General features: G+C 64.8%; 103 protein-coding genes, 3 tRNA genes and 2 pseudogenes (2 of these 108 running past the window's edge). 48 read left to right on the forward strand and 60 right to left on the reverse strand.

All coding sequences use genetic code 11. The features are described 5' to 3' along the window. Both FG94_RS18280 and FG94_RS18285 read right to left on the reverse strand, forming a co-directional pair. On the reverse strand, positions 1-380 hold the 5' portion of the coding sequence (locus tag FG94_RS18280; protein ID WP_036214511.1) for a (2Fe-2S)-binding protein. The gene continues 109 nt to the left of window position 1, outside the view; 380 of the gene's 489 nt are visible here — the first part of the coding sequence; it begins with the start codon at positions 378-380; its stop codon lies off the left edge, out of view. Between the two features lie 2 nt (positions 381-382). Then, positions 383-1,675, reverse strand: a complete 1,293-nt coding sequence (locus FG94_RS18285) for a cytochrome c (RefSeq protein ID WP_081926070.1) — start codon at positions 1,673-1,675, stop codon at positions 383-385. 94 nt (positions 1,676-1,769) lie between these two features. Between FG94_RS18285 and FG94_RS18290 the strand changes: the two genes are divergently transcribed. Both FG94_RS18290 and FG94_RS18295 read left to right on the forward strand, forming a co-directional pair. After that, entirely contained in the window at positions 1,770-2,114 is a 345-nt protein-coding gene (locus FG94_RS18290; RefSeq protein WP_036214512.1) for a hypothetical protein, read from the forward strand. A gap of 75 nt (positions 2,115-2,189) precedes the next feature. Continuing rightward, entirely contained in the window at positions 2,190-4,364 is a 2,175-nt protein-coding gene (locus FG94_RS18295; RefSeq protein WP_036214513.1) for an ATP-binding protein, read from the forward strand. A 12-nt stretch (positions 4,365-4,376) separates the two neighbouring features. On the opposite strand, the gene lgt is transcribed toward FG94_RS18295, so the two are convergent. From lgt to FG94_RS18310, 3 genes are all read right to left on the reverse strand, one after another. Further along, the gene (gene lgt, locus FG94_RS18300) at positions 4,377-5,186 is read right to left on the reverse strand and encodes a prolipoprotein diacylglyceryl transferase (protein ID WP_027865165.1); all 810 of its coding nucleotides are present in this window, start codon (positions 5,184-5,186) and stop codon (positions 4,377-4,379) included. A gap of 4 nt (positions 5,187-5,190) precedes the next feature. Then, a complete protein-coding gene (locus FG94_RS18305) occupies positions 5,191-6,084 on the reverse strand; it encodes a LysR family transcriptional regulator (RefSeq protein ID WP_036214515.1) in 894 nt (297 codons plus the stop codon). A gap of 75 nt (positions 6,085-6,159) precedes the next feature. Beyond that, positions 6,160-6,390: a TIGR04438 family Trp-rich protein gene (locus FG94_RS18310; RefSeq protein ID WP_036214517.1), complete on the reverse strand. Its 231-nt coding sequence runs from the start codon at positions 6,388-6,390 to the stop codon at positions 6,160-6,162. 174 nt (positions 6,391-6,564) lie between these two features. Between FG94_RS18310 and FG94_RS18315 the strand changes: the two genes are divergently transcribed. Further along, positions 6,565-6,873, forward strand: coding sequence for a c-type cytochrome (locus FG94_RS18315; protein ID WP_027865168.1), 309 nt, complete (start codon positions 6,565-6,567; stop codon positions 6,871-6,873). A gap of 59 nt (positions 6,874-6,932) precedes the next feature. Here FG94_RS18315 and FG94_RS18320 read toward each other — a convergent pair whose 3' ends face one another. The 7 genes from FG94_RS18320 to folD all read right to left on the reverse strand — a co-directional run bounded on the left by FG94_RS18320 (position 6,933) and on the right by folD (position 14,761). Further along, positions 6,933-7,652 (reverse strand): SIMPL domain-containing protein, encoded by a 720-nt coding sequence (locus FG94_RS18320; protein ID WP_036214519.1) that lies wholly within the window; start codon positions 7,650-7,652, stop codon positions 6,933-6,935. Between the two features lie 232 nt (positions 7,653-7,884). Next, positions 7,885-8,574 carry an NnrU family protein gene (locus FG94_RS18325; protein ID WP_036214521.1) on the reverse strand — a complete coding sequence of 230 codons (690 nt, stop codon included), beginning with the start codon at positions 8,572-8,574 and terminating at the stop codon, positions 7,885-7,887. Between the two features lie 58 nt (positions 8,575-8,632). Further along, positions 8,633-10,795: an NHL repeat-containing protein gene (locus FG94_RS18330; RefSeq protein WP_036214523.1), complete on the reverse strand. Its 2,163-nt coding sequence runs from the start codon at positions 10,793-10,795 to the stop codon at positions 8,633-8,635. A gap of 97 nt (positions 10,796-10,892) precedes the next feature. Continuing rightward, positions 10,893-11,261 (reverse strand): hypothetical protein, encoded by a 369-nt coding sequence (locus tag FG94_RS18335; RefSeq protein WP_036214524.1) that lies wholly within the window; start codon positions 11,259-11,261, stop codon positions 10,893-10,895. Continuing rightward, positions 11,258-11,683 (reverse strand): DNA polymerase III subunit chi, encoded by a 426-nt coding sequence (locus FG94_RS18340; protein WP_036214525.1) that lies wholly within the window; start codon positions 11,681-11,683, stop codon positions 11,258-11,260. Before FG94_RS18340 ends, FG94_RS18335 begins: the two co-directional genes overlap by 4 nt. A gap of 45 nt (positions 11,684-11,728) precedes the next feature. Continuing rightward, positions 11,729-13,834 carry a M3 family metallopeptidase gene (locus FG94_RS18345; RefSeq protein WP_200879996.1) on the reverse strand — a complete coding sequence of 702 codons (2,106 nt, stop codon included), beginning with the start codon at positions 13,832-13,834 and terminating at the stop codon, positions 11,729-11,731. Between the two features lie 18 nt (positions 13,835-13,852). Further along, positions 13,853-14,761 (reverse strand): bifunctional methylenetetrahydrofolate dehydrogenase/methenyltetrahydrofolate cyclohydrolase FolD, encoded by a 909-nt coding sequence (gene folD, locus FG94_RS18350; protein ID WP_051996906.1) that lies wholly within the window; start codon positions 14,759-14,761, stop codon positions 13,853-13,855. 370 nt (positions 14,762-15,131) lie between these two features. Between folD and aceE the strand changes: the two genes are divergently transcribed. The 3 genes from aceE to lpdA all read left to right on the forward strand — a co-directional run bounded on the left by aceE (position 15,132) and on the right by lpdA (position 21,479). Continuing rightward, positions 15,132-17,843 carry a pyruvate dehydrogenase (acetyl-transferring), homodimeric type gene (aceE, locus tag FG94_RS18355; protein WP_036214526.1) on the forward strand — a complete coding sequence of 904 codons (2,712 nt, stop codon included), beginning with the start codon at positions 15,132-15,134 and terminating at the stop codon, positions 17,841-17,843. 131 nt (positions 17,844-17,974) lie between these two features. Then, positions 17,975-19,621, forward strand: a complete 1,647-nt coding sequence (aceF, locus tag FG94_RS18360; RefSeq protein WP_036214529.1) for a dihydrolipoyllysine-residue acetyltransferase — start codon at positions 17,975-17,977, stop codon at positions 19,619-19,621. Between the two features lie 10 nt (positions 19,622-19,631). Continuing rightward, entirely contained in the window at positions 19,632-21,479 is a 1,848-nt protein-coding gene (gene lpdA, locus FG94_RS18365; RefSeq protein ID WP_036214532.1) for a dihydrolipoyl dehydrogenase, read from the forward strand. Between the two features lie 179 nt (positions 21,480-21,658). On the opposite strand, the gene FG94_RS18370 is transcribed toward lpdA, so the two are convergent. Genes FG94_RS18370 through FG94_RS18385 form a run of 4 tightly spaced genes read right to left on the reverse strand, consistent with a single transcriptional unit; the run spans position 21,659 to position 25,461 of the window. After that, positions 21,659-22,426: a LytTR family DNA-binding domain-containing protein gene (locus FG94_RS18370; protein ID WP_036214535.1), complete on the reverse strand. Its 768-nt coding sequence runs from the start codon at positions 22,424-22,426 to the stop codon at positions 21,659-21,661. Beyond that, positions 22,402-23,568: a sensor histidine kinase gene (locus FG94_RS18375; RefSeq protein ID WP_051996907.1), complete on the reverse strand. Its 1,167-nt coding sequence runs from the start codon at positions 23,566-23,568 to the stop codon at positions 22,402-22,404. Before FG94_RS18375 ends, FG94_RS18370 begins: the two co-directional genes overlap by 25 nt. Continuing rightward, on the reverse strand, positions 23,565-25,037 hold the full coding sequence (locus FG94_RS18380; protein WP_036214538.1) for a carotenoid oxygenase family protein: 1,473 nt from the start codon (positions 25,035-25,037) through the stop codon (positions 23,565-23,567). The genes FG94_RS18375 and FG94_RS18380 overlap by 4 nt, the downstream gene beginning before the upstream one ends. 10 nt (positions 25,038-25,047) lie before the next feature. Further along, positions 25,048-25,461: a DUF2141 domain-containing protein gene (locus FG94_RS18385; protein ID WP_081926077.1), complete on the reverse strand. Its 414-nt coding sequence runs from the start codon at positions 25,459-25,461 to the stop codon at positions 25,048-25,050. Positions 25,462-25,670: 209 nt separating this feature from the next. Between FG94_RS18385 and FG94_RS18390 the strand changes: the two genes are divergently transcribed. Next, a complete protein-coding gene (locus FG94_RS18390; protein ID WP_036214540.1) occupies positions 25,671-25,991 on the forward strand; it encodes a hypothetical protein in 321 nt (106 codons plus the stop codon). Positions 25,992-26,058: 67 nt separating this feature from the next. Here the strand turns inward: FG94_RS18390 and FG94_RS27950 are convergent, their stop codons facing one another. Both FG94_RS27950 and FG94_RS18400 read right to left on the reverse strand, forming a co-directional pair. After that, a complete protein-coding gene (locus FG94_RS27950; RefSeq protein ID WP_036214543.1) occupies positions 26,059-26,244 on the reverse strand; it encodes a hypothetical protein in 186 nt (61 codons plus the stop codon). 134 nt (positions 26,245-26,378) lie between these two features. Beyond that, positions 26,379-27,032 (reverse strand): TetR/AcrR family transcriptional regulator, encoded by a 654-nt coding sequence (locus FG94_RS18400; RefSeq protein WP_036214545.1) that lies wholly within the window; start codon positions 27,030-27,032, stop codon positions 26,379-26,381. A 114-nt stretch (positions 27,033-27,146) separates the two neighbouring features. On the opposite strand from FG94_RS18400, the gene FG94_RS18405 reads away from it, so the two are divergent. The 10 genes from FG94_RS18405 (at position 27,147) to FG94_RS26760 (ending at position 39,285) form a co-directional block, all read left to right on the forward strand. After that, positions 27,147-28,295 (forward strand): HlyD family secretion protein, encoded by a 1,149-nt coding sequence (locus tag FG94_RS18405; protein ID WP_036214547.1) that lies wholly within the window; start codon positions 27,147-27,149, stop codon positions 28,293-28,295. A 9-nt stretch (positions 28,296-28,304) separates the two neighbouring features. Next, positions 28,305-29,909 carry a DHA2 family efflux MFS transporter permease subunit gene (locus FG94_RS18410; RefSeq protein WP_036214549.1) on the forward strand — a complete coding sequence of 535 codons (1,605 nt, stop codon included), beginning with the start codon at positions 28,305-28,307 and terminating at the stop codon, positions 29,907-29,909. 15 nt (positions 29,910-29,924) lie between these two features. Further along, positions 29,925-31,370, forward strand: a complete 1,446-nt coding sequence (locus FG94_RS18415) for an efflux transporter outer membrane subunit (protein WP_036214551.1) — start codon at positions 29,925-29,927, stop codon at positions 31,368-31,370. A gap of 68 nt (positions 31,371-31,438) precedes the next feature. Then, a complete protein-coding gene (locus FG94_RS18420) occupies positions 31,439-32,491 on the forward strand; it encodes a hypothetical protein (protein WP_036214554.1) in 1,053 nt (350 codons plus the stop codon). A gap of 51 nt (positions 32,492-32,542) precedes the next feature. Beyond that, positions 32,543-34,243: a DNA mismatch repair protein MutT gene (locus FG94_RS18425; protein WP_036214557.1), complete on the forward strand. Its 1,701-nt coding sequence runs from the start codon at positions 32,543-32,545 to the stop codon at positions 34,241-34,243. 146 nt (positions 34,244-34,389) lie between these two features. Beyond that, a complete protein-coding gene (locus tag FG94_RS18430) occupies positions 34,390-35,565 on the forward strand; it encodes an MCP four helix bundle domain-containing protein (RefSeq protein WP_081926071.1) in 1,176 nt (391 codons plus the stop codon). A gap of 103 nt (positions 35,566-35,668) precedes the next feature. Then, on the forward strand, positions 35,669-36,364 hold the full coding sequence (locus tag FG94_RS18435; RefSeq protein WP_036214562.1) for a hypothetical protein: 696 nt from the start codon (positions 35,669-35,671) through the stop codon (positions 36,362-36,364). Positions 36,365-36,505: 141 nt separating this feature from the next. Continuing rightward, positions 36,506-37,522 (forward strand): BON domain-containing protein, encoded by a 1,017-nt coding sequence (locus FG94_RS26155; protein ID WP_051996909.1) that lies wholly within the window; start codon positions 36,506-36,508, stop codon positions 37,520-37,522. Between the two features lie 101 nt (positions 37,523-37,623). Continuing rightward, on the forward strand, positions 37,624-38,442 hold the full coding sequence (locus tag FG94_RS18450; RefSeq protein ID WP_036214565.1) for an HDOD domain-containing protein: 819 nt from the start codon (positions 37,624-37,626) through the stop codon (positions 38,440-38,442). A gap of 18 nt (positions 38,443-38,460) precedes the next feature. After that, a complete protein-coding gene (locus FG94_RS26760) occupies positions 38,461-39,285 on the forward strand; it encodes a choice-of-anchor A family protein (RefSeq protein ID WP_267872342.1) in 825 nt (274 codons plus the stop codon). Positions 39,286-39,289: 4 nt separating this feature from the next. On the opposite strand, the gene FG94_RS18460 is transcribed toward FG94_RS26760, so the two are convergent. The 8 genes from FG94_RS18460 to FG94_RS18495 all read right to left on the reverse strand — a co-directional run bounded on the left by FG94_RS18460 (position 39,290) and on the right by FG94_RS18495 (position 45,439). Further along, positions 39,290-40,459: an MFS transporter gene (locus FG94_RS18460; RefSeq protein ID WP_081926078.1), complete on the reverse strand. Its 1,170-nt coding sequence runs from the start codon at positions 40,457-40,459 to the stop codon at positions 39,290-39,292. 114 nt (positions 40,460-40,573) lie between these two features. Continuing rightward, positions 40,574-41,167 (reverse strand): YigZ family protein, encoded by a 594-nt coding sequence (locus FG94_RS18465; RefSeq protein ID WP_036214571.1) that lies wholly within the window; start codon positions 41,165-41,167, stop codon positions 40,574-40,576. Positions 41,168-41,230: 63 nt separating this feature from the next. After that, a tRNA-Lys gene (locus tag FG94_RS18470) sits at positions 41,231-41,306 on the reverse strand. Between the two features lie 79 nt (positions 41,307-41,385). Continuing rightward, on the reverse strand, positions 41,386-41,901 hold the full coding sequence (locus FG94_RS18475) for a hypothetical protein (RefSeq protein ID WP_036214574.1): 516 nt from the start codon (positions 41,899-41,901) through the stop codon (positions 41,386-41,388). A gap of 168 nt (positions 41,902-42,069) precedes the next feature. Then, positions 42,070-42,145, reverse strand: a tRNA-Lys gene (locus FG94_RS18480). 64 nt (positions 42,146-42,209) lie between these two features. Then, on the reverse strand, positions 42,210-43,853 hold the full coding sequence (locus tag FG94_RS18485; protein ID WP_373965389.1) for a GspE/PulE family protein: 1,644 nt from the start codon (positions 43,851-43,853) through the stop codon (positions 42,210-42,212). A 191-nt stretch (positions 43,854-44,044) separates the two neighbouring features. Next, positions 44,045-44,824 (reverse strand): spermidine synthase, encoded by a 780-nt coding sequence (locus FG94_RS18490; RefSeq protein ID WP_036214577.1) that lies wholly within the window; start codon positions 44,822-44,824, stop codon positions 44,045-44,047. A 105-nt stretch (positions 44,825-44,929) separates the two neighbouring features. Next, on the reverse strand, positions 44,930-45,439 hold the full coding sequence (locus tag FG94_RS18495) for a glycine zipper 2TM domain-containing protein (protein ID WP_036214580.1): 510 nt from the start codon (positions 45,437-45,439) through the stop codon (positions 44,930-44,932). Between the two features lie 400 nt (positions 45,440-45,839). On the opposite strand from FG94_RS18495, the gene FG94_RS18500 reads away from it, so the two are divergent. The 5 genes from FG94_RS18500 to FG94_RS18520 all read left to right on the forward strand — a co-directional run bounded on the left by FG94_RS18500 (position 45,840) and on the right by FG94_RS18520 (position 50,934). Then, on the forward strand, positions 45,840-46,247 hold the full coding sequence (locus FG94_RS18500; RefSeq protein WP_027865202.1) for a barstar family protein: 408 nt from the start codon (positions 45,840-45,842) through the stop codon (positions 46,245-46,247). Positions 46,248-46,319: 72 nt separating this feature from the next. Further along, positions 46,320-46,940 carry a phosphoribosylglycinamide formyltransferase gene (gene purN, locus FG94_RS18505; protein WP_036214583.1) on the forward strand — a complete coding sequence of 207 codons (621 nt, stop codon included), beginning with the start codon at positions 46,320-46,322 and terminating at the stop codon, positions 46,938-46,940. Between the two features lie 27 nt (positions 46,941-46,967). Beyond that, positions 46,968-48,275: an RsmB/NOP family class I SAM-dependent RNA methyltransferase gene (locus FG94_RS18510; RefSeq protein WP_036214586.1), complete on the forward strand. Its 1,308-nt coding sequence runs from the start codon at positions 46,968-46,970 to the stop codon at positions 48,273-48,275. 9 nt (positions 48,276-48,284) lie between these two features. After that, positions 48,285-49,604 (forward strand): mechanosensitive ion channel family protein, encoded by a 1,320-nt coding sequence (locus tag FG94_RS18515; protein WP_036214588.1) that lies wholly within the window; start codon positions 48,285-48,287, stop codon positions 49,602-49,604. A gap of 115 nt (positions 49,605-49,719) precedes the next feature. Continuing rightward, positions 49,720-50,934 carry a fatty acid desaturase gene (locus FG94_RS18520; protein WP_036214591.1) on the forward strand — a complete coding sequence of 405 codons (1,215 nt, stop codon included), beginning with the start codon at positions 49,720-49,722 and terminating at the stop codon, positions 50,932-50,934. Positions 50,935-50,996: 62 nt separating this feature from the next. Here the strand turns inward: FG94_RS18520 and FG94_RS18525 are convergent, their stop codons facing one another. The 4 genes and pseudogenes from FG94_RS18525 to FG94_RS18540 all read right to left on the reverse strand — a co-directional run. Continuing rightward, positions 50,997-51,743: a hypothetical protein gene (locus tag FG94_RS18525; protein ID WP_036214594.1), complete on the reverse strand. Its 747-nt coding sequence runs from the start codon at positions 51,741-51,743 to the stop codon at positions 50,997-50,999. Positions 51,744-51,926: 183 nt separating this feature from the next. Further along, a complete protein-coding gene (gene rpmG, locus FG94_RS18530) occupies positions 51,927-52,094 on the reverse strand; it encodes a 50S ribosomal protein L33 (RefSeq protein WP_005665735.1) in 168 nt (55 codons plus the stop codon). A gap of 13 nt (positions 52,095-52,107) precedes the next feature. Next, positions 52,108-52,344 carry a 50S ribosomal protein L28 gene (gene rpmB / locus FG94_RS18535; protein ID WP_005665737.1) on the reverse strand — a complete coding sequence of 79 codons (237 nt, stop codon included), beginning with the start codon at positions 52,342-52,344 and terminating at the stop codon, positions 52,108-52,110. A gap of 183 nt (positions 52,345-52,527) precedes the next feature. Then, positions 52,528-52,767 (reverse strand): annotated as a pseudogene (locus FG94_RS18540) (JAB domain-containing protein); the annotation flags it as partial. 470 nt (positions 52,768-53,237) lie between these two features. Between FG94_RS18540 and FG94_RS27405 the strand changes: the two are divergent. The 4 genes from FG94_RS27405 to FG94_RS26770 all read left to right on the forward strand — a co-directional run bounded on the left by FG94_RS27405 (position 53,238) and on the right by FG94_RS26770 (position 58,580). Further along, positions 53,238-53,978: a hypothetical protein gene (locus FG94_RS27405; protein ID WP_161783981.1), complete on the forward strand. Its 741-nt coding sequence runs from the start codon at positions 53,238-53,240 to the stop codon at positions 53,976-53,978. A gap of 39 nt (positions 53,979-54,017) precedes the next feature. Further along, positions 54,018-55,466: a hypothetical protein gene (locus tag FG94_RS26765; RefSeq protein WP_081926073.1), complete on the forward strand. Its 1,449-nt coding sequence runs from the start codon at positions 54,018-54,020 to the stop codon at positions 55,464-55,466. 55 nt (positions 55,467-55,521) lie between these two features. Next, on the forward strand, positions 55,522-56,511 hold the full coding sequence (locus FG94_RS18545; RefSeq protein ID WP_036214597.1) for a DUF4917 family protein: 990 nt from the start codon (positions 55,522-55,524) through the stop codon (positions 56,509-56,511). Between the two features lie 872 nt (positions 56,512-57,383). Continuing rightward, positions 57,384-58,580, forward strand: coding sequence for a reverse transcriptase domain-containing protein (locus FG94_RS26770; RefSeq protein ID WP_081926074.1), 1,197 nt, complete (start codon positions 57,384-57,386; stop codon positions 58,578-58,580). A 61-nt stretch (positions 58,581-58,641) separates the two neighbouring features. Here the strand turns inward: FG94_RS26770 and FG94_RS18555 are convergent. Next, a pseudogene (locus FG94_RS18555) lies at positions 58,642-59,094 on the reverse strand (UPF0758 domain-containing protein); the annotation flags it as partial. Between the two features lie 104 nt (positions 59,095-59,198). Between FG94_RS18555 and FG94_RS18560 the strand changes: the two are divergent. From FG94_RS18560 to FG94_RS18585, 6 genes are all read left to right on the forward strand, one after another. Continuing rightward, positions 59,199-59,648 (forward strand): peptidylprolyl isomerase, encoded by a 450-nt coding sequence (locus FG94_RS18560; RefSeq protein ID WP_036214603.1) that lies wholly within the window; start codon positions 59,199-59,201, stop codon positions 59,646-59,648. A gap of 13 nt (positions 59,649-59,661) precedes the next feature. Beyond that, entirely contained in the window at positions 59,662-60,603 is a 942-nt protein-coding gene (gene ispH, locus FG94_RS18565) for a 4-hydroxy-3-methylbut-2-enyl diphosphate reductase (protein WP_036214605.1), read from the forward strand. A gap of 179 nt (positions 60,604-60,782) precedes the next feature. Next, a complete protein-coding gene (locus FG94_RS18570; protein ID WP_036214608.1) occupies positions 60,783-61,712 on the forward strand; it encodes a branched-chain amino acid ABC transporter permease in 930 nt (309 codons plus the stop codon). A gap of 16 nt (positions 61,713-61,728) precedes the next feature. Further along, a complete protein-coding gene (locus FG94_RS18575) occupies positions 61,729-62,940 on the forward strand; it encodes an ABC transporter ATP-binding protein (protein WP_036214611.1) in 1,212 nt (403 codons plus the stop codon). After that, a complete protein-coding gene (locus FG94_RS18580) occupies positions 62,937-63,710 on the forward strand; it encodes an ABC transporter ATP-binding protein (protein ID WP_036214612.1) in 774 nt (257 codons plus the stop codon). Before FG94_RS18575 ends, FG94_RS18580 begins: the two co-directional genes overlap by 4 nt. Then, positions 63,707-64,429 carry an ABC transporter ATP-binding protein gene (locus FG94_RS18585; protein ID WP_036214614.1) on the forward strand — a complete coding sequence of 241 codons (723 nt, stop codon included), beginning with the start codon at positions 63,707-63,709 and terminating at the stop codon, positions 64,427-64,429. Before FG94_RS18580 ends, FG94_RS18585 begins: the two co-directional genes overlap by 4 nt. A gap of 248 nt (positions 64,430-64,677) precedes the next feature. Here FG94_RS18585 and phaP read toward each other — a convergent pair whose 3' ends face one another. Continuing rightward, the gene (gene phaP, locus FG94_RS18590) at positions 64,678-65,262 is read right to left on the reverse strand and encodes a TIGR01841 family phasin (RefSeq protein ID WP_036214616.1); all 585 of its coding nucleotides are present in this window, start codon (positions 65,260-65,262) and stop codon (positions 64,678-64,680) included. A gap of 358 nt (positions 65,263-65,620) precedes the next feature. Between phaP and FG94_RS18595 the strand changes: the two genes are divergently transcribed. From FG94_RS18595 to FG94_RS18605, 3 genes are all read left to right on the forward strand, one after another. Then, on the forward strand, positions 65,621-66,544 hold the full coding sequence (locus FG94_RS18595) for a DMT family transporter (RefSeq protein WP_051996910.1): 924 nt from the start codon (positions 65,621-65,623) through the stop codon (positions 66,542-66,544). Next, on the forward strand, positions 66,541-67,236 hold the full coding sequence (locus tag FG94_RS18600; RefSeq protein WP_036214617.1) for a nitroreductase: 696 nt from the start codon (positions 66,541-66,543) through the stop codon (positions 67,234-67,236). Before FG94_RS18595 ends, FG94_RS18600 begins: the two co-directional genes overlap by 4 nt. A gap of 162 nt (positions 67,237-67,398) precedes the next feature. Beyond that, positions 67,399-68,610, forward strand: coding sequence for a serine hydrolase (locus FG94_RS18605; RefSeq protein ID WP_051996911.1), 1,212 nt, complete (start codon positions 67,399-67,401; stop codon positions 68,608-68,610). Here FG94_RS18605 and FG94_RS18610 read toward each other — a convergent pair whose 3' ends face one another. Then, complete coding sequence (locus FG94_RS18610) at positions 68,611-69,420, reverse strand: IclR family transcriptional regulator (protein ID WP_051996912.1); 810 nt, start codon at positions 69,418-69,420, stop codon at positions 68,611-68,613. A gap of 136 nt (positions 69,421-69,556) precedes the next feature. Here FG94_RS18610 and FG94_RS18615 point away from each other — a divergent pair, with 136 nt between their 5' ends. The 7 genes from FG94_RS18615 to FG94_RS18645 all read left to right on the forward strand — a co-directional run bounded on the left by FG94_RS18615 (position 69,557) and on the right by FG94_RS18645 (position 75,604). Further along, positions 69,557-69,943 (forward strand): diacylglycerol kinase, encoded by a 387-nt coding sequence (locus FG94_RS18615; RefSeq protein ID WP_027865218.1) that lies wholly within the window; start codon positions 69,557-69,559, stop codon positions 69,941-69,943. A gap of 113 nt (positions 69,944-70,056) precedes the next feature. Further along, the gene (locus FG94_RS18620; RefSeq protein WP_036214775.1) at positions 70,057-70,695 is read left to right on the forward strand and encodes a peroxiredoxin; all 639 of its coding nucleotides are present in this window, start codon (positions 70,057-70,059) and stop codon (positions 70,693-70,695) included. 253 nt (positions 70,696-70,948) lie between these two features. Continuing rightward, positions 70,949-71,722 (forward strand): sulfite exporter TauE/SafE family protein, encoded by a 774-nt coding sequence (locus tag FG94_RS18625; RefSeq protein WP_036214621.1) that lies wholly within the window; start codon positions 70,949-70,951, stop codon positions 71,720-71,722. Positions 71,723-71,830: 108 nt separating this feature from the next. Beyond that, entirely contained in the window at positions 71,831-72,682 is an 852-nt protein-coding gene (gene cysT / locus FG94_RS18630) for a sulfate ABC transporter permease subunit CysT (protein WP_036214623.1), read from the forward strand. Beyond that, on the forward strand, positions 72,679-73,602 hold the full coding sequence (cysW, locus tag FG94_RS18635) for a sulfate ABC transporter permease subunit CysW (RefSeq protein ID WP_036214625.1): 924 nt from the start codon (positions 72,679-72,681) through the stop codon (positions 73,600-73,602). The genes cysT and cysW overlap by 4 nt, the downstream gene beginning before the upstream one ends. 2 nt (positions 73,603-73,604) lie before the next feature. After that, on the forward strand, positions 73,605-74,678 hold the full coding sequence (locus FG94_RS18640) for a sulfate/molybdate ABC transporter ATP-binding protein (protein WP_036214627.1): 1,074 nt from the start codon (positions 73,605-73,607) through the stop codon (positions 74,676-74,678). Further along, a complete protein-coding gene (locus tag FG94_RS18645; protein WP_036214629.1) occupies positions 74,675-75,604 on the forward strand; it encodes a CysB family HTH-type transcriptional regulator in 930 nt (309 codons plus the stop codon). Before FG94_RS18640 ends, FG94_RS18645 begins: the two co-directional genes overlap by 4 nt. Before the next feature lie 10 nt (positions 75,605-75,614). Here the strand turns inward: FG94_RS18645 and FG94_RS18650 are convergent, their stop codons facing one another. The 5 genes from FG94_RS18650 to FG94_RS18670 all read right to left on the reverse strand — a co-directional run bounded on the left by FG94_RS18650 (position 75,615) and on the right by FG94_RS18670 (position 79,901). Continuing rightward, complete coding sequence (locus FG94_RS18650) at positions 75,615-76,661, reverse strand: aldo/keto reductase (RefSeq protein WP_036214630.1); 1,047 nt, start codon at positions 76,659-76,661, stop codon at positions 75,615-75,617. A gap of 11 nt (positions 76,662-76,672) precedes the next feature. Further along, a complete protein-coding gene (locus FG94_RS18655; protein ID WP_036214632.1) occupies positions 76,673-77,710 on the reverse strand; it encodes a quinone-dependent dihydroorotate dehydrogenase in 1,038 nt (345 codons plus the stop codon). Positions 77,711-77,769: 59 nt separating this feature from the next. Then, entirely contained in the window at positions 77,770-78,498 is a 729-nt protein-coding gene (locus tag FG94_RS18660) for an arginyltransferase (protein WP_036214634.1), read from the reverse strand. Between the two features lie 84 nt (positions 78,499-78,582). Next, complete coding sequence (aat, locus tag FG94_RS18665; RefSeq protein WP_036214636.1) at positions 78,583-79,305, reverse strand: leucyl/phenylalanyl-tRNA--protein transferase; 723 nt, start codon at positions 79,303-79,305, stop codon at positions 78,583-78,585. 14 nt (positions 79,306-79,319) lie between these two features. Beyond that, entirely contained in the window at positions 79,320-79,901 is a 582-nt protein-coding gene (locus tag FG94_RS18670) for an NUDIX hydrolase (RefSeq protein ID WP_036214638.1), read from the reverse strand. A 173-nt stretch (positions 79,902-80,074) separates the two neighbouring features. Here FG94_RS18670 and FG94_RS18675 point away from each other — a divergent pair. Both FG94_RS18675 and FG94_RS18680 read left to right on the forward strand, forming a co-directional pair. Then, positions 80,075-80,151, forward strand: a tRNA-Met gene (locus FG94_RS18675). 187 nt (positions 80,152-80,338) lie between these two features. Then, positions 80,339-80,752, forward strand: coding sequence for a T6SS immunity protein Tdi1 domain-containing protein (locus FG94_RS18680; RefSeq protein ID WP_027865230.1), 414 nt, complete (start codon positions 80,339-80,341; stop codon positions 80,750-80,752). A 2-nt stretch (positions 80,753-80,754) separates the two neighbouring features. Here the strand turns inward: FG94_RS18680 and FG94_RS18685 are convergent, their stop codons facing one another. The 17 genes from FG94_RS18685 to FG94_RS18765 all read right to left on the reverse strand — a co-directional run bounded on the left by FG94_RS18685 (position 80,755) and on the right by FG94_RS18765 (position 101,363). Further along, complete coding sequence (locus FG94_RS18685; RefSeq protein ID WP_036214639.1) at positions 80,755-81,642, reverse strand: DNA-3-methyladenine glycosylase; 888 nt, start codon at positions 81,640-81,642, stop codon at positions 80,755-80,757. Positions 81,643-81,652: 10 nt separating this feature from the next. Beyond that, the gene (locus FG94_RS18690) at positions 81,653-82,558 is read right to left on the reverse strand and encodes a DMT family transporter (protein WP_036214777.1); all 906 of its coding nucleotides are present in this window, start codon (positions 82,556-82,558) and stop codon (positions 81,653-81,655) included. An 88-nt stretch (positions 82,559-82,646) separates the two neighbouring features. After that, positions 82,647-83,681, reverse strand: coding sequence for an XdhC family protein (locus FG94_RS18695; protein ID WP_036214642.1), 1,035 nt, complete (start codon positions 83,679-83,681; stop codon positions 82,647-82,649). Between the two features lie 173 nt (positions 83,682-83,854). After that, positions 83,855-84,937, reverse strand: coding sequence for a M48 family metallopeptidase (locus tag FG94_RS18700; protein WP_036214644.1), 1,083 nt, complete (start codon positions 84,935-84,937; stop codon positions 83,855-83,857). A gap of 25 nt (positions 84,938-84,962) precedes the next feature. After that, complete coding sequence (gene dut, locus FG94_RS18705; protein ID WP_036214647.1) at positions 84,963-85,412, reverse strand: dUTP diphosphatase; 450 nt, start codon at positions 85,410-85,412, stop codon at positions 84,963-84,965. A gap of 17 nt (positions 85,413-85,429) precedes the next feature. After that, entirely contained in the window at positions 85,430-86,650 is a 1,221-nt protein-coding gene (gene coaBC / locus FG94_RS18710; protein ID WP_036214780.1) for a bifunctional phosphopantothenoylcysteine decarboxylase/phosphopantothenate--cysteine ligase CoaBC, read from the reverse strand. 43 nt (positions 86,651-86,693) lie between these two features. Beyond that, entirely contained in the window at positions 86,694-87,221 is a 528-nt protein-coding gene (gene lspA / locus FG94_RS18715) for a signal peptidase II (protein WP_036214649.1), read from the reverse strand. 69 nt (positions 87,222-87,290) lie between these two features. Then, a complete protein-coding gene (gene ileS / locus FG94_RS18720) occupies positions 87,291-90,179 on the reverse strand; it encodes an isoleucine--tRNA ligase (RefSeq protein WP_036214651.1) in 2,889 nt (962 codons plus the stop codon). 93 nt (positions 90,180-90,272) lie between these two features. Then, on the reverse strand, positions 90,273-91,244 hold the full coding sequence (locus tag FG94_RS18725) for a bifunctional riboflavin kinase/FAD synthetase (protein WP_036214653.1): 972 nt from the start codon (positions 91,242-91,244) through the stop codon (positions 90,273-90,275). Between the two features lie 177 nt (positions 91,245-91,421). Next, a complete protein-coding gene (locus FG94_RS18730) occupies positions 91,422-92,648 on the reverse strand; it encodes a tetratricopeptide repeat protein (RefSeq protein ID WP_036214656.1) in 1,227 nt (408 codons plus the stop codon). Positions 92,649-92,716: 68 nt separating this feature from the next. Further along, positions 92,717-93,151, reverse strand: a complete 435-nt coding sequence (locus FG94_RS18735) for a biopolymer transporter ExbD (RefSeq protein ID WP_200879998.1) — start codon at positions 93,149-93,151, stop codon at positions 92,717-92,719. 79 nt (positions 93,152-93,230) lie between these two features. Further along, entirely contained in the window at positions 93,231-93,659 is a 429-nt protein-coding gene (locus FG94_RS18740; protein WP_036214659.1) for a biopolymer transporter ExbD, read from the reverse strand. Between the two features lie 2 nt (positions 93,660-93,661). Further along, on the reverse strand, positions 93,662-94,591 hold the full coding sequence (locus FG94_RS18745) for a MotA/TolQ/ExbB proton channel family protein (protein ID WP_200879999.1): 930 nt from the start codon (positions 94,589-94,591) through the stop codon (positions 93,662-93,664). An 86-nt stretch (positions 94,592-94,677) separates the two neighbouring features. Then, entirely contained in the window at positions 94,678-95,343 is a 666-nt protein-coding gene (locus tag FG94_RS18750; protein ID WP_036214661.1) for an energy transducer TonB, read from the reverse strand. A gap of 1,033 nt (positions 95,344-96,376) precedes the next feature. Next, on the reverse strand, positions 96,377-97,900 hold the full coding sequence (locus FG94_RS18755; RefSeq protein ID WP_027865245.1) for a SpoVR family protein: 1,524 nt from the start codon (positions 97,898-97,900) through the stop codon (positions 96,377-96,379). A 10-nt stretch (positions 97,901-97,910) separates the two neighbouring features. Next, positions 97,911-99,182, reverse strand: coding sequence for a YeaH/YhbH family protein (locus FG94_RS18760; RefSeq protein WP_036214664.1), 1,272 nt, complete (start codon positions 99,180-99,182; stop codon positions 97,911-97,913). A 258-nt stretch (positions 99,183-99,440) separates the two neighbouring features. After that, positions 99,441-101,363 (reverse strand): PrkA family serine protein kinase, encoded by a 1,923-nt coding sequence (locus tag FG94_RS18765; RefSeq protein WP_027865247.1) that lies wholly within the window; start codon positions 101,361-101,363, stop codon positions 99,441-99,443. 586 nt (positions 101,364-101,949) lie between these two features. Here FG94_RS18765 and FG94_RS18770 point away from each other — a divergent pair. From FG94_RS18770 to FG94_RS18785, 4 genes are read left to right on the forward strand one after another with little or no spacing between them, the layout of a single operon-like run. After that, a complete protein-coding gene (locus FG94_RS18770) occupies positions 101,950-102,975 on the forward strand; it encodes an adenosine deaminase (RefSeq protein WP_036214667.1) in 1,026 nt (341 codons plus the stop codon). Positions 102,976-102,984: 9 nt separating this feature from the next. Next, positions 102,985-105,516, forward strand: a complete 2,532-nt coding sequence (locus FG94_RS18775) for an ABC transporter permease (RefSeq protein WP_036214669.1) — start codon at positions 102,985-102,987, stop codon at positions 105,514-105,516. A gap of 58 nt (positions 105,517-105,574) precedes the next feature. Further along, positions 105,575-105,979 carry a group II truncated hemoglobin gene (locus FG94_RS18780; protein ID WP_036214788.1) on the forward strand — a complete coding sequence of 135 codons (405 nt, stop codon included), beginning with the start codon at positions 105,575-105,577 and terminating at the stop codon, positions 105,977-105,979. 3 nt (positions 105,980-105,982) lie between these two features. Next, positions 105,983-107,296: a DNA recombination protein RmuC gene (locus FG94_RS18785; RefSeq protein ID WP_036214672.1), complete on the forward strand. Its 1,314-nt coding sequence runs from the start codon at positions 105,983-105,985 to the stop codon at positions 107,294-107,296. Positions 107,297-107,350: 54 nt separating this feature from the next. Here the strand turns inward: FG94_RS18785 and FG94_RS18790 are convergent, their stop codons facing one another. The 5 genes from FG94_RS18790 to FG94_RS18810 form a co-directional block, all read right to left on the reverse strand. Beyond that, entirely contained in the window at positions 107,351-107,884 is a 534-nt protein-coding gene (locus tag FG94_RS18790; protein ID WP_036214673.1) for a transposase, read from the reverse strand. A gap of 84 nt (positions 107,885-107,968) precedes the next feature. After that, complete coding sequence (gene glp / locus FG94_RS18795; RefSeq protein ID WP_036214676.1) at positions 107,969-109,840, reverse strand: gephyrin-like molybdotransferase Glp; 1,872 nt, start codon at positions 109,838-109,840, stop codon at positions 107,969-107,971. A 12-nt stretch (positions 109,841-109,852) separates the two neighbouring features. Then, entirely contained in the window at positions 109,853-110,962 is a 1,110-nt protein-coding gene (gene moaA, locus FG94_RS18800; RefSeq protein ID WP_036214678.1) for a GTP 3',8-cyclase MoaA, read from the reverse strand. Further along, positions 110,955-112,274 carry a chromate efflux transporter gene (gene chrA / locus FG94_RS18805; RefSeq protein WP_081926075.1) on the reverse strand — a complete coding sequence of 440 codons (1,320 nt, stop codon included), beginning with the start codon at positions 112,272-112,274 and terminating at the stop codon, positions 110,955-110,957. The genes moaA and chrA overlap by 8 nt, the downstream gene beginning before the upstream one ends. Before the next feature lie 251 nt (positions 112,275-112,525). Further along, positions 112,526-113,475 carry the 3' end of an Rne/Rng family ribonuclease gene (locus FG94_RS18810; RefSeq protein ID WP_036214683.1) on the reverse strand. The gene runs 2,098 nt beyond the window's last position, so only the last 950 of its 3,048 coding nucleotides appear in the window; the start codon falls outside the window, past its right edge; the stop codon is at positions 112,526-112,528.

The raw sequence follows: 113,475 nt of genomic DNA on the forward strand, positions 1-113,475 counted from the left end.
TTGATCTGGGCATCGGTGGGCGAGGCCACCTGCTCGAACAGGGCGGTGGCGCGCATGATCATGCCGGCGATGCAGTAGCCGCACTGCGCCGCCTGCTCCTCGACGAAGGCCTGCTGCAGCACCACGGCCGGCACCCAGCGCGTGCCGCCCGACTCCACCGTGCGCACGGCGCGGCTGCCCACCATCGACACCGGCAGCAGGCAGGACATCACCGGCTCCTTGTCGAGCATCACGGTACAGGAGCCGCACTGTCCCATGCCGCAGCCGAACTTGGCGCCGTTGAGTTTCAGGTCGTTGCGCAGCACGTAGAGCAGCGGCGTGTCGGCGTCGACGTCGACTTCCTGCGGCTTGCCGTTAACCTGCAGCTTGAAGGTGGTCATGGCTATCTCGTCTTCTTCACGGTGTCGTCCAGGTCAGGCCACGGCTCGGCCCCTGCGCCATAACGGCGCAGGTAAGCGGCCAGCGCCGTCACCTGCTCGTCGCCCAGCAGGGTGGCGAAGCCGGGCATCCAGCGCCCCGGTTCGCTATCTAGCGGCACGATGCCTTCGCGGATGATGCGCACCAGGCTGCGCGGGTCCGGGTCGTACAGGGCCACCGCCTTCTGCAGCTGCAGGGCGGCGCCGGAGCTGGCGCTGCGCCCCGCATCGTGGCAGCTGGCGCAGGCCATCGCATAGGTCTCGTAGCCGAGGCGCATGCGCGCCAGGTCGGGATCCTTGTCTCCTGGTGGCGGCAGCGGACCGGCCTGTTGCGCGGGCGTCGCGCGCGCCGGCGCCTGTTTCAGGTAACTGTGGATGTAGGTGGCGAGGGCGGCGACGTCCGCGGCATCGGCCTGGCCCAGGTTGACCACCACGTCCTGCATCGGCCCGCCCGCCACGGCGTGGTCGGGCGCGATGCCGGTGCGCAGGTATTCCTGCAGGTGCTCCCGGGTCCACGGCAAGGGCGAGGGCGACTTGCCATTGAGCGCCGGGGCGTACCAGCCGCCGGCATCGCCGCCGTCGAAGCGGCGCTGCAGGTCCGGCCCGCCGAGCAGGGTGCGCGGCGTGTGGCATGCGCTGCAGTGGGCCAGTACGTTGGCGACGTAGGCGCCTCGGTTCCAGTCGGCCGGCTGGCGCGCATCGGGCTGCCAGGGCGATTCGTCGAGGTAGAGCAGGTTCCAGAAAGCCACCAGGGGACGGAAACCGAAGGGGAAGCTCATCCGGTTCTCGCGCGCCGGCGCCGCCAGGGCCGGGCGGGTCATGAAGTAGGCGTACAGGGCGCGCATGTCGTCCGGCGCCAGCTTGGTGTAGTGGTTGTAGGGGAAGGCGGGGTAGAGCAGGCGGCCGTCGCGCGCGACGCCCTGGCGCATCGCGCGCTCGAAGGCCTCGAAGCTCCAGGCGCCGATGCCGGTGCCCGTGTGCGGCGTGATGTTGGTGCTGTGGACGGTGCCGAAGGGCGTCTTCACCGCCAGGCCGCCGGCGAAGGGTTTGCTCGGGTCGACCGTGTGGCAGGCCGCGCACATGCCGAGCTTCGACAAGTTGGCGCCGCGCGCCACCAGCGCGCTGTCGAAGCGGGCCGGCGCCGCCTGCACGGGCAGGGCGGGGCGCCACATGAAGAAGAACGCGGCGAGCGCCAGCAGCGCCAGCCCAGCCAGCGCCAGCCACCATCGATTGCGCCGCGCGCGTCCCGGCCGTTCCATGTCCTGCTTGTTCTCCCCGATCAGTATTCCTCGGCATTATGACCGAAAAGCCAACACGCACGCGCCCAGGGCCGGGCGGTGGTATGCTGCGGCCATGACTACCGATTCCGACATCGAGCTGTCCGGCCCTTTCCAGGCCAAGGACGGCAACGGCCGTACCCTCGACGTCAAGGCGATCCGCATCTTCGACGAGGGCTACGGGATCATCGACGTGTACGTGGACTTCAAGGCCAGGCTCGAGCCCGGCGCCTACAAGGACACGGTGCTGGTGCGCCAGATCATCGAGCGCCTGCGCACGCTCGGCTACAAGGGCCCCGACTTCGGCCACAGCGATCCCGGCCTGCAGGAGAGCAAGCTGATCGTGCTCGAGGCGCCCGAGGAATTCACCGCCTTCGCCAAGAGCCGCGGCTGGAAGAACCTGGCCGAAGACTTCGAGTAACAGCCGGCCCCGGCCATTTGCCGGGGCACGCCGGCATTGTGCCTATAATGTCCATTTCCGACATAGGCCGATCCCATGCTGCTGCGCCAGCGCACCACCGTTTCGCTCCGGCGCCTGCTGGTGCTGCTCACCGCCTTCGGCCTGCTGCCGCTGGCGCTGCTGGGCGTGTGGGGACTGCACCTGGTGGGCGAATACCAGCAGCGCGAGCAGCAGCGCCACCTGCTCGACCTGGCGCGTGCGCTGTCGAGCGCCGTCGACGCCGAGCTCGATGGCGCGGTGGCGGCCCTGGCCGGCATGGCGCGCTCCCCGGCGATGGCGGCCGGCGACCTGCGCGCCGTCCACGGGATCGCCCGCAAGCACGTGGCGGCCCAGCCGGAATGGCTGGCCGTGATCCTGACCGACGCCAGCGGCGCCATCCTGTTTCGCAGCAATGCGCCCTTCGGCGGGCCGGGCGGCATCATCGCCGACCCCGCCAGCCTGCGCCAGGCGGTCGATAGCGGCCAGCCGCTGGCCGGCCGGGTCGCGATCGGCAAGGGCGGCCGCGCCGCCTTCCCGATGCGCGTTCCGGTTCTCGATGACGCGGGGCGCCGCTACGTCCTGAGCGCGGTGATCCAGCCCGGCCGCATGCTGCGCGTGCTGGAGCGCCAGAAGGTGCCGGGCAATTCGGTGATCTCGATCATGGATGGCGGCGGCGCCATCGTCGCCCGCTCGAAGGAGCACCGGCACACGGTCGGCGGCCCGCCCAGTGCCTCGCTGGTCAAGCTGATGCAAGACCCCAGGCAGGAAGCGGTGGGCGAAACCACCACGCTGGAGGGGGCGCAGGTGATGTCGGCCTTCACCCGCTCGCGCTACGGCTGGGCGGTGGCGATCGGTGTGCCGCCCTCGGCGCTGGCGCCGGCCTCGATGCAGGGCATCGCCCTGTACGCGGCCGGGCTGGCGGCATCGCTGCTGGCCTGCATGCTGCTCGCCAGCCTGCTGTCGCACCGCATCGTGCGCGCCTTCCACGGCCTGCAGCGCGGCGGCGCCGCGCTGGGCGCCGGCCTGCCGGTGTCGGTCCCGCCCTCGCGCATCAGCGAGATCGACGAGACCGGACGCGCCCTGATGGCCGCCGCGGCCTTGCGCGACGCGCACGAGGCCGAGCGCTCGCAGCTGCTGGCATCGCTCGAGCGCGCGCTGGACGACAGCCGCAGCGCTTCGCGCGTGAAGGACGAATTCCTGGCCATGCTCGGCCACGAGCTGCGCAATCCGCTCAGCCCGATCGTCGCCTCGCTCGACCTGATGGACCTGCGCAACGAGGCGTCGAACCAGCGCGAACGCGCCATCCTGCGGCGCCAGACCAATCACCTCAAGCGCCTGGTCGACGACCTGCTCGACGTCTCGCGCATCACCAGCGGCAAGCTGCGCATCGACTTGCGCCCGGTCAACCTGGCCGAGTTGGTGCGCCACGTGACGGCTTCCTTCCCGGCCGCGCCGGGACGCGCCATCGAGGCGCATGCGCCGGCCGAGGCCTGGGTGCTGGGCGACGAGAGCCGCCTGACGCAGGTGCTGAACAACCTCTTGACCAACGCGGCGCGCTTCGGCAAGGGCGCAAACGGCGTCCGGCTGCTGGTCGAGGAAGGCCAGGCACGCCTGGCGGTGAGCGACGACGGCGTCGGCATGGACCGTGAGATGCTGGAGCGCGTGTTCGATCCCTTCTTCCAGGCCAGGCAGCCGCTGGCGCGCCATGCCGGCGGACTCGGGCTGGGCCTGGCGATCGTGCGCCGCATCGTCGAGCTGCACGGGGGAGTGGTGTCGGCCCACAGCGAGGGTCCTGGCAAGGGCAGTTGCTTCGAAGTGCTGCTGCCGCTCGGGACGGCGCCATCGAAGGAAGCAGAAGCGCCCGGCGCGGCGCAGGCGCGCCTGCTCGACGTGCTGGTGGTCGACGACAACCAGGACGCGCTCCGGGCGACCGCCGCGGTGCTCGATTACCTCGGGCACACGGTGCGCATCGCGGGTACGGCGGCGGCTGCGGCGGAGGAGGTGCAAAGGCAGGCGCCGGACGTCGCGATCCTCGACATCGGCCTGCCCGACATGGATGGCTACGCGCTGGCGGCGCTGCTGCGCGCCGCGGCGCCGACGCTGCGGCTGGTGGCGCTGACCGGCTACGGCCAGCGCGCCGACGTGGCCCAGGCACTCGGCGCCGGCTTCGACCTGCACCTGACCAAGCCGGCCACGCTGGAAGATTTGCAGCGGGCGCTGACGCCCGCTTGAGGGAACAGCTACTTACGCGTGCGCCGCGCGGCCGTTGGGCTGGCGATAAGCCCAGGCCAGCATGACGAGGGCGCCGACGATCATCGGCAGCGACAGCACCTGGCCCGAGGTGATCGGCATGCCGAGCACGGTGGTTTCCCAGTCCGGCACGCGGAAATACTCGGTGATGAAGCGCGCGCAGCCATACAGCAGGGTGAACATGGCGCCCACCGCCAGGCGCGGGCGCTGCTTGCGCGCATACGGCCACAGGATCAGGAACACGACGATCCCATCGAGCAGCATCTGGTACAGCGGCGACGGATGGCGCGGGCCTTCGACGCCCGGCCACAGCATGGCCCAGGGCAGGCTGGGGTCGGCCAGGCGGCCCGGCAGCTCGGCGTTGATGAAGTTGCCCAGGCGGCCGGCGGCATACCCGAGCGGCACCATCGGCGCGATGAAGTCGTACACGTCGAGCAGGTTGCGCTTGGATTTGCGGGCCCACAGCGCCATGGCGATCAGCACGCCCAGGAAGCCGCCGTGGAAGGACATGCCGCCGCGCCAGACCATGAAGATCTCGAGCGGATGCTGGAGAAAGTAGAGCGGCTGGTAGAACAGCACTTCGCCCAGGCGTCCGCCCAGCACCACGCCGAGCATGCCGTAGAACAGCATGTCGTCCAGGTCCTCGGCCTTCCAGCCCTGCGCGGCGATGTGCGGCTGGCGGATGCGCACCCGGCCCAGGATCAGGAACAGGGCGAAGGCCACCACGTACATCAGGCCATACCAATGGATCTGCACCGGTCCGATGGCGAAGGCGATGGGATCCGGCTGCGGGTGTACTAGCATCGTTTTACTCTTTCTCGATTAAATCCAGGAAGCCCCTGAGCACGGGCGAGGCGCTGTCGCGGCGCCAGGCCAGGCCCGTCTCGGCCAGCGGCGTCGGGTCGGCCAGGGCACGGTATTCTACGCCCGCGCGCATCAGGTTCGACACGGATTGTGGCACAAGTGCCAATCCCATGCCGCCGGAGACCAGGCTGACGATGGTCTGCATCTGCAGCGCTTCCTGCCCGATGACGGGGGTGATGCCGGCCGCGCGGAAGCACGACAGGATGGCGTCGTACAGGGCGGGCGCGGCGGCGCGCGGGAAGATCACGAGCGGCAGCGGCGGCAGGTCGCGCAGGCGTACCGGTCCGCTACCCTTGAGCGCATCCAGCCCGGCGGGCGCGCACAGGATCAGCGGCTCTTCCAGCACTTTTCTGTAGTCGAGGGTGGTGCCCGCCTGTCCCGGCAGCGGCGGGATCACGAAACCGGCGTCGATCCGCCCGTCCAGCAATTCATCGGCCTGCACGTCGGACGTCGCTTCGCGCAGCACCAGTTGGACGTCCGGGAAGGCGGCGCGGTAGCGCTGCAGGATGGCGGGCAGCACGCTGTAGTCGGCGGTCGAAACGAAGGAGAGGGTCAGGCGGCCGGCCCTGCCTTCGGCGACCCGGCGCACCAGGTCGGGCAGGGCGCCGGCGTCGCCGAGCAGGCGGCGCGCCTCGGGCAGCAGGGCGGTGCCGGCGGCGGTGAGCGTCACCTGGCGGCGGTTGCGCAGGAACAGCGGGGCGCCGAGCAGCTCTTCCAGCCCGGCGATGCTTTGCGAGAGCGGCGGCTGCGTCATGTGCAGGCGCTCGGCGGCACGGCCGAAGTGCAGTTCTTCGGCGACCGTGACGAAATGGCGGAGCTGACGAAGTTCCAGGTTCATTGATACGCGCAGTGTATGGATTGGACTCGGTGATATGCAAAACATATCACACTACCCGGTCCCACTCTTGCGGTATCAGGACTTCCTGCGTTTGGAAAAGGCCTGCTTCACGCGGGCCGCGCGATGATGGTGCAGAACGTTGTGTTCTTTTTTCTTGTCGAGCCCGAGCGCCTTTTCGATGAACTCGAACCAGACGAAGGCGAACACCATCAGCGCGACGATGTACCACCACGACAGGTCGGCGAAACGCCAGACGCCGAAAAAGCGCAGCCCGCAGAGGGCGACGATGGAGAGGATGAGCGGCATGGATGACTCCTTCGGCATGCATATTACAAAGAAAAATTATTTCCGTGTGGAAAAAGATTTCCTGTTGTCGGAATTCATCAACATCCGGTGTTACGGTCGTTACAGAGTGTATCGACCCATGAAGCTTTGGCCAATCCACGGTAGAATGCAGTCGTTATAAACCAGGAGAAACAAATGAAACGCTCGTTGTTGTTGTGTGTGGTGATGTCGGCCTTCGCGTCCAGCGGCGCGTTTGCACAAGCCGACCTGGCGAAGGCCAAGAATTGCATGGCTTGCCACGCGGCAGCCAACAAGCTGGTCGGTCCTTCCTACAAGGACGTCGCTGCCAAGTACGAGGGGCAGAAGGGCGCCGAGGACAAGCTGGTGCAGAAAGTGATGAAGGGCGGCGCGGGCGTCTGGGGTCCGGTGCCGATGCCGGCCAACCCGCAGGTGAGCGAGGCCGAAGCCCGCAGCCTGGTGAAATGGGTGCTGGCGACCAAGTAAGCCTGCGCCAGTAACGACAAAAGCGCGCCCGCGTGAGCATGGCGCGCTTTTTTGTTTTCTTATTTGCCGCCAATCCGGTAGATCACGTCGACCGACTGCGCCAGCTGCATTGCCTGCACCAGCGCCATTTCCGTGCGCGCGCCGCGCCGGACGCCGCCGCCGCGTGCGTTCGAATCGCTGGACATGCCCATCGCGTTCGACAGGTTCTTCAGCGGCCCGATGGACACGCCGGTCGCCGCTCCCAGCCTGGCGCCGATGCCGCCCGCGATGTCTTTTGCCTTGAGCCTGGCCATGCCGATCGCCTGCTGGAGGAGATCCGCCTCGACCTTCTCGCGGTCGCTGCGGTTGAAGGAAACCGCCAGCGATTCGAGGTCCTTCATGACGAGCAGGGCGCGCATGATGGGCGTCCAGCCGTCCAGCTTGCGCACGGTGACGTGCAGGGTGACCCGGGTCTCCATCGGCAGCGGCTGGCCCTCGGCCAGCACCTCGACCTTGCGCGGGCGGCGCGCGATATCCTGCACGAGCACATCCTCCGGCGCGACGCCGTTCTCGGCGAACAGCGCGCGGCTGGCCTCGAGCCGCTCGTTGACGAGCTTCCAGGCGGCGTCGGCATCGGGCTCGAGCGACACGATGTCGATGTCGATCTCGCCGACGTCGGGCATGATGTACTGGTCGGCGGTTGCACTGACGTGGATGAAGGGATGGTTGGGCAGGTCGGCCGCCATGCCGGGCAGGGCGGCGGCGGCCAGCAGCAGGGCGGCGGCGAATCGTTTCAGCATGCGAAGCACTCCGTGATCGATGGGGAACGCCTCGACAATAGATCAACTAGACATGCGTGTCTACATCTTTCAATCCTCGCCTGAGCACTTATGCGGAATTCATAGAACGGCCGGTCTAGGCATGCACACGCGGAAGCGCCCGTAGTCGAGGTCGCAGAAATAGTCTTCCAGCGCCTGCGCCGACGCGCCCGGGTCGCACAGCGCCACGTAGCCGTCCGGCCGCAGCAAGGCTTTACACCAACCAGCGCCAGATGCCCGCCGCCCGTCCGGCCAGCGGTATGTGCGCCCAGGTCGCCAGCAGCCACACCAGCAGGCCACCGCCGAGCGCATGGGCGCCAAATCCACCAAAGCGCGCTCGGCCCTGAATGATCGCCGCGAAGGGCCAATAACTGGTACGCCGCTCCCAGGCTGGCCAGCCTTGCGGATCGAGCGTGGCCTTCTTGCGGTCCTGCAGCGCTGCACCGAGCAGGGACAGCAGGATGATGGCAAGCGCGACGATGATATTCCTCGTCACCGGATACACCAGGATGTGCACCATGCCCCAGATGGCGAATGCCCACAGCATCGGATGCCGGGTGATGGCATACACGCCGCGTGCCTGCGCGCTGGCCGCATTGGTGGCGCCGGGCATGGCCGGGTTGCGCACCAGCGAACCGAGCAGCATGACGGAAGCACCCAGCATCAGGCCTGTCGCCAGCGCCCACAGCCCGTCGCCGACGGTCCAGAGCGGCGCCCCGGCCGGGGTCCTGGGGTAGGCCCAGGCCATCCCGCCGAGTGTGGCGAAGGCCACGAGGGAGTACAGCGCGAGGAAACCCTTTTCTCCCATGGCTTTCACCAGCGGCTGACGCAAAGGGTGCGACAGGAGAAAATGCGATCCGACAAAGGCGCCGGAAAATGCCATCAGCAACATCGATGCGTCCATGCGATGCTCCATCATGACTCGAGGTGCGCCAACTATAGCAGAGGCTTGGAGCGCGCTCTTACTCGATCACCAGCGGCAAATCCCTTCCTTCCAGTGCCACCTGGCCGGCGTAGTCGGCCGCGTAGATGCGCAGGATGTACTCGCCCGGCGCGATGTCGCCGAGCTGCCAGCTGCCGGTCTCGACTTCGCCATCGCGCAGGCGGCTGTGCAGCGCATAGGCGAACTGGGTGGCCTTGCTGCCGTACACGGTGATGCCGCTGTTGGGCGCGTAGACGGCCTTGACCGCGTCCGGGTTGCGCGGCAGGCGGTCGTAGACTTGCGTGATCAGGGGACGCTCATGGCCGGGCACGGGCCTGCCGTCGGCGCGCAGCAGCTGGTAGCCGAGCTTGTACAGGCCCAGGCGGCGCCGTGCCAGGTTGCCGTCCACCTGGTCGTAGGCGTCGACCACGATGTTCACCTCGCCCAGCGAGCGCGGCACGCGCAGGCGCTTGTCCAGTACCGGGTTCTTGCGGGTTCCCACGGGCGGACGCAGGCGCTTGCCGCTACTGTCGAACAGGGCGATGCTGTTGATGCGCGGCGCGACGGTATCGGTAAAGCCGACGAACGGAAGGCTGAGCGGATTGACCACCGCGCCGCCCTGGTAGTAGTCGAGGTGCACGTGGGCCATCGCATTGATGGTGCCGAGGGGGTCGCCCACGGCGAAACGGGTGCCGCGCGGCACGCGCACGCGCTCGGCCTTGCCGCGCGCGCCGGTCAGGACCTGGAAACGCGGGTCGAGCGGCCGGCCGCGGGTGTCGCGGCCCACGCGCATGTGGATGTAGGAGAGCGGCCCCACGCTGATGCCTTCGCTGAGCGAATCGAAGCCCCAGTTGGCGTACGGGTCGGAGACCTTGGACGGGAACACCGCCAGCACCTTCGTACCGACGTCGGCGCGCACGTCGAGGCCGGCGTGGAAGTGGTCGCGGCTGTCGCCGTTGTAGCTGCCGCGCACCTCGCCCATCACGCCGACTACCTCGTGCACCATGTCCTGCGGGCCGACCGGCCAGGGCATCGGTTCCTTGCGCGCGACCGCCACCGGCTGCGGGCGGACGGGCGCGGCTTCGTCGGGACGCGGGCTGGAGAGGCGGTGCAGGCGGTGGGCCTGGGCATCGGCCACCACCAGGCTGCCGTCGCGCTCGACCGCGATGCCGCGCGGGCCGTAGAGCTGCACCGTGCCGTCGGGGCCGAAGCCGTCGTTCGAGGCCGGCACGTCGGCATCCGGCAGCGGACGGAATTCGCCTTCCGGGGTGAGTTGCAGGATGCGCCCGCCCGAGCTGGCGGCGATGTACAGGTAGCCGTCGCGGGTGAGCGCCAGCCCGACCGGGCGGCGCAGCGGCGCACGGCGCTCGCCCTCGGCGGGGGCGGCGATGGTCGTCACCGACCCGTCGGTGGCGATGCGGCGAATCGCGTTGTTGCCGGTATCGGCCACGTAGAGCGTGCCGTTGGTCGTCACCGCGAGGGCGCTCGGGGTGTCGAAGCTTGCCGCTGCCGCCAGGCCGTCGGCAAGACCGGGCTTGCCGCTGCCGGCGATGGTGGTCACGTTGCCGTCGCGGCCGATGCGGCGGATGCGGTCGTTGTAGGTATCGGCCACGTAGACGATGCCGGCATCGTCCACCGCCAGGCCGACCGGGCCGTTGAACTGGGCCGCGCGGCCGATGCCATCCAGCTCGCCCCGCGTACCGTTGCCGGCCAGCGTGGTCACCGTGCCGTCTTTCGCGATCTTGCGAATCGCATGGTTGCCGGTATCGGCCACGTAGAGATTGCCCTCGTGGTCGAAGGCCAGCGCGGACGGGGTGTGGAAGGCGGCCGCGGTCCCTTTGCCGTCGACGAAGCCTTCCTTGCTGCCTGCAAAGGTGGTGACCGTGCCGTCCGGCGCGATCGTGCGGATGCGGTTGCTGTTGCCGGCGTCGGCCACATAGACCTTGCCCTGGCTGTCGAGGGCGACGCCGAAGGGATCGTCGAAGCGGCTGCTCGCGGCCGGGCCGTCGATCGCGCCGGGGATGCCGTCGCCGGCCAGCGTGGTGACGCGCGCCGGCCAGAACGGGATCGTCTTCGCCGCCTTGGGCGTGAACACGGCCAGCGCGCCCGGCTGGCGCTCGATGGTGTCGGTGAAGTAGAGGACGGCGCCGGCAATGGCGACGCCTGCGCCCGCAAGCGCCGCGATCAGGATCTTTCGGTTCACAAGGGAGAGTGAATGATTGCAGAGCCTGCAATCTTAGCGGATACCTACGGACTCTGTCGTACGTCGGAAACCGGGGGGCGTGGGGTGGCCCGGCCGGTTATTTACCCAGCGTTTTCAGGTGGTCGATTTCCTGCGCCACCGCGCGGCCGACGATCTCGCCCAAGGCTTCATGCAGCCCTGCGCGCAGGTCGGCGGTAAAGCTTTCCAGGGTGCGCTGCATGGCGTCGGCCATGGCGTCGCGCACGCGCTGCTCGAGCACGAAGTCGACCCGGCCCTGCAATTGCTGCAGCACGCGCTCGGTGACGCGGCGCTCCAGCACGCTCCATTCCTCGCCGGTCCAGCGTTCGTTGGCGCGGCGCTCCAGCTGTTCGGCGACCGGCTCCGGCTCCGGCGCGGGCGCGACCGGCTCGGCGACGACTTCGGTCAGTACCGGGATGCTGGGGTCGAATGGGGCGTTCTGGCTCATGACTGTCCTGCGACGAAGTGGGTCAGGGGATAGTTCTGCTTCTTGTAGGCGACGTAGCGCCGGCGCCCGGCCGCGGCATCGTCTTCGTCGATCGAGATGATTTCGAACACGCGCGCGAACTGTTCCAGTGTAGCGGGCGTGCGGCGGGTGAGGTTGACCAGCATCTCATGATGGGGCAGCGCGATGCTTTCATCGAAGGTGACGATGACCGGCGTTTCATTCGCCAGCGGGTCGCCGGCCGGCACGTGCGGGATGAAGTCGGTATCCGATACCGTCCACAGGGCCGCGTTCAGGGCCTCGGCCTGCGCGGCGTCCTCGGCCAGCAGCACGAGCTTGGCCTTGGCGGCATAGGCCTTGCGGGCGAGGCGGCAGGCGTAGGCCAGCTTGTCGGGGATGTTGGTATGGAAGTCGATGCGGGTCATGGTGCAATTGTAAATCGGGGCGGCACCGGGCCGCCCCTTGGAACATCAGGCGCTCGCGCCGCCCTGCGCAGTGCCGGCCTGGATCATGCCGCTATGGCGCAGCAGCGCGTCGATCGAAGGCTCGCGGCCGCGGAAGGCCCGGAAGGATTCCAGCGCCGGACGCGAACCGCCCACCGCCAGGATCTCCTGCTGGAAGCGCTTGCCGGTCTCCTGCAGCTGGCCCGACTCCAGCGCCTCTTCAAAGGCCGCATAGGCGTCGGCGGACAATACCTCGGCCCACTTGTAGCTGTAGTAGCCGGCCGCATAGCCGCCCGAGAAGATGTGGCCGAAGGAGTGCTGGAAGCGGTTGAAGGACGGCGGGATCATCACCGCGAACTGCTTGCGGATGTCGTCGATCAGGTGCTGCACGGTGCGCTCGGCTTTCGGGTCGAAGTCGTAGTGCAGGTGCATGTCGATCAGCGAGAACTCGACCTGGCGCAGCGTCATCATCCCGGACTGGAAGTTCTTCGCCGCCAGCATCTTGTCGTACAGCTGGCGCGGCAGCGGCTCGCCGGTCTTCACGTGCGCGGTCATCTGCTGCAGCTTGTCCCACTCCCAGCAGAAGTTTTCCATGAACTGCGACGGCAGCTCCACCGCATCCCATTCCACACCCGAGATGCCCGACACCGACAGCTCCTCGACTTCGGTCAGCATGTGGTGCAGGCCGTGGCCGAACTCGTGGAACAGGGTGATGACTTCGTCGTGCGTGAACAGCGAAGGCTGCTGCTTGCCGTCCACGACGGCCGGCGGGGTGAAGTTGCAGGTCAGGTAGGCGATCGGGGTCTGCACGATGCCGCCGGTGGTGAGGCGACGGCCGCGCGCGTCGTCCATCCAGGCGCCCTGGTTCTTGCCTTCGCGGGCATACAGGTCGAGGTAGAACTGGCCGACCAGCTGGCCGTCACGCTCGATGCGGAAGAAGCGCACGTCCGGATGCCACACCGGCGCATCGTCCGCCTTGATCTGCACGTTGAACAGCTCCTGGATGACCGTGAACAGGCCTTGTACGACCTTCGGCTCCGGGAAGTATTCCTTCACTTCCTTCTCGGAGAAGGCATAGCGCTGCTCGCGCAGCTTTTCCGAGGCATAGGCCACGTCCCAGGACTGCAGATCAATGATGCCCAGCTCGTCGCGCGCGAAGGCGCGCAGCTCTTCCAGGTCCTTCTCGGCGAAGGGGCGGGCGCGCTTGGCCAGGTCTTCGAGGAACTCGACCACGTGCTGCGGGCTCTCGGCCATCTTCGGCACCAGCGAGACCTCGGCGAAGTTGGCGTACTCCAGCAGCTGGGCTTCTTCATGGCGCAGCTGCAGCAGCTTGACGATGTTGGCGGTGTTGTCCCACTCGGCGGCCTTGCTGAACATGGTGCCGGCATCCGAGGCTTTGGTGCTGCTGGCGCGGTAGATGGTTTCGCGCAAGGCGCGGTTGTCGCAGAACTGCAGCACCGGGTAATAGGACGGGAAGTGCAGGCTGAACTGCCAGCCGTCCTTGCCGTCCTTTTCGGCCGAAGCGCGCGCGGCGGCCTTGACGTCGTCCGGGATGCCCGACAGTTCTTCTTCGTTCTCGACCAGCAGCTTGTAGTCGTTGGTGGCGTCAAGCACGTTCTGCGAGAAGCGGGTGGAGGTCGCGGACTGCTGTTCCTGGATCTCGGCGAAGCGTTCCTTCTTATCCTCCGGCAGTTCGGCGCCGCCCAGGCGGAAGTCGCGCAGCGCATTCTCGACGATGCGCTTGCGCGCCGGGCTCAGGCTGTCGTACTCGCTGCTGGCGCGCAGCTGCTTGTACTTGGCGAACAGGGCCTCGTTCTGGCCGATCGAGGTCCAGAACTCGATGACCTTCGGCTGGTTCTCGTTGTAGGTGGCGCGCAGCTCGGGCGTGTCCGCCACGTGGTTCAGGTGGTTGACCACGCCCCAGGCGCGGCCCAGGCGCTCGGTGGCTTCCTCGAGCGGCACCACGAAGCTGTCCCAGCTCACGCTGCCGCCGGGCGCTTCCAGTCTGGCCACGACCTCGGCGGCATCCTTGATGAGTTGCTCGATGGCCGGCGTCACGTGCTCCGGCTTGACCAGGTCGAACCGGGTCAGGCCCGAGAAGTCGAGGAGGGGATTGCTGGTGTCGATGGTCATGGGGTTCCTTTTGAGGGTTCAGGCCACGCCGGGCTGCGGTTCCATTCCCGTTGCCTGGCTGGGGCAGTGTTGGCTACTGGAGTGCACGCGTTCCGCGGACTCCACGGTGTTCATCAACAGCATGGTGATCGTCATCGGACCGACGCCGCCCGGCACCGGGGTGATGTGCGAAGCGACTTCGCGCACACCGGCGTAGTCCACGTCGCCGCACAGCTTGCCGGCGTCGTCGCGGTTCATGCCGACGTCGATCACGACGGCGCCCGGCTTGACCATGTCGGCGGTCAAGGTGTTGCGGCGACCGACGGCGGCCACCACCACGTCGGCCTGGCGGGTGTACATGCCCAGGTCCGGTGTCGCGCTATGGCAGATGGTGACGGTGGCGTTGGCTTGCAAGAGCAGCAGGGCCATCGGTTTGCCGACGGTGTTCGAACGGCCGATCACGACGGCATGCTTGCCGCGCAGGTCGATGCCGGTGGTTTCGATCAGCTTCATGCAGCCGTACGGGGTGCAGGGGCGGAAGCCCGGCAGGTTGGCGACCAGTTCGCCGGCCGACAGCACCGAGTAGCCGTCGACGTCCTTGCTGGTGGCGATCGCCTCGATGACCTTGCTCGGGTCGATGTGCTTCGGCAGCGGCATCTGGACCAGGATACCGTGGATGCTCGGGTCGGCGTTGAGGGCCGCGATGCGGTCCAGCAGGGCCTGCTCGCTCAGGTCGGCGTCGTACTTTTCCAGCACCGAGTGGAAGCCGACGTCGCCGCAGGCCTTGACCTTGTTGCGCACGTAGACGTGGCTCGCCGGGTCCTCGCCGACCAGGATGACCGCCAGGCCGGGCTGTCGGCCGGCGGCGGTGAGTTTGGCGGCGCGCTGGGCGATCTCGCCGCGCAGTTGTTGGGAAAGGAGGACTCCGTCGATGTTCTGGGCAGGCATGGGTAGGCTCACGGCTAGGCAAAAATGAAATTATAAGGCCGCCATCCGTATCGCGCGCCGCACCGGTCCAGGCATTGTCATATTTAGGCGCTCAAATCGCTGAGTATTCGCGGCTTTCTGCCAAAAGGAGGAGGCCGGTCCAGCGCATCGGCGCCGCGCTTCGTTATAGGCTTGATAAGCAGCTTCACTAGGGGAAATTGTGCACTCGCAGCATGGAATTTCACTATATGAAATCACATATCGCAATTTGAAAAAGCCTGAACCCACTGGTAGAATCTAAGAGTTTATTTTCAGATATTTGAAATTTCACCAAATCGCCACCAGCCATTTCACAGGAAGGTCGGGGCGCCAAATCTTAGGAGACGCATTAATGTCAGCTCAACTCGACCAGTTGACGGCACAAGCTGCCAACGACCCCGACACCATCGAAACCCAGGAATGGCTGGATGCGCTGGAGGCGGTGATCGAACATGAAGGCACCGAGCGCGCCCACTACCTGATGGAGCGCATGGTGGACCTGGCGCGCCGCCGCGGCGCCCACATCCCGTTCTCGAGCAACACGGCCTATGTCAACACCATCCCGGCGCACCTGAACGTGAACTGCCCGGGTAACCTGGAATACGAAGAGCGCCTGCGCTCGTGGATGCGCTGGAACGCGATGGCGATGGTGGTCAAGGCCAACCGCGCCGACGGCGACCTGGGCGGCCACATCTCCTCCTTCGCCTCGCTGGCGAACATGCTGGGCATCGGCTTCAACCACTTCTGGCACGCCCCGACCGAAGAGCACGGCGGCGACCTGCTGTACATCCAGGGCCACTCCTCGCCGGGCATCTATGCGCGCGCCTTCCTGGAAGGCCGCATCTCGGAAGAGCAGCTGCTGAACTTCCGCCGCGAAGTCGACGGCAAGGGCCTGTCGTCCTACCCGCACCCGAAACTGATGCCGGACTTCTGGCAGTTCCCGACCGTGTCGATGGGCCTGGGCCCCCTGATGGCGATCTACCAGGCGCGCTTCCTGAAGTACCTGCACGCACGCGGCATTGCCAACACCGAGAACCGCAAGGTCTGGGTCTTCTGCGGCGACGGCGAGATGGACGAGCCGGAATCGATGGGCGCGATCGGCATGGCCGCGCGCGAGCGCCTCGACAACCTGGTCATGGTCGTCAACTGCAACCTGCAGCGCCTGGACGGTCCGGTGCGCGGCAACGGCAAGATCATCCAGGAACTGGAAGCCGATTTCCGCGGCGCCGGCTGGAACGTGGTCAAGGTCATCTGGGGCTCGCAGTGGGATGCCCTGCTGTCGAAGGACAAGGACGGCATCCTGCAGCGCGTGATGATGGAAACCGTCGACGGCGAATACCAGAACTACAAGGCCAAGGACGGCGCCTACGTGCGCAAGCACTTCTTCGGCAAGCACCCGGAGCTGCTGAAGATGGTCGCCAACATGAGCGACGACGACATCTGGCGCCTGACCCGCGGCGGCCACGACCCGCACAAGATCTACGCCGCGTTCAAGAACGCCCAGGAGAACAAGGGTTCGCCGACCGTGCTGCTGGTGAAGACCGTCAAGGGCTTCGGCATGGGCAAGTCGGGCGAGGCGCGCAACACCGCGCACCAGACCAAGAAGCTGGACGACGCCGCGATCCGCGAGATGCGCGACCGCTTCGCCATCCCGATCCCGGACGACAAGCTGGCCGAGATCCCGTTCTTCAAGCCATCCGACGACGCGCCGGAAATGCAGTACCTGCACGAGCGCCGCAAGGCCCTGGGCGGCTACCTGCCGCAGCGCCGCGCCAAGGCGGATGAAAACCTGGTGGTGCCGGCACTCGAGACCTTCAAGTCCGTGCTCGAGCCGACCGCGGAAGGCCGCGAGATCTCGACCACCCAGTCCTACGTGCGCGTCATCACCAGCCTGCTGAAGGACCCGAGCATCGGCCAGCGCATCGTGCCGATCCTGGTCGACGAATCGCGTACCTTCGGCATGGAAGGCCTGTTCCGCCAGATCGGCATCTTCAACCAGCAGGGCCAGCTGTACGAGCCGGTCGACCGCGACCAGGTGATGTACTACCGTGAAGACAAGGCCGGCCAGATCCTGCAGGAAGGTATCAACGAAGCGGGCGGCATGAGCTCGTGGATCGCCGCGGCGACCTCGTACTCGTCGAACAACCGCACCATGATCCCGTTCTACACCTTCTACTCGATGTTCGGCATGCAGCGCGTGGGCGACCTGGTCTGGCTGGCCGGCGACATCCGTGCGCGCGGCTTCCTGATGGGCGGCACCGCCGGCCGCACCACGCTGAACGGCGAGGGCCTGCAGCACGAGGACGGCCACAGCCACATCATCGCGGCCACGGTCCCGAACTGCATCCCTTACGACCCGACCTTCGGCCATGAAGTGGCGGTGATCATCCAGGACGGCCTGCGCCGCATGGTGCAGGAGCAGGAAGATGTGTTCTATTACATCACCATCATGAACGAGAACTATGCCCACCCGGGCCTGAAGCCGGGCCAGGAAGAGGGCATCCTGAAGGGCATGTACCTGCTGCAGGAAGGCGCTGCGATCGAAGGCAGCAAGGACAGCGCGAAGCGCGTCCAGCTGATCGGTTGCGGCACCATCCTGCGCGAGTCGATCTTCGCGGCAGAGCTGCTGAAGAACGACTGGGGCGTCGATGCGGACGTCTGGTCGGCTCCGTCGCTGACGCTGCTGGCCAGGGACGGCCAGGATTGCGAGCGCTGGAACATGGTGAACCCGGACGCCGAGCAGCGCGTGCCCTACGTGACCTCGCTGATGCAGAACACCGCCGGCCCGATCGTCGCGACCACCGACTACATGCGCCTGTTCGCCGAGCAGATCCGCGGCTTCATGCCGAAGGACCGCACCTACAAGGTGCTGGGTACCGACGGCTTCGGCCGCTCGGATTCGCGCGTCAAGCTGCGCGAGTTCTTCGAGGTGAACCGTTACTACATCACCGTGGCATCGCTGCGCGCCCTGGCCGACGAAGGCAAGATCGACCGCGCCGTCGTGAGCCAGGCGATCCAGAAGTACGGCATCGACCAGAACAAGCCGAATCCTGTGACCCAGTAAATGCTCACGAGACCCGTCGTTCCGGCGAAGGCCGGAACCTAAGTTTGCATGAACGCTACGAACTTGGGTCCCGGCCTGCGCCGGGACGACGGTCTTGAAGCTAACTCGAATAAAAATTTGGAGCTAACACTATGAGCATTGTGGAAGTCAAAGTCCCCGATATCGGCGACTTCAAGGAAGTGGAAGTCATCGAGCTGATGGTCAAGCCGGGCGACACCATCAAGGTCGACCAGTCGCTGGTCACCGTCGAGTCGGACAAGGCCAGCATGGAAATCCCGTCGAGCCACGCCGGCGTCGTGAAGGAAATCAAGGTCAAGGTCGGCGACAAGGTTGCCGAAGGTTCGCTGGTGCTGCTGCTGGAAGAAGCCGGCGGCGCCGCTGCTGCGCCCGCCGCTGAAGCTGCCGCGCCGGCGCCTGCCGCCGCCGCACCGGCCGCCGAAGCCGCACCGGCGCCGGCCGCCGCCCCTGCCGCAGCGGGCGGTATCGTCGAAGTCACGGTGCCGGACATCGGCGACTTCAAGGAAGTCGAAGTCATCGAACTGATGGTCAAGCCGGGCGACCAGATCAAGGTCGACCAGTCCCTGATCACGGTCGAATCGGACAAGGCGAGCATGGAGATCCCGTCCAGCCACGCCGGCACTGTCAAGGAACTGAAGGTCAAGGTCGGCGACAAGGTCGCCAAGGGTTCGCTGGTGCTGCTGGTGGAAGCCACCGGCGGCGCGCCGGCTGCCGCACCTGCAGCCGCTGCCCCGGCCCCTGCCGCGGCCCCGGCCGCCGCTGCTGCGCCTGCGCCTGCGGCAGCCGCTCCGGCGCCTGCCGCAGCCGCCCCGGCACAGGGCGTGACCGGCTCGAAAGCCCACGCCTCGCCGTCGATCCGCAAGTTCGCCCGCGAACTGGGCGTGGACCTGGCGCGCGTGCCGGGCACCGGCCCGAAAGGCCGCATCACCCAGCAGGACGTGCAGAACTTTGTCAAGGGCGTGATGGCTGCCGGTCCGACCGCCGCGGCACCGTCGAAGGGTGGTTCGGGCGGCGGCATGGAAGTGCTGGCCTGGCCGTCGCTGGACTTCTCGAAGTTCGGTCCGACCGAGACCGTGGCCCTGCCGCGCATCAAGAAGATCTCCGGCCCGAACCTGCACCGCAACTGGGTCATGATCCCGCACGTGACCCACTTCGAGGACGCCGACGTCACCGACCTGGAGCAGTTCCGCGTCGATTCGAACGCCGCGCTGGCCAAGCAGAAGTCGACCGTCAAGCTGACCATGCTGGCCTTCGTGATCAAGGCCTCGGTTGCGGCACTGAAGAAGTTCCCGCAATTTAACTCGTCGCTGTCGGAAGACGGCGCCAGCCTGATCGTCAAGCAGTACTACAACATCGGCTTCGCGGCCGATACCCCGAACGGCCTGGTGGTCCCGGTCGTGAAGGATGCCGACAAGAAGACCATCTCGCAGATCGCCGTCGAAATGGGCGAGCTCTCCGCACAGGCACGCGACGGCAAGCTGAGCCCGAGCGCGATGCAGGGCGCGACCTTCACCATCTCGTCGCTGGGCGGCATCGGTGGCACGGCCTTCACGCCGATCATCAATGCGCCGGAAGTGGCGATCCTGGGCCTGTCGAAGTCGGCGATGAAGCCGGTGTGGGACGGTTCCACCTTCCAGCCGCGCCTGATGCTGCCGCTGTCGCTGTCCTACGACCACCGCGTGATCGATGGCGCCGGCGCCGCGCGCTTCGCCGCCTACCTGGCGGACGTGCTGGCCGACCTGCGCAAGACCCTTCTGTAAGGAGCGCCGAATGAGCACTGTTGAGGTAAAAGTACCGAACATCGGCGACTTCAAAAACGTCGAGATCATCGAACTGCTGGTCAAGCCGGGCGACACCATCAAGGTCGACCAGTCCCTGGTGACCGTCGAGTCGGACAAGGCCAGCATGGAGATCCCGTCGACCAACGCCGGCGTGGTCAAGGAAGTCAAAGTGAAGGTCGGCGACAAGGTGAACGAAGGTTCGCTGCTGCTGATGGTCGAGGAATCCGGGGCGGGCGCAGCTGCACCTGCAGCACCCGCAGCCAGCGACAAGCCTGCCGCCCAGATCGGCGCGCAGGCTGCCGCCCCGACCGCGGCCACGGCCCCGACCGATTCGTACGCACCGGCCCATCCGGCGCCGGCGGCGACGCCAAGCGCCGCCCCGGCGCCGGGCGCGGCAAGCTACAGCGGCCCGGTCGACATCGAATGCGAGATGATGGTGCTGGGCGCCGGTCCTGGCGGCTACTCGGCCGCCTTCCGCGCGGCCGACCTGGGCATGAACACCGTGCTGGTCGAGAAGTACGCGACCCTGGGCGGCGTCTGCCTGAACGTGGGCTGCATCCCGTCCAAGGCGCTGCTGCACGTGGCGCACATCATGGACGAGACCGCGCACATGGCCGACCTGGGCGTGAGCTTCGCCAAGCCCGACGTCGACATCGACAAGCTGCGCGCCTACAAGGATGGCGTGATCAAGAAGATGACCGGCGGCCTGAACTTCATGGCCAAGGCGCGCAAGGTCAACGTGGTGCAGGGCGTGGGCCAGTTCCTCAGCCCCAACCACATCGAGGTCACGGCAGCCGACGGCAGCAAGAAGGTCGTCAAGTTCGCCAAGGCGATCATCGCCGCCGGTTCCTCGGTGGTGAAGCTGCCTTTCGTGCCGGAAGATCCGCGCATCGTCGACTCGACCGGCGCGCTGGAACTGCGCCAGGTGCCCAAGCGCATGCTGGTCATCGGCGGCGGCATCATCGGCCTGGAGATGGCAACCGTGTACTCGACCCTGGGTGCGCGCATCGACGTGGTCGAGATGATGGATGGCCTGATGCAGGGCGCCGACCGCGAGGCCGTCAAGGTCTGGCAGAAGTACAATGCGCACCGCTTCGACAACATCATGTTGAAGACCAAGACCGTCGGCGTGGAAGCGCTGCCGGAAGGGATCAAGGTCTCGTTCGAAGCGGCGGAAGCCGGCGCCACCGCGCCCGAGCCGCAGCTGTACGACCTGGTGCTGGTGGCCGTCGGCCGCAGCCCGAACGGCAAGAAGATCGCCGCCGAGAAGGCCGGCGTGGCCGTGACCGACCGCGGCTTCATCGGCGTGGACGGCCAGATGCGCACCAACGTGCCGCACATCTTCGCCATCGGCGACCTGGTGGGCCAGCCGATGCTGGCGCACAAGGCGGTCCACGAAGCGCACGTGGCGGCCGAAGCGGCGCACGGCGAGAAGGCCTTCTTCGATGCCAAGGTGATCCCGTCGGTGGCCTACACCGATCCGGAAGTCGCGTGGGTCGGCCTGACCGAGGACGAAGCCAAGCAGAAAGGCATCGCGGTCGAAAAGGGCCACTTCCCGTGGAACGCCAGCGGCCGCGCGGTCGCCAACGGCCGCGACGAGGGCTTCACCAAGCTGCTGTTCGACAAGGAAACCAAGCGCATCATCGGCGGCACCATCGTCGGCACCAATGCCGGCGACATGATCGGCGAAGTGGCGCTGGCCATCGAGATGGGCGCGGACGGCGTGGACATCGGCAAGACCATCCACCCGCACCCGACCCTGGGCGAATCGATCGGCATGGCGGCGGAAGCCTACAAGGGCGTCTGCACCGACCTGCCGCCGGCACGCAAGAAGTAATCTGCCCCGGCATGCACGAAAAGCGGAACCTCGCCGGTTCCGCTTTTTTTTTGCCCTCCCAGCGGGGTCAGGTCTGACAAACGGACACGACCTCAACAGCACGAATGCGGCAAACCCGCATGTCAAGGCTGAGCCCGTGTCCAAATGTCAGACCTGACCCTCGGGTTATGACCCTCGGGTTACATCTGCCTGAACAGGTCCACGTAATTCCGGCTCACCACCAGCTGCTCGTCGCGCCCCTTGAGCCGCACGTGCAAGCGCCCGCGAAAGTCGGTCCGGGTGCCGGCCACGTGGCGCGCCGCGACGATCACGCCGCGGTGGATCTGCCAGAACTGCTGCGGGTCGAGCTGTTCCTTCAGCTTGCTCAGCGGCGTGCGGATCAGGCTTTCGCCATCCGCCAGATACACGCTGGTGTACTTGTCGTTGCTCTGGAAGTAGATCACTTCGTCGATAGCGATCAAGCGCGTTTCCTGGCCCTTGGCCGCGCGGATCCATTGGAGCGGGGCCGGCGCCGCCACGCCCAGCTGGCGCAGCAGGGCCTGCAGGGCGTCGGCCGCAGGCGCCGGGGCGGGCGTGGCAAGCGCAGCCTTCAGCCGCGCCACCGTGCGCGACAGGCGTTCCAGCCCGATCGGCTTGAGCAGGTAGTCGAACGCCGCGTGCTCGAAGGCTTGCAGGGTGTAGTGATCGTAGGCCGTGGTGAACACCACATGCGGCGGCTTGCTGCCGGTGCACAGGCGTGCCGCCAGCTCGATGCCGTTCAGGCCGGGCATCTGGATGTCGAGGAAGACCACGTGCGGCGCCAGCTCGTCGATCAGCGCCAGGGCCTGCACCCCGTTGGCCGCGCGCGTGACGCGCAGTTCGGGCCAGGCGGCGGCCAATTGCGACTCCAGGTAGTCGAGCAGGTGCGGCTCATCGTCCGCGATCAGGGCGTGGGGATGGTCGTGCATGGTTCCAGGACGGGAAGCTGCAGGCGCGCGCTGACGCCGCCGGCGGGGTTTTCGATGAGCCGCAGGCTGGCTGCGGAGCCGTACAGCTGGTGCAGGCGTTCGCGCAGGTTGGACAGGCCGACGCCACCGCCGGGGCGGGGAGGCAGCATGCGCAGCCCGAGGCCGGTGTCGCACACGTCGATGCACAGCAGGCCGCCGTCCGGGTGGGCGCGCAGCACGATGTCGCCGCCTTCCAGCTTGGGCTCGATGCCGTGCATGACCGCGTTCTCGACCAGCGGCTGCAGCAGCATCGGGGCGATCGGCAACTGATCGATGCCGGGGGCGATCTCGAAGCGCCAGCGCAGGCGGCCTTCCAGGCGCACGCCGAGCACGTCGAGATAGGCGCGCGCCAGCTCGAGTTCACCCTGCAGGGTCGCATGCTCGGCGCGGCTGGCCGACAGGCTGGCGCGCAGGTAGTCGATGAAGCGCTCCAGCATGCGGCGCGCCTTGGCCGGCTGGCTGTCGATCAGGCCGACGACATTGGCCAGCGTGTTGTACAGGAAGTGCGGCTCGATCTGGGCCTGCAGCGCGCGCAGGCGCGCCTCGGCCACCAGCATCCCGGCGGCCGCGATCTGCTCCTGCTGGCGCGCCGCCTCCGCTTCGCGCCGGGTGCGCCGCTCGCCGGCCGCCAGCACCAGGATCATCAAGCCGGCGGTGATCAGGGCAAAGGCCAGCAGGAACACAAGGGCCGTGCTGTGCTGGAAAAAGCGCAGCGGGTTGGTGCCGACGAACAAGGCATTGCCCAAGGGAATGCCGATCACGCTGGCGACAGCGATCGCCAGCAGCTGGGCAGCGCGGAACAGCCGGAGGTTCGTGCGCGGCAGATGGCTTTCCAGCAGGTGCAGCGCCGCGTGGATCATGAAGCCGATCAGGTTGCTGATGACCAGGGTGGCCAGCAGCAGGCGCGTGAAAGGCAGGTCCCCGCGGCCAAAGAAGCGTTGCAGCACCGTCAGCGCCAGCGCCAGCATGCTGCTCCAGATCGCCGTGTACAGCAGGTCGCGGGCGAGCGAGGGCGGCCAGCGCCGGAACCAGGGAATCAGTTCCAGCGGATGGTTGCGGTCGCGCACCGTCTTGCCGCGCTTTTCTAGGTGAACATTGATCATGCTGATAAGAAATTACCATGAAAGCAGTGTGGTGTGCGATAGGGCAGCCGGGCCAGGGCCAACGGCCCGGCATTCACCCGTGCCGCATCGAACACGCACAACACCCCCACGCCCCGGCGCAGGTCCTGGGCCACGCCGACCAGGTAGCCGTCGGTCTCGGAGCGCGCATTGCGGCGCGGCACCAGCACGTGTTCCTCGACCTGCCAGCCGGCGCCGAAGCGGTAGGCGTCCACCTTGCCGCTGTCGGTATCGACCAGGTTGACCGAGTTCAGCAGCGCGTCACCACCCAGCAGCACCAGCTTGCGATGGCGGCTTCCGACCGACTGCGGCGCCACGCGCGGAAATTCGCTCGCGCCGAACAGGCGGCTGATGCGGGCCTGGCCCGACGCATGATCGAGGCAGATCTGCACCGCTTCGCTGCGCGAGCGGGTCTGGCGTGCGCCGGCCATCAGGTCGCCGAGTTCGCCCAGCACGTCGCCTTCGTGCAGCACCGCGTCGAAGCGGGTGCAGGCGCCGTCCTCCCAGGCATTCCCGAAGTGAAACACCATGCGCGGCGGCAGTTCGAACACCTGGCGCACCGTGAGGCTGTCCTTGGCCACCACCACGGCGCGCAGCGGACGCGCAGACGGTCCGCTTCCGGCCCAGGCGTGGCGTTCGGCGAAACTCATGTCCTTGCCGGGCTTGAGGTCGTAAGGCGGGACCAGGAAGACGAGGTGGCGGGCGCTGACGGCGAAGTCGTGCACCATGGCCTGCCCGGGTACGTCGATCAGCGCGCTGCGCAGGACCTGGCCATCGGCGCTAATCTGGTAGAGCGCGATCCGGCCGGAGCCGGGCAGGGCGCCGAAATTCCACATGCCACCCTGTGGATCGCACTTCGGATGGGCCGAGAAGGGCATGGCGCGCAGGTCCGCGCGCCAGGTCTGGATGCCCCGGGTTGCCAGCGTCTCCGGATCGACTTCGATGGCCGAGCCGCCTTCCCAGAGCGCATACACGCGGCCGTTGAAGGGCAGCAGGTTGGTATTGGCCGCATTCAGGCTGTCGTTGTCGCGAAATCCGCGGCGCGCCACCCAGGTGCCGAAGGACGGGTAGAGGAATTGCCCGGCCCGGGTCTCGTCCAGGTAGCGCCGCGTCTCGACGAAGCGGCCCTGGTGCCGGACCTTGCCGCCGGCAATGGTCCAGCGCTGGGCGAAACCGTCGCCGTCGAACCAGTGGTGGTAGCGCTCGCCGCCCAGCTCGAAGCGGCCAGGGCCGTTGCGGTAGAAGCTGCCCTGCAGGTCGGCGGGAAGGCGTCCGCTGACCGTCGCGTCGCCGGCCTGGCTGCCGACGGTGTCCGCGTAGACGGCCAGTGCCGGGTCGCTTGCCAGGGCGGCGTGGAAGCGGCGCCGGGTTTCCTGGTCGGCACGCACCCTGCCGGCCGGCGCGAGCGCACCCAGGCTCAGCCCGGCTTCGATAAAACGGCGGCGGTCCATGGCGGCTCCTTCAGCGCAGGCTGATGGTGGCGGTGGCGCCGGCCGGCGGCAGGCTGAATTTCACCTGCGCGAATGTTGGTGGTCCCATATTGCCGAGGGCATTGTTGCTGAAAGCATGGTCTTCCGACGGGATGCCCATGGCGTTGCTGTCCATCTTGCCGTTGTCGTTGGCATCGTGAAACAAGGCGATGCCATAGTCGCCCGCCGGCAAGTCCTTGATCACCAGGTCTACCGCGCCGGCCGCGGCAGCCAGCCGGGCAGCCCTGGCCGGGCGCTTCAGGAAGCTGTCGGCCGAATCATAGAGTGCGACCATGATGCTGCCTTGCGCGGACTTGACGTCCTCGATGCGCAGCGTGAGATCGGCGGCGCTGGCGGCGCCGGAAACGAGGAGGACGAGGGCGGCTGCGATACGGATGGCTTGCATGACGGTCTCCATGAGTGGGTTGATGGCCCATTCTGGGGAAGCGGCCAGGGCCGCGCCCGTGCTTGCGACGAAGCTGCAGCGGTGCGGCGCGAATTGCATCCGAATGGCGCGAATTGCGCGGCGCGCTGCCGTATGTACTTGCTATGATGGGAACGTGTGGCGGCGAGCCACTTGCCGCCGGTTGCGTGTCAAGCTACAGGGGGAGTGCCATGGTCGAGTACGGCAATGAATATGTCGGGACGATATTCGTCCTGCCCGAAACGCGCTGCTTCGAGCTCAGGACCACGGTCCATGGGGAGCAGCATCTTGTTCACGGCACCATTACCCAGCAGCTTGCGGCGCGCTTCATGGAAGGGGCGCCGGATTACATCGACCCATGCCAGCTGTCGCTCCAGCCGCGCCGGGTCGAAGTGATGACCCGTGAGATCCATGAACGCCATCGTGCGCCGCGCAAGGTGTATTGCCTGAGCCGGCTGTTCGACTTCGAACCCCAGGCGCAAGGGGCGCCGGCCCCGGCCATGGCCGGCTGAAGCCTGGCAGCCTGGACAAAAAAAAGCCGCCCGGCTTGCGCGGGGCGGCGTTGTGGTGTCCGCTTGGTCAGGTGAACGCGATGAAGCGCTGTGGAATATCGATGCTGCCGGACTGGGCGGCTGCTGCGTAGGCACGCATTTCCTTAACGACCGCTTCCAGCTGTTCGTTGTTCGGATTTTGCAGGAATCCCTTCATACGCTCCTGCAGGGCTGCCTGCTGGTCGCGCCATTCGTAACGGGAAGACTTGCTCATGCTTCCTCCTCGCGGCGAACAGCCGCTGTCGTTTTATTGTTCATGACATCCTCCTTTAATAAGGATGTCAGATTGTCACAAATGCTTGCACCAGGTCGGTGCGATGACGCACAGACCGGTTTTTGACCATATGGTCAAAAAATGCTGCGGTAAAACAACTCTAAACGTTCGGCAAGCATACGCCGCGCCTCCGCGCGCGCTGGCTCGCGCTCCGGGAAGAGATAGCGCACCACCGGGTCGCCGTTGACGCAGGCGATCAGGTGCGCGGGCAGCAGGGCGACCGGCACATCGGGACGCAGCTGGGCACGCACGTCCGGCCGGGCGAAATAACGTTCAAGCATGTCGCGCGTCATGCGCGGCCCCGCCTCGTAAAAGGTCTCGGCCAGCTCGGGATTGCTGCTGGCTTCCGCCATCACCACGCGCTGCAGGATCATCGCGTCCGGCTCGCACAGCATGTCGTAGAAATAGCCGGCGAACTCGTCGATGACCTCGCGGACCGGGCGCTGGTCGACATCCATTTTCCCGACCGGGAAAAAGCGCTCGCGCCGCGCCTGCAGCACGGCCTTGAGCAGGCCGGCCTTGCCGCCGAATTTCACGTAGATGGTACGCACCGCCACCCGCGCCTGGCGCGCGATGGCTTCCAGGCTCACGCCGGCGTAGCCGTGCTTGATGAACAGGCAGCCGGCGGCGTCGATCAGTTCCTGGGTGCGTGCTTCGACCTCCGAGGCCTTGGGGCGGCCGGCGGACTTGGTCGGAGTAGCGGGAACGGGACTGGTGGCTTTCGTCATGGCCTCATTCTAATCCAATAAAAATGAAATGCAACCGTTTCATTTCTTGACTTCGGCCGGACACTGGCAAATAATGCGCATGACCCATTTCATTTTTCATCGGAGTTTGACCCCATGGCAGAATCGCACACCTCGGCCCCGGCTATGCAGCAGGCTGTCCAGACCCCCGCGGCACCGGGCAAGGCGCCGCCCAACAAGCGCGTGCTGGGCGTGGTGGGGCTGATCGCCGTGCTGGCCCTCGGGGCAGGCGGGCGCATGTGGTATCGCAGCCAGCATTACGTGGAAACCGAGAACGCCTACGTCACCGGCCGGGTGCACCCGGTATCGAGCCGCGTGGCCGGCGTGGTCACGCGCGTGCTGGTGGACGACAACCAGCAGGTACAAGCGGGCGAAGTGATCGCCGAGCTGGACCCGGCCGACCACCACGTGCGCGTCGAACAGATCGAGGCGCAGATCGCGAGCGTGGAGCAGCAGATCGCTCAAGCCGATGCCCAGGTGGCGCAGGTGCGCGCCCAGGCCGCCGCGGCCGGGGCCCAGGTCAGGCAGGCCGAGGCCCAGCTGGTGCGCGCGCGCCAGGATGCCGAGCGCTTCGGCCAGCTCTACAACGAGACCATGAAGGCGGTGTCGAAGGCGGAAGTCGATGCCTCCAGCGCCGCGCGCGCCGCTGCCGTCGCCGACGTGGCGGCGCGCCGCGACAGTGCCGGCGCCGCCCAGGCCCAGGTGGCCGCAGCCAGCGCCGGGCGCGACGTGCTGAAGGCCCAGGTCAAGGTGCTGCAGGCCCAGCTCAAGGACGCCCAGCAGCAGCTGGCCTATAACCGCATCGTCGCGCCGGTGCCGGGGCGCGTGGGCAAGCGCAGCGTCGAAGTCGGCGCCCGCGTGCAGCCGGGCCAGCAACTGCTGGCCGTGGTCGAGGACGAGGTCTGGGTCACCGCCAACTTCAAGGAAACCCAGCTGGCCGGCCTGGAGCCGGGCCAGCAGGTCTCGCTCGAAGTCGACGCGCTCCCGGGCAAGCACCTGGTGGGCCGGGTGCACAGCTTCTCGCCGGCCTCGGGCAACCAGTTCGCGCTGCTGCCGGCCGATAACGCGACCGGCAACTTCACCAAGATCGTCCAGCGCGTGCCGGTCAAGATCGTGCTCGACCCAGCCGACGTGAAGAAGTATGCCGGCCGCCTGGTGCCGGGCATGTCGGTCATCGCCGAAGTGGAACTCGGCCAGAAGGTGGCCCGCGGTTCGGATCGCCAGACCGCGGCCGTCGCCCGCTAAGGAAAGACGATGACCAGCCTCACCAAGGCCGCTCCTCCTGGCGCGATGCCGGGAGCGCCGGCCAACGGCGCCCGCATCGACGCGCGCACCTGGATCGCGGTGGCCGCCGGCATGCTGGGCGCCTTCATGGCGGTGCTCGACATCCAGATCACCAACTCCTCGCTGCGCGACATCCTCGGTTCGCTGTCGGCCACCCAGGAAGAGGGCTCGTGGATCTCGACCGCCTACCTGTGCGCCGAGATCGTCGTGATCCCGATGACGGCGCTGTTCACGCGCGCCTTGGGTGCGCGCGCCTACATGATCGGCACCACGGCGCTGTTCCTGCTGTTCTCGACCCTGTGCGGCGCGGCCTGGAACCTGGAAAGCATGATCGTGTTCCGCATGCTGCAGGGCTTCACCGGCGGCGCCCTGATCCCGATGGCGATGACCCTCGTCATGACGCGCCTGCCCGCTTCCAAGCGCGCGGTCGGCATGGCGATCTTCGGCCTCACCGCCACCCTGGCGCCGGCCATGGGCCCGACCCTGGGCGGCTACCTGTCCGAGATCTACGGCTGGCCCTCGATCTTCTACATCAACTGGGTGCCGGGCGTGCTCCTGATCGCCGGCCTGGTGTACGGCATGGACCGCGAAAAGACGAACCTCAAGGCGCTGGTGAACGCGGACTGGCTCGGCATCGGCCTGATGGCCATGGGCCTGGCCTGCCTGACCATCTTCCTGGAAGAGGGCAATTCGAAGGACTGGTTCGAGTCCTCCTTCATCGTCACCTTCGCTTCGCTGTCGCTGGTGGGCATCCTGGGCTGGGTGGCGGTGAGCTTCACCAGACCCGATCCCTTCGTGAACCTGCGCCTCTACGGCCAGCGCAACTTCCTGGTGGCGACCGTGCTGTCGGCGGTGACCGGTATGGGTTTATACGGGTCCTCGTTCCTGCTGCCGCTGTATCTCGGCCAGATCGCGGGCTACACGCCGATGCAGATCGGCGAAGTGATCGCCTGGGTCGGCCTGCCGCAGCTCCTGGTGATGCCCTTCGCGGCGGCGCTGTCCTCGAAAGTGGACAACCGCATCCTGTGTTCCTTCGGCCTGCTGTTGTTCGGCGGCTCCTGCCTGATGAACGCCTTCATGGACGCGACCACAGGCTATGACCAGCTGATGGTGACCCAGGTGATCCGCGCGGTCGGCCAGCCCTTCGTGATGCTGACCCTGTCGAACTTCGCGATGCAGGGCCTGGCGCCGAAGGACATGCCCTCGGCCTCGAGCCTGTTCAACATGACCCGCAACCTGGGCGGCTCGATCGGCATCGCCCTGCTGGCCACGGCGCTGACGGTGCGCGAGCACTTCCACTCGGCGCGCCTGGGCGAGGCGGTGTCGAGCTATGCCCCGGCGACCCAGGCACGCCTGGATGCGCTGACCCAGGGTTTCATTGCCAATGGCATGGACCCGGCCACGGCCGCCGGCCAGGCGCTGGCCGTGGTCGACCGCATCGTGCGGCGCGAGTCCTACGTGATGGCCTACAACGACGGCTTCCTGATTATCGGCATGGTGCTGCTGGGCTGCATCGCCGCGATCTGGCTGGCGGACAAGGTCAAGTCGCCGGGCGGCGCCTCGGGCGCACACTGATAGAGAGAGAATGAAATGTTGAAGAAGCTTGTACTCGTCTCCGCGCTGGCCGCGGCCCTGGGCGGCTGCGCCACCGTCGGCCCCGACTTCAAGGCGCCCGCCGGCGCAGCCGTTGCGGCCTACCGGCATGCTAGCGCCACGAATGAGGCGGCGCGCCTGCCGGCCCAGTGGTGGACCGTGTTCGGCGACGCCACCCTGGACAGCCTGGAGGGGCGCGCCCTGCGCGACAACCCGGGCGTGCAGGCTGCGGCGCAGCGCCTGCTGCAGGCCCAGGCCCAGCTGGGCGTGGTGCGCGCCGGCCAGGCGCCGAATGTCGCGGTGAGCGCGGGCGTGTCGAATTCGCGTACCTCGGCCGAGACCGCGCAGGGCATCGCCCTGGGCGGGCGCTCGATCGAAGGCAACAATTTCAGCGTCGGCGCCTCGCTCTCGTATGAACTGGACCTGTGGGGCCGCGTGCGCCGCGTGGTGGAAGCGGCCGACGCCGGGGCGCTGGCGGCCCAGATTGATCGCGACGGCGTGCTCCTGATGCTCTCGAGCCAGGTGGCCCAGTCCTACTGGCAGCTGCGCGGCCTGGACGCCGAACTGGCGATCCTGCGGGGGGCGTTGGACGCCCGCCATGAAGCCCAGGAGCTGGTGGAAGCGCGCTTCAAGGCCGGCCTGTCGAACGAGCTGGACGTCTCGCGCGCCCGCATCGAGCGCGCCAATGCCGAAGCCGACCTGCACGAGGTGCAGCGCCAGCGCAATGCGGTCGAGCACGCGCTGGCCACGCTGGTGGGCGCTTCGCCGAGCCAGCCCGTGCTGGCCGACAGCGCCGGCGCACAGCTGCCCCTGCCCCCCAGCATTCCGGTCGGCCTGCCGGCCAGCCTCCTGCAACAGCGTCCCGACCTGGCCGCCAGCGTGGCCCAGCTGAAGGCGGCCAATGCGCAGGTGGGCGTGGCCGAAGGCGCCTTCTATCCGTCGCTTTCGCTGACCTCGAACTTCGGCTTCGCATCAAGACACCTGCGCGACCTCGCCAGCGGCGGTGCGCGCCAGTTCTCGATCGGTCCGCTGGCGCTGTCGCTGCCAGTATTCGACGGCGGCCGCAACCGCGCCAACCTGGCGCTGTCCAAAGCGCGCTACGAAGAAGCGGTGGCGAATCACCAGACGCGCCTGTTGACCGCACTGCGCGAAGTGGAAGACGCGCTGTCCGACGTCCAGCAGCGCCAGCAGCAGGGCGAGGTGCAGGCGCAATCCCAGCAGGCCGCGGCGCGCGCCCTGCTGGTGGCACAGGCGCGCTACGAGCGCGGCGTGTCGACCTACCTCGACGTGACCGATGCCCAGCGCAACGCCCTGGCGGCCGACCGGGCGGCGGCGCAGATCCGCACCCAGCGCCTGCTGGCCACCGTGGCCGTGGCGCGCGCGCTCGGCGGCGGCTGGGAGCAGGGCGAGGCGCTCGCCACGATCGCGAAACCCGGCATCTAAGCCAGAGTTGCAGGGCTCTGGCGGCAGGCTACAATGGGTGGATACTCAACCATACGAGGATCCGCACCATGTCCCTGCCCGCACGTGCCCTGCTCATCGCCGCCCTCCTGGCGTCCAGTGCAGCCTCCGCCCAATCCTGGCAGCCCGTCCCGAGCGGCACCGGCGCCGAACTGCGCGGCCTGTCCGTCGTGAGCAGCAAGGTCGCCTGGGCCAGCGGCGCCAAGGGCACCGTCCTGCGCACCGTCGACGGCAAGGCCTGGCAGGCGATGCAGGTGCCGGATGCCGACAAGATCGACTTCCGCGACATCCACGCTTTCGACGCCGAGACGGCCGTCGTGATGGGGGCGGGTCCCGGCGCGGCCTCGCGCATCTATCGTACCGAGGACGGCGGCGCGACCTGGGCCTTGGTCACCACGAACGCGGTGGCCGAGGGCTTCTGGGACGCGATGGCTTTCTGGGACAAGGACAACGGCATCCTGTTCGGCGATCCGGTCAAGGGCAGCTTCCAGGTCTACACCACGGGCGATGGCGGCCGCAGCTGGCAGGAAGTCGCCGCCAGGGGGCTGGAGGCCATGCCGAACGAGGGCGCCTTTGCCGCCAGCGGCACCTGCCTCACGGTGGCCGGCACAGGCGACGCCTGGATCGCCACCGGCGGCAGCGCCAGTTCGCGCGTCTTCCACTCCCGTGATCGCGGCAAGACCTGGCGCGTGTCGTCGACCCCGATCCCGGCCGGCGCCGCCGCGCGCGGCGTGTTTTCGGTGGCCTTCCTGAACCAGAAAGAAGGTTTCGCGGCCGGCGGCGATTACAAGGAAACCCGCATGGCCGGCACCAACGGCGCCTATACCGTTGACGGCGGCGCCAGCTGGACGTCGGTGCAGGTGGCGCCCGCGGGCTACATGTCGGTGGTGGTGCCGGTGCCCGGCGCGCCGCGCACGCTGGTGGCCGCCGGCCTGGCCGGATCGGGCTACTCGCCGGACGCCGGCCGCACCTGGAAGGAACTCGACAAGACGCCGATGAACACGGTCGGCTTTGCCGGCCCGGCGCAGGGCTGGGCGGTGGGGCCGAAAGGCTTGCTGATGCAGTACACGGGGCCCCGGCTGGACGCCCAACAAGGGCAATGACGGGACAAGCGATTACAATCGCCGGACTACAACTATTTGACTAGGGACACCATGAAGAAATTCCTCGCTCCTCTCGTGTTGTTTGCTGCCATCGGCAGCGCTTATGCCGAACCCGCCACGGTCGCCCAATTGAGCACCATGGCCAAGCGCTTCGCACCGGCCGAGCTGAAGGCCGACACCTCGAAGCTCTCGAAAGGCGACCGCGCCGCCATGGCCAAGCTGATCGAAGCGGCCAGGATCATCGACACCCTGCAGCTGCGCCAGCGCTGGGCCGGCAACGAAGCCCTGTGGGCCGCCATGCAGAAGGACAATTCGGACCTCGGCCGCGCGCGCCAGAACGCCTTCTGGCTGAACAAGGGCCCGTGGTCCAGCCTCGACGACAACGGGTCCTTCATGCCCGCCGAATATGCCGGCATCAAGATCCCGGCCAAGAAGCCGCTGGGCGCCAACTTCTACCCGGAGAACGCGAGCAAGGAAGCGCTGGAGGGCTGGATGAACGGCCTGCCGGCAGCGCAGAAGGCCGATGCCCAATGGTTCTTCACCGTCATCCGTACCGGTCCGGACGGCAAGTTCCGCACCGTGAAGTATTCGGACGAATACCGCCCGGACCTCGAGAAACTGGCCAAGCTGCTGCGCGAAGCCGCCGCGCTCACCGACAACGCCTCGCTCAAGAAATTCCTGACGCTGCGCGCCGATGCTTTCCTGTCCAACGACTACCTGGCCTCGGACTTCGCCTGGATGGACCTGGATTCGCCAGTCGACGTCACGATTGGCCCGTACGAGACCTATAACGACGAGCTGTTCGGCTACAAGGCTGCGTTCGAAGCCTATGTGAGCATCCGCGACCAGAAGGAAACGCAGAAGCTGGCCTTCTTCGGCAAGCACCTGCAGGAGCTGGAAGACAACCTGCCGCTGGCCAAGCAGTACCGCAACCCGAAGGTCGGCGCGATCGCCCCGATGGTGGTGGTCAACCAGGTATTCGGCGCCGGCGACGGCAACATGGGCGTGCAGACCGCCGCCTACAACCTGCCGAACGACGAGCGCGTGATCCGCGAGCGCGGCTCCAAGCGCGTGATGCTCAAGAACGTGCAGGAAGCGAAGTTCGAATCGACCCTCAAACCCATCTCGAAGCTGGTGCTGCGTGCGCAAGACCAGAAGGACCTCGACTTCGACTCCTTCTTCACCCACATCCTGGCGCACGAGATCATGCACGGCCTTGGCCCGCACACGACGAAAAAGAATGGCAAGGAATCGACCCCGCGCCAGGACCTGAAGGACACCTATTCGACCATCGAGGAAGCCAAGGCCGACATCACCGGCCTGTGGGCGCTGGGCTACATGATGGACAAGGGCCTGCTGAAGGACACGCTGGGGCAGGGTAGCCTGGCCGAGCGCAAGCTGTACAACACCTTCCTGGCCTCCGCTTTCCGCACACTGCATTTCGGCCTGACTTCCTCGCACGCGCGCGGCATGGCGATCCAGATGAACTACCTGCTCGACAAGGGCGCCTTCGTGGCCAATAGCGACGGCACGTTCTCGGTGGACTTCAAGAAGATCAAGGGAGCGGTTGCCGACCTCGACCGCGATTTCCTGACCATCGAAGCCACCGGCGACTACGAGGCCGCCAAGGCGATGATGGCAAAGTACGTGGTCATCCGTCCAGAAGTGCAGAAGGCGCTCGACCGCCTCAAGTCGAGCGTGCCGAACGACATCCGTCCGAACTTCGTGACGGCGGCGGCACTGACGAAGTAAGCAGAGAAACGGCGGCATTGGTGTGGACGCAACAGTGCCGCCGGTTTTACTTAAACTAAACTGAAAGCTCCGTCAATCCATACAGGGAGCATGTTATAGTCACTGCATTGCTTGGGGGAAATTCCCAGGCTACAGAAAGACAGAACATGACGACGAAGCCCCTTACCACTGGCGCGCGGTTGGCCATCGGCTACGGCGCCGTGATCCTCCTGATGATCGCGCTCTCCGTGCTGGCCGCAGCGCGCGCGGGGCAGATCGAGCAGATGCTGTTCCGCATCGACGACGTCAGCGGCATCAAGCTGCGCTACGCCTTCGAACTGCGCAGCAGCGTGCACGATCGTGCGATCGCGCTGCGTGACGTCGCCCTGGCCCCCGATTCCGTCGCCGCCGCGGCCCCGATCGCCCGTCTCAAGACCCTGGCCGACGCCTACGCGCGCGCCGCTTCCCCGCTGAACGCGCTGTTCCACGAACTGCCGGGCATCCTGCCCGCGGAACTCGAGGCCCTGGCCGCCATCAAGGAGCAGGAGCGCCGCACCCGTACGCTGGTCGACCGCGTGATCGCCCTGCATGCGCTGGGAGAGACGCGCGAGGCGGCCACCTTGTTGTCGCAGCAGGCAGCGCCGGCTTTCGTGGACTGGCTCGCCAGCCTGAACCGCTTTATCGAACTCGAGCAGAAGCTCGCGGCCGACGACATGGCCTCGGCGCGCCAGCTGGCGTCCGGATTCGCGCAATGGATCGTGCTGCTGTGCGCCGGCGCCGTGGCGGCGGCCGTGGCGGGCACCTGGTATGTCGTGCGCGGGCTGCCGCGTGAGAAGGAGGCGCCGCCCGCGCTGGATGAAGCCGCTCCGGCCGCGCCGGCGGAAGCCGCGCCGAAGCGCGTCGACGACATCGTCGGCGCCATCGACGGCCTGGCCTTCCGCGCCAATATCCTGGCGCTCGACGCCGCGGTACAGGCGCTGCGCACCGGCGAGCACGACGAAGAGCAGACCGCCGTGGTCGAGGAGTTGCAGGCGCTGGCGCTGCGTTCGAGTGCGGTGGTGAAGGATATCCGCGACCTGGTCGGCAGTCCGGTGGCCCACATGGAAGACGCCGGCGCCCTGCAGGCGATCGCCAATGCCGTGGCGCGCGTCACGGCGGTGACCTCCGCGATCGGCCTGGAGGAGGGCCAGGCTAGAGCCCAGACCGAGAGCTCGCGCCGCACCACGGCCCTGCTGCAGGCATCGACTGCCGCTGCCGCCATGGAAGCCGAGGCACAGCGCCTCGCGGCCATGGTTGCGCCGGTGCTGCCCACGGGCGAAGCGGATACGCCAAAGCAAAACTGACAAGTTTATCCTTCTCAAAACAGAGAAAAATATTCCCGAAAGTGGGGCTTTCTCACGGGCTAGAATTGCCGATAGGCATTTCATCGTCCTTGGGAGAATTCTCGTGTTCAAGCCCCTGATCATCGCCACGGTCTGCGCCCTCACGGCAGCGCCCGTCCTCCATGCCGCCGAGCTGACCGCACTGGAGAAGCGCTGGCTCGGCGCCGCCGGACCGGTGCTGGCCTACTCCCAGCAACTCAAGCTTCCCCTCGACATCACCGTCCAGCCCCAGCCGCGTCCCGGCGACGTGCCGCTGGCGATGGGTTTCGACAAGGGCCGCTGCAAGCTGGTCATGTCCCTGCGCAACAACCCCGACGCCGAGACCGTGCTGGCCGGCATTCCGGAAGCGCAGCAAGGGGTGCTGATCGAAGCCATGGCGGCGCACGAGATCGCGCACTGCTGGCGCTATGTGCAGGGTGCCTGGCATGCGCTGCCGGCCGGCTTCGTCGAGGTGGGCGACGAGCGCGCCCTTGACGCCTCGCTGCTGGCGGCGTCGAAGGCCATGCGCGAGACGCGCCGCGAAGAAGGCTTCGCCGACCTGGCCGCGCTGGCCTGGATCCGGCACAGCAATCCGGACGAGTATGCGCACGTGTACCGCTGGCTGTCCAGCGTGCGCGCCAAGGTGGCGGTGCCGCGCAGCGGCCACGACACCCGCGCTTGGGTGCGCCTGGCGAGCGACGCCGCCGCGTTCGGCAAGGCCGAGGCGCCCTTCGATGACGTCGACGGGCTCTGGCGCGAAGGCCTGCTGGCCACCGAATGAACCTGCGCGCGCGGCCTCGCAGCAACAGTCCGGGCCGCCAAATGCATGCCGAGGAGGATGAGCGTTCGTTGTCGCACAGATGTTGTCGGGTGTAGGGCGTCTAATGATGTCATCACAACAACCTACCACAAGGGACACATCATGAACCGACTCCTCGCCACCCTGCTGGCCTCCGTTGCCGGCGCCACCATCGTCGCTGCTCCCGCTTTTGCCCAGTCCGACGCCGCCGGCTACCGCGCGGCCATGCAGAAGATCGAGAAAGAGCATGACGTTGCCAAGGACAAGTGCGATGCCCTGACCAAGGAAGACGTCTGCGAAGAGCAGGCCGACGTCGCCCGCGCCAAAGCCGAACTGGCCGCTGCGCAGAAGTACGACAACACCCCGGACCGTCTCAATGCCGCACACCGCAAGCTGGCCGAGGCCGAGTATGAGCTGGCCGAAGAGAAGTGCGATGCCATGAAGGGCAACCAGAAGGACAGCTGCATGAACACCGCCAAGTCGGTGCGCACCGCCGCCCTGGCCGAGATCGACGGCAAGCGCGACACCCGCGCCAGCACCACCGGCGGCAGCGGCAGCACCGCCGCCACCGCGGGCGCCGCCGGCAGCGCCGGCCTGGTCGCGTCGACCGACACCAAGGACCCGGTGAAGTCGGCCGCGGTCGAGAAGTGCGAAGAGAAGGGCAACAAGACCGCCTGCCTGGTCGAGAACAAGGACAAGCCGGATACGGCCCTGGAGCGTGCCGGCGAAAAGACCCGTAACGCCATCGCCGGCGCGGTCGACAAGACCAAGGAAGCCGGCCGCAACGTGGCCGACAAGACCAGGGAACTGACCGCCGGCGCCGCCGCCACCACCGAGCGCGCCGCCGAGAACGCCGGCGACAAGACCCGCGCGACCGCCTCGAACGCGGCCGACAAGACCGAGAACGCCCGCTCGCGCACCGCGTCCAACATGTCGGACGCGGCGATCACCGCCAAGGTCAAAGCCGGCCTGGCCGCCGAGAAGGACACCAGCGCGCTGGCCGTGAAGGTCGAGACGGAGAAGGGCGTCGTCATGCTGAGCGGCTTCGTCGACTCGAAGGCCGAAGCCGAACGTGCCGAGAAGGTTGCCAAGGGCGTCGACGGCGTTACCCGCGTCAAGAGCACGCTGAAGGTCAAATAATCGTCGTGCAAGACGGACAGCCCGCACGCCTGCCGTGCGGGCTTTTTCTTTTTGGCCACAACACCTGCCGGTCCCGGGCCGGACCGACTTATAATTGCCCCGTGAACAAACTCGAAGCCTTCGGATATATCGCCGCCCAGGCCGCGCGTGGGGACATCACCTTTCCCACCAGCGTGAATGCCGTGCTACGCCTGCAATTGGCCCTGGACGATCCGGATTGCCATGTGGACGAAGCGATCCGCCTGGTGCTGTCCGAACCGCAATTGGCAGCGCGCACCGTGGCGCTGGCCAATACCGCCGCCTACGGGGCTGCCGGCGGCGTCCAGGTGAGCAATGTGCGGGCGGCCGTGCTGCGCATCGGCTACCGCCGCCTGCGCGGCCTGGTGGCGGCGCTGATGGTGCGCCAGTTCGGCCACCGCATCGCCGACCGGGTGCTGCGCGCCAAGGCCGAGCAATTATGGACCCACAGCGCCCAGGTGGCGGCGCTGGCGCAGGGCATCGCGCGCCACGTCACCAAAGTCGATCCCGACACCGCGCTGTTCGCCGGCATCGTGCACGAGGTCGGCGGCTTCTACCTGCTGTCGCGCGCCGACGAGTTCCCCGGCCTGCTCGAGGACGATACCGAGAACTGGGGCGTGCTGGTCGAGGACGTGGCCAGCCTGGAGATCATGCGCAAACTCGCGATTCCCGCGGATGTGGCCGAGGCCGTCGGCGGACTGCGCGACGGCGTCCTGAACCCGGCGCCGCACACCCTGCTCGACACGCTGCTGCTGGCGAACCGCTATGCGCTGGTCGACTCGCCGCTGGGCAGCCCGTTTGAGGACCACGAAGCCGGGCCGCTCGAGGCGGCGACGCTGCAGGTCCTGCGCAGCGAAGCGGCCGAGACCGCCCAGGCGCTGGGCGACGCCACGCTGGTCTAGCCCATCCCGTCCTCTTCCATAAGTCGTAGAGCGCGAGGTGGCAACGTCGACATCGCTTCCTACTCGATCAATGCCGAGCGCCAGGCCGCATTCGGCAATCACGCGCTTGTTGCCCAGGGCGACATCAAGCTGTCGAGCGGCTCGATCAACCATGGCCAGATCTATGCCGGCGGCAAGACCACGCTGGAAAACGCCGCCAGGCCGCAAAGCACGAGCGCCAGCCCGGTCGACTTCGCCGCCGCTTCGGCCTACTACCTCAGCCTGTCGGAGGACCTTGCCAAGCTGGAGGCAAGCGGCAGCGTCAGCACGCTGTGGAGCGGCGTGCGTGTCAGCGGCAGCGGCAAGGGCGGTGTCGACGTGTTCAATGTGTCAGCCGACATGTTTCGGACCTCGAGCAGTTGGAGCCTTGACAAGCTGGTGGCGGGCCAGACCCTGATCTTCAACGTCAGCGGCAACTCCGCCACCTTCAACGACGGCGGCATCAGCTTCGAGCCGCTACGCAACTACAACGTGCTGTTCAATTTTCCGGATGCCATGGCGCTCAATCTGAAAGGCATCATCGGCAGCGTGTTGGCGCCCAAGGCGGCCGTTACCGCCAACTGGGGCGTGATCAATGGGCAACTGGTGGTGAACAGCTGGGACTCGACCATCCAGGTCAATGCCAAGCATTACTTCGCCCCCACCGAGCTCGCCGGTTTCCGGGACATCGTGGTGGCGCCGCCGATGACGGACGTGCCGGAACCGGGCACGCTGGCGCTGATGCTTGCCGGCGCCGCCATGGCCGTCGCCGGCCGCAGGAAGGCCCGCAAGGAGCTCGTGCAAGCGCCCGGGCTGGCTGCCTGAGCGCTTAGCAGGCGCAGGCGCGCGCCTGCTGCCGGCCCTGCGCCAGCATCGCCAGGGCCAGCAGGACACCCGACAGGGCCAGGCCGGCCGCGACCCATTGTGGCGAGGCATAGGAATAGCCCAGGGTCAGCGGAATCCCGCCGAGCAAGGCGCCGAGGGCGTTGCCGATATTGAAGCCCGACTGACCCAGCGAGGACCCCAGCATTTCCGCTTCGCGCGAGTGCTCGATCAGCAGCATCTGGATCGGCGGGCCCAATGCCAGCGCATTGGCGCCGGTGGCGAAGGCCAGCACCAGCATGGCCGCCTGCGAGCTCGCGAACAGGCCATTGCACAGCAGCAGGCCCGTCATCGTGACCAGCAGGATCAGGATGGCCTGCAGCGGCGGCACGCGGTCGGCCAGGCGGCCGCCCAGGTTCACGCCCACCGTCATGCCGACGCCGACCACGGTCATCACCATCGGGATCGTCGACGGCTTGAAGTGGCTGACTTCGGTCAACAGCGGCGCGATATAGCTGAAGAAGGCGAAGAAGCCGCCGGTGCCGATCGAGGTGATGGCCAGCGCCAGCCACAGGGCCGGGCTGCGGAAGATGCGCAGGTCCTGCTTCAGGCTGGTGCGCCCCTTGGCCTCGATGAAAGGCACCAGCTGGCGCAGGGCCAGCACGGTGAGCAGGCCGATCACCGCCACCACCAGGAACACGGCGCGCCAGCTCATGTTGTGGCCGAGCCAGGTTCCCGCCGGCACGCCCACGACGTTGGCCAGCGTCAGGCCGGTGAACATGGTCGCCAATGCGGCGGCCACCTTGCCCTCGTCGGCCAGGCGGCTGGCGACGACCGCCCCGACGCCGAAGAAAGCGCCGTGCGGCAGGCCGGCCATGAAGCGCGACAGCATCATCACTTCGAAGTTCGGCGCAAAGGCCGACATCGCATTGAACAGCGTGAACATCAGCATGAACCAGATCAGCACGCTGCGCGGCGGGCGGTGCGCCATCAGGCTTACCAGGGTCGGCGCGCCGACCACGACGCCGAGCGCGTAGGCCGTGATGAGGTAGCCGGCCTGGGGGATGCTGATCTGCAGGCCGCCGGCGATGTCGGGCAGGATGCCCATGATGACGAATTCGGTCATGCCGATGCCGAAGCCGCCGAGGGCGAGGGGAAGAAGGCTTTTCTTGATCAAGATGCGCTGCGCGTGGCGAGGAGGATCGGCCACTATAGCGCTTGATGCGCGCCCAGTCCGCTTTTGAGTCGTGATGACAGGTATAGCGGCCTGGTATGAAGTACGTACTAACCCTTACTCGTCGATGTCTGGCCAGGCGATGCGGCCGTGGCCGGCATTGTCGAGCCGGGTGCGCAGCGCGCCGGCGTCCTGCGCGGGCAGGCTGAAGTCGAACAGGACCTCGTCGCCATGCGCCACCGCGTCCAGGTGGGCGCCGGCGGCGTCGAGTTCGCGCCGCACCATGCCTTCGAGCGCATACGGCGCCGTGCAGCGCATGGCCTGCAGCTTGATGATCGGCACCTTCTGCGACAGCAAGAGGGCTTGCGCCACGCTGTCGGTATAGGCGCGCACCAGGCCGCCCGCACCCAGCTTGACCCCGCCGAAGTAGCGCACCACGGTGGCCAGCACGCCTTCCAGGTCCTGGTGGCGCAGCACGTCGAGCATGGGGCGTCCCGCGGTGCCGCTCGGTTCGCCGTCGTCGACCGCGGCCGACTGGCCGCCGGCCAGCAGGGCCCAGCATACGTGGGCGGCGCCGGGGTGCTCGGCGCGCAGGCTGGCGACGACCTGCTGGGCGCCGGCCCTGTCCGGCATCGGCTGGACGCAGGCAATGAAACGGCTCTTCTTGATGACGAGTTCGACGTGGACGGGGGAAGCGATGGTCTGTGGCATGACAGGACACGGAAAACAAAAAAGGCGTCACGATTGCTCATGACGCCTTCCTTGCTTAATCTTTGGTAGGCCGTGCTGGGCTCGAACCAGCGACCAACGGATTAAAAGTCCGCTGCTCTACCAACTGAGCTAACGACCCGAAGAAGCCAAGATTATAGCGGCACTCTTGCGATTTTCCAAGAACTTCCTGAGCGAATCTGCGCCGGCACGAAGACAATTCAGGTTTCCACGTGTTTGTCTTCCTCCTGCGCCTGGTGCATCGCTTCCGGCTCGAGCTTCTCCGCTTCGACGTTCTGGCGCACGAACAAGCCCCAGCTCGCCAGCAGCACGGCCGCGGCGATACCGATCGACGCCGCCTGCGGCAGCAGTTCGGGTGTGGTATGCAGGAAGGTGAACACGCCGATCAGGCACTCGACCCCCAGCGATACCACCACCACGATCAGGAAGCGCGACAGGAAGCGGCGCAGGCGGGTGGGGGAGCTGACGTGCACTTCGCGCTGCAGTTCTTCTTCGAGCACGGTCTGGCCCAGCTCGAAGGCGGCAACCGAGATGGTCAGCAGCCCCACGCATTCGAGGATGAGCTGGAAGCGCTCCTGCACGGTTTCCTTGTCGGGAGCAAACAGGGTCGACCAGATTTCCATGCCGGCAAGCACGATCAGCCCATAGCCGCAGATGAAGAACAGCAGGGCGATAAAAACGTAACCGAGGCTGCTGATTTTCTGTAGATATTTCACCGGACACCTCGAATTGGATGGTGCGGGAACTGTAGCATCCTCGCCGGTTTTTCTTCTGTGCGGCACGACACGCCGGCTGGAAGCGCGTTGCGCGCATGGAGCGGACTGACGCAGATGCAAAAAAGGCGTCACGATCACTCGTAACGCCTTCTTTACTACAACTAATTCTGGTAGGCCGTGCTGGGCTCGAACCAGCGACCAACGGATTAAAAGTCCGCTGCTCTACCAACTGAGCTAACGACCCGAAAGAGGCAGCATTATAGCCGGGCATTCCGGTTTGCGCTAGTGCTACCTGAACAAGACAGCAATCACACCAGCGCCGCAGTGACCTTCAGCACCTCATCCGCCGTGGTCACGCCCTCGACCACCTTCATCGCCCCCGCGATGCGCAAGGGCTTCATGCCATCCGCGACGCTCTGCTGGCGCAGCTTCTGGATCTCGCCGGATTCCCGCACCACGCGCGCAAACCCTTCGCTCACGCTCAAGAGTTCATAGATACCCGTCCGCCCCCGATACCCCGTCTGCCGGCATTCCGGACACCCGATCGGCCGATATACCGAGGCAGGCTTCGGAATATTCCAGGCTCCCCCGATGCCCTGCCACACCTCGTCACTGAGTTCGCCGCCAGGCGCCTTGCAGTCCGGGCACAGCGTTCGCACCAGCCTTTGCGCCATCACGCCGATCAAGGTCGCTTCCAGCAGATAATCCGGCACCCCGAGTTCCAGCAGGCGTACCACCGCAGCCGGCGCGTCGTTCGTATGCAGGGTAGAGAACACCAGATGTCCCGTCAGCGCCGCCTGGATCGCCATCTCCGCCGTCTGCAGATCGCGAATCTCGCCCACCATGATAATGTCCGGATCCTGCCGCATCAGCGCGCGTATGCCATCGGCAAACGACAAGTCGATTCCCGGCTGCACCTGCATCTGGTTGAAGGAAGCTTCGACCATCTCGATCGGATCCTCGACCGTGCACACGTTCACCTCGCTGGTGGCCAGCGCCTTCAGCGTCGTATACAAGGTCGTTGTCTTGCCCGACCCCGTTGGTCCGGTGACGAGGATGATCCCATGCGGCCGATTGGTCAGCGCATCCCAGCGCGCCGCATCGTCCGGCGGAAAACCCAGTTCCGGCAGCGTCTTGACGACCACTTCCGGATCGAAAATACGCATCACCAGCTTTTCGCCGAAGGCGGTCGGCAGCGTCGACAGGCGCAATTCCACCTCCTGTCCGCCGGCGGTGCGGGTCTTGATTCGCCCATCCTGCGGCCGCCGCTTTTCGATCACGTCCATCCGCCCCAGCAGCTTGATGCGCGCCGTCATCGCAATCATCACGACCGCCGGCACCTGGTACACCTGGTGCAGCACGCCGTCGATGCGGAAGCGGATGGTCGCGAACTCGCGCTTCGGTTCCAGGTGAATATCCGATGCGCGCTGCTCGAAGGCATAACTCCACAACCAGTCGACGATGTTGACGATGTGCTGGTCGTTCGCATCGAACTGCTTGTTCGATTTGCCCAGCTCGACCAGCTGCTCGAAATTGTTGCGCATCGCCAGGTCCTGCCCGGTATGGCGGTTGGCGTCGCGGATCGATTTGGCCAGACTGAAGAACTGCGAGATGTACTGCGCGATATCGAGCGGATTGGCCAGCACCAGTTCGATCTTGCGGCGCGATAGCTTGGCGATTTCCGCTTCCCATTCCACATTGGCCGGGTCGGCCGTCGCCACCACCAGCGTCGAGCCGGTCATTTCCACCGGCAGGATATTGAAGCGCGCCGCATAGCTGGCCGACATCACGTCCGCCACCTTGGTGAAGTCGATTCTCAAGGGATCGATACGGATGAAGGGCAGGCCGACCTTGCTAGCGCACCATTCGGTCAGCATGTCGAGCGTCAACAGGCGGTGCGGCGGCAGGTTTGACACCAGCTTGCACTGGGCCACGGCCGTGAGCGGATGCATGGATCCGGCCGCGCTCTTCAGGATGCCCTGTGCCTGCGCGAACAGCGCCTTGACGTTCTCCTTGGTGACGATGCCGTCCGCCAGCAGCCAGGAGAAGATGGACTGCAGGTCGAGCGCCCGCAGGCGCGGCGTCTTGGAAGAAGCGGGGACGGCATGCGTGTTCACGTTCGGCTCCCGATAATGGAGGTGGTTCAGGCGGCGAGGATGCCCTTGACCCAGGACTTCGCCGGCAGCTTGGTGCTTGCTACGATCTGGGCCGCACGGTGAGTGAGCGCTTCCTTGTCCAGTTGCGGGCGGTTCCTGAAGCACAGCGCCACCACGTTGCCGTCGTGGACTTCCGGCAGGCAGATCACGTGCTCGAAGGCGAACTTCATGGCCTTCAGGTTCTTGGCAAAGCTCGGGTGGTCGCCGAACAGGTTGACGGTCATGATGCCACCGTCCGCCAGGCAGTCGTTGCAGGCCTGGTAGAACTCCGGCGTGTCCAGCACCGGCCCGCGCGCGGTGGCGTCGTACAGGTCGCACTGCAGCACGTCGAAGGCGCCGTGGTTGGCCGGATCGAGCACGAAATCCATCGCATCCATTTCCAGCACGTTCAGGCGCTCGTCATTGGGCGGCAGCTTGAACATCGAGGCGCAGATATTGATCACCGATTCATTGAGCTCGACGGCGGTGACGCTCGCGTCAGGGAACTGGCGGTAGCAGAACTTGGTCAAGGTAGCAGCACCCAGGCCCAGCTGGGCGATGGCGCGCGGCGATTCGATGAACAGCATCCAGGCCATCATCTGCTGCGCGTATTCCAGCTCCGGCCAGTCGGGCTTGCGGATGCGCATCGCGCCCTGCACCCATTCGGTGCCGAAATGAAGGTAGCGGACGCCGTCCTGTTCGGACAGGGTGACGGGGGCGAACTTGGGCTTGCGCGCGGGACGGCGCGAGGATTCGGCCTGTTCGATGGATTTGCGTTTGATGAGCATAGGGCAACCTGGTTGAATCGCCCTATTATCGGGGGAGGGGTTCCCGCAGCGCAAGCACGCCTTCGGCAGGCGCTGCGGGTTGCCGGCGCGCGGCCGGCGCAGGAATCAGTAATCGATCGGCTGGACCGAGACGCGCAGGCGCACGCGGTTGCCCGGATCGCGGTTCATGACCGTGTTGTAGGTCTGGCCGCGGAACTCGTAGGTGACGTCGTAGCCGTTGGTGCGCGACTCGATGCTGTCGACGGTGCGGCACTGGCGCACGGCCTGTTCCTGCACGGCCGGGCCGCCGCGGTTGGCGTTTTCCGAACGGTCGCCGATCATGGCGCCGGCGATGGCGCCGGCCGCCGTGGCGGCGACACGGCCGCTGCCGCTGCCGACCTGGTTGCCGAGCAGGCCGCCGACGACACCGCCGACGATGCCGCCGCCGACGCCGCGCTGCTGCTGCACCGGCACCTGCACGTATTCGGTGCGGCATTCCTGGCGCGGGATCCGGATTTCTTCCAGGCGCGGCTGGACACGCACCACGCGGCCGAAGTCTTCGAAATCCTGGGCCTGGGCCAGCGGCAGCGTGGCGAGGCCCATGGCGGCAATGATCAGTTTGGCTTGAATGTTCATGTTCTACCTCGTAGTGGGCAATCGACGAGTCTGGTGGGGGGAGGGAACCGACCGGACTTTCATGCCTCCTATGGTAATCCGATCCGCCGGACTCAACCCAATCCACGTGGCAACAAAATGTAACAGCAACGCAAGCATTTTCTGCTTCGCGCAAGAATGACAGGGCTGTTGTGAAAGGCGTAATTTATACAGACGAGCGCATACTAATTTTTACAAATGCAATTCCTGTAATCACATTTGGGTTGCTTCCAATACCACAAAACGTTACCCTTACACACTAAGGGTCTTTTATTGGCGCATGGAAACAACAGCGGGAGAGATGAATGCGGCGGATGCCAACCGTCGCGCAAGTGGTGCGTAAACCGCCACATCACACCGACCTGGTCAACTTGAGGAAAAAATGAGTTTGTTGATGAGAGTGCCGCCCAATCTTGTGCAGTCGATCCGCGCCTTCCGCGTCGCCGAGCTGCAGCAGGAGGCTGCGCGCCTGGGTCAGCACTTCCTGTATGCACATTGTGCCAACACCTTGACCAAGCAGCAGGTGTGCGCCCGCATCGGCGAAAACTTTTATTTCCCCAAACCCTGCAGCAAGAATTTTGACGCGCTGCGTAAATGCCTCACTGAAACTGTTGCCGAGGCCGGCCCCCAGCCGGGCTTCCTCGTCGTCCTCGAGCAATTGCCAAGCGCGCAAAAATTCGACAAGGAAGCGCGCGAGAACCTGCTCGACGTCTTCCGCGATGCAGCCGAATTCTGGGCCGAAAAGAAGGTCCCGTTCCGGGTATTCTACTCGTTCGCCATCCCGGCCTGAGGCCGAAGCTCTGGCAGGACCCCCTCCCACTCGCCGACGGTTGCCCGTCGGTGATACGGTACAATGCGCGGTATGAAAAATATCGTCATCCTGATTTCCGGCCGTGGCAGCAACATGGAAGCGATCGTGCGCGCCATGGAAAGCGAAGGCTGGCCGGCGCGGATTGCTGCCGTCATCAGCAACAAGCCGGAAGCCAAGGGCCTGGAATACGCGCAGGCGCGCGGCATTCCGACCGCGGTCGTGGCCAACAAGGAATACGCCAGCCGCGCCGAGTTCGATGCGGCGCTGCAGGAAACGATCGACCGCTTCGCTCCCGACCTGGTCGTGCTCGCCGGCTTCATGCGCATCCTGACGGCGCCTTTCGTCGAGCACTACGCCGGCCGCATGCTGAACATCCACCCGTCGCTGTTGCCGCTGTACCCGGGCCTGGGGACGCACCAGCAGGCGATCGACGCCGGCGACAAGGAGCATGGCGCGACCGTCCATTTCGTGACGGCCGAGCTCGATCACGGTCCGATCGTGGCGCAGGCGCGCATTCCCGTGCTGCCCGACGATACCGAGGACACGCTGTCAGCCCGTCTCCTCGTCGAAGAACACAAGCTCTACCCGTATGCGGTGCGCCTCTTCGTCGAAGACAGGCTCAGTATTGAAGAAAACGGCGACGTGCGCATCAAGGACGGCGCACTCGCCTAAACCACCAGAATTTAACGAAGGAACACCATGAGATTGCCTCCAGCGATCATCGGCAATACCGAAGAGGTATTGCGCGAGATCCTGCGCTTTATGTCGCCCGCCGACGTCACCCTGTCGCGCTACTTCAAGGACCACCCGCGTTTCGGCGGCCGCGAGCGCGGCGTCATTGCCGAGGCAGTGTATGCCGTCCTGCGCAACAAATCCTTCTATACCGACTTCGCCGGCGCCGGCAACACGCCCTCGATGCGCAAGCTGGCCCTGCTGGGCCTGGCCGAAACCGTGGGCATCGACGCGCTGGGCGGCCTGAGCGAGGACGAAACCCATCTGCTCACCCGCGTCAAGGAAGTCGACCGTTCGCTGCTGCCGCCGCAGATGCAGGCCAATATGCCGGCCTGGCTGTACGACAAGCTGGTGGCGCAATTCGGCGAAGCCGAAGCGCTGGAACTGGCCGCCGTGCTGAACACCCCGGCGCCGCTCGATCTGCGCGTGAACTCCATCAAGGCCAATCGCGACGAAGTCATCGCCGAACTGGCCAAGGCACCGATCGCCGCCGAGCCGATGCCTTACGCGCCGCTCGGCCTGCGCGTCCTGAAGAAGCCGGCGCTGCAGAACCTGCCGCTGTTCAAGGAAGGCGCGATCGAGGTGCAGGACGAGGGCAGCCAGGTGCTGGCCCAGATCGTCGGCGCGCGCCGCGGCGAGATGGTGGTGGACTTCTGCGCCGGCGCCGGCGGCAAGACCCTGGCCCTGGGCGCGACCATGCGCAATACCGGCCGCCTGTACGCCTTCGACGTCTCGGAGAAGCGCCTGGCCAAGCTGAAGCCGCGCATGGCGCGCAGCGGGCTGTCGAACGTGCACCCGCAGCTGATCGCGCACGAGCGCGACGCCAAGATCAAGCGCCTGGCCGGCAAGATCGACCGCGTGCTGGTCGATGCGCCGTGCTCCGGCCTGGGCACCTTGCGCCGCAACCCGGACGTCAAGTGGCGCCAGAAGCCGGAAGCCGTGGCCGAGATGCAGGAAAAGCAGGCCTCGATCCTGGACGGCGCCGCGCGCCTGGTCAAGAACGGCGGCCGCCTGGTGTACGCCACCTGCAGCCTGCTGAACGAAGAGAACGACGTGATCGTCGAGCAGTTCCTGGCTACCCATCCGGACTTTGAACTGGTGCCGATGAACAAGGTGCTGGCCGAGCAGAAGATTCCGCTCGAGATGGACCAGTACCTCAAGATGCTGCCGCACAAGCACCAGACCGACGGCTTCTTCGCCGCCGTGCTCGAGCGCAAGGCCAAGGTCAAGGCGGCGCCGGCGGACGAGTCGGAAGTCGCCCAAGCCGAGGAATAACGCTGACACATGCCGCTCCAGCAACTGCTGGCCGACCTGCTCGGCGATATCCGACAGCCTGCCATCCTGTGGCAGGCGCTTGCCATCGTCCTGTGTGTCGGGGTCGGCTGGGGCCTGGCGCGGCTGATGCACCGTTCCTGGCTGGCCAGCCACCAGGACCAGCACCAGGGCCTGATCGGCCTGGGGATGGCCAGTTTCAGCCGCGTGCTGCCGCCGCTGCTGATCCTGGGCCTCCTGGTGACCACGCGCGCCGTCATGGCGCACTACCAGAGCGTGCACCTGCTCGACATCGCGGTGCCGCTGGCGTCCTCGTTCGCGGTGATCCGCACCTTCTTCTACCTGCTGCGCCGGGTGTTCGCGCGCCGCGGCCAGCTGGGCGAAGCACTGCAGACCTTCGAGAAAATCTTCGCGTTGGTGGTCTGGCTCGGCGTGGCCCTGCACATCGTCGGCGTGCTGCCGGATGTGATCGCCTACTTCGAAAAGACCGAACTGCCGATCGGCAAGCACAGGCTCTCCCTGGCCGACCTGGTCGAGGGTACGGTCTCGATCGTGGTGCTGATGATGCTGGCGCTGTGGGCCGGCGCTGCGCTGGAAGAGCGCCTGATGCATGTGGAACGCATGCACAGCTCGATCAAGGTCGTGCTGGCGCGCATGAGCCGGGCGGTGCTGATCCTCGTGGCCGTGCTGTTCAGCCTGTCGCTGGCAGGCCTGGACCTGACCGTGCTGTCGGTATTCGGCGGCGCACTGGGCGTCGGCCTCGGTCTCGGCATGCAGCGCATTGCCAGTAACTATGTGTCCGGCTTCATCATCCTGCTGGAACGCAGCCTGACGATCGGCGATCCCATCACGCTGGATAAATACTCGGGCAAGGTAGCGCGCATCAATACGCGCTACACCGTGCTGCGCGGCGCCGACGGCACCCAGACCCTGTTACCGAACGAAATGCTGATCACCGGCGTGGTGCTGAACCAGTCCTCGACCAACCGCAACGTGCGCGCGGTGACCAAGATCACCGTGTCCTACGACAGCGATCTGTCGACGCTCATGCCGCTGCTGGAATCGCTGCCGCGCGGCGTGCCCCGCGTGCTGGAGCAGCCGGCCCCGAATGTGTTGCTCAATGCCTTCGCGCAAGACGGCTACGAGCTCGAAGTCGGTTTCTGGCTCGGCGATCCGGAGAACGGGCAGGGCGGGCCGATCTCGGATGTGAACAGGAAGATCTATGCGCTTGTACAGACAGGCGAGATCAAACTTGGCCATCCGTCCATGGATACGCGGCTGCTTGATGCCCACATTACATCAGTTGTGGCGCGAACCCCGACTGCTCCTTGAAATAAGGCATGCACAAGCGCTCTTAAGCGTGCCGTGGGTCACTGGAACCGCGTAAAATGTCGGGTTGCGAGCGCCGCGACTGTCGGCGTGTCGACGCGATATCCATGGAGACTGAATGAATTTCTTGAGTAGCGAACCCGTGCAAGCCGTGCTGACCTTCCTGTCGACCGGCCTGCTCGACTTCACCGGTTGGCAGGTTTTCTTTGCCACGCTGGTGCTGACGCACATCACGATCGCCGCCGTGACGATCTACCTGCACCGCCACCAGGCGCACCGGGCCCTCGACCTGCACCCGATCCCGAGCCATTTCTTCCGCTTCTGGCTGTGGCTGACCACCGGCCAGGTGACCAAGGAGTGGGCATCGATCCACCGCAAGCACCACGCCAAGTGCGATACCGAGGAAGATCCGCACAGCCCGCAGACCCGCGGCATCCGCAAGGTGCTGTTCGAAGGCGCCGAGTTGTACCGTGCCGAAAGCAAGGTCAAGGAAACCATGGAGAAGTATGGCCATGGCACCCCGGACGACTGGATCGAGCGCACCCTGTACACCAAGCACAGCGCCATGGGCGTGGTGCTGATGCTGTTCATTAACGTCGCGCTGTTCGGCGTCATCGGCATTTCGGTGTGGGCGGTCCAGATGATGTGGATCCCGATCACCGCGGCCGGCATCATCAACGGCATCGGCCACTACTGGGGCTACCGGAACTACGATTGCAGCGATGCGGCCACCAACATCTTCCCGCTGGGCATCCTGATCGGTGGCGAGGAACTGCACAACAACCACCACACCTTCGCCACCTCGGCCAAGCTGTCGAGCAAATGGTACGAGTTCGACCTGGGCTGGGGCTATATCCGCATCCTGGAAACCCTGCGCCTGGCCAAGGTGAAGAAGGTCGCGCCGGCGCCGAAGTTTGCCAAGGACAAGATGGTAGCCGACCTCGACACCCTGCAGTCGGTGATCGCCAACCGCTACGACGTGATGGCGAAGTATGCCAAGTCGGTGCGCCACGCTTTCCACGAGGAATTCGAGCACCTGAAGCACAAGGCCGAGCTGGAAGCGCGCTTCCTGAAGAGCTCGCGCAAGCTGATGCAACGCGAACCGGCCAAGCTGGAACAGTCGCAGAAGCAGCAACTGGTCGAGCTGTTCCAGCACAGCAAGGCGCTGGAAACCATGCACCAGATGCGCGTGGAACTGGGCGCGATCTGGGAACGTTCGCACTCGACCCGCGACCAGCTGCTGCAGCAGCTGCAGGACTGGTGCGCACGCGCCGAAGCCTCGGGCATCAAGTCGCTGCAGGACTTCTCACTGCGCCTGCGCAGCTACGCATAAGCGGCTCGTGTCGCAACAAGGGCGGCTCCTTCGGGAGCCGCTTTTTTTCGTCGCAAGATTTTTTAAATCAGCAGCACCTGCGCATCTTCCGGCAGCACCAGCCGCGCCCGCGGGTCGAAATCCTCGTTGCCGGTAAAGCGGTGGCAATACACCGGGGCATTCGCGTGGTTGCGGGCCGGCTCGCTGGTGGGGTAGCGCGCCAGCAGGCGGGTGCCGTCGACGACCTCGACCTGGGCGCGCGGCGACAGGCTGCACACCGACACGCCCAGCCTGCGCGTGGCGGCCCAGTTCAGGAAGCGGTGGTGCCAGGGCACGAGCGGATCGATGGTGGCGTGCACGTCGCGCAGCAGGCGCCGCATTTCGCCGATGGTCCAGGCATCCGGCGCCAGGGTCGGGATGAGCACCAGGTTGGCGCGCAGCTCGGACGGATGCTTGTTGATCAAGAAGCCGCCGTCCTCCTGCGCGATCCGGTCGGCGACCGGCACGATGTACAGGCCGTGTTCGTCGGCGCGCATCGGCAGCGATTCACCGCCGCCCTCCAGCCACAGCGCCAGGTCGTCGGTGCGGATGCCGGCCCGGATGGGCCGCAGCTGCACCGCCAGCGCGGCGCGCCCTAGCAGGCTTTTCTGGACCGCCTTGGCCATCGGATAAAACAGGGGGCGGTAGGGGAGCACGCGCATGCAAGCGGCGGCCTTGACTTCGACCATCGGCACGCCCTCGGGACCCCTCGACTGGGCGTGCGCGGGCAGGGCGCCCAGCACACTGGCGGCGAGGAGGGACGACACAGGCAGTTTCAGCAGCGGATGCATGCTGGCTCGTGGTGAAGTCGGCAAGACCCCATGCTTTCACGGCCGAGCGCATATTGCAATATTCGCACTCGATCGCGCTGCGCCGAGTCAAGGCCGTGTTGTATTCGCGCCGGGGCGTGCCGGACTCGGCAATAAAAAAGCCGCCAGTCGAAGCGGGCGGCTTTTTCGTAGAAACAAGATCGATTACTTGATCTTGGTTTCCTTGTAGATCACGTGCTTGCGTGCCTTCGGGTCGAATTTGGTGATTTCCATCTTCGCCGGCATGGTGCGCTTGTTCTTGGTGGTGGTGTAGAAGTGACCGGTACCTGCGGTCGATTCCAGCTTGATTTTGTCGCGGCCAGTTTTTGCCATGATAGCTCCCTAATTAAACTTTTTCGCCACGGGCACGCATGTCGGCCAGCACGGCGTCGATGCCGAGCTTGTCGATCACGCGCAGACCGGCGTTGGACAGACGCAGGGAGACCCAGCGGTTTTCCGATTCCACGTAGATGCGACGGTTCTGCAGGTTCGGCAGGAAACGACGCTTGGTTTTGTTGTTAGCGTGGGAGACGTTGTTGCCAACCATCACTCCCTTGCCGGTAACTTGGCAGACACGTGCCATAGTGCACTCCTTAAGAATATCCAGATTTGGAAAAACAAGAGTATAGCGTGAAAACTGAAAGCAAATCAATCACTTGCGAAAAACAATTGTGTCTTATGCCAATTCATGGATTTCACAATTGCTGATGAGTTCGCTAGAGCCTTGTTTTGGCACCGGTTTACGGGGCTTGCCTGCCATGCGGATTTACAACTGCCCGTGCTCGGCAAAGGAATGCACCTGGCTGCCGGCCACCACGAAGTGGTCGAGCACGCGGATGTCGACCAGCGCCAGCGCCTGCACCAGGCTGGCCGTCAGGCGCAGGTCGGCCTCGCTCGGCTCCGGCACCCCGGACGGGTGGTTGTGCGCCAGGATCACGGCTGCGGCATTGCGGCGCAGCGCCGCCTTCACCACCTCGCGCGGGTACACGCTGGTATGGGTCAGTGTGCAACATCTTCGGAACTAAACTGAGACATATTGAAAGCCGCGTTACGTCCTCCGTCCACCAGCGCACGTTACGCGCGCCGTTCAGACCTAGCGGGCGCTGAACTCTACCTAAGAACGCATACCGCCTTACGCGTCCAAGAGGTCGAGATGCCGCAACAATGAGCGTCGCATTTTGACCGGGTGTTGCCATGGTTAGACGTGTCACTAATAACGCCCCGGCTCTCAGGATTCGGACGATGTTCCGTCGGGAGATGCAACTGCCAAGCGCTGGAATCGTACAGATTGGTGTGTCACACCGCCACGGCTGTGCTCGCCTACAACTGGGCCATTGCTTATGTATTCGCGTGCGAACGACTGAAGAACACAATATTTGCTTGTCGCTCGTCTCAGCAGGCATCTCGTAACGTACAATTAATAAAATTTACCAAAAGTAACTAAGCAACCTTGTCGACTCTTAAGTGAATATGAATATGCCAAACGAATATCAGACTGACGAAGCGAAACCAAAACAACAGCCAGCTGTCGAGCCACAGCCGGCAGTTCAGCCGACAGTGGAGGGAGCTCAATTAAAACAACAGGCTATCCCGACGGCTTCAGCATTACCCCAAGCCGTTGCCGCAGTCCCGGCACAACAGCCTGCTGTAAGCCCCGCTACGGCGACGGACCAAGCTGATAACGCAGCTCCATTGCGAACTCTCACTATAGAATTGTTGGTTGCCCTTTTAAACGACAGAAGCGGTACGGTCAACATTGTGTCTGACCTAAAAGGTCTGCGCCGGGAACTGCGCCCCTTTAACTCATGGAAAGACATTAATGTCATAGATAAAGATGTCCAAGTAGAAGAAAGATGTATCGATTCGTTAGAGGAAATTGCTCGGACAATACCAGGAGCGCGGAGCAGGATTCAAGTATTGTCTCTAGCTGCCAAAAACCGTGCAGAAGCATTAAGTGAGAAATCAGATTTTTACCCGGCGTCGATACCGCTGTTGGTAACGTTTTTCGTCGTCTTTCTTGGTGGTTTTATGGACGGAGGCGGATTCAAATTGCTCCTCTCTACAATAGCGCTAGTGCTCGTTTCTCTCTTCTTAAATGTGAGAATAGATACTAGACGGCAGGTTGCGGATTTGAAAGTTATCGCGAATATATTGGATGTTGTCGAAAAGCGACTTTCCAATGCTGGTGGTGCGCCGTCGGCAACTGATAAGAAGTAGACCTTGGAACACCGCAATAGTTGAGCTAACATCAGAAAAATGACTAAGAAAATCTTGACCGTCGGCCTTGAGCTAGCTAACGAGGACGCTGTAAGAGTAGACTTTGACTCTAAAGTCTCATTGCTCGACTGGGACATTGTTCTTTTTAAGCCAGATATCTCTGACGAAATTTATGATGCGGAAGACTTTCAAGGTAAGCCCAGTTTGGGTGAGTCAGCGTCATTTAAACTTAAGGAAAACTGCGAACACTGGCGCCGCGAAATTAAACAGGCTGTAGAGTCCGGGAAAAACGTCTTTGTCTTTCTTACCTCACTCTATGAGGTTTATGTAGATACAGGTCAACGCACTCACTCCGGCACTGGCCGGAACCGTAACACGACTCGAATTGTTGACCTTTATAGCAACTACGCTACGATTCCGGCACAACTGAATCCCGTGAATGCAAACGGAAAAGCGATGAAGTTAATCAATCTCGGGGCGGAGGTGCTTGCTCCTTATTGGGATGCTTTCGCTGAAGTTTCAAGTTATTGTGTGCTCATTAACTCGGAGCTTCCCGGAATATGTTTAACTACAAAGAATGGGGATAAGCCGGTTGGTGCCATTGCTCGAAGTAAACGTTCAAATGGTGCGCTGATACTACTGCCGGACATTGAGTTCTATGCCGATGGGTTCCTTAAAGACGATGAAAAAGGTGAGATGCAATGGACACTAGAGGCTGAGCGGTTTGCTATTCGATTTCTCAGTTCCGTTATAAACTTAGATAAAGCCCTTAAAAGCAGTACAGAGGTTACTCCTGAACCGCTCTGGGCATCGAACTCAAACTATCTCCTTGAGTTGGAACGTGCTCTGAAATTAGAATTGCTCGAGGCAGAGAGCCGGGTAGAAGAAGCTCAGCGAGCGAAGGAGGCTCTTCAAGAAAGGGTTAGTGCAGCAGGAACCGCTAGAGCCCTTCTTTATGAGAAGGGTAAGCCCCTCGAAGTTGCAATCGTAAACGGGCTTGAAACCTTAGGTTTTGTGGCTGCTCCTTTCAGGCAAGGTAGTTCCGAATTTGATGTCGTTTTTGAATGCGGAGAGGGTCGTCTATTGGGTGAAGCCGAAGGAAAGGATAACAAGGCAGTAAATGTCGACAAGCTTAGGCAGCTCTCGATGAATATCCATGAAGACTTGCAGAGGGAAGAAGTGTTGGCGCCGGCTAAAGGCGTGCTGTTCGGTAATGGATTCCGCTTAACCTCTCCAGTAGAACGAAAAGTTGAGTTCACTGAAAAGTGCATTACTGCGGCTATCTCTCAAGCGACAGCCTTGGTTCCTACATCAAGTTTATTCAATGCAGTTCAGTATTTATCTTCCCACGATAACGAGAACTATGCGAAGGAGTGCCGTTCAGCTATGTTGACAGGCGTTGGACTAGTTTTATTGCCAGCTCCCCCAATTGGTAAGGAGGGAGAACCATTAGACGACCTAAGTCCTAATCAAATTAATCGCGTTTAAAATTGCTAATGCATGCCGCTACTAAGCTAACAAAGCGTCTAAAGCAAATAGGGACATGACCAAAATAAATCAATGGGAAGAAATTAAGGAGCGCTTCAAGGATGGACTGCTGCTGGGTAACGGTGCCAGCATGGCAATTCACCGCGGTTTCGGATACGCAGGACTGTTTGAGGCAGCGCAGGAGCACCAGTTTATTACTCCTGAGGTCGCTAGCGTATTTGATGCGTTCGGTGTGAACGACTTTGAGTTGGTTCTGCGTCGTTTATGGCAAGCGAAAGTTGTGAACCAAACCTTAGGGATTGCTGCCGGACGGGTAGAGGAGGCCTACGCCCAAGTCCGAACAGCCCTTATTGAAACAGTCAGGCATGTGCACATAAATCACGACGATGCAGTGGTCCACCTAAAGCCTATCTATACTTTCATGCAAGGCTTCAAGACTGTGGTCTCACTTAACTATGACCTCATTGTCTACTGGGCTGCGATGTACAGTCGGGACAGCATTGGCAGCTGGTTTAAGGATTGTTTCGTTGGGGGCACTTTCGCTGATAACTGGGAACCTATGCGCGAGCCGTATGGGGCGGCCGCGGGTGCTACCTTGTTCTTCTATCCCCATGGAAATCTCGCACTTGCACGTGCCTTAGACGACGAAGAGGGTAAACTTACGGCTCGCGGCCAGGACCTGCTGACTCGCATCTTGAAGGTCTGGGAGTCCGGGCAGGCAGTCCCACTGTTCGTTTGTGAGGGCACGTCAGAGTACAAAGTTAAGTCGATAAGGAGCTCATCCTACCTACAACGTGTCAATCGGGAAGTCCTACCAAACATTGGCAGCTCGCTTGTCATTTACGGATGGGGGCTTGCGGAGCAAGAACAGCACATTCTTGCTGCACTCAGCAAGTCAAATTGTAAAAGGGTGGCGGTGTCCGTCTATGCCAATAACGAAGAGTACATGCGTCGTGCGGAACAAACGCTTCGTGACATTGGTATTGAAGAGGTAGTGTTCTTCGATTCCACGAGCCCAGGATGCTGGAACAATCTCACGCCTTAGAATCTTGCTAGCCAAAGAGGCGCTCTGTAGCTGACGATTATCTGCATTGCTGCGGCATCTTGCACGCTTGCTCGGCGGGCTTATCTGCCGCGGCGTCAGGAGGACAGGAGCGGTGCGTGTAAGCGGAAAGACGCGTCAGATGGCTATGTTCATCGGGCGCAGGGCGGCCGTTCAGGCTTTATCGCACACGGTGACCGGTCTATCTCTAACGTTACATCAACAGCATAACGGTAGAGCTCCCACAGTTGAGGTAGAATTGACTTGTGGTAGCACCCTCAGGCATCTCTGCAGGTTGCGCTGCACGTGACCAAGCGGCCTGATGGCGCAACGGCGAGCAATCGCGTGAGCGTCAGCGGCGGTATCAGCGGCAGGGGGGACTCGCAAGAGGCGCTCTGCAAAGCCGGTGTCGTCGACGGGGCCTTGCGGCAACCGTCTTCTACTCCCGGAGTTATTGGGAAGGCGAATAGCAAGCGTGCAGAGCGGGCTGAAAGCAGGGGCGCGGGTGCGCCGCGAAAGTCGAATGTTCGCAAGCCGTCCTCGCCTTCGGTTATGCCTTCGGCGCGGCGTGTTATTGCCGCTCCGATTGCCCTGGTGTTAGCATTTTGCTTGCGCCTCAACATGGAGTGTGATAATATGATAGCTAGTGGGGATTCGGCCGCAGCGATGGTCGGTTCGGTGCACCCTCAGGCATCTCTGCAGGTTGCGCTGCACGTGACCAAGCGGCAAGATGGCGCAACGGCGAGCAATCGCGTGAGCGTCAGCGGCGGTATCAGCGGCAGGGTGGACTCGCAAGAGGCGCTCTGCAAAGCCGGTGTCGTCGACGGGGCCTTAGACCGCTGGCCCGGGAGAATCAATGCCAGCGGGTTTCCTAAATGAGCCGCAATTCGTATTCCGCAGTCCTCACCTACAAGTCGTTCGACAGGTCCTGGCGAGACCTATTCAATAATACCAAACCCCTATCGAGAAACACTGTAGGGGTTGATGGTGTCAGCATCAATGACTTTGCCACCAATTACAAAGACAATATTGGCAAGTTGCACCGAGCAGTTTCTGAAAAGCGATTCAGCTTCAGTCAATTAAAGCCTGTGCTTATCCTTAAGCCTTCTGGAAAATATAGGCTTATCTGTGTCCCTACAGTTATAGACCGTCTTGTCCAGCGCACGCTACTTGGCTTTTTAGCCGATAAGTATCATGCTCAGTTAGCAAATTCCATAAGTTTCGGTTTTGTGAAGGGGCGCTCCGTTAAGCAAGCGGCCGAGTTAGCTTGCGCTTACAGAAAGAAGCAAGCGTGGGTATTCAAAACTGACATTACGTCATTTTTTGATTCAGTAGACCGAGAAATTCTTAGTTCCGCGATAAAGAAACGTATCAAAGAGCGTAGTCTCCATCCCTTGCTGCTATCCGCACTTGAGTGTGAAGTCGAAAGCAGTAATAGGGCGAACGTGCGCCGTGTGGCGCAATTGGGGATACGGAGAGGAATCGGTGTCCGGCAGGGCATGCCTCTTTCCCCTTTCTTCTCTAATCTGCTTTTACAGTCGTTTGACCAAGCAGTAGAGAAAAAGGGTTTAAGGGCGGTTCGATATGCTGATGACCTAATATTTTTTTGTGATTCGAGAGCTGACTGTTTAAGCGTCGCCGACTTTTGCAAGGCCGAATTCGAGAAAATCGGCTTGACGATTCCCGCCGTAGATGACGAAAAGACTAAGTCCGTGATTTACGAGCCCTTGCAAGCTGCCGAATTTCTCGGTCTTGAGTTGGCACCCGCGCAGAAAGCGTATGAGCTACGTCTTTCTGAAAAACAGATTCAGCGCCTACGGGAAGAAATGCTGAACTACGGTTCTGTAAAAGAGTTGCTGAGCAGAGGAATTACACTTGCAACACTTGGCGGTAAGTTAAGTGCAAAGAAAAATGGATACTTGGCAGCATATGATGTGTGCAGAAACATAGAGCACGTCCATAATGAACTAAAAGATATAGAGCGGAAGTGTCTGTTAAGGATTTATCAAAAAGATTTGAATATTGACATACCTTCTTTGAAAGCCGAGGCTCATACTTTCCTTGGTCTATAAGCTGTTTAAACAGCTAAGCAGAGCACGGCAAACTGAGGTATTGATTAAAGCGTTAAAGATTGACGCTTAGCTGGGTCAGCGTGCCGCGAAACATCTCTTCGTAGTTAATCAGGCGGTTCTTGACGTCCAGGAAGAGCACGACGAAGGATTCGTGCGCCTGCAGCGCGAACTGGTGGCGCAGCCAGGCGCGCACCGCGTCCGGCGAACACATGCCTTGGCGTTCGAATTCCTCGGCCACGGCGCGCCGCGTCAGTTCGATTGCCGCCTGCAACTGGGCATACTTGGCCGGACCGAGCCCGTGCAGGGCGCCGAACTCGCTAGAGCTGGCATGCAGCAGCCGGTGCAGCGAGCCGAAGTGGTCCAGCATGTCGCGCGCCAGTGCCACCGCACTTTTTCCCGCGACACCCACGCGCAGGAAGATCGCCAGCAGTTCGGTGTCCGACAGCACCTGCGGGCCGCCGCGCAGCAGCCGTTCACGCGGGCGTTGCTCTTCCGGCCATTCGGTGATTCTCATTGTCTGATCCTTGCGATAAAAAGGGACGTGCCGGGGCAGGGAGGCCGGGCGTGGCTTACAATAGCGGTTTGCCTGCAACAGGCCTGCCTGTCACCACAAAGAACATGTCCAACGCTCCAGTCGTCAACGAATCGTCCTACCTGACCCTGCATTATCGGCTGGCCACCGCCGACGGTACTGATCTCATCACTACCTTCAATGGCACGCCGGCTACCTTGATGCTGGGCCAGGGCCAGCTTGCACCCTTCCTCGAGTCGCGCCTGATCGGCCTGCCGGAAGGCGCGCACCAGACCTTCCAGCTGAGCGCGCTTGACGCCTTCGGCGAGCGCAACCCGGACCTGATCCAGCCGGTGTCGAAGGCAACGCTGGAAGAGAACTCGGTGCCGGACGCCGACTACAAGGTGGGCGAGCTGATCGAATTCAATGCACCCAAGGGCGGCCGCTTCGCCGGCGTGCTGCTGGAGATGCGCGAGACCACCGCACTGTTCGATTTCAACCACCCGCTGGCCGGCCAGGCCCTGCAATTCGAAGTGAAACTGATTTCGGTTCTGTAAACAGGAAACCTTCATGGAAAACGAGATTCTGCTTGCCCAGCCGCGCGGCTTCTGCGCCGGCGTGGACCGCGCCATCGAGATCGTCGAGCGCGCCCTGAACCAGTTCGGCGCCCCGATCTACGTGCGCCACGAGATCGTGCACAACGCCTACGTGGTCGAAGACCTGCGCAACAAGGGTGCGATCTTCATCGAAGAACTCGAGGACGTCCCGGCGGGCAATACCCTGGTGTTCTCGGCCCACGGCGTCTCGAAAGCCGTGCGCCTTGAGGCCGAAGCGCGCGGCCTCACCATCTTCGATGCCACCTGCCCGCTGGTCACCAAGGTCCACGTGGAAGTGGCCAAGATGCGCAAGCAGGGCTGCGAGATCGTCATGATCGGCCACGACGGCCATCCGGAAGTCGAAGGCACCATGGGCCAGGCCGAGGAAGGCATGCACCTGGTCGAGACCGTCGACGACGTGGCGACACTGCAGGTCAACAATCCCGACCAGCTGGCCTACGTGTCGCAGACCACGCTGTCGGTGGACGACACCGCCGAGATCATCGCCGCGCTTAAGGCACGCTTCCCGAACATCATCGAACCGAAGAAGGGCGACATCTGCTACGCCACCACCAACCGCCAGGAAGCCGTCAAGTTCATGGCGCCGCAGGTGGAAGTCGTGGTCGTGGTCGGCAGCCCGAACAGCTCCAACTCGAACCGCCTGCGCGAGGTGGCGGAGAAGATGGGCACGCCGGCCTATATGGTCGACCGGGCTGATGCGATTGATCCGCAATGGATCGCCGGCAAGAAGCGCATCGGCGTGACCGCCGGCGCCTCGGCCCCGGAAGTGCTGGTGCAGGCCGTGATCGACCGCCTCAAGGACCTGGGCGCGGCCAGCGTGCGTGCGCTCGAAGGCGTCGAGGAGAACGTGGTGTTCCCGCTGCCGAAGGGGCTGGATGGGGCCAAGGCGGCCTGAGTCGGCGCGTCTTTACGGCGGAGCAAATTTGCTGGAGTGAGCTGATTTCCAGTGTAAGTTTTCCATTTGCCAAGTTATGATGACGGCCATCGGAACATGAACGCCAGGCCAAGGACGGCACTGCGGGGATACCCGGCAGTGCCGTTTTCATTTGACCGCAACGAAAGCGAACGCTCACGATGGAAACATTCATCCAACAACTCCTCAACGGCTTGGTGATGGGCAGCATGTATGCCCTGGTCGCCCTCGGCTACACCATGGTCTACGGGGTGCTCAACCTGATCAACTTCGCGCACGGCGACGTCTTGATGATCGGCGCGATGGTCGGCCTCACCATCCTCAAGCTGCTGGACGCCCATGCCCCCGGCCTGTCCGGCTGGCTGCAGCTGGCCATCGCCATCCTCGGCGCGATTCCGGTGGCCATCCTGGTCAACATCTTGATCGAGCGCGTCGCCTACCGCCGCCTGCGCAACGCGCCGCGCCTGGCGCCGCTGATCACCGCGATCGGCGTGTCGATCCTGCTGCAGACCTTCGCCATGATGATCTGGGGCCGCAGCCCGCTGCCATTCCCGCAGCTGCTCTCGCCCGAGCCGGTGGAGATCATGGGCGCGCTCATTTCGCCTACCCAGATCCTGCTGCTGGTGCTGGCCGCCGTGGCAATGGTCGCCCTGGTGCTGCTGGTCGAGCGCACCCGCATGGGCCGGGCGATGCGCGCCGTGGCCGAGAACCCGCGCGTGGCCGGCCTGATGGGCGTGGACGCGAACCGCGTGATCGTCGCCACCTTCGCCATCGGCGCCGCGCTGGCGGCGGTGGCCGGGGTGATGTGGGGCGCCAACTACGCCTCGGTCACCTTCACCATGGGCATGCTGCCGGGCCTGAAGGCCTTCTGCGCCGCCGTGCTGGGCGGGATCGGCAACATCTACGGCGCCATGATCGGCGGCATCCTGCTGGGCATCATCGAAGCGCTCGGCGCCGGCTACATCGGCGACCTGACCGGCGGCTTCCTGGGCAGCCACTACCAGGACATCTTCGCCTTCGTCGTGCTGATCCTCGTGCTGACCCTGCGCCCGTCCGGCATCATGGGCGAGCGCGTGGCCGACCGCGCGTAACGGGGAGGGACACACCATGGCATTCCTGACTTTCGACGTCCGGCACAAGCCGCGCCAGGCCTACGCCAGCATGGCGGCCGTGCTGGCCCTGATGCTGGTCTTCCCCTTTGTCGCTTCCCAGTTCGGCAACTCCTGGGTGCGTATCATCGACATCGCGCTGCTCTACATCATGCTGGCGCTGGGCCTGAACATCGTGGTCGGCTTCGCCGGCCTGCTCGACCTGGGCTACATCGCCTTCTTCGCGGTAGGCGCCTACCTGGTGGGCCTGTTCTCCTCGCCGCAGTTCGCGGCGCTGCTGGAGTCCGTCATCTACTACTCGCCGGCGCTGGGCGAAGCCCTGGTCAGCTTCTTCGGCCCCGAGATCCAGCAGAACGGCATCCACCTGTCGGTATGGGCGATCGTGCCGCTGGCGGCGATCGTGGCGGGCCTGTGCGGCGCGCTGCTGGGCGCCCCGACGCTGAAGCTGCGTGGCGACTACCTCGCCATCGTCACGCTCGGCTTCGGCGAGATCATCCGCATCTTCATGAACAACCTGAACGACCCGATCAACTTCACCAACGGGCCGCAGGGCATCAACATGATCGACCCGATCCGCGTGTTCGGCGTGTCGCTGGCGGGGGAGGCGGGCTCGCAGGCCACGGTGCACATTGGTGGCTTCTCGATGCCCTCGGTGAACGCCTACTACTTCCTTTTCCTGTTCCTCACCATCGCCACCATCTTCATTACCTCGCGCCTGCAGCATTCGCGCCTGGGACGCGCCTGGGTGGCGATCCGCGAGGACGAGATCGCGGCCAAGGCCATGGGCATCAACACCCGCAACGTCAAGCTGCTCGCCTTCGCCATGGGCGCCAGTTTCGGGGGCGTGGCCGGCGCCATGTTCGGCGCCTTCCAGGGCTTCGTGTCGCCGGAGTCGTTCTCGCTGACCGAGTCGATCGCCGTGCTGGCGATGGTGGTGCTGGGCGGGATCGGCCATATCCCCGGCGTGGTGCTGGGCGGCGTGCTGCTGGCGGCGCTGCCGGAGGTGCTGCGCCACGTGGTGGAGCCGGCGCAGCAGGCGCTGTTCGGCACCGTCGTGATCGAGGCCGAGGTGCTGCGCCAGCTGCTGTATGGCCTGGCCCTGGTGCTGATCATGCTGGTGCGCCCGGCCGGACTGTGGCCCTCGCCGAACCGGGAGGAGCGTCCCAAAGTCGCCCTGGCGCGCGAGGAAGAAGAGGGAGCCCAGGCATGAGCGCGCAGATCATCCTGAGCATCGCCGGCGTCAACAAGCGCTTCGGCGGCCTGCAGGCGCTGACCGACGTCGGCATCCGCATCGAGCGCGGCCAGATCTATGGCCTGATCGGCCCGAACGGCGCCGGCAAGACCACCTTCTTCAACGTGATCACCGGGCTGTACCAGCCGGACAGCGGCACGTTCGAGCTGGCCGGCAAGCCGTATTCGCCGTCGGCCCCGCATGAAGTGGCGAAGGCCGGCATCGCGCGCACCTTCCAGAACATCCGCCTGTTCGGCGAGATGAGCGCGCTGGAGAACGTGATGGTGGGCCGCCACGTGCGCACCCGCCAGGGCGTATTCGGCGCGATCTTCCGCCACAAGGCGGCGCGCGAGGAAGAGGCGGCGATCCGCCGGCGCGCGCAGGAACTGCTGGATTTCGTGGGCATCGGCCAGTATGCGAACCGCACGGCCAAGTACCTGTCCTATGGCGACCAGCGCCGCCTGGAGATCGCGCGCGCGCTCGCCACCGACCCGCAACTGCTGGCGCTGGACGAGCCGGCGGCCGGCATGAACGCCACCGAAAAGCTGGCCCTGCGCGAGCTCTTGGTGAAGATCAAGAACGAAGGCAAGACCGTGCTGCTGATCGAGCACGACGTCAAGCTGATGATGGGCCTGTGCGACCGCATCACCGTACTCGAGTACGGCAAGCAGATCGCGGAAGGGATCCCGAGCGAGATCCAGAAGAACGAAGCCGTGATCAAGGCCTATCTCGGCGGAGCACACGAATGAGCGACAACATCTTGAGAATCAAGGGCCTGAAGGTCGCCTACGGCGGCATCAAGGCGGTGAAGGGCCTGGACCTGGAGGTGAACAAGGGCGAGCTGGTGACCCTGATCGGCGCCAACGGCGCCGGCAAGACCACCACCCTGAAGGCCATCACCGGCACGCTCCCGCCGTGCAAGGTGGAAGGCGAGATCAGCTATCTCGGCCAGCCGCTGCGCGGCACCCAGTCCTTCCGCATGGTCCAGCAGAAGCTGGCCATGGTGCCGGAAGGGCGTGGCGTGTTCACCCGCATGAGCATCCACGAGAACCTCATGATGGGCGCCTACACGCGCAACGACAAGGCGGGGATCGCGGCGGACATCGAGAAATGGTATGCGGTGTTCCCGCGCCTGAAGGAGCGCGCCAGCCAACTGGCCGGAACGCTCTCGGGCGGCGAGCAGCAGATGCTGGCGATGGCGCGCGCGCTGATGTGCCATCCGACCTTGCTGCTGCTGGACGAGCCCTCGATGGGCCTGTCGCCGATCATGGTGGAGAAGATCTTCGAAGTGATCCGTGACGTCTCGAACCAGGGCATCACGATCCTGCTGGTGGAGCAGAACGCCAAGCTGGCGCTGCAGGCCGCGCACCGCGCTTATGTGATGGAGTCGGGCACCATGACCATGACCGGGAATGCGGCGGACATGCTGAACGATCCGCGGGTGCAGGCGGCGTATCTGGGGGAGTAGCCTTGCGGTAGGCCGACACTCGTTTCCCCGTTGGCTCCAGCACGTCATCCCGGCGCAGGCCGGGATCCAAGTTTGCAGGCAGTCCAGCTGCGTACGAAGTAAGTGGGACGCGACGGAATTGGATTCCGGCCTTCGCCGGAATGACGGTTTTTAGGCTAGCGGCTGAAAGCGGAGCGGCGACTAAGCAGCCTGAAAAACAAAAAGCCGGAACGCCACCGTTCCGGCTTCTTCATTTGACCAGTCGCAGCTTAGGCGGCAGCGGTCTGGGTCGCGGCGGCAGCAGTAGCGGTAGCCTTGCGAGCAGTCGCCGAAAACTGGCTCACCGCTGCGTTGACGTTGTTTTCGATCGCTTCGGCAGCCTGCTTGCTGGTCTTGCTGAACTGCTCGTAGCCGGCGTTGGCGTTGCTGATCACGGTCTTGACGGCGGCAACGAAGGTTTCCGAACCGGCCGGGGCGTTCTTGCTCACTTCGTCGACCAGGGCGATGACCTTGCGGTTGGTTTCGACGATCTGGCTTTCGGCGGCTTTCGAGAACTCGGCGCCGGTGCCGGTGGCGATGGCGGCCAGCTGGCGGTTGTACGACAGGGCTTTTTCAGCGGCCGGCTGGGCCTGCGACGTGGTGACCGAGAAGAACTCCTGCGGATCCTTGGCGCTCAGCAGCTGGCGGGTGACGTTCGACGACTCTTCCAGGGCGCTGCGGGCGGTGCTGATGTTCAGGTCGACCAGCTTCTCCATGCCTTCGAAGGTCTTGGCCGTCAGCGACGACAGCAGGGCGAACTGCGATTCCAGGTTGGCTTTGGTGGCGTTCGAGAACTGCTCAGGAATTGCAAACATGTGACTCTCCAAAATTCAATGCGTTTAAGGGGATGGAATGTTGCTTGGACTTGTGAGGCAGGTTTTTTCCGTCCGATGTCGACGAAACTCTTTTTTGTGCACCGCAACAGGGCGAATTTTCAACCATGTCGACGGGCGAGTCAAGCGAATTTGACGCGCTGCACCATCGTTTGTGCATAAATTTCTTGAATGCATTGATTGCAAGAAATTTCAAGGACTTAGGCTTGATCTAGCGCAAGAAATGCTGTGTCAAGGGAAGCATCGAAACCGTCTTCTCCGGCGTGCTAGACTGTTGGCTTGTGTTTTCGCCAAGCCATCCATTCAAGCTGCTGTGCAGCATCCCGCTGACCATCCAACCATGCCTTCCGGTACCCGAACAAGCACTGCCATCCCGACCGCTTCCTGGCTTTCGCCGGTGCCGCTGCTGTTCGTGTTCCTGTGGAGTACCGGCTTCATCGTCGCCAAGCTCGGCCTGCCGTATGCCCCGCCGCTGAGCTTCGTGATCCTGCGCTGCCTGGGCGTGCTGGCGGTGCTGCTGCCGGTCGTGTTCCTGCTGCGCGCTCCCTGGCCGCGCGGCCAGATCCTGCACGTCGCGGTCGCGGGAATGCTGCTGCAGGCCGGCTACCTCGGCGGTGTCTGGGCCGCGATCAAGATCGGCATGCCCGCCGGGCTGACTGCGTTGATCGTCGGCATGCAGCCGATCCTCACGGCAGCCGCGGCGCCCCTGATCGGCGAGCGGGTACGCCCGCGCCAGTGGCTCGGTTTCGCGCTCGGCCTGTCCGGCGTGGTGCTGGTGGTCTACAGCAAGCTGCACCTGGCCGGGCTCACCGCCAGCGGCATTGCCCTGTGCGTGTTCGCCCTGTTCTGCATCACGGCCGGCACCATGTACCAGAAGCGGTATTGCCCGGGCTTCGACCTGCGCACCGGTACCGTGATTCAGTTCGGCGCCACGGTGCTGGCCTTGCTGCCGCTGGCCATCGTGCTCGAAGGCCTGGACCTGCGCTTCTCCACCATCACCTGGAGCGCGGAGTTCATCTTCGCCTGGCTGTGGTCGATCTTCGCGCTGTCGATCGGCGCGATCTTTTTGCTGTTCACCCTGATCCGGCGCAGCCGCGCCACCGAAGTCAGCAGCCTGCTCTACCTGACCCCGCCCACCACCGCCATCATGGCCTGGCTGCTGTTCGGCGAGTCCTTCAGCCCGCTCGCCGTGGCCGGCATGCTGGTCGCCGTGCTGGGCGTCGCATTCGTCGTCAAGCAAGCCCATAACAAGGAGACCCCATGATCAACAGCCCCCAGCAGGAAGCCGTCGACGCCGCCATCACCTCGCGCCGCTCGATCCGCGCTTTTCTACCCAAGCCGGTCGAGCGTGCCGACATCGAGCGCATCCTCGAGGTGGCGGCGCGCGCGCCGTCCGGCACCAATACCCAGCCATGGAAGGTCTACGTGCTGACGGGGCAGGCGCGCGAGAAGCTGAGCGAGGCGATCCTGGCGGTGAACGCCGACCCGGAGCAGGCGCGCCGGCACACCGAGGAATACGCCTATTATCCGCGCGAGTGGATCTCGCCCTTCGTCGACCGCCGCCGCAAGGTGGGCTGGGACCTGTATTCCCTGCTGGGGCTCACGCGCGACAACAAGGCCGGCATGGCGGCCCAGCACGCGCGCAACTACCGCTTCTTCGACGCACCGGTCGGTCTCATCTTCACCATCGACCGCATCATGGAGCAGGGCTCCTGGCTGGATTACGGCATGTTCTTGCAGAGCATCATGGTCGCCGCGCGCGGCCGCGGCCTCGACACCTGTCCGCAGGCAGCCTTCACACAGTATCACCGCGTGATTGCGCAGCAGCTCGGGTTGCCGGAGAATGAAATGGTGGTGTGCGGCATGGCGCTCGGCTGGGCAGACCCCGGCAAGGTCGAGAATTCGCTCGTCACCGAGCGCGAACCGGTCGCGCATTTTGCCCGCTTCATGGAGTAAAGCGCAGGTCAATACGGGCGACGATGCAAGCGTAAATACTTGATTGGTAAGGCTTGTTGGTTTTCGGGTGTTGCCGCACGGAATGTATCTTTTCGCTTGCGATCAGGCGTCGTTCCGCTAAACTGCATCCGTACCTCATCAGTTTGCGCCAAAGGGTTCGAGATGTTCAAAGTTGCATTGGCTGCCATCGTATCGCTGCTGTTTGCACTCCAGCCCGTCAACGCGGCCGGCGCGGGCGCCGGTGCGGGTGCAGGCGCCGAATCCGCATCCAAGTCCAAGAAGGCCCAGCCCGCCAAAAAGAAGGCCGTCAAGAAAAAGCGCGCCACCGGCCGCAAGGCCGCGCCCGCAAAGCGCAAGGACCTGGCCCAGTCCATCGCCGACGACAATCGCCAGCGCATGGTGCGCCGCGTAGAAATGGTGCGCGGCAAGCGCAAGGTCACCTATCATGTGGTGCGCCGCGCCGGCGCCGCCGCCGGCGCGGCGGCCGTGGTCGATCCGCGCACCTTCGGCGATGCCGCCGGCCTGCGCGGCACCCCGGATTCATTGTCCCTGCGTTCGAACGTCGCCTTCGTGCTCGACCAGAACAGCTCCGAAGTCCTGTTCGAAAAGAACGCCAATGTCGCCCTGCCGATCGCCTCGATCACCAAGCTCATGACCGGCCTGGTCGTGGTGCAGGCCGGACAGGACCTCGACGAGGTGCTGCGCATTGCCGACGCCGACGTCGACCGCCACAAGTATTCCAGCTCGCGCCTGCCGGTGGGCACGCGCATGACGCGCCGCGAGATGCTGCACATTTCCCTGATGAGTTCGGAAAACCGCGCCGCTTCCGCACTCGGGCGCCACTACCCGGGCGGCATCAACGCCTTCGTGGCCGCCATGAACGCCAAGGCGCGCGAACTGGGCATGAAGGATACGCGCTTCGTCGATTCGAGCGGCTTGTCGAGCCGCAACGTCTCCAGCGCGCGCGACCTGGCGCGCCTGGTCGCCACCGCCCATGGCGAATCGCTGCTGCGCGAATTTTCCACCACGCCGAATTCGGTCGTGAAGGCGAGCGGCCGGCCGATGCGCTATGCAAACACCAACTACCTGGTGGCGCTGCCTGACTGGAACATCGGCCTGCAGAAGACCGGCTTCATCAACGAAGCGGGGCGCTGCCTGGTGATGCAGGCGGCCATCCACGGCCGCAACGTGATCATGGTGTTCCTGGATTCGAAGGGAAAGATGTCGCGCACCGCCGACGCGGGCCGCGTGCGCCGCTTCCTCGAGGCGCTGGCGCCCGGCAAGCTCGAGGAGCTGGCGCCGGGTACGCTGAGCAATGCCAGCGATGTGCCGGTGATGAGCGCCGCCACAAGCGCGGCGCCGGCACTGCACTGATCAGATCGCCGGGGTAGGGCGGTAGCCCAAGGTTGCCGAGATGCTGGACGCGGTCTGCACCAGGTCTTCCAGCCATTCTTCCTGCAGGCGGTCGGCCGGGGCCGAGATCGACAGGCCGGCCACCAGCTTGCCGCTGTCGTCGTGGATGCCGGCGGCCATGCAGCGCACCCCCAGTTCCAGTTCCTCGTTGTCGCGCGCATAGCCGCGCGCGCGCACCAGGCTCAGCTCGCGTTCGAAGCGGGCCAGGTCGGTGATCGAATTCTTGTTGTGGCCCGCGAGACCGGTGCGGGTGGCATAGGCGCGGATGGTCTTGGCATCGTCGATCGACAGGAACAGCTTGCCGGTCGAGGTCAGGTGCAGCGGCGCCCGGCCGCCGATCGCGCGCACCACCTGCATCCCGGAACGCTCGGAATAGGCACGGTCGATGTAGACGATCTCGTCGCCCTGGCGCACCGACAGGTTCACGGTCTGCTGGGTTTTCTTGTGCAGGGCGCGCATGAAGTCGAGCGCCGCTTCGCGCACCGACAGGCGGCTTTTCACCACATTGCCCAGTTCCAGCAGGCGCATGCCGAGGCGATAGGTGCCCGGCTCGACGCGGTCGACGAAGCGCGTTACCACCATGTCGTTCAGGATGCGGTGTGCGGTTGAGGGATGCAGGCCGGAGACTTTCGACAATTCCTTCAAGCTCACCGGGTCGGAATAATTGGCCAGCGCATCGAGCAGCGCCATCATGCGCTCGATCACCTGGATCGAGGTCTTGCCCGGTGCCGCGGCTGCCGACGTGTCCAACTGAGGGGTTTCCATTTTCATGATGTGGTTGGTGCAGTGCAGTATTGTGTCCCTTTATACCATGATGTGAAACGCCGATGCAAACCGATGGGGTGCAGTGTGCAAGCCAGAGCAAGGGCGGCATAATGACAGTCCTGCATTTAATTTCGAAAAACCAATGGAACACCCGATCAGCGAGTTCAAGACCAAGCGCGGCATCGCCCGCATCCTTGCCGCCTGCCGCAACACCCGGGACGGCCTGGCCTGGGCCTGGCGCAGCGAGGCCGCCTTCCGCCAGGAGATCGTGGTGATCGCCATCGCGAGCGTGGCGGCCCTGCTGCTGCCGGTGTCGGCTTTCCAGAAACTGGTCCTGATCGGCGTGCTGATCCTGGTGCTGATCGTGGAGATCATCAACTCGGCCATCGAGGCCGTGGTCGACCGCATTTCGCTCGAGCGCCATCCGCTGTCGAAAGTGGCGAAGGACATGGGCAGCGCCGCCGTCGCCCTGGCCTTGCTGCTGGCGACGGCCACCTGGGCGGTGGTGCTGTACAGCCGGTTTTTCTAAGGAAGAATGCGGAACAAGCAAATTACAAAGCTGTCGTTTGCCAAACCGCCAAGTGCTCTTAGACTATGCGTTGCAGAAGTAACCCCGTAGTCCAATCACATGGAGAAATGACGATGACCTTACGCCTCGGCCATACCGCCCCCGATTTCGAGCAGGATTCCAGCATCGGCAAGATCCGCTTCCACGAGTGGGCGGGCGATTCCTGGGTGGTGTTGTTCTCGCATCCGGCCGACTTCACCCCGGTCTGCACCACCGAACTGGGCCTGACCGCCAAGCTGAAGCCAGAGTTCGACAAGCGCAACGTCAAGGCGATCGCGCTGTCGGTCGACCCGGCCGAGCAGCATCGTGCATGGATCAAGGACATCGAGGAAACCCAGCAGACCGTGGTCGGCTTCCCGATCATCGCCGACGCCGACAAATCGGTGTCCACCCTGTACGACATGATCCACCCGGAAGCCTCGGCCACCGCCACCGTGCGCTCGCTGTTCGTGATCGACCCGGCCAAGAAGGTGCGCCTGATCATCACCTACCCGATGAGCACCGGCCGCAACTTCGACGAAGTGCTGCGCGTGATCGACGCCCTGCAGTTGACCGACGGCTACACCGTGGCCACCCCGGGCAACTGGAAGGACGGCGACGACGTCATCATTCCGCTGACCGTGCAGGATCCGGCCGTCATCGAGCAGAAGTATCCGAAAGGCTATACCTCGCCGCGTCCTTACCTGCGCCTGACTCCGCAGCCGAACAAGTAAGGCTTCTGTATCGGGTCTCTGTGCCCGATGCATCAATGCATACCCGTAGGGTGGGCGGGTCTTCCCGCCCACGCGGTGATCGTTATCGGCTCCGTCATCGTGCCGGATGAACTTGCTGCAAGCTATCACCGCGTGGGCGAGGGACTCGCCCACCCTACAACCCCAAGTCGAGTCCGCATAAGCAAATAAGAAACCTGTTGTTTGCCGAACTGCCGAGTCCCCTTACCCTGAGCATTAACTTAGGGGTAATGGCATGTCGACGACGTATATCATCGCGGGTTTTGCAGTAGGGCTGCTGGTCGGTATGACCGGCGTGGGCGGAGGTTCGCTCATGACGCCGCTGCTGACGCTGCTGTTCGGTGTCTCGCCCTCGGTTGCTGTCGGCACCGACCTCGCCTTTGCTTCCATCACCAAGGGTGTCGGCACCGTCACCCACCGTTTCAACCGCACCGTCCAGTGGCAGATCGTCGGCCGCCTGTGCCTGGGCGCCTTGCCGGCCGCGCTGGTGGCGACCCTGGCGCTGAAGCATTTCGGCGGGCTCGATGAAGAGATCGGGCAGCTCATCCGTTATTCCATCGCCGGCTCCGTGATGCTGACCGTGATCGCGCTGCTGTTCCGCGCGCGCATGCTGGCCTGGGTCAACGCCAAACCGGGGCGCCAGCTGCAGGGCAGGGCGCTGACCACCGCCACCGTCGTTTCCGGCGCGGTGCTGGGCGTGCTCGTCACCGTGTCCTCGATCGGCGCGGGCGCCATCGGCGCCACGCTGCTGGTCATGCTGTATCCGCGCCTGACACCGGCCGAAGTGGCCGGCACCGACATCGCCTATGCCGTGCCGCTGACCGCGATCGCCGCCGTCGGCCACTGGTGGCTGGGCTCGATCGACTGGATGCTGCTGCTGACCCTGCTCATCGGTTCGGTGCCGGGCATCACGCTGGGCGCCATGGCCGCGCGCAAGGTGCCGGAGCGCTTCCTGCGCGCCCTGCTGGCGACCACGCTGACCGGCGTGGCGGCGAAGCTGGTTTTCTGATCCGTAATAGCTGTTTCCGTCTATGCAAATGAGGAAAGTTTCGTTTGTAATATAAGGGCCGCATGAGATTATGGTGGCCCGTTAGAAGAATTTGTAATAAGGGCTTCCATGACCACGCTCGCATTGCCAGCGCGACGATCTCCCGGCCGGGTCATCCCCGGATTCGGCATCTCGCTTGGCTTCACGATTTTCTACCTCGCGCTGATCGTCCTGATCCCGCTGTCGGCGGTCTTCCTGAAGACCTTCACGATGAGCTGGGAGGCCTTCTGGAGCGCCGTCACCTCCGAGCGCGTGATGGCCTCGTACCGCCTCACCTTCGGCGCCTCGCTGCTGGCCGCCTTCATCAACGTCATCTTCGGCGGCATCGTCGCCTGGGTGCTGGTGCGCTACACCTTCCCGGGCAAGCGCATCATCGATGCCCTGGTCGACCTGCCGTTCGCGCTGCCCACCGCGGTGGCCGGCATCACGCTCACCGCCCTGTACTCGCACAATGGCCTCATCGGCGAACAGCTGGCCAAGTTCGGCATCAAGGTCGCCTTCACGCCGCTGGGCGTGCTGGTGGCGCTGACCTTCATCGGCCTGCCCTTCGTGGTGCGCACGGTGCAGCCGGTGCTGGAAGAGGCCGAGCGCGAACTGGAAGAAGCCGCCGCCAGCCTGGGCGCCTCGCCGCTGCAGACTTTCTGGCGCGTGGTGCTGCCGTCGATCGTGCCGGCGCTGCTGACCGGCTTCGCGCTGGCTTTTGCCCGCGCCACCGGCGAATACGGCTCGGTGATCTTCATCGCGGGCAACCTGCCGATGGTCTCCGAGATCACGCCGCTGTTCATCATCACCAAACTCGAGCAGTACGACTACGCGGGCGCCACGGCGATCGCGGTGGTCATGCTGATCATCTCCTTCATCCTGCTGCTGACGATTAACCTGCTGCAGGCATGGACCCGCAAACGGGCAGGCAAGAAATGAGCGCAGTGTTCGACAATCTCCATGCGGCGCAGGACAGCAAAAGCGCTGGCACCCCGGTGCGCCGCCGCAAGACCAACGTGCTGGAGCCGGACTGGGTGCGCTACCTCCTGATCGCGGTGGCGCTGGCTTTCCTGACCCTGTTCCTGTTCGTGCCGCTGGCCGCCGTGTTCACCGAAGCGCTCAAGCGCGGCTGGGACGTCTACCTCGAATCGATCCGCGACCCGGATGCGATCTCCGCCATCAAGCTCACGCTGATCGCGGCCGGCATCTCGGTGCCGCTGAACCTGGTGTTCGGCGTGGCCGCGGCCTGGGCCATCGCCAAGTTCGAGTTCCGCGGCAAGAGCGTCCTGCTGACGCTGATCGACCTGCCGTTCTCGGTGTCGCCGGTGATCGCGGGCCTGATCTACGTGCTGCTGTTCGGCGCCCAGGGCTGGTTCGGCGAGTGGCTGGCCGAGCACGACATCAAGATCCTGTTCGCGGTGCCGGGCATCGTGCTGGCGACGGTGTTCATCACCTTCCCGTTCGTGGCGCGCGAGCTGATCCCGCTGATGCAGCAGCAGGGCACGGAGGAGGAGGAAGCCGCGCTGGTGCTGGGCGCCTCGGGCTGGTCGACCTTCTGGCGCGTGACGCTGCCGAACATCAAATGGGGCCTGCTGTACGGCGTCATCCTGTGTAACGCCCGTGCCATGGGCGAGTTCGGCGCGGTGTCGGTGGTCTCGGGCCACATCCGCGGCGAGACCAACACCATGCCGCTGCAGGTCGAGATCCTCTACAACGAATACAACTTCACGGCCGCGTTCGCGATCGCATCGCTGCTGGCGCTGCTCGCGCTGGTCACCCTGGCGGTGAAGAGCTTTATCGAATGGCGCCTGCACCAGGTACGCAAAGCGGCCGCCGAAGAACGACAGAAGGAAGCCTGAACATGACGATCGAAGTCCAACACATCCGCAAGCAGTTCGGCCAGTTCACCGCGCTCGACGACGTCTCGCTGCAGTTCCCGGACGGCCAGCTGACCGCCTTGCTGGGCCCATCCGGCTGCGGCAAGACGACCCTGTTGCGCGTCATCGCCGGCCTCGAACATCCCGATTCGGGCGCCGTGCTGCTCGACGGCCAGGACGCCTCGCACCGCCACGTGCGCGAGCGCCAGGTCGGCTTCGTGTTCCAGCACTACGCGCTGTTCAAGCACATGACCGTGTTCGAGAACGTCGCCTTCGGTTTGCGCGTCAAGCCGCGCAAGGAGCGTCCGTCGGAACAGCAGATCCGCGACAAGGTGCGCCAGCTGCTCGAACTCGTGCAGCTCGACTGGATCGCCGACCGCTATCCGCCGCAGCTCTCGGGCGGCCAGCGCCAGCGTATCGCCCTGGCGCGTGCCCTGGCGGTGGAGCCGCGCGTGCTGCTGCTCGACGAACCCTTCGGCGCGCTGGACGCCAAGGTGCGCAAGGAACTGCGCCGCTGGCTGCGCCGCCTGCACGACGAGCTGCACGTCACCTCGATCTTCGTGACGCACGACCAGGAAGAAGCGCTGGAAGTGGCCGACCAGGTGGTCCTGATGAACAAGGGCCGCGTCGAACAGCTCGGTGCGCCAAGCGAGGTGTACAACAAGCCGGCTTCGCCCTTCGTCTACGGCTTCCTCGGCAACGTCAACCTGTTCCACGGCCGCGTGCACGAAGGCGTGCTGGCCAGTGGCGAAGCGCAGTTCCAGGCGCCCGAGCATGCGAGCGTCCGTAACGGCGAAGGCATCGGCTACGTGCGTCCGCACGAGCTCGACGTCGCGCGCTATACGCCCGGCGCCGACGGCGTGGTGGCCAAGCTGCGCCGCGCGCATGCGATCGGCCCGCTGGCCCAGCTCGACCTCGAGCGCGCCGACAACCAGCAGCTGATCGAGGCGGTGATCCCGAACGAGCTGTTCTCGAGCCAGGGCTTCAAGGAAGGGGATACCCTGGTGGTCAAGCCGCGCCGCATCGAAGTCTTCGTCGATGCAGGAGAGGGAATATGAACTTCCAGCAGCTGCGTTCCGTGCGCGAGGCCGCACGCCGCGACTTCAACCTGACCGAAGTCGCCAATGCGCTGTTCACCTCGCAGCCGGGCGTGTCGCGCCAGATCCGCGAACTCGAGGAAGAACTCGGCGTCGTGATCTTCGAGCGCAACGGCAAGCGCCTGACCGGGCTGACCCCGCCTGGCAAGGGCATCCTCAAGATCGTCGAGCGCCTGCTGGTCGAGGCCGAGAACCTGCAGCAGGCCAGCGCCGAGTTCGCGGCCCAGGACAGCGGCACGCTCACCGTCGCCGTGACCCACACCCAGGCGCGCTACGCGCTGCCGCAGGTGGTGCAGTCCTTCCGCAACGCCTTCCCGGGCGTGCGCATCGCCCTGCAGCAAAGCGCGCCGGAACACATCGCCGAATGGGTCCTGTCGGGAAAGGCCGACATCGGCATCGCGACCGAAGGCCTGTCGGCCTTCCCGGACCTGGTCTCCTTCCCGTGCTACCGCTGGAGCCACCTGATCGTGGCGCCGGAAGGACATCCGATCTTCAGCTCCAGCCAGCCGCTGCGGCTGGAGGACCTGGCCGAGTATCCCCTGATTACCTACGACGTCGGCTTCACGGGCCGCAGCCACATCGACGCCGCTTTCGTGGAAGCCGGGCTGGCGCCGGATATCGTGCTGACCGCGATGGACTCGGACGTCATCAAGCAGTACGTGTCGCTGGGGATGGGCGTCGGCATCGTGGCCTCGATGGCCTTCGACCATGGCCGCGACAAGGGGATGCGCGCGATCGAGGCCTCGCACCTGTTCGCGCCGAACGTGACGCGCCTCGCCGTGCGCAAGGGCTCGTATCTGCGGGCCTACGCGTATCACTTCATCGAGCGCTTTGCGCAGGGGTATACGCGCTCGGATATCGAGAAGGCCTTGCAGGCGGAGCTGTGAGCAGCCGCGCTCACTGCCCCACGTTCATGTAGCGCGCGTGGATCTCGTCGATCCCCTTGAGCACGTCCGCTGACAGCACCAGGTCGGCCGCGTCGATGTTCTCCTTCAGCTGCGCGATACTGGTGGCCCCGATGATGGTCGACCCCACGAACCAGCGCGAGTAGCACCACGCCAGCGCCATCTGCGCAGGCAGCATGCCGTTCGCGCGCGCCAGCGCCGCGTACTCGGCGGTCGCTGCCAGCACGCTCGGGCGCACATAACGCGGGCTCCAACCCTTCGGGAAGATCGTCAGGCGGCCATGCGCGTTCGGATCGTCGAGATACTTGCTTGTGAGCTGCCCGAAGGCCAGCGGGCTGTAGGCCAGCAGGCTCACGCCTTCGCGGTAGCAGGCCTCGTCCATCAGGCTGGTCTCGAAGTGGCGCGCGGTGAGGTTGTACAGGTTCTGCACCGTGGCGATGCGCGGCAAGCCGCGCTGCTCCGAGCGCTTGATGTACTGGCACACGCCCCAGGTGCTTTCGTTCGATACGCCGACGTGGCGGATCATCCCCGCCCGCACCATGTCGTCCAGCGCCTCGAGCGTCTCATGGATCGGCACTGCCGGCCGTTCGCCTTCCGGATCGAAGCTGTTGGCCCCGAAGATCGGCAGGTTCCGGCTCGGCCAGTGGATCTGGTACAGGTCGATGTAGTCGGTGTGCAGGCGGCGCAGGCTGTCCTCGACGGCAGCGCGGATGTTGGTTGCGTCGAGGTTGTGGTTGGCCCCGCGGATCCAGGGCATCATCTTGTTCGGCCCGGCGATCTTGGTCGCCAGCACCACGTCGGCACGCCGGCCCGTCTTCCTGAGCCAGCTGCCGATATAACGCTCGGTCGAGCCTTGCGTGTCGGGACGCGCCATCACCGGGTACATCTCGGCGGTATCGATGAAGTTGATGCCGCGTTCCAGTGCGTAGTCGAGCTGGCTGTGTGCATCGAGCTCGGTGTTCTGTTCGCCGAAGGTCATGGTGCCGAGGCAGACCTTCGACACCATCAGATCGGTTTGTCCCAGCTGCCTGCGTTCCATGCTATCTCCCCTTAGCGGCGCAGCGCGGCCGCGGCGTCGCGGATCAGTGCCGGGCCCGCGTAGATAAAACCGGTGTAGAGCTGCACCAGCTGCGCGCCGGCGGCGATCTTGGCGCGCGCATCCTCGCCGCGCATGATGCCGCCCACGCCGATGATCGGCAGCGCGTCGCCCAGCTCGGCTTTCAACAGGCGGATCACCGTGTTCGACAATTCGAACACCGGCGCGCCCGACAGGCCGCCTGCTTCCTCCCCATGCTGCATGCCCTGCACCGCAGTGCGGCTGAGCGTGGTGTTGGTGGCGATGACGCCGTCGATCTTGTGGCGCAGCAGAGCGCCGGCAATGTTGCGCACCTGATCGCCGTCGATGTCCGGCGCGATCTTCAGCGCCACCGGCACATAGCGCTTGTGCTGGTCGGCCAGGCGCAGCTGCTCTTCCTTGAGTTGGGAGAGCAGGGCGTCGAGCTCGGATTCGCCCTGGAGCTGGCGCAGGTTCTTGGTATTCGGCGAGGAGATGTTGACCGTCACGTAGCTGGCGTAAGGGTAGACCTTGCGCAAGCAATGCAGGTAATCGTCGGCGGCGCGCTCGATCGGCGTGTCGGCGTTCTTGCCGATGTTCAGGCCCAGCACGCCCTGCTTGTCCTGGTAGAAGGTTGATGCCTGCACGTTGGATACAAAAGCATCCACGCCGCCGTTGTTGAAGCCCATGCGGTTGATGATGCCCTGCGCCTGCGGCAGGCGGAAGATGCGCGGCTTCGGGTTGCCGCCCTGGGGGCGCGGCGTCACGGTGCCGATCTCGATCGAGCCGAAGCCGAGCGAGGCCAGGCCGTCGATGTAGGCCCCGTCCTTGTCGAGGCCGGCGGCCAGGCCGACCGGGTTCGGGAAGGTGATGCCCATGACCGTGCGCGGGTCCGGCGCCGGGCGGCCGGACAACTTGGTGAGGCCGAGCGCGGCGGCGCGGCGCAGCAGCGGCAGGGTCAGGTTGTGGGCTTGCTCGGCGTCGAGCGAGAACAGCAGCAGGCGGGCGAGGGAGTACAGAAGCTTGTCGGACATGGAGGACTCATCGTAAGTGACTCCCGCCATTTTACAGCGCCCGGAGGCGCGCAAGTCCCTCAGCGTTCCAGCACGCCCCATACGCCCTTGACGCGTGCTTCGAGCGGACGGAAGTTGATCTTGTAGGCCATCTTCGGACTTTGCTCGATCCAGTAGCCCAGGTAGACGTACTGGAGGCCGAGCTCGCGCGCCTGGTTGACCTGCCACATGACGTTGTAGGTGCCGAAGGACGCGCCCGGCACGTCCGGGTCGAAGAAGGTATACACCGACGACAGGCCATCGGACAGCACGTCGATGATGGACACCATGCGCAGCAGGCCGTCGGGCTCGCGGAACTCGACCAGGCGGGTATTCACCCGGCTCTGCAGCAGGAACTGGGCGTACTGGTCGCGGCTGTCCTGGTCCATGCCGCCGCCGACGTGGCGGGTGGTCTGGTAGCGCAGGTAGAGCGCGTAGTGCTCGTCCGAGAACGCCAGGTTGGCAACCATCGCGACCAGGTCGCCGTGGCGCTTCCATGCGCGGCGCTGGGTACGGTTGGGCGTGAAGTCCTCGCACTTCACGCGCACCGGGATGCAGGCCTGGCAGCCGTCGCAGTATGGGCGGTAGGTGAAGATGCCGCTGCGGCGGAATCCGTTGCGCACCAGTTCGGAATAGACGTCGGCATTGATCAGGTGCGAAGGCGTCGCGACTTGCGAACGGGCCTGGCGCGCATCGAGGTAACTGCAGGGGTAGGGCGCCGTCGTGTAGAACTGCAGCGTAGCGAAAGGCAGGTCATTTAGGTGCGTCATGCAAAAAGCTCTCGAGACGACGTGATGATCCTATTTTAACGAAATCAGGCCGGTGTCACTGTTAGCCAGTCAACGGTGCCGCCTTCAGGACCCTAAAGGTGGCACAATCTCCCAGCGGGTGATGGCTGGCTCGCGGATGGCCTGGCGCAAGTGCGCCAGGAAAGCGCTGCGCGGAATCGGCGCGGCCCCCAGCGAAGCCAGGTGCCCGGTCTCCTGCTGGCAGTCGATCATCGACACGCCCTGGCTGCGCAGGAAAGCCACCAGGTAGGCCAGGGCCACCTTGGACGCGTCCGACACCCGGGCGAACATCGATTCTCCGTAGAACATGCGGCCGATGCAGACGCCGTAGGCGCCGCCGACCAGCTCGCCCTCGTAGCGGACCTCGGACGAATGGGCATAGCCCATGGCATGCAGGCCGGTGTAGCCGTCGATGATGTCTTCCGAGATCCAGGTGCCGGGCCCGTCCTTGCGCGGGGCGGCGCAGGCACGCATCACGTCCTGGAAGGCCGTGTCGAAGCGCACGTCCCACGGGCCGCCCTCGAGCCGGCTGCGCTCGACGCGTCTCAGGGTTTTCTTCAGGCTGTCGCTGAGCTTGAAGCGCTCCGTGCGCAGCACCATGCGCGGGTCGGTGCTCCACCACAGGATGGGCTGGCCTTCCGAGAACCAGGGAAAGATGCCGTTCTGGTAGGCCAGTAGCAGGCGCTGCGGCGACAGGTCGGCGCCGGCCGCGAGCAGGCCGGGGGCGTCGATCGTCAGCGCCTCGGATACGTCGGGAAACGGCGATGTCGGCTCGAGCCAGGGGATCATGGCGGGCTCGTGGATCAGTCGGGTTCGCGGGGAGCCAGCATCGGGCGAACGATGTCCCGGCTATGAAAACCGTAGCTGCCGCCCTCGCGCACTTTGACGCGGTCGGCAAAGAAGAGTTCCAGCGTGCTGCGCACCGTTGGGAAAGCCAGCTCGTCCCAGGGGATCTCGTCCTGGGTGAACAGCTGCACTTCCAGGCTTTCCTCGCCCGGCGCGAAATCGAGATTGCGCAGGCGCGCCAGGTAGAACAGGTGGACCTGGTGCACATGGGCCACATTCAGCAGGGTGAACAGCTTGCCGAGTTCGACGTCGGCGCCGGCTTCCTCTTCGGTTTCGCGCACGGCCGCCTGCTCGGTGGTTTCCTCGTTTTCCATGAAGCCGGCCGGCAAGGTCCAGTAGCCGTAACGCGGTTCGATCGCGCGCTTGCACAGCAGGATCTGTAGCTTGCCGTCCTGTTCCCAGACGGGGATCGAGCCGATGACCAGCTTGGGATTCTGGTAGTGGATCGCGTGGCAGTTGGGGCAGACGTAGCGCGGCCGGTTGTCGCCTTCGGGGATTGCCAGGGCGACAGGATGGGCGCACTCGGAACAGAATTTCATAGGTCAGCGGCAGGTTGAGATTGTGCTTACTTTACACTGAATTGCCGACCCTGGGCCGCTGCCGGCGCGTGCAAAAGTGCTCACGGCCGAGCGCCGTCGTGCTGCAATCGCCTATCAGGGCAGGATTGCATTTGCCTAAAAGACCGTTTCGGCGTATAATTCATTTCATCAGACGCGGGGTGGAGCAGTCTGGCAGCTCGTCGGGCTCATAACCCGAAGGTCACAGGTTCAAATCCTGTCCCCGCAACCAGAATTCAGGGCCGTTGATTCGCAAGGATCAACGGCCTTTTGTTTTTCGCTCGTCATACGGGCTCATACAAGAGCCATGTCAAACCGGACGCAAGAGTCCGGAATGTTGTCGAGCCTGTCTTGTCCAACAGGCGAAACAGCCGGCGCCGGCACTCGGCGCGGGCCTGCGAACCAATGGGGCAGACCACATGATCAACGTAGACGACATCAACGACGCCTGGGGCTGGGTCGGCTTGACCGCTGTCGAGGTCCTTGGGTCCAATGCATTCGGCAACCTCATCATCCGCGACGACGAAGGACGCTACTGGCGCCTGCGTCCGCAAGACCTGTGCTGCGAGCCGGTCGCCGACAGCCGCGCCGCGCTCGACGCGCTGGCGTATAACCAGGATTTCCTGAACGACTGGTACATGCCGGAAGTCGTGCACCTGGCCGAATCCACGCTCGGCCCCCTGGTCGAGGACCGCAAATACTGCCTCAAGATCCCGAGCGCGCTCGGCGGCCACTACGGACGCGACAATCTGGCCACGGTGCCGCTGCCGGAACTGATCCGTTTTTCGGGGGAGAGTGCGCAGCAGTTCGACGACTTGCCGCGCTGGAATTGAACCTAAGCGGTGGTGTCGCTGAGGCTGGCCCACAGGTAGGCCGCCGCCATCGTGCGGTGCGGCGCATAGCGTTCCAGCAGGCGCTGCGTGGTCGGGATGTCCGGACGCGCCTCCCCACCCAGCAGGCGGTGGAAGGCGGTGCGGATGGCCACGTCGCCTTCCAGCGAACAGTCCGGGTAGCCATAGCCGCGCAGCAGGGCGTAGTTCACGGTCCAGGGCCCGATGCCTTTGACGGCCAACAATTCCTGCACGAGCTCGTCGACGGGGCGTCCGCGGTCGAGCACGAGCTGGCCGTCGACGACGAGCCGGGCCAGGCGCAGCAGGGTCTCGGCTTTCGAGCGCGAGAACTTGCGGCTGGTCAGGTCTTCCAGGGCGAGGCCGGCAACGCCGGCCGCTTCCGGATAGCAGCACAGGCCGCTCGCATGGACCCGGCCCGCGAGCTGGATCAAGGTGCGGCGCAGCGAGATGGCAAACGGCAGATTGATCTGCTGGCCGATGATGGCCCAGGTCAGGGCCTCGAACACGCTTGCCGACTGGACGATGCGCAGGCCCGGCTGGCGCGCCACGACCGGGCCCAGCGCCGGATCATTGCGCGCGAACGCGGCAAACGCGGCCGGGTCGATGCGCAGGCCAAGGATACTCAGCAAGGCCTCGCGCGCCTGTGCCAGCAGTGCCGGCGTCACATCGCCATCGGCATCGATGCAGCAAGCGGCCGTGTCGCGACCGAAGCGCACTTCCAGCACCACGGGCGTGCCGCCCAACAGCACACCCTTGCGCAGGCCTTCGGGCGACACTTGTTCCGCAATGGCTTCCGCATCCCGGCTGTGAAAGGCCAGCACGTCCTCGCTGCGGTAGCCGGCCGGCAGGTCGAGCATGATCTCGGTGCGCATCGCGATGTCCCTACTTGGCTTGCGCGGCAGGCGCGCGCAGGAAGGAGGGCACGAAGCCGGTCACCAGCGCCGTGCCCACCAGCACGATGCCTGAGCCGAGCAGCGTGTGCCAGCCGATCACCTCGTGCAGGAAGATCGCCCCCCACAGGATGCCGAACATCGGGTTCAGGAAGGTCACCGTGAGCGCCGAGGTGGTGCCGACTTCCTCGATCAGCTTGAAGTAGAGGATGTAGGCGATCCCGCTACAGACCACGCCCAGCGCGAGCACCGCGGCCCAGATGCCGGCCGTGGGTATGCCCGGCGACGGGAAGAAGGGCAGGGCCGGGATCACGAACAGGGTCGCGGCCCACATCGAGCCGTGCGCATTGGCGAAGGGCGGCACCGCCTTGGCCGACTTGGCGTACTGGCTGGCGATGCTGTAGCAGAAGGCCGCCACCAGCGCGGCCGCGATCGCGACCGCGGCGCCGGGGCGCTCCGACACATGGTCGAAACCGACCAGCAGGCCTACGCCGACCGTGCCCAGCACCAGGCCGAGGCCGGTGCGTGCCGACACGCCCTGGCGTGCCCAGACGGCGCCGACCAGCGCGCCGAACATCGGCGCGGTGGCGTTCAGCACCGACAGCACCGAAGCGGACAGCGTGCGCGCGGCGAAGGCGAACAGCAGGAAGGGCAGGGCCGAGTTGAAGAAGCCCAGCATCAGGTAGTGCTTCCAGTGCTGGCGCAGGTCGAGCGGGGTTCCCTTGCCGCGCCGGCGCATCACCCAGGCCACCCCTAGCAGGAACAGGGCCGCGAACAGCACCCGGTATTCGATTAGCACGGCGGGGCCGAGCACAGGCGCGGCGATGCGCATGAAGAGGAAGGAACCGCCCCAGATGGCGGCCAGCGCCACCAGGCGCAGCATGTTCACGGTATTCATCGGGACGAGCGGGACAAAGGGTGGATTGTGGCGGCGGGGCGCATGCCGCGCCATCCGCTTCTTGCTGTCGAATGCGGGCCGGACCGGCTCACGCGGCTGCGCTGCGCAGCACGCTGCAGGCCGCCGTGCCCGCCGGCTGGAGCGCCGCCGCCGCAGTGGCGTGCGGCACCAGCAGGGCGGCAGGTACGCCGTTCTTCACGGCGGTCATTTCGGCCATGATCGAGACCGCGATCTCGCTCGGAGTCTTGCTGCCGATGTAGATGCCGATCGGGCCGTGCAGGCGCGCCAGCTGGGCTTCGCTGAGGTCGAACAGCTTGAGGCGCTCGCGGCGCTTGTCGTTGTTCAGGCGCGAGCCGATCGCGCCGACATAGAAGGCCTCGGACTTGAGCGCCTCCATCAGGGCCAGGTCGTCCAGCTTAGGGTCGTGGGTCAGGGCGACGACCGCGCTGCGCGCATCCAGGCGCGCCTCGATCACCAGGTCGTCGGGCATGGCGTGCACCAGTTCCACGCCCGCCAGGTTCCAGCCGCTGCGGTATTCCTCGCGCGGGTCGCACACGACCACGCGGTAGTCCATGCCGCTGGCGATCTGCGCCAGGAAGCGCGACAGCGGGCCGGCGCCGATGATGTACAGGCGCCAGCGCGGGCCATGGATGGTGGCCAGCACGCCATCCTCCACGCGCTGGATGGCGCCGGCCTCGGCGCGCGCCAGGGTGACGGCGCCGGTCGCCAGCTCCACGCGGCGTTCGACCAGCTCGCCTTCGTGCAGGCGCGCCAGCAGTTCGCGGATGCGGCTGCTTTGGGAGAGCGGCTCGATGGCCAGCTCGATGGTGCCGCCGCAGGGCAGGCCGAAGCGGTGCGCCTCGTCGGCGCTGATGCCGTAGCTGACGATCTCGGGACGCGTCAGCTCGATGCCGTTGCGGCGCACCTTCTCGATCAGGTCGTCCTCGATGCAGCCGCCCGAGACCGATCCGACCACGCTGCCGTCGTCGCAGATGGCCAGCAGCGCGCCGATCGGGCGCGGGCTCGAGCCCCAGGTCTTGATGACCGTCACCAGCTGGCAGCGGCGGCCGCCGGCGAGCCAGGCGTCGCAGGTCTTCAATACGTCGAGGTCGATGCTGTCCATGATGCTTGGAGCTGGGTGGCCGAAATGAACATCATACAAAAAACGCCGATGTTTCGCCGAGTGCGGTTGGTAGGGTGGGCGGGTTCCCCGCCCACGCGTTCAAACATGGCAAGATCAGCCTGTACGCTATTCATCCACAAACTATCACCGCGTGGGCGGGAGACCCGCCCACCCTACGGTGTCAGCGGCTTGTTGGCCGACTTCTTGGCCTTGACTTCGGCCACCGCCTTGTCGACCGCGGCCATGCGCTGCGCCAGCGCCGGGTGGTTGGCGGTATGGCCGTTCAGCACCGTCGCCGGATAGGTTTCCGAGAAGCGCTTCCAGAACCCGGAGATGCCCTCGACACGGTAGTCGGCGCGCGCCAGCAGGTAGACCGCGAGGCGGTCGGCCGCGCTGTCGAGCGTGGACGGCATGGCCTTGATGCCGCCGCTGCCGATCAGCATCGAAGTGTCCGGCGCGATCCGGGTGAGGTTGTCGATGATGCTGCCGATGGTGGCGGCATTGCGCTGGCTGGCCGCGTGGTTCAGCATGTTGTGTGCCATCGTGTGCGCCACCACGTAGGCCAGCTCGTCGTCGTTCTGCACGAAGCCCATCATGCCGCGCGTGACCATCACGCGCTGGCCGTCGGCATAGGCGTTGACGTTGTCCGCGTTGCCCAGCTCGATGCCGAAGGCGCAGGCGCGGGTCACGGGAACCGTCACGTCGCGCTGCGAACCGCGGCGCTCGATGGTCAGCGGCAGGCTGGCCTGCTTCGCGACGATGGGGCCGAACACGGCGCCGGCCTGCGACAGCGCGTTCGGGCCGGTGGGCAAGGGCTTGCCGCCGGCGGCCACCAGCTCGTCGCCGTTGCGCAGGCCGGCCTTGGCGGCGCCGCTGCCGGCCAGCACATTGGTGACCTGCAGGCGCTCGCCCATGCCGAGCACGGCGTGCGCGGCGTCGTTGTAGCTGCCGGGGTAGGTGTAGCGGTTCTTGGCGGTGAAACCGAGCAGGTTGCGCGCGTGGCGCGTGCACAGTTCGGCATTGTCGATGAGGAGGGGCGCGGCCACCTTGTACAGGCGGTCCTGCAGGCTTGCCATCCTGGTGAGGGTCTCGGCTGCCGCCGCCATCTCCGGTGTCACTTGCGGAATCTCGGGCGCCGTCTGCCCCGGCGGGAGCGGCTGGCCCGGTTGCATCGGTGCCTGCGTGGCGCAGGCCGAGAGCAATACTGCGGCGGCGATTCCCAGCGCAGTCTGGCGCAAACGATTAATGCGGAACATGGTCCTCCTTATCGAATCTTCTTTGTCATTGCTTGCCGGTGCTGCCGAACCCTCCGGCGCCCCGTTCGCTCGATGCGAACTCCTCCACCACGTTGAAGCCCACCTGCAGCACGGGCACGATCACGAGCTGGGCCAGCCGGTCGAGCGGCTGCAGCGTGAAGCTCGCGTGGCCGCGGTTCCAGGTGGAGACCATCAGCTGTCCCTGGTAATCGGAGTCGATCAAGCCTACCAGATTGCCGAGAACGATGCCGTTCTTATGGCCGAGTCCACTGCGCGGCAGGATCATGGCCGCATAGCCCGGGTCGCCGATGTGGATCGCCAGGCCGGTCGGCACCAGGGTCGTCTGGCCCGGCTCGATGACGAGCGGGGCGTCGATGCAGGCGCGCAGGTCCAGCCCCGCGCTGCCGGGCGTGCCGTAGGCCGGCAGCAGCTCTTTCATGCGTGGGTCGAGGATCTTGAGGTCGATATTCTTCATTCTTGTACTTGCTTTGCTTAGGTCAGGAGCGATCGCTGTTCGAGGCGTTTCGCGATTTCGGAAACGAGCTGGCGCGCCAGGCTCAGCTTGTCGGCGCGCGGCAGCACGGTATGGCCGCTCTCGTCGAACAGGATGATGGTGTTCTCATCCTGCCCGAAGGTCTGGGGGCCGATATTGCCCACCAACAGGGGAATGCCTTTTCTCTCGCGCTTGGCGGCGCCGAATTCCATCAGGTTCTCGGACTCGGCGGCGAAGCCGACGCAGTAGGGCCAGCCGGACAGCGAGGTGGTGGCAGCGACCGAGGCCAGGATGTCGGCGTTCTGCACGAACTCCAGCTGCGGCGCACCGCCGCCTTCCTGCTTCTTTATCTTCTGGCCGCTGGCATTCGCCACCCGCCAGTCGGCCACCGCCGCCACGCCGATGAAGACGTGCTGGCCCGTTACCCCGGCCATCACGGCGTCGTGCATTTGCTGGGCGGTGAGCACGTCGATGCGGCGCACGCCGTGAGGCGTGCTCAGGGAGGTCGGGCCGCTGACCAAGGTGACCTCGGCGCCGGCTTCGCGCGCCGCGCGCGCCACCGCATAGCCCATCTTGCCCGAGGAGAGGTTGGTGATGCCGCGCACCGGGTCGATCGGCTCGAACGTGGGCCCGGCCGTGATCAGGACGCGGCGCCCCGCCAGCACCTTGTGCTGGAAGGAGGCGATCAGTTCCTCGACCAGTTCTTCCGGCTCGAGCATGCGGCCCAGGCCGGTCTCGCCGCAGGCCTGGGAGCCGGCCGCCGGGCCGAACAGGCAAATCCCATCTTCGACCAGCTGTTTCACATTGCGCTGGGTCGCCGGGTTCTCCCACATCTCGACGTTCATCGCCGGCGCCACCAGCAGCGGCACGCGCCGCGGACGGGCCACGCACAGGGTCGACAGCAGGTCGTCGCAGGCGCCGTGCGCCAGCTTGCGGATGAAGTCGGCCGAGCAGGGCGCGACCAGGATGGCGTCGGCGTCGCGCGTGAGGTCGATGTGGGCCATGTTGTTGGCCATGCGCGGGTCCCACTGGTCGGTATAGACCGTCTGGCCGGACAGGGCCTGCATGGTCACCGTGCCGATGAAGTGGGTGGCGGCCTCGGTCATGACCACCTGCACGCTGGCGCCTTCCTTGACGAGGGAACGGCACAGTTCCGCCGCCTTGTAGCAGGCCACGCCGCCGCTCAGGCCGAGGACGATCTTCTTGCCCTTGAGGTCCATGCTCATGATGACTCCGGATTCAGCTCAGTTGATGCGTTGGTGCTTACGACTTGTTCACGCGCCGCAGTTCGTCCAGGACGAACAGGAAGGCGCCGACCGAAATGCCGATGTCGGCGATATTAAAGGCCGGGAAGTGGCCGATGCCCCGCCAGTAGAAGTCGAGGAAGTCGATCACGTGGCCGTGCACGACGCGGTCGATGCCGTTGCCGATGGCGCCCGCCATGATCAGGGCCAGCGCGAAGCAGAACAGGCGCTGGCTGGCGTTCTTCTTCATCATGTACAGGCAGAAGCCCACCGCGCCGATGGCGATCGCCAGGAACAGGTAGCGCTGCCAGCCGCTGGCGTCGCCGAGGAAGCTGAACGCCGCGCCCGGGTTGTAGACCTTGATCAGGTTGAAGAAGCTGGTGATCGGCAGCGTCTCGGCATAGGCGAAAGTGCGCTCGACGGTAAGCTTGGTCACCTGGTCGAGCAGGACGATGATCGCCGCCAGGCCGAGCCATGGGAACAGGCTGGCGGAAGGCTTGTAGAGGGGCTTGGCGCCCGGAGAAGCTTTTTTGGTTTTGGTGGCCATGGTGTCAGGTCGGTGCCCGCCATGCCGGCCCCAGGGGCGGCATGGCGGTGGAACCCCGTGAGGGGAAGGTCAGGCGTAGCGGCGGGCTTCGCCGCTGCCGAACAGGTTGCTGGTGCAGCGGCCGCACAGGCCGGCGTGCGCGTGGTCGTGGCCGACGTCGCGGCGGTAGTGCCAGCAGCGCTCGCACTTTTCCGCTTCCGACGGGGTCACGGTCACCGCTTCGTTGGCGGCGTCGGCCACCTGTTCCACGCTGGCCTGCGAGGTGATGAACACGAACTTCAGGTCATCCTCGAGGCTGGCCAGCAGCTGGAATTTCTCGCCCGCAGCCTTGATCGCCAGTTCCGCCTGCAGCGAGGAGCCGATGGCGCCCGAGGCGCGCACTTCTTCCAGCTGCTTGGTCACGTCGGCACGTACTTCGCGCAGCGCGGCGTACTTGGCCAGCAGGGCTTCGCCGTCCGCGATGTCCGGGAAGGTCCACAGCGTTTGCGTGAAGATGGTCTCGTCGCTCTGCGCATAGGCCTGCTGGCCCGCGAACACGGCCCAGGCTTCCTCGGCGGTGAAGGACAGGATCGGCGCCATCACGCGCAGCAGCGCATGGGCGATGTGCCACAGCGCGGTCTGGGCCGAGCGGCGCGCCGTCGACTCGACGCCGGTGGTGTACAGGCGATCCTTCAGGATGTCGAGGTAGAAGCCGCCCAGGTCTTCCGAGCAGTAGTTCTGCAGGCGGGCGACCACCGGGTGGAACTCGTAGCGCTCGAAGTGGCCGGCAATGTCGGCCTGCAGCTGGGCCATCGCGGCGATCGCGTAGCGGTCGATCTCGAGCAGCTCGGCCACCGGCACCGCGTCCTTGCCTGGATCGAAGTCCGAGGTGTTCGCCAGCAGGAAGCGCAGCGTGTTGCGGATGCGGCGGTAGGATTCGGTGACGCGCTTGAGGATTTCGTCGCCGATCGACAGCTCGCCCGTGTAGTCGGTCGAGGCCACCCACAGGCGCAGGATGTCGGCGCCGAGGGTATCGGAGATCTTCTGCGGCGCCAGCGTATTGCCGAGCGACTTCGACATCTTCTTGCCGTTCTCGTCGACGGTGAAGCCGTGGGTCAGCAGCGCCTTGTACGGCGGGCGGCCGTTGAGCATCGAGGAGGTCAAGAGCGACGAGTGGAACCAGCCGCGGTGCTGGTCCGAGCCTTCCAGGTAGAGGTCGGCCGGGAAGGCGGATTGTTCCTTGTGCGAGCCGCGCAGTACGGTCTGGTGGGTCGAACCCGAGTCGAACCACACGTCCAGCGTGTCCTTGTTCTTCTCGTAGTTGGCGGCGTCCTCGCCCAGCAGTTCGCTTGGGTCGAGCTGCTGCCAGGCTTCGATGCCTTTCGCTTCGATCAGCTTGGCGACCTGCTCCAGCAGCTCCGGAGTGCGCGGATGCAGCTCGCCGGTTTCCTTGTGCAGGAAGAAGGCCATCGGCACGCCCCACTGGCGCTGGCGCGACAGGGTCCAGTCCGGACGGTTGGCGATCATGCCCTGCAGGCGCGCCTGGCCCCAGTCCGGGAAGAACTGGGTCTCGGCGATGCCGGCCAGCGCGGTTTCGCGCAGCGAGGGGCCGCCGTCCTTCGGGGTGACGTCCATGCCGGCGAACCACTGGGAAGTCGCCCGGTAGACGATCGGGGTCTTGTGGCGCCAGCAGTGCATGTAGCTGTGGTCGAACATCTTCAGTTCGAACAGGGCGCCGGCGCCGCGCAGGGCTTCGCAGATCGGCTTGCTGGCTTCCCAGATGGTGAGTCCGCCGAACAGCGGCAGGGTCGAGGCGAAGCGGCCGTCGCCCATCACCGGTTTCAGGATTTCGTCGTCCTTCATGCCGTGCGCCTTGCAGGACTGGAAGTCTTCCAGGCCATAGGCCGGCGCCGAGTGGACCACGCCGGTGCCGCTGTCGGTCGTGACGTAGTCGGCCAGGTAGACCGGGGAAGTGCGGTCGTAGAACGGGTCCTGCGCGTGCAGCGGATGCTTGAAGCGGATGCCTTCAAGCTTGGCGCCCGGGGTGGTGGCGATGACGCTCCCTTCCAGCTTGTAGCGCTGCAGGGTCGCTTCGACCAGGTCCTGGGCCAGAATCAGCAGCAGCGGCTGGCCGTCACGTTCGGCCTGCACCAGCGCGTACGTCACTTCCGGGTTGGCGTTCAGGGCCTGGTTCGACGGGATGGTCCACGGGGTGGTGGTCCAGATCACGATGAAGCCATTCGTGGTCGGCAGCTGCGGCAGGCCGAAGGCCGCGGCGACTTTTTCCGGTTCCGCGAACGGGAAGCCGACGTCGATCGCCGGGTCGCGCTTGTCCTGGTATTCGACTTCCGCCTCGGCCAGCGCCGAACCGCAGTCGAAGCACCAGTTGACGGGTTTGAGGCCGCGGTACACGTAACCTTTTTCCAGCAGCTTGCCGAGGGCGCGCAGCTCGTCCGCCTCGTTACCGTAGGCCATGGTCATGTAGGGGTTTTCCCATTCGCCCAGCACGCCCAGGCGGATGAAGCCGGCGCGCTGGCGGTCGATCTGCTCGAGCGCATAGGCGCGCGCCTTCTGCAGCACCTCGGCGGTCGGCAGGTTCTTGCCGAACTGCTTTTCGATCTGGATCTCGATCGGCATGCCATGGCAGTCCCAGCCCGGCACGTAGGGCGCGTCGAAGCCGGCCATGGTGCGCGATTTGACGACCATGTCCTTCAGGATCTTGTTGACGGCGTGGCCGAGGTGGATGTCGCCGTTCGCATACGGCGGGCCATCGTGCAGGATGAACTTCGGACGGCCGGCCGCCGCCTTGCGGATGCGCTGGTAGATCTTCTTGTCCTGCCACTGCTTGACCCAGCCCGGCTCGCGCTTGGCGAGGTCGCCGCGCATCGGGAAGGGGGTGTCGGTCATGTTGACCGGGTATTTGCTCTCTGGCTTGGCACCCTTCGGGGCCTTGTTCTGGACGGGTTTGGTATCGGACATAAGGTTTTTCTCTAGGGGATTCGGTTCGGTCTCGCGGCGGGGCCGCGCGCGCCGCTTTCGGCAGGCATGCCTGCAGGTGTCAAATGCGAGGCGTCAAATTCGATCGGTCGCGGTGAGCGCGCCGTTACGGTGCGCGAAGAAGGTGCGCGCCTGGACGGCGTCGCGCTCGATCGCGGCGGTGAGCGTGGGCAGGTCGACGTACTTCTCCTCGTCGCGCAGCTTGGCGAGGAATTCGACGCGCACCAGTTTGCCGTAGGCGCTCTGGTCGTAGTCGAACACGTGCACTTCCAGCAGCATACGGCCGGCGTCCTCGACGGTAGGGCGAACGCCGAGGCTGGCAACGCCCGGCAAGGGCTGCTCCGCCAGGCCGTGCACCTGCACCACGAAGATGCCGGCCAGGGCAGGGCGGTGCGCCACCCGCAGGTTCAGGGTCGGAAAGCCCAGCGTGCGTCCGAGCTTCTGCCCATGGATCACGTGGCCCGACATGGCGTAGGGGTGGCCGAGCAGCTGCTGGGTGGCGCCGAAGTCGCCGGCGGCCAGCGCTTCGCGCACGGCCGAGGACGAGATGCGGCGCTCGCCCAGCATCACGGCATCCAGGGTCGCGACCTGGAAGCCGTATTCGCGGCCGGCTTCCTGCAGCATCGCGATGTCGCCCGCGCGCCGGGCGCCGAAGCGGAAGTCGTCGCCCACCATCAGCCATTTGACGTGCAGGCCGTCGACCAGCACGCGCTCGATGAAATCGCGCGGCGACTGGGCGGCGAAGTGTTCGTTGAAATGTTCGACGATGACGCGGTCGATGCCGGCGGCGGACAGGTCTTCCAGCTTGTCGCGCAGGTTGGCGATGCGGGCAGGGGCTTTCGACAGGTCGCCCATCTTGCGGGCGAAGTATTCGCGCGGGTGCGGTTCGAAGGTCATCACGGCGGCTTCGATCCCGAGTGCCATGGCGGCGCCGCGCACGTGCGCCAACAATGCCTGGTGGCCGCGGTGGACACCGTCAAAGTTGCCGATCGTGAGGGCGCAGGGTGCGCGCGCCCTGTCGTTGGGTAGTCCGCGAAATACCTTCATCAATGCTTCCAGTGGCGCAGCCGGCCGGTCCGGCGCGAAATACCTGATTATACGGTAACTCGCATGTTGCACAGCAACGAAGCCCTGGGAGAGGGGGATGCGTTGGCGCAATAAAAAACGCCGCCTGCGAACAGGCGGCGTTTCGGATCGCTCGATCAGGAGCGCTCGCTCGCTTGATCAGGCGATCGGACGGTTGATCGCCATGATCCAGTAGCGGGCCAGGTCGGCGCTGCCGTCCTTGCCGCCGACGGTCTTGAGCGTGTTGATGGCCTGCTGCTTCTTGCCGGCCGCGGCATAGGCTTCGCCCAGGCGCAGCTTGGCTTCGTCGGCGTAACGCAGGCCGCCGGCCTTGATCGCGGCTTCCATCATCTTCAGGCCCTTGTCGGCCTGGCCAGCCTGCACCAGCGCGTAGCCGAGGCCCACCAGCGCGTCGTTGTCCTTGGCGGCGGTGTATTCGGCTTCGAGGGCGGCGACGCCCTTGTTCTGGTCGGCCAGGTTCTTCTCGGCCAGGTCCTTCAGGCGCTTGTGACGCTCGGCGTCCGCACCGGTGCCCAGGGCGCCGGCCTTGTAGCCCTTGTCGATGACCTTCAGCGCTTCGGCCGGGGCTTTCGCCTGCAGCACCAGCTGGGCCATTTCCATGAACTCGCTCGGCTTCTTCATCAGGTTGTTGGCCAGCTTCAGACGGTACACGTCCACTGCCAGGCGGCCCGAGAAGCCAGGCTTGCCCTGGACGCGGTTCAGCAGGTCGTTCCAGTACTGGGCCTTCGGGTAGCTGGCGGCCAGCTTCTCGATGGTCTGCACGTAGCCGGCCTTGTCGTTCTTCTTCAGCTGGATGTTGGCCAGCATGCCGAGCTCGTCTTCGCTCAGGCGGCCGCTCTGTTCGGCTTTGCGCAATTCCTGCTCCAGCGCGGCGACATTGCCCTGCTTGTAGTAGTTCTGCAGCAGGTAGGCGCGCAGCTTCGGATCGTTGCCCTTCTGCAGCAGCTTCAGGATGGTGGCGTTTGCCTTGTTCAGGTCGCCGGCGCGCATGTAGATGCCGACCAGGCCTTCCGAGAACTGCGAGCGCTCGGAGGCGCTCAGCTTGCCCGAGTCGAGCAGCTTTTCGAACGAGGTGGCTGCAAGGCCCCAATCGCCGGCCGACGAGGCTGCCGAGGCGCGCACGCGCTCGATCAGGAAGCGTTCGTCATCGGTCTTTGCTGCCTTGTCCGCGTCGCGCAGGGCGGCCAGTGCGCCCTTGGCGTTGCCCTGTTTCAGCAGCGACTGTGCCTGTTGCAGTGGCTTGCCGACTTCCGGACGCAGGGTGACCGCAGCGTGCACAGGAGCCAGGCCAACGACAGGGATGGTTGCAGTGAAACCGAGGGCGGCCAGTGCGAGGCCAAGGTGTGCGAGACGGAATTTAATCATCTGAAAACATCCTTCTTCAAAATGGACACGGCAGGGAAACCCTGCCGTGTTGGTCAAACATGGATCGATTACTGGAACTGCTCGTTACCGACCATGCCGATCTTGGTGACGCCGAGACGCTGAGCGGTTGCCATGACACCGGCTACCACCTTGTACTCAACCAGCTTGTTCGGACGCAGGTGCACTTCCGGCTGGTTCGGCATCGCAGCGACGCCGTTCATCTTGGCTTCCAGTTCCGCGCGATTCGGGACAACCTGGCCATCCCACAGGATGGTGCCGTCGAAGTCCACGTCGATCGTCACGACCACCGGTTTCTCATTCGTCTGCGGTGGCGGGGTGCCGACCGGCATGTTCAGATTGACCGAGTGGTTTTGTTTCGGAATCGTGATAATCATCATAATGATGAGAACGAGCAGGACGTCGATCAGCGGCGTCATGTTCATTTCCATCATCGGTTCCGGATCGGCTCCTTTAGCGGAGCCCGAACCTACGTTCATGCCCATGGTGTTTCCTTTTCAAATGTTGGGGTCTCGGACGCGATATCAAGGTTTCCTGAGAAACCTCGATATCGCGGACAGGGTGTTAGCCCTTGTCAGGCGGTTCGATAACGAAACCGACCTTCTGAATCCCAGCACGCTGTGCCGTGTAGATCACCCGGCCGATCGATTCGTAGCGGGATTCCTGGTCGCCACGAACTTTCACTGCCGGCTGCGGCACTTTCACCGACTGCTCCGCGAGGAACTTGAACAGCTCGTCCGTATTCGCGATGCGGGTCTGGTTGTAGTACATCTCGCCATCTTTGTTGATGGTGATGTTGACGTCTTCCGGCTTGGTCTTGGTAACCTGGTTCGTTTCTGCAGGCAGGTTCACTTTCTGCAGGTTCAGAACCACCGGGCTGGTGATCAGGAAGATGATCAGGAGAACCAACATGATGTCCACGAGGGGCGTCGTGTTGATCTCCGACATCACGGCATCTTCATCTCCGGAATCGGAGCCGACACTCATCGACATGATTAGCCAGCCTTCTTAGCACCAGCGGCAGCGTTCGAGGTCGACATGGCGCCCGAGATCAGGACCGAGTGCACGTCAGCCGAGAACGAACGGACGTCTTCCATGACCGACTTGTTACGACGAACCAGCCAGTTGTAACCCAGAACCGCCGGGACTGCAACGAACAGACCGAATGCGGTCATGATCAGTGCTTCACCCACCGGGCCTGCCACTTTGTCGATCGACGCGTTACCCGACATACCGATGGCGGTCAGCGCGTTGTAGATGCCCCAGACGGTACCGAACAGACCGATGAACGGCGAGGTCGAACCGACGGTTGCCAGGAACGACAGGCCATCCTGCAGGCGCGACTGGACGCGGTCCACGGCGCGCTGGATCTGCATGGTCACCCAGGTCGACAGGTCGATCTGCTCGAGCAGGGCGCCGTCGTGGTGCTGGGTTGCCTTGGTGCCGGTTTCAGCGATGAAGCGGAACGGCGAGCCTTCTTTCAGCTGAGCCGAGCCAGCGGCGATCGACGGTGCTTTCCAGAACTTGGCCGAAGCTTCCTTCGACTGACGCATGATCTTCTGCTGGTCGATCAGCTTGGTGATGATGATGTACCACGAACCGATCGACATCAGCGACAGGATGATGATGGTGCCCTTGTTGACGAAGTCGCCTTCTTCCCACATGGCTTCGATGCCGTACGGGTTGTGGACTTCTTCGGTAGCGCCTTCGGCAGCAGCCGGTGCAGCTGCGTCAGCCGGAGCGGCTGCAGCGTCGGCAGCCGGTGCTGCTGCGTCGGCAGCCGGGGCAGCCGCGTCAGCCGCCGGAGCGGTGGCGCCTGCGGCAGGAGCGTCAGCGAAGGCCGGTGCGGAAACCAGGGCCGATGCCGCCGTTACCGAGAACAGGACAGCCGCCAGCATAGCGGACAAACGGGTATTCTTAAACATGCTTCCTCCAAAAATATAAAAATAGACAGTTCGCTGAACTATTGACAACGAAAATCATAGAGTTGAGACGATGTTCCGTCTCGGTTTTATTCCAGCGTCCAGACGTACTGCACCGCTGTCCACGCCTGTTGCGGCTGACCATCTACAGTGGCCGGCTTGAATCGGCATTTGCTCAGGGCCGATTGTGCGGCCCGATCCAGATCGCGGAAGCCGGACGACTTCTGCAGCTTGGATTCCATCACTCGACCATCGGCCCCGATCAGGAACTGCAGGGTCGTGGTACCGGTTTCTTCGTTACGCTGCGACGAACGCGGATATTCCGGACGTGCGCAAGTGTTAAAGTCGGCCACTGCTTCGGTACGGCTCGGACCTGCAGCACGCGGCGGCGCCGGTGGGGCCGGCGGAGCGGGCGGTGCCGGCGGTGCCAGAGTCGTGGTCGGCGGCGGCGTATTGGTCGCCGTCGTGATCGCGTTCTGCGGCGGCGGCGGCTGCTGCACCTGGACTTCGACCGGCGGGATGAACGGCGGTGGCGGAGCCTTCATTTCCGGCGGTGGCGGCGGTGGCGGCGTTTCCGGCGGTGGCGGCGGCTTCACCTCTTCAATCAGTTTTGTTTCAACAGCCTCGGTTACCTTGGTGACGATCCGGGTGCCCAGGCCATTGATAAATGCCCAAGCCACCACCACGTGCAACAGGATAACAATGGCGAGACCGGTGTAATTCTTTCCCGGGTTCTTATCATGCGTAAAATTCATGCCATCTTTCTCCAATACCAACTCTTTTTTGTTGCCACTAAACCCACTAAACACGACAAAAATCTAGGGCCGCATCCGGGACATCAAAGAATTATACCTACGAATTCTTTTTTGAGGAGACATTTTTACACCCCCGAAGGGATGCTAACTGCCTGTAAAAACAGGCAAAGAAGCCCATCTATACAAGTCCCTCGGCCGGTCGTGCGTGGTCCAGAAAGCAGGGGTGAATTGTAATTTTATGTAGCAGTTCTCCTCCATCTGTGGATCGTGAGGCGCCCAACCCGGTTTTGCCGAATTTTCCATGCCAAAGCGGTCACATAACAAATTTCATATGATGACATCTTGGTATTTACGAAAACTATAGCCAGTTTTGCGGAAGCGGCGCGTACTGTTGAGCAGCCCTGGAACCCGCTTTTGCCCCACGAAACGCATAGCTAAAAGTCATGGGCAAAGCGCGTCTTGATATGCTTCAGTTGTGCGTTTGATAACCGCTTTGCGGATATCTGCTTCTCATGCATAGCAAAACTACATGGAATTCGGCGTTTTGAACAGTGTGTTCGCGCACTCAAGCGCAAAAAAATTACGTCGAGGTGGTCATTTTGTTGGGGAGGGGGTAGTAAAACGAGGCGCGGGGCGATAGAAGGCGCTGCTAGGTTGCACAGGTAGACTTGTTCTCCGTGCAGAAGCCACATGCATCGTCAATATCGACGCCAAATGGCCGCTCGAGACGCCCGGCCGGCGCTTGCAAGGACATCAAACGCATGCTTGATACAAATTGGTCCAGCCGAAATGGTCAGCGCAGGCATTATTACAGGAAAATTGCTTGGGCGGCGCGGCTGAGTACGTAAAAATTTTAGAGGGATGGCTCGGCTTGCCGTAGCGCCGCCCGGCGCCAGGAATCGGTGCCGGCACCTTGCGCTGGAAAAGCCTGGCGCGGCCGCCGCCGTTCCAACCCACAGGCCGCCTGGCCAGGAGGAAAGGGCAGCCGCCGGGTGGCCGCTGCCGCGCCTTCAGCAAGGATGAAGCTTCAGCTTCAGCGGCCGCGCTTCTCGCGGCGGCACTCGAGGAAGCTGACCACGTGGCCGCTCGGGTCCACTGTTTCCAGCCTGACATCGAATCCCCACAGGCGCGCGACGTGCTTGAGCACTTCCTGCGCCTGCTGGTTCAGCGGCCGGCGGTTGAACTGCGTGTGGCGCAGGGTCAGGGCGCGGTCGTCGCGGGTATTCACCTGCCAGACCTGGATGTTCGGCTCGCGGCTGCCGATGTTGTACTGCTCGGCCAGCTTGTGGCGCACGTAGCGGTAGCCCTGCTCGTCGTGGATCGCCGAGATCGTCAACTTGTCGCTGCGGTCGTCGTCGAGCACGGCGAAGAAGTGGAATTCGCGGATCAGCTTGGGCGACAGGTACTGGGCGATGAAGCTCTCGTCCTTGAAGTTGCGCATCGCGAAGTCCAGGGTCTTGATCCAGTCGCTGCCCGCGATGTCCGGGAACCAGGCGCGGTCTTCATCGGTGGGGTCTTCGCAAATGCGGCGAATGTCGGTCATCATCGCGAAACCAAGCGCATACGGGTTGATCCCGCTGTAATAGGGACTGGTTGCCGGCGGCTGGTAGACGACGTTCGTATGGCTCTGCAGGAACTCCAGCATGAAGCCGTCGCCGACGATGCCTTCCTTGTACAGGTCCTGCAGGATGGTGTAGTGCCAGAAGGTGGCCCAGCCTTCGTTCATCACCTGGGTCTGGCGCTGTGGATAAAAGTACTGCGAGATCTTGCGCGTGATACGCACCAGCTCGCGCTGCCAGGGTTCCAGCAGCGGCGCGTATTTCTCGATGAAGTAGAGCAGGTTTTCTTCCGGCTCGGGCGGGAAGCGGCTCGGCGCCGTACTCGTCACCTGTTCCTCGCGCAGCGGCAGGGTGCGCCAGATCGCGTTGACCTGCGACTGGGCGTATTCCTCGCGCTCCTTCTGGCGCGCGGTTTCCTGCGCGACCGACAGCTTGGCCGGCCGCTTGTAGCGGTCGACGCCATAGTTCTGTAGGGCATGACAGGAGTCGAGCAGCTCCTCGACCGCGTCGATGCCGTAACGCTGTTCGCACTCGGCAATATAGTTCTTCGCAAAGACCATATAGTCGACGATGGCGTCGGCATCGGTCCAGGTGCGGAACAGGTAGTTGCCTTTGAAGAAGGAATTGTGCCCGTAGGCAGCATGAGCGATCACCAGGGCCTGCATCGTCAGGCTGTTCTCCTCCATCAGGTAGGCGATGCAGGGATTCGAGTTGATGACGATCTCGTAGGCCAGGCCCATCTGGCCGCGCTTGTAGCTTTTTTCGGTCGTCAGGAAGTGCTTGCCGAACGACCAGTGGTTGTACGACACCGGCATGCCGACGGACGTGTAGGCGTCCATCATCTGCTCGGCGGTGATGATCTCGAGCTGGTTGGGGTAGGTGTCCAGGCCGTAGCGCTTGGCCACCCGCTTGATTTCCTCGTGCGCCTGTTCGATCAGGTCGAAGGTCCACTCCGACTGGTCGGGCAGGGCGCGCGGATTGTTGGGGTCTCTTGGCATGGCGGGCCTCTTACTTTGGCTGCTTCTTGAACAGCTCGCGGAAGACCGGGTAGATGTCGGCCGGGGTGACGATCTTCTGCATCGCGAAATTCTTGTGGTGGTCGGCCACCTCGCAATACTGCTCCCACAGGTTCTGCGGCGGGCCGTCGGTGATCTCGACGTAGGTGTAGTACTGGACCCGCGGCATGATGGCGTTGTTCAAGATCTGCTTGCACAGCACCGAGTCGTTGTCCCAGTTGTCGCCGTCCGAGGCCTGGGCCACGTAGGCGTTCCAGTCCGCGCTGCCGTAGCGCTCGGTGAGCACTTTCTGCAGCAGGTGCAGGGCCGAGGACACCACGGTGCCGCCCGACTCGCGCGAATGGAAGAACTCGTTCTCGTCGACCTCGGCCGCGGCCGTATGGTGACGGATGAAGACGACCTCGATCTTCTCGTAGACGCGCTTGAGGAACAGGTAGAGCAGGATGAAGAAGCGCTTGGCGGTGTCCTTGCGCGTTTCGTCCATCGAGCCGGAGACGTCCATGATGCAGAACATCACGGCCGAGGTGCTCGGCTTGGGCACCTTGATCCGGTTCGAGTAGCGCAGGTCGAAGGGATCGATGAAGGGGATCGCGTTGAGGCGGATGTGCAGGTGGTGGATCTTGTCCTTCAGTTCGATCACCTGCTCGTCATCGGAAGGCGCGCCTTCGTCGAACAGGGCCTGCAGCGCTTCCTCGGCTTCCCGCAGCTGGCGCTTGGCAGGGCCGCCGACGGCGATGCGGCGCCCGAGCGCGCCGCGCAGCGAGCGCAGCACGTGGATGTTCGAGGGCGTACCGGACACGTTGTAGCCGGCGCGCTGGTTCTTGTACTCGATGGTCTGGGTGAGCTGCGTCTTGATCATGTTCGGCAGCTCAAGATCCTCGAAGAAATAGTTCATGAATTCTTCGCGCGACAGCTCGAAGATGAAATCGTCCTCGGTGGTCTGGTCGCTGTTGCCGGCGCGCCCGCGCCCGGCGCCACCGCCGCCGCTGCGCGGACGGTTGAACTGGTCGCCTTTCTGGTATTCGGTATTGCCCGGGTTGACGGTTTCCCAGACGCCCCCATGGGCATGGCCGAAATGGGGTTCGTTCACGTCCTTGACGGGGATCGTGACTTTCTCGCCGTTCTCGATATCGGTGATCGAACGGCCTTTGATGGCGCGGCCGACCGCGTCCTTGATTTGCGCCTTGTAGCGGCGCAGGAAGCGTTCGCGGTTGACCGCGGACTTGTTCTTGCCCTGCAAGCGACGGTCGATGAGATAAGTCAAACTAACCTCCTGTAGTGGCGGCTTGAAGAACCTGCTGCGCGTTGCATTTGCGGTGGGGGCGCCTAGCCCTGCGATGCTCACCGTACGTTTGTACGGTTGCGCTTCTCGACCGCAAAGCTGCCGCTCGCGACGGTTCTTCAAGCCGCCGATACGTTGCGGGCGGGCGAAATCTCGATAGGTCTGTCTTATAGGTCTATCTTAATACGCGCCACAATCGCGTGTGCGGCGCACGCCGATTCGTGGCGTGCGCTGGCCCTGTCAGGAGGATTTCCTTACGCGCAGGTACCATTCGCACAGCAGGCGTACCTGCTTCGGCGTGTAGCCTTTCTCGACCATGCGGGCCACGAAGTCGGCATGCTTGTTGGCATCCTCGGCACTCGCTTTCGCATTGAAGGAAATGACAGGCAGGAGTTCTTCGGTGTTCGAGAACATCTTCTTCTCGATCACGCTACGGAATTTCTCGTAGCTGGTCCAGGCCGGGTTCTTGCCGGCATTGGTGGCCCGCGCACGCAGGCTGAAGTTGACGATCTCGTTGCGGAAATCCTTCGGATTCGAAATGCCGGCCGGCTTCTCGATCTTCTCGAGCTCGGCGTTGAGCGATTCGCGGTCGAAGCTCTCGCCGGTGTCCGGGTCGCGGAATTCCTGGTCCTGGATCCAGAAGTCGGCGAAGGTCACGTAACGGTCGAAGATGTTCTGGCCGTATTCCGAATAGCTTTCGAGATAGGCGGTCTGGATTTCCTTGCCGATGAAATCGACGTAGCGCTGCGCCAGGTGCTCCTTGATATAGGACATGTAGCGCTGCTCGGTCTCCGGCGGGAACTGCTCGCGCTCGATCTGCTGTTCGAGCACGTAGAGCAGGTGCACCGGATTGGCCGCCACTTCGGTGTTGTCGAAGTTGAAGACCTTGGACAGGATCTTGAAGGCGAAGCGGGTCGACAGGCCGTTCATGCCTTCGTCCACGCCGGCATAGTCGACGTACTCGTGCATCGACTTGGCCTTGGGATCGGTGTCCTTCAGGTTCTCGCCGTCGTACACCAGCATCTTGGAATAGATGCTCGAGTTCTCCGGATCCTTCAGGCGCGACAGGATCGCGAACTGCGCCATCATGCGCAGCGTGCCCGGTGCGCAGGGCGCCTTGTCGAGCGAGGAGTTGTACAGCAGCTTGTCGTAGATCTTGATCTCGTCGGACACGCGCAGGCAGTAGGGCACCTTGACGATGTAGATACGGTCGAGGAAGGCCTCGTTGTTGCGGTTGTTGCGGAAAGTCTTCCACTCGGATTCGTTCGAGTGCGCCAGCACGATGCCTTCGAAGGGAATCGCGCCGAAGCCTTCGGTGCCCTTGTAGTTGCCTTCCTGGGTGGCCGTCAGCAGCGGGTGCAGCACCTTGATCGGCGCCTTGAACATCTCGACGAATTCCATCAGGCCCTGGTTGGCCAGGCACAGGCCGCCCGAGTAGCTGTAGGCGTCCGGATCGTCCTGGGCGTAGTCTTCGAGCTTGCGGATGTCGACCTTGCCGACCAGCGAGGAAATGTCCTGGTTGTTCTCGTCGCCCGGCTCGGTCTTGGAGACCGCAATCTGCTTCAGGATCGACGGGTAGCGCTTGACCACGCGGAACTTGTTGATGTCGCCGCCGAACTCGTGCAGCCGCTTGACGGCCCATGGGCTCGGAATGGCGCGCAGGTAGCGGCGCGGGATGCCGTAGTCTTCTTCGAGGATGGTGCCGTCTTCTTCCTCGTTGAACAGGCCGAGCGGCGATTCGTTCACCGGCGAACCCTTGATGGCGTAGAAGGGCACGTGTTCCATCAGGCTCTTGAGCTTTTCCGCGATCGAGGACTTGCCGCCGCCCACCGGGCCGAGCAGGTAGAGGATCTGCTTGCGTTCTTCCAGGCCCTGGGCCGCATGGCGGAAGTAGGAAACGACCTGTTCGATCACTTCTTCCATGCCGTAGAAATCGCGGAAGGCCGGATAGACCTTGATCACCTTGTTGGCGAAGATGCGCGACAGGCGTGGGTCGAGGCGGGTGTCGATCAGGGTCGGATCGCCGATGGCCGCGAGCATGCGCTCGGGCGCGCTGGCATAGGTCAGGGGGTCTTTCTTGCACAGTGCGAGGAACTCCGACATGGAGTATTCCTCTTCGCGGGTACGCTCGTAGCGGGCGGTGTAGTTGTCAAAGATGCTCATTTCGAATGTCCTCAAGGTTACGAACAACGATCACGTCATGGCAGCCGACTGTGCAAGGGCTGCCTCAGGCCCCGGTCTTTATCTGGCGTACTCCTTGTCGGTCGCCCGCACCTGGCACCGGGATCGCCGGGGCCGTGGATGCTGCGATTTTCTTGTTGTCGTCCCGGACCGAGCCGAATGGGGCCGGTCCGGTCTCCCGTCGGTTGGAGAGCGTCTTTTTTGCGTTTGTGAAATTTATTATGTGCCTATTAGTTCCCGAAGTCAAAGCAGTGTCGTGCGCGCAGGTACTGCATATACAAGTGCTTGAACCGTATAAGAAAAGTCCGTTTTTGAGGGGCTTGGCGAGCACTGAAAATGCTCCCTGAAATCTCCCTTTATCACGGTTCCGAAGCGGTTCGATTCGGCCCGCTTCAGGCTGCTTAAATATCAACTTTGTGAGCCGATAGTGCACGATATGCTCAAGCTGTGGCGCACGCAAACCGTGAATACGGATGCCTGTTTTCGCCTATGGCACAGAGGGCGGACGAGCATGCGTTACACTTGTCGGCCACGTCCCATCGAACACAGACCAGCGCCGGAGAACATCATGCTGCATCCCCAACTACGCAATATCCTGCAGAACATGCCGAAGGCAGAATTACACATCCACATCGAGGGCTCGCTGGAACCTGAGCTGATCTTTGCGCTGGCACAAAGAAATGGTGTATCGCTGCCTTACCCCTCGGTCGAGGCGTTGCGCCAGGCCTACGCTTTCAGGGACCTGCAGTCCTTCCTCGACATCTATTACGCCGGCGCCAGCGTGCTGCTGACCGAGCAGGATTTCTACGACATGACCGCCGCCTACCTGGCCCGCGCGCATGCCGACAATGTTCGGCACACCGAGATCTTCTTCGATCCGCAGACCCATACCGCGCGCGGCGTGCCCTTCGAGACCGTCATCAACGGCATCTGGCGCGCCTGCCAGGACAGTCCCATCAGCGCGACCCTGATCATGTGCTTCCTGCGCCACCTGTCCGAGGAAGAAGCGCTGGCCACGCTGGACGAGGCGCTGCCTTACCGCGACAAATTCATCGGCGTCGGCCTGGACTCGTCCGAGGTCGGCCACCCGCCCGAGAAATTCGCGCGCGTGTTCGAGCGCGCGCGCCAGCTCGGCCTGCGCCTGGTGGCGCATGCGGGCGAGGAGGGCCCCCCGGCCTACATCGAGAGCGCGCTCGACGTGCTCAAGGTCGAGCGCATCGACCATGGCGTACGCACCCTCGAAAGCAGGGAGCTGACCGAGCGCCTGGCGCGCGAGGGCATGGCGCTGACCGTCTGCCCGCTGTCGAACATCAAGCTGCGCGTGTTCGACGTGATGGGGAGCCACAACCTGCGCGAGCTGCTCGACGCCGGCCTGGCCGCCACCGTCAATTCGGACGACCCGGCTTATTTCGGCGGCTACATGAACGACAACTTCATCGCCGCCTTCGAGGCACTGCCGCTCGATGCCGGCCATGCGCGCCAGCTGGCCCGCAACAGCTTCGCCGCCTCCTTCCTCGACCCCGAGCGCAAGCGCGCCTTCCTCGCCGAGGTGGACGAGTTCTTCGCGAAGGCCAGTCCTGCCGCCGCGGCATAAGGGATCACCATGCTCATCCAATCCCTCCGCATGACCGCGCGCGACTGGCGCGCGGGCGAGCTGCGTTTCCTGCTGGTGGCCCTGATCGTGGCGGTGTCGGCGCTGTCCTCGGTCGGCTTCTTCATCGACCGCATGCGCGCCGGCCTGAACCGCGACGCGCACCAGCTGCTGGGCGCCGACCTCCTGGTAAATGCCGACGATCCGATCCAGCAGCGTTGGAAGGACGAGGCGAAGCGGCGCGGCCTGCTGGTCGCCGAAACGGCGGCCTTCCAGAGCATGGCGCAGGCCGGCGAGGGCGAAGCCTCGATGGCGCAGCTGTCCGCGGTAAAGGCGGTGTCGAGCGGCTACCCGCTGCGCGGCCAGCTCAGCATCAGCACCAATCCGGACGATGCCAGCCGCGCGATCGGACAGAAAACCCGGGACACCCCGGCGCCCGGCACCGTCTGGGTCGACGCCAACCTGCTGCCGGCGCTGCGCACCGGGGTGGGCGGCAGCATCCAGCTGGGCGACAAGCAGTTCCGCATCGCCCAGCTGATCGCCACCGAACCCGACAAGGGCGCCGGCTTCTCCAACTTCGCGCCGCGCGTGATGCTGTCGCTGCAGGACCTGCCGGCCACCGGGTTGGTGGACGCGTTCTCGCGCGTCACCTACCGGCTGCAGGTGGCCTCGACCTCGAAGAACGACATGTCCGGCGTGGCCGCCTTCGAAAAATGGCTGCGCGCCGACATCGCCACGCGCAACGTGCGCGGCGTGCGCATCGAGACGCTCGAGAACGGCCGCCCCGAGATGCGCGCCACGCTCGACCGCGCCGACAGCTTCCTGTCGCTGGTCGGCCTGCTCTCGGCGATGCTGGCCGCGGTGGCGGTCGCGATGGCGGCGCGCCGCTTCATGCAGCGCCACCTGGACGCCTGTGCCATGCTGCGCTGCCTCGGCATGACCCAGAACCAGGTCGGTGCGCTCTACCTGATCGAATTCGCCATTGTCGGCCTGCTTGGGAGCATACTGGGTGTGGCGGTCGGCTTCGGCGCCCACTTCATCCTGATCCAGATGATCGGCAACCTGCTGCCGCCGGATTTGCCGCCGGTGTCGCCCCTGCCTGCGCTGCAGGGCATCGCCACTGGCCTGCTGCTGCTGGTCGGCTTCGCGCTGCCGCCGGTGCTTCAGCTGCGCAACGTGCCGCACAACCGCGTCATCCGGCGCGAAGCGGCAAGCCCGCAGCCGCTGGCGCTGGCCACCTATGGCCTGGGCGTCGGCGTGTTCCTGGCGCTGCTGCTGTGGCAGGCCGGCGACACCAAGCTGGCATTGATGACGGCCGGCGGCTTCCTCGGCGGCCTGGGCGTGTTCGCCCTGGTCGCCTGGCTCGGCCTGCGCCTGCTGCGCCAGCTGCGCGGCGCCTCGAACAACCAGAGCTGGCGCTTCGCCATCACCTCGCTGCAGCGCCGCCCCGGCGCCACCGTGGTTCAGGTGGTGTCGCTGTCGCTCGGCCTGATGGCGCTGCTGCTGCTTACCGTGGTGCGCGGCGACCTGATGTCCGCCTGGCGCACGGCCACGCCCCCGGATGCGCCGAACCGCTTCATCATCAACATCCAGCCGGAGCAGGCGCAGGGCGTCGAGCAGCAGCTGCGCGGGGCCGGGGTGCAGAACGTGTTCCTGTACCCGATGATCCGCGGACGCCTGACCCACATCAACGGCGACCTCCTCACCCGCAACAGCTTCCAGAACGGCGAAGCGCGCCGCCTGGCCGAGCGCGAGTTCAACCTGTCGACGGTAGCAAGCCTGCCCGAGACCAACGAGATCGTCGCCGGCAGCTGGTACAAGGATGGCCCGGGCGTGGCCGAGGCCTCGGTGGAGCAGAGCCTGGCCACCCGGCTGGGCCTGAAGCTGGGCGACGTCATGCGCTTCGACATGGCCGGGATGCCGGTGGAGGCGAAGGTGACCAGCCTGCGCAAGCTCGAGTGGGGCTCGATGCGCGCCAACTTCTTCGTCATCATCAACCCGCAGGCGATGGCGAACGCGCCGAAGAGCTTCATGACGGCCTTCCACCTCCCTGGCAGCGCGGGAAACCTCACCAACAGCCTGACCCGCGCCTATCCGAACCTGACCGTGATCGACGTCTCCGGCATCATCCGCCAGCTGCAGGAAGTGCTCGACCAGGTGGTGGTGGCGGTCGAGTTCCTGTTCATGTTCACGCTCGCCTCCGGCGTGCTGGTGCTGTATGCGGCCCTGATGGGATCGCAGTCGGAACGCACCCGCGAAGCCGGCCTGCTGCGCGCGCTCGGCGCCACCCGCGGCCAACTGGCGACGGCGCAGCGGATCGAGTTCGTGCTGGTGGGCGGCCTGTCCGGCGTGCTGGCGGCGACCGGCGCGGCGGCCATGGGCTGGGTGCTGGCCGAGTACGTGTTCAAGTTCCCGTGGAAGTTCGAGCCGCAGGTGTGGCTGGCGGGCGTGGTCGTGGGCGCCCTCTGCGCCCTGGTCGGCGGCTGGCTGGGGCTGCGCAGCGTGCTGCGGCAGCCCCCATTGCAGACCTTGCGCGAAGCCTGATTGCAACAACGCATTGCCGGGGTGGCCAGTGGCGACCCCGGCGCGCTATCATGGCGGCATGTCCGAACCGAATACCCTTGACACACAAACCCTCTACGAGGTGATGGGCGCCGCCGAGCGCCTGCGCGAACTGGTCGACCGCTTCTACGACCTGATGCAGCTGGAACCGGAATTCGCCGGCATCCACGCCATGCACCCGCAACCCAACGACAGCTCGCGCGAAAAGCTGTTCATGTTCCTGTCCGGCTGGATGGGCGGTCCCGATCTCTTCGTCGAACGCTACGGCCACCCGCGCCTGCGCGCGCGACACCTGGGGTTCGCCATCGGCACCAAGGAGCGCGACCAGTGGCTGCGCGCCATGGCCTGGGCAATGGAAGACCTGGGCTACGACGAGGACCTGCGCATGCGCCTGATGCAGTCCTTCTACAACACTGCCGACTGGATGCGGAACAAGGCCGACTGACGCATGGGTATCACCGAACTCCTGATCCTCCTTGCTGCGCTCGTGATCATCGCCCTGCAGCTGGTGCTGCTGTTGCGCGCACGTGCCAACGGCGACGGCCGCCACATCGAGCGCCTGGAGCGCGAGCTGCGGCTCGAGATGCAATCCACCGCCCAGGCCACGCGCCAGGAAGTGGCGGGGCACATGGGCCAGTACCATGCCGCTAGCGTGCAGCAGTTCGACGGCATGCGCCAGCAGATGCAATTGCAATCGAGTGCCGGCCGCGAAGAGCAGGCGCGCGCCCTCAAGCGCTTCGCCGACACCCTGCAGCTGACCCTGTCGAACCTCACAGAATCGAACGCCCAGCGCATGCTGGAAGTGCGCGGCACGCTGGAAACCAAGATCCGCGACCTGCAGAACGATAACGCCAAGCGTCTAGAGGAGATGCGCCAGACCGTCGACGAGAAGCTGCACGCGACCCTCGAGACGCGCCTGACCGAATCGTTCAAGCAGGTCAGCGAGCGCCTGGAAAAGGTGCACCAGGGCCTGGGCGAGATGCAGCAGCTGGCGATCGGCGTGGGCGATCTCAAGCGAGTACTCACCAACGTCAAGACCCGCGGCACCTGGGGCGAAGTGCAGCTCGAGATGCTGCTCGAGCAGGTGCTCACCAATGACCAGTACGCCAAGAACGTCGAGACCATCGCGGGCAGCGGCGCACGGGTCGAGTTCGCGATCAAGCTGCCCGGCGTGGTCGATGGCGGCCCGCCGCTGTGGCTGCCGATCGACGCCAAGTTCCCGAAGGAGCAGTACGAACGCCTGCTGGAAGCGGCCGAGATGGCCGATGCCGAGGGCGTGGCGCGCGCCGGCGCCGAGCTGGAACGCGCCGTGCGGGTGGAAGCGAAGACGATCTGCGAAAAGTACGTGTCGCCGCCGCAGACCACCGATTTCGCGATCCTGTTCCTGCCGACCGAAGGCCTGTATGCCGAAGTGATGCGCCGTCCCGGCCTGGCCGACGACCTGCAGCGCAGCTTGCGCGTGACGATCGCCGGCCCGTCGACCCTGAGCGCGCTGCTCAACAGCCTGCAGATGGGCTTCCGTACGCTGGCGCTGGAGAAGCGTTCGTCCGAGGTGTGGCAGGTGCTGGGTGCGGTGAAGACCGAATTCACCAAGTTCGGCGACGTGCTGGCCACCACCAAGGCGACGCTGGAGAAGGCCGCCAAGAACATCGAAAGCGCCGAAGTGCGCAGCCGCCAGATGGCGCGCAAGCTGAAGTCGGTAGAAGCGCTGCCGAGCGAGGCGGCGCAGCTGATGCTGGGCTCAGATCCGCAGGACCCGTAGGGTGGGCGGCTTTGCCGCCCACGCGGTCAGCCGGCGCAAGCGCCGTCGCTGCGCTTATTCGAAGCGCATATCTTCGCATGCAGGATTGCCGCCCCAATTCGGAGCATAAATTCCCGCCCGAACGTAGCGTGCGAACGTCGAGTACGGCCACGCTGACGCTGCCTTGACCAAGCCATGCTTGACTGGATTGAAATGGATGTAGTCGACGTGTCGCTCCATATCGACTTCGTCCCGAATCTGATGCTCCCAGAATCGCCGCTGCCAGATCGGCGCCTCGCGTTGGCGTCGTCGCGATAGCGATAGTGTCGCCTCGTACAAATCACGGCACTTGTAGGACACTTCATGCTTGATCTGTGACCAGCGTGTAGAAAAATTCATGTCGCCATCTGGCAGCGTCCAAATGCAGTGCAGGTGATCTGGCATGAGGACCATCGCATCGATCTGGAACGGTAGGCGAAGACGTACCTTCTCGATGGCAGAACGCAGAGCCTCGCGTACGGGTTCATCGCAAAGGATGGGGCGCCGGCCATGGGTGACGACCGTGAAAAAGAATGATGTACCCGTTATGGCGCGGCGGTAGCAAGACATCGGCGCATAGTACGGCAGCGCTGGATGAAAGATGTGTGGTTGATCAAACGTGAGTTGGCCGCGTGGGCGGCGAAGCCGCCCACCCTACATTAATCCCTCGAACACGAGCACATCGACCATGTCGCCCGCCGCGACATTGCCCTGCTCGTCGTGCAGCACCACCATGCAGTTCGCCTCGGACATCGAGCGCAGGATGCCCGAGCCCTGCGAGCCGGTGATGCGCACTTCCGGCTGGCCATCTGCGCCAGGCGCGAGGATGCCGCGCTGGTATTCGGTGCGGCCGGGCTTCTTGCGGATCGCGCCGCCTGAGCGCGCGCGCAGCAGCGGCAGCGGGGCTTCGGCGCCCATCATGCGCAGCAGGGCCTCGCGCGCGAAGAAGTAGAAGGACACCATCACCGCCACCGGATTGCCCGGCAGCCCGAACAGGAAGGCGCTGCGGCCGTTCGAATGGACGCGGCCGAAGGCCAGCGGGCGTCCGGGACGCATGCCGATCTTCCAGAAGGTCACGTCGCCCAGCTTGGCCATGATCTGCTTGGTGTAGTCGGCCGCGCCGACCGACACGCCGCCCGAGGTGATGATGGCGTCCGCGTTCTCGCAGGCGCTGCGCAGGGCCTCTTCCAAGGCTTGCGGGTCGTCGCGCACGACACCCATGTCGATGATGTCGCAGCCCAGGCGCTGCAGCATGCCGTAGATGGTGTAGCGGTTGCTGTCGTAGACGCAGCCTTCACCCAGCGGCTCGCCGACCGAGCGCAGTTCGTCGCCGGTCGAGAAGAAGGCCACGCGCAGGCGGCGCTGCACCGCGACTTCGGCGATACCGAGCGAGGCCATCATGCCGAGATCGGCGGGGCGCACCACGCGGCCCGCTTGCAAGGCCGGGCTGCCGGCCTTCAGGTCTTCGCCGGCGAAGCGGCGGTTGTCGCCCGCGCGGATCACGCCGGCGGGCAGGGTGACGGTCTCGCCTTCCTGGGTGACGAATTCCTGCGGCACGACGCTGTCGCAACCTTCCGGCATGACACCGCCCGTCATGATGCGCACGCACTCGCCCGCGGCGGGAACCAGGCCGGAAGCATTGCCGGCGTAGGTCGTGCCGATCACGCGCAGCGTCACCGGTGCGTCGGCGCGCAGGTCTTCGCCGCGCAGCGCGAAACCGTCCATGGCCGAGTTGTCATGCGCCGGCACGTTGATCGGCGAGATCACGTCCTTGGCGAGCACGCGGCCGAGTGCGGCGCGCAGCGCGACTTTTTCCACTGCGCGCACCGGCTGCACGAATTCGCGGATGATGTGCTGGGCGTCGCGCACGGGCAGGGCGTCGGGATCGTAGCCGGACAGGCAGCTCGTCACCTTCGCCAGGCTCAAGGGCAGCGTGTCGTCGAAGCCTTGCAGTTCTTCCAGCGTGTTGATGTTGCGGAAAGCGTCGGCATCCTCGAACAGCACCTCGACCGCCTTCAGGTCCTTGTACCAGCCGTCCATGCGGCGTCCGCCCTCGAGCAGGTATTGCGACAGCACCGGCAGCCGGCTCGCCTTCACCAGGCAGAACACCGGATGGGGCTGGGGCCGCATGCCCGGCTCCTGGGTGACGGCAAAGGCGAGGTCCGCATCGTGTTCTTCGACCGCGGCGCTCAGGCGCTCGGCCAGGTCGGGAGGCAGGAAGGGCGAATCGCAGGGCACCGCCAGCAGCCAGGGCGTGACGCAGTGGCGCAGGCCGGCTTCCAGGCCCGCCAGCGGTCCCGCGAAGCCGGGCGTTTCGTCCTGCCAAACCGGCGCGGCCAGCTCCAGCCAGCTATCGATGTTGCGGTTGGCATTGACCATGACCGAGCCGACCTGCGGCAGCAGGCGCTCGATCGCGTGCTGCGCCATCGGTTTGCCGCGGAAGGGCTGCAGGCCCTTGTCCACATTGCCCATGCGCGAGCCACGGCCGCCCGCCAGGATGAGTCCCGTGATGAGTTTCTTGTCCATGTGAGCCCGAAATTAACCGCCGATATACGACATCTCGACCTTCTTGCCGCCGTGCGCCAGCCCCGACGACTCGACGGTGCGCGTTTCCGAATAGCGGTCGGCGCGCCCGCGCCACAGCTGGGCGATCGCGCCCGCGATGTCGGCGTCGCTGCGTTGGCCGCGCAGCAGGGAGCGCAGGTCGTGGCCGCGGGTGGCGAACAGGCAGGTGTAGAGCTTGCCCTCGGTGGACAGGCGCAGGCGGGTGCAGTCGTGGCAGAAGGCTTGCGTGACGCTGGAGATGACGCCGACTTCGCCGCTGCCGTCCAGGTAGCGCCAGCGGGCGGCGGTCTCGCCGCTGTAGTTGGCGGCAAGCGGCGCGAGCGGCAATTCAAGCCCGATCTGGCGCACTACTTCGGCGGAAGGGATGACTTCGTCCATGTTCCAGCCGTTCGAGGCGCCCACGTCCATGTATTCGATGAAGCGCAGGATGAAGGGCGAACCCTTGAAGTGGCGCGCCATCGGCAGGATCTGGTCCTCGTTGGTGCCGCGCTTGACCACCATGTTGACCTTGATCGGCCCCAACCCGGCGGCGTGCGCCGCATCCAGGCCGTGCAGCACGTCGGCCACCGCGAAGTCGACGTCGTTCATGCGCCGGAACACCGTGTCGTCCAGCGCGTCGAGCGAGACCGTGACGCGGTCCAGGCCGGCATCCTTCAGGGCCCGGGCCTTGCGCGCCAGCAGCGAGCCGTTGGTGGTGAGCGTGAGGTCGAGCGGGCGCCCGCTGGGCGTGCTCAGGGAACGCAGCATGCCGACCAGGCCTTCGAGGTTCTTGCGCAGCAGCGGCTCGCCGCCGGTCAGGCGGATCTTCTCGACGCCGTGGGCGATGAACAGGCGCGCCACGCGCGTGATTTCTTCGAAGGAGAGCAGGTCGCCGTGCGGCAGGTAGGCGTAGTCCTTGTCGAAGACCTCTTTCGGCATGCAGTAGACGCAGCGGAAGTTACAGCGGTCGGTCACCGAGATGCGCAGGTCGTGCAGCGGCCGGCCCAGGGCGTCCAGGAGGAGACCGCTTGGCGCTTCCAGCGCGCCCGGGACCGCCATCGCGGGCGAACGCAGGTCGGTAATCGGAATGATTTTGTCAGGCATGCCAATACGATAGCACGACCCCCGCCAGCGCACAGACGGCGATCAGCTTGATCGGCCCCACCTTGTAGCGCAGCAGGGCGATGCTGGCGGCGGCGCCGATGGCGATCGCCCCAGGCCGGACCTGGCCGCCGGCAAAGAACACGTGCTGGCCGAAGAACACGGCCAGGCTGGCGACCACCCCGACCACGGCGGCGGAGATCGCGGTCAGCGGCGCCGTCAGCCGCACGTTGCCGCGCCCCGACTCGACCAGCGGTCCGCCGGCCAGGATGAAGACGAACGAGGGCAGGAAGGTGAACAGGCTCGCTACCAGTGCGCCGGCGATGCCGCCCAGGGCCAGCGCGTCCGGGCCGAACAGCGCATGGGTCCAGCCGCCGACGAAGCCGACGAAGGCCACGATCATGATCAGGGGACCGGGCGTGGTCTCGCCCAGCGCCAGCCCGTCGATCATCTGGGTGGCGCTGAGCCAGCCGTACTTCTCGACCGCGCCCTGCACCACGTAGGGCAGCACGGCATAGGCGCCGCCGAAGGTCATCAGGGCGGCCTTGGTGAAGAACCAGCCCATGCGCGCCAGCGTCCCATCCACGCCATACACGGCGGCAAGCACGAGCCAGGCGGCGAGCGCCAGGCCGATGCCGATGAGCAGGGCCTTGAGCAGGGCACGCAGCGAGAAGCGGGCGTGCGCCGGGCTGGGTGTATCGTCGTCGATCAGGGCGGGGCCATAGTGCTTGCGGTCGGCCGGGTGTCCGCCGCCGGGCTGGAAGCGCTGGGGCCAGAGACGGCCGCCGGCGAAGCCGGCCGTTGCTGCGGCCAGCACGATCAGCGGGAAGGGAATGTCGAGCAGGGCGATGGCGACGAAGGCCAGCGCGGCGATGGCGGCGAGCATGCCGTTGCGCAGGGTGCGCGTGCCGATGCGCCAGGCGGCGGCGATGACGATCGCCACCACGGCCGGCTTGATGCCGGCCATGATGCCGGCGATGACCGGCAGGTGGCCCCAGGTGAGGTAGATCCAGGACAGGCCGGTCAGGAGGACCAGCGAGGGCAGGATGAACAGCAGCCCGGCCAGGATGCCGCCCCAGGTGCGGTGCAGGAGCCAGCCGATGTAGACCGCCAGCTGGGTCGCCTCGGGGCCGGGCAGCAGCATGCAGTAGTTCAGGGCGTGCAGGAAGCGCTGCTCGGAAATCCAGCGGCGGCGCTCGACCAGTTCGCCGTGCATCAGGGCAATCTGGCCGGCGGGGCCGCCGAAGCTGATGAAGCCGAGCTTGAGCCAGTAGAGCAGGGCTTCGCGGAAGCTGATGGGGGCGGGGGATTGCATGCTTGTCATCGTAACCCAGCAATATGACTTATTGCTTGCGGGCGCGACTTCGGTGAGGAAATTGGATCCCGGCCTGCGCCGGGATGACGGTCTTTAGGCCAAGTGAACAAAATTGGTGCGACGTTTAGCCACTACCTCAAGCACGTCGTTCCGGCGAAGGCCGGAACCCAATTTTGCTGGCGTACCGTGAACGCCAAACAAAAAGGGAAGCCCGGTGGGCTTCCCTTTTCGCTACGACAGCAAGCTAGCGCTTACTGGCGCGTATCCACCTGGATCAGCGGCTCGTCCACCGGCGCCTGGACCGGCTTGCGGGCGCGGCCGACGCGCTGCGGAGGATTGGCCTGGGCGGCGGCTTCCTGGGCGGCGCGCAGCTTTTCCGGATCGGTCGATGCGAGCTGCAGGCCGGCCTTGGACAGCAGGTCGTTCATGTCGATCGGCGCGGCGCTCGGTGCAGGAGCCGGTGCCGGCGCAGCGGCGACGGGCGCCGGGGCTGCCTGCACAGGCTCGGCAGCCACCGGAGCGACCGGAGCAACCGGAGCAACCGGAGCAACCGGCGCAGCCGGTGCTTCAGCCACAGGCGCCGGTGCCGGCTCTGCAGCCGGGGCGGCCGGGGCCTTCAGGGCAGCCATCGATGCCGCGGTCGGGAAGACCCACGGACCACGTTCCACTGCCGCAGCCACTGCCGGAGCAGCTTCGGCAACCGGTGCCGGCGCGGCAACCGGAGCCGGTGCAGCCGCAGCAGCCACGGCGTCCGCTTCGGCCTTCGCCTTGGCAGCCACCGATGCAGCGGTCGGGAAGGGCCACGGACCCTGTTCGCCGGCAGCCTTCGCCTTCGGCGCAGACTTGGCCTGGGCCGCGACCTTGGCGGCTTCCTCGTCGGCGACCGGCGTGAAGGCCGGGGCGCCGTCGATGCCTTCTGCCGATTCCATACCTTCGACCTGGTCACGGTCGCGGCGGTTGCGGTTGCGGCCACCGCGGCGGCGGCGGCGGCGCGGCTCGTCGCCGCCTTCGGCGTCCAGTTCCTCGCCGTTGGCGCCCGGTGCTGCCACTTTCACCGCGTGGTCCAGCACGTCGCCGTGCGGGGTGGTGGTCGACAGTTCGCTTTCGTCGCTCGGGGCCGGGACGGCCTGCAGCTTCAGCTCTTCCGCCTTGGCTTCGACCGGCTGCTGGACGGCGCGCTCGGTGCGCTCGCCACGCGGCT

It is taken from the genome of Massilia sp. LC238 (assembly GCF_000735635.1).
In the GTDB taxonomy this organism is placed as follows: Bacteria; Pseudomonadota; Gammaproteobacteria; order Burkholderiales; family Burkholderiaceae_D; genus Telluria; species Telluria varians.

Excerpts from the sequence above, each read along its gene's own strand:
- aceE (WP_036214526.1), top strand. The coding sequence starts at position 15,132 with ATGTCAGCTCAACTCGACCAGTTGACGGCACAAGCTGCCAACGACCCC.
- FG94_RS18660 (WP_036214634.1), bottom strand. The coding sequence starts at position 78,498 with ATGACGCACCTAAATGACCTGCCTTTCGCTACGCTGCAGTTCTACACG.
- FG94_RS18740 (WP_036214659.1), bottom strand. The coding sequence starts at position 93,659 with ATGTCGATGAGTGTCGGCTCCGATTCCGGAGATGAAGATGCCGTGATG.
- FG94_RS18735 (WP_200879998.1), bottom strand. The coding sequence starts at position 93,151 with ATGGGCATGAACGTAGGTTCGGGCTCCGCTAAAGGAGCCGATCCGGAA.
- FG94_RS18585 (WP_036214614.1), top strand. The coding sequence starts at position 63,707 with ATGAGCGACAACATCTTGAGAATCAAGGGCCTGAAGGTCGCCTACGGC.
- FG94_RS18390 (WP_036214540.1), top strand. The coding sequence starts at position 25,671 with ATGGTCGAGTACGGCAATGAATATGTCGGGACGATATTCGTCCTGCCC.
- FG94_RS18465 (WP_036214571.1), bottom strand. The coding sequence starts at position 41,167 with ATGCCACAGACCATCGCTTCCCCCGTCCACGTCGAACTCGTCATCAAG.
- FG94_RS18560 (WP_036214603.1), top strand. The coding sequence starts at position 59,199 with ATGTCCAACGCTCCAGTCGTCAACGAATCGTCCTACCTGACCCTGCAT.
- FG94_RS18780 (WP_036214788.1), top strand. The coding sequence starts at position 105,575 with ATGTCCGAACCGAATACCCTTGACACACAAACCCTCTACGAGGTGATG.
- folD (WP_051996906.1), bottom strand. The coding sequence starts at position 14,761 with ATGCCTGCCCAGAACATCGACGGAGTCCTCCTTTCCCAACAACTGCGC.
- FG94_RS18305 (WP_036214515.1), bottom strand. The coding sequence starts at position 6,084 with ATGAACCTGGAACTTCGTCAGCTCCGCCATTTCGTCACGGTCGCCGAA.
- FG94_RS26770 (WP_081926074.1), top strand. The coding sequence starts at position 57,384 with ATGAGCCGCAATTCGTATTCCGCAGTCCTCACCTACAAGTCGTTCGAC.
- FG94_RS18645 (WP_036214629.1), top strand. The coding sequence starts at position 74,675 with ATGAACTTCCAGCAGCTGCGTTCCGTGCGCGAGGCCGCACGCCGCGAC.
- aat (WP_036214636.1), bottom strand. The coding sequence starts at position 79,305 with ATGATCCCCTGGCTCGAGCCGACATCGCCGTTTCCCGACGTATCCGAG.
- FG94_RS18500 (WP_027865202.1), top strand. The coding sequence starts at position 45,840 with ATGAGTTTGTTGATGAGAGTGCCGCCCAATCTTGTGCAGTCGATCCGC.
- FG94_RS18765 (WP_027865247.1), bottom strand. The coding sequence starts at position 101,363 with ATGAGCATCTTTGACAACTACACCGCCCGCTACGAGCGTACCCGCGAA.
- ileS (WP_036214651.1), bottom strand. The coding sequence starts at position 90,179 with ATGTCCGATACCAAACCCGTCCAGAACAAGGCCCCGAAGGGTGCCAAG.
- moaA (WP_036214678.1), bottom strand. The coding sequence starts at position 110,962 with ATGCCTGACAAAATCATTCCGATTACCGACCTGCGTTCGCCCGCGATG.
- FG94_RS26765 (WP_081926073.1), top strand. The coding sequence starts at position 54,018 with ATGACTAAGAAAATCTTGACCGTCGGCCTTGAGCTAGCTAACGAGGAC.
- cysW (WP_036214625.1), top strand. The coding sequence starts at position 72,679 with ATGAGCGCAGTGTTCGACAATCTCCATGCGGCGCAGGACAGCAAAAGC.
- FG94_RS18320 (WP_036214519.1), bottom strand. The coding sequence starts at position 7,652 with ATGCTGAAACGATTCGCCGCCGCCCTGCTGCTGGCCGCCGCCGCCCTG.
- FG94_RS18785 (WP_036214672.1), top strand. The coding sequence starts at position 105,983 with ATGGGTATCACCGAACTCCTGATCCTCCTTGCTGCGCTCGTGATCATC.
- phaP (WP_036214616.1), bottom strand. The coding sequence starts at position 65,262 with ATGTTTGCAATTCCTGAGCAGTTCTCGAACGCCACCAAAGCCAACCTG.
- FG94_RS18700 (WP_036214644.1), bottom strand. The coding sequence starts at position 84,937 with ATGTTCCGCATTAATCGTTTGCGCCAGACTGCGCTGGGAATCGCCGCC.
- glp (WP_036214676.1), bottom strand. The coding sequence starts at position 109,840 with ATGGACAAGAAACTCATCACGGGACTCATCCTGGCGGGCGGCCGTGGC.
- FG94_RS18725 (WP_036214653.1), bottom strand. The coding sequence starts at position 91,244 with ATGAAGGTATTTCGCGGACTACCCAACGACAGGGCGCGCGCACCCTGC.
- FG94_RS18410 (WP_036214549.1), top strand. The coding sequence starts at position 28,305 with ATGACCAGCCTCACCAAGGCCGCTCCTCCTGGCGCGATGCCGGGAGCG.
- FG94_RS18650 (WP_036214630.1), bottom strand. The coding sequence starts at position 76,661 with ATGGAACGCAGGCAGCTGGGACAAACCGATCTGATGGTGTCGAAGGTC.
- FG94_RS18370 (WP_036214535.1), bottom strand. The coding sequence starts at position 22,426 with ATGCACGACCATCCCCACGCCCTGATCGCGGACGATGAGCCGCACCTG.
- FG94_RS18640 (WP_036214627.1), top strand. The coding sequence starts at position 73,605 with ATGACGATCGAAGTCCAACACATCCGCAAGCAGTTCGGCCAGTTCACC.
- FG94_RS18610 (WP_051996912.1), bottom strand. The coding sequence starts at position 69,420 with ATGAAAATGGAAACCCCTCAGTTGGACACGTCGGCAGCCGCGGCACCG.
- FG94_RS18400 (WP_036214545.1), bottom strand. The coding sequence starts at position 27,032 with ATGACGAAAGCCACCAGTCCCGTTCCCGCTACTCCGACCAAGTCCGCC.
- FG94_RS18520 (WP_036214591.1), top strand. The coding sequence starts at position 49,720 with ATGAATTTCTTGAGTAGCGAACCCGTGCAAGCCGTGCTGACCTTCCTG.
- FG94_RS18570 (WP_036214608.1), top strand. The coding sequence starts at position 60,783 with ATGGAAACATTCATCCAACAACTCCTCAACGGCTTGGTGATGGGCAGC.
- FG94_RS18615 (WP_027865218.1), top strand. The coding sequence starts at position 69,557 with ATGGAACACCCGATCAGCGAGTTCAAGACCAAGCGCGGCATCGCCCGC.
- rpmB (WP_005665737.1), bottom strand. The coding sequence starts at position 52,344 with ATGGCACGTGTCTGCCAAGTTACCGGCAAGGGAGTGATGGTTGGCAAC.
- FG94_RS18425 (WP_036214557.1), top strand. The coding sequence starts at position 32,543 with ATGAAGAAATTCCTCGCTCCTCTCGTGTTGTTTGCTGCCATCGGCAGC.
- FG94_RS18295 (WP_036214513.1), top strand. The coding sequence starts at position 2,190 with ATGCTGCTGCGCCAGCGCACCACCGTTTCGCTCCGGCGCCTGCTGGTG.
- FG94_RS18430 (WP_081926071.1), top strand. The coding sequence starts at position 34,390 with ATGACGACGAAGCCCCTTACCACTGGCGCGCGGTTGGCCATCGGCTAC.
- FG94_RS18620 (WP_036214775.1), top strand. The coding sequence starts at position 70,057 with ATGACCTTACGCCTCGGCCATACCGCCCCCGATTTCGAGCAGGATTCC.
- lspA (WP_036214649.1), bottom strand. The coding sequence starts at position 87,221 with ATGGCCACCAAAACCAAAAAAGCTTCTCCGGGCGCCAAGCCCCTCTAC.
- FG94_RS18605 (WP_051996911.1), top strand. The coding sequence starts at position 67,399 with ATGTTCAAAGTTGCATTGGCTGCCATCGTATCGCTGCTGTTTGCACTC.
- FG94_RS18490 (WP_036214577.1), bottom strand. The coding sequence starts at position 44,824 with ATGCTCATCAAACGCAAATCCATCGAACAGGCCGAATCCTCGCGCCGT.
- FG94_RS18600 (WP_036214617.1), top strand. The coding sequence starts at position 66,541 with ATGATCAACAGCCCCCAGCAGGAAGCCGTCGACGCCGCCATCACCTCG.
- coaBC (WP_036214780.1), bottom strand. The coding sequence starts at position 86,650 with ATGGACCTCAAGGGCAAGAAGATCGTCCTCGGCCTGAGCGGCGGCGTG.
- FG94_RS18380 (WP_036214538.1), bottom strand. The coding sequence starts at position 25,037 with ATGGACCGCCGCCGTTTTATCGAAGCCGGGCTGAGCCTGGGTGCGCTC.
- FG94_RS18510 (WP_036214586.1), top strand. The coding sequence starts at position 46,968 with ATGAGATTGCCTCCAGCGATCATCGGCAATACCGAAGAGGTATTGCGC.
- FG94_RS18655 (WP_036214632.1), bottom strand. The coding sequence starts at position 77,710 with ATGTCCGACAAGCTTCTGTACTCCCTCGCCCGCCTGCTGCTGTTCTCG.
- FG94_RS18790 (WP_036214673.1), bottom strand. The coding sequence starts at position 107,884 with ATGTCTTGCTACCGCCGCGCCATAACGGGTACATCATTCTTTTTCACG.
- FG94_RS18495 (WP_036214580.1), bottom strand. The coding sequence starts at position 45,439 with ATGAACATTCAAGCCAAACTGATCATTGCCGCCATGGGCCTCGCCACG.
- cysT (WP_036214623.1), top strand. The coding sequence starts at position 71,831 with ATGACCACGCTCGCATTGCCAGCGCGACGATCTCCCGGCCGGGTCATC.
- FG94_RS18575 (WP_036214611.1), top strand. The coding sequence starts at position 61,729 with ATGGCATTCCTGACTTTCGACGTCCGGCACAAGCCGCGCCAGGCCTAC.
- dut (WP_036214647.1), bottom strand. The coding sequence starts at position 85,412 with ATGAAGAATATCGACCTCAAGATCCTCGACCCACGCATGAAAGAGCTG.
- FG94_RS18525 (WP_036214594.1), bottom strand. The coding sequence starts at position 51,743 with ATGCATCCGCTGCTGAAACTGCCTGTGTCGTCCCTCCTCGCCGCCAGT.
- FG94_RS27405 (WP_161783981.1), top strand. The coding sequence starts at position 53,238 with ATGCCAAACGAATATCAGACTGACGAAGCGAAACCAAAACAACAGCCA.
- FG94_RS18345 (WP_200879996.1), bottom strand. The coding sequence starts at position 13,834 with ATGACCATCGACACCAGCAATCCCCTCCTCGACTTCTCGGGCCTGACC.
- FG94_RS18340 (WP_036214525.1), bottom strand. The coding sequence starts at position 11,683 with ATGACCCGCATCGACTTCCATACCAACATCCCCGACAAGCTGGCCTAC.
- aceF (WP_036214529.1), top strand. The coding sequence starts at position 17,975 with ATGAGCATTGTGGAAGTCAAAGTCCCCGATATCGGCGACTTCAAGGAA.
- FG94_RS18775 (WP_036214669.1), top strand. The coding sequence starts at position 102,985 with ATGCTCATCCAATCCCTCCGCATGACCGCGCGCGACTGGCGCGCGGGC.
- FG94_RS18545 (WP_036214597.1), top strand. The coding sequence starts at position 55,522 with ATGACCAAAATAAATCAATGGGAAGAAATTAAGGAGCGCTTCAAGGAT.
- FG94_RS18290 (WP_036214512.1), top strand. The coding sequence starts at position 1,770 with ATGACTACCGATTCCGACATCGAGCTGTCCGGCCCTTTCCAGGCCAAG.
- FG94_RS18415 (WP_036214551.1), top strand. The coding sequence starts at position 29,925 with ATGTTGAAGAAGCTTGTACTCGTCTCCGCGCTGGCCGCGGCCCTGGGC.
- FG94_RS18730 (WP_036214656.1), bottom strand. The coding sequence starts at position 92,648 with ATGATTAAATTCCGTCTCGCACACCTTGGCCTCGCACTGGCCGCCCTC.
- FG94_RS18285 (WP_081926070.1), bottom strand. The coding sequence starts at position 1,675 with ATGGAACGGCCGGGACGCGCGCGGCGCAATCGATGGTGGCTGGCGCTG.
- FG94_RS27950 (WP_036214543.1), bottom strand. The coding sequence starts at position 26,244 with ATGAGCAAGTCTTCCCGTTACGAATGGCGCGACCAGCAGGCAGCCCTG.
- FG94_RS18755 (WP_027865245.1), bottom strand. The coding sequence starts at position 97,900 with ATGCCAAGAGACCCCAACAATCCGCGCGCCCTGCCCGACCAGTCGGAG.
- rpmG (WP_005665735.1), bottom strand. The coding sequence starts at position 52,094 with ATGGCAAAAACTGGCCGCGACAAAATCAAGCTGGAATCGACCGCAGGT.
- FG94_RS18595 (WP_051996910.1), top strand. The coding sequence starts at position 65,621 with ATGCCTTCCGGTACCCGAACAAGCACTGCCATCCCGACCGCTTCCTGG.
- FG94_RS18770 (WP_036214667.1), top strand. The coding sequence starts at position 101,950 with ATGCTGCATCCCCAACTACGCAATATCCTGCAGAACATGCCGAAGGCA.
- FG94_RS26155 (WP_051996909.1), top strand. The coding sequence starts at position 36,506 with ATGAACCGACTCCTCGCCACCCTGCTGGCCTCCGTTGCCGGCGCCACC.
- FG94_RS18750 (WP_036214661.1), bottom strand. The coding sequence starts at position 95,343 with ATGAATTTTACGCATGATAAGAACCCGGGAAAGAATTACACCGGTCTC.
- FG94_RS18695 (WP_036214642.1), bottom strand. The coding sequence starts at position 83,681 with ATGGACAGCATCGACCTCGACGTATTGAAGACCTGCGACGCCTGGCTC.
- FG94_RS18690 (WP_036214777.1), bottom strand. The coding sequence starts at position 82,558 with ATGAATACCGTGAACATGCTGCGCCTGGTGGCGCTGGCCGCCATCTGG.
- lpdA (WP_036214532.1), top strand. The coding sequence starts at position 19,632 with ATGAGCACTGTTGAGGTAAAAGTACCGAACATCGGCGACTTCAAAAAC.
- FG94_RS18745 (WP_200879999.1), bottom strand. The coding sequence starts at position 94,591 with ATGTTTAAGAATACCCGTTTGTCCGCTATGCTGGCGGCTGTCCTGTTC.
- FG94_RS18580 (WP_036214612.1), top strand. The coding sequence starts at position 62,937 with ATGAGCGCGCAGATCATCCTGAGCATCGCCGGCGTCAACAAGCGCTTC.
- FG94_RS18685 (WP_036214639.1), bottom strand. The coding sequence starts at position 81,642 with ATGCGCACCGAGATCATGCTCGACCTGCCGGCCGGCTACCGCAGCGAG.
- FG94_RS18420 (WP_036214554.1), top strand. The coding sequence starts at position 31,439 with ATGTCCCTGCCCGCACGTGCCCTGCTCATCGCCGCCCTCCTGGCGTCC.
- FG94_RS18680 (WP_027865230.1), top strand. The coding sequence starts at position 80,339 with ATGATCAACGTAGACGACATCAACGACGCCTGGGGCTGGGTCGGCTTG.
- ispH (WP_036214605.1), top strand. The coding sequence starts at position 59,662 with ATGGAAAACGAGATTCTGCTTGCCCAGCCGCGCGGCTTCTGCGCCGGC.
- FG94_RS18385 (WP_081926077.1), bottom strand. The coding sequence starts at position 25,461 with ATGCAAGCCATCCGTATCGCAGCCGCCCTCGTCCTCCTCGTTTCCGGC.
- FG94_RS18515 (WP_036214588.1), top strand. The coding sequence starts at position 48,285 with ATGCCGCTCCAGCAACTGCTGGCCGACCTGCTCGGCGATATCCGACAG.
- FG94_RS18405 (WP_036214547.1), top strand. The coding sequence starts at position 27,147 with ATGGCAGAATCGCACACCTCGGCCCCGGCTATGCAGCAGGCTGTCCAG.
- FG94_RS18315 (WP_027865168.1), top strand. The coding sequence starts at position 6,565 with ATGAAACGCTCGTTGTTGTTGTGTGTGGTGATGTCGGCCTTCGCGTCC.
- FG94_RS18310 (WP_036214517.1), bottom strand. The coding sequence starts at position 6,390 with ATGCCGCTCATCCTCTCCATCGTCGCCCTCTGCGGGCTGCGCTTTTTC.
- FG94_RS18625 (WP_036214621.1), top strand. The coding sequence starts at position 70,949 with ATGTCGACGACGTATATCATCGCGGGTTTTGCAGTAGGGCTGCTGGTC.
- FG94_RS18375 (WP_051996907.1), bottom strand. The coding sequence starts at position 23,568 with ATGATCAATGTTCACCTAGAAAAGCGCGGCAAGACGGTGCGCGACCGC.
- FG94_RS18335 (WP_036214524.1), bottom strand. The coding sequence starts at position 11,261 with ATGAGCCAGAACGCCCCATTCGACCCCAGCATCCCGGTACTGACCGAA.
- FG94_RS18485 (WP_373965389.1), bottom strand. The coding sequence starts at position 43,853 with ATGCATCCGCTCACGGCCGTGGCCCAGTGCAAGCTGGTGTCAAACCTG.
- chrA (WP_081926075.1), bottom strand. The coding sequence starts at position 112,274 with ATGCAATCCCCCGCCCCCATCAGCTTCCGCGAAGCCCTGCTCTACTGG.
- lgt (WP_027865165.1), bottom strand. The coding sequence starts at position 5,186 with ATGCTAGTACACCCGCAGCCGGATCCCATCGCCTTCGCCATCGGACCG.
- FG94_RS18670 (WP_036214638.1), bottom strand. The coding sequence starts at position 79,901 with ATGAAATTCTGTTCCGAGTGCGCCCATCCTGTCGCCCTGGCAATCCCC.
- purN (WP_036214583.1), top strand. The coding sequence starts at position 46,320 with ATGAAAAATATCGTCATCCTGATTTCCGGCCGTGGCAGCAACATGGAA.
- FG94_RS18325 (WP_036214521.1), bottom strand. The coding sequence starts at position 8,574 with ATGGACGCATCGATGTTGCTGATGGCATTTTCCGGCGCCTTTGTCGGA.